Annotated in this window: 64 protein-coding genes, 2 tRNA genes, 1 pseudogene and 1 riboswitch (1 of these 68 running past the window's edge); of the genes and pseudogenes, 41 read left to right on the top strand and 26 right to left on the bottom strand. The window is 62.8% G+C overall.

Features of this window, described 5'->3' with window-relative positions; translation table 11 throughout:
• Positions 1-279: 279 nt before the first annotated feature.
• A riboswitch (SAM riboswitch) is annotated at positions 280-393 on the top strand.
• Between the two features lie 393 nt (positions 394-786).
• The 3 genes from KLP40_RS09130 to KLP40_RS09120 all read left to right on the top strand — a co-directional run bounded on the left by KLP40_RS09130 (position 787) and on the right by KLP40_RS09120 (position 4714).
• The gene (locus tag KLP40_RS09130) at positions 787-2169 is read left to right on the top strand and encodes an O-acetylhomoserine aminocarboxypropyltransferase/cysteine synthase family protein (protein ID WP_215593468.1); all 1383 of its coding nucleotides are present in this window, start codon (positions 787-789) and stop codon (positions 2167-2169) included.
• Positions 2170-2418: 249 nt separating this feature from the next.
• Positions 2419-3456, top strand: coding sequence for a homoserine O-acetyltransferase MetX (gene metX / locus KLP40_RS09125; RefSeq protein ID WP_215593467.1), 1038 nt, complete (start codon positions 2419-2421; stop codon positions 3454-3456).
• Entirely contained in the window at positions 3446-4714 is a 1269-nt protein-coding gene (locus KLP40_RS09120; protein WP_215593466.1) for a homoserine dehydrogenase, read from the top strand. The genes metX and KLP40_RS09120 overlap by 11 nt, the downstream gene beginning before the upstream one ends.
• 10 nt (positions 4715-4724) lie before the next feature.
• On the opposite strand, the gene KLP40_RS09115 is transcribed toward KLP40_RS09120, so the two are convergent.
• Positions 4725-5855, bottom strand: coding sequence for an alpha/beta hydrolase (locus KLP40_RS09115; RefSeq protein WP_215593465.1), 1131 nt, complete (start codon positions 5853-5855; stop codon positions 4725-4727).
• Positions 5856-6156: 301 nt separating this feature from the next.
• On the opposite strand from KLP40_RS09115, the gene KLP40_RS09110 reads away from it, so the two are divergent.
• Both KLP40_RS09110 and KLP40_RS09105 read left to right on the top strand, forming a co-directional pair.
• Positions 6157-7062: a S66 peptidase family protein gene (locus KLP40_RS09110; protein ID WP_215593464.1), complete on the top strand. Its 906-nt coding sequence runs from the start codon at positions 6157-6159 to the stop codon at positions 7060-7062.
• A 200-nt stretch (positions 7063-7262) separates the two neighbouring features.
• A complete protein-coding gene (locus KLP40_RS09105; RefSeq protein ID WP_215593463.1) occupies positions 7263-7778 on the top strand; it encodes a GNAT family N-acetyltransferase in 516 nt (171 codons plus the stop codon).
• Here the strand turns inward: KLP40_RS09105 and KLP40_RS09100 are convergent.
• The 5 genes from KLP40_RS09100 to KLP40_RS09080 form a co-directional block, all read right to left on the bottom strand.
• Positions 7760-9073, bottom strand: coding sequence for a MutS-related protein (locus KLP40_RS09100; RefSeq protein WP_215593462.1), 1314 nt, complete (start codon positions 9071-9073; stop codon positions 7760-7762). The two genes, KLP40_RS09105 and KLP40_RS09100, sit on opposite strands and share 19 nt — an antisense overlap.
• Positions 9074-9185: 112 nt before the next feature.
• Positions 9186-10511, bottom strand: coding sequence for an alpha/beta fold hydrolase (locus tag KLP40_RS09095; protein ID WP_215593461.1), 1326 nt, complete (start codon positions 10509-10511; stop codon positions 9186-9188).
• Positions 10512-10600: 89 nt separating this feature from the next.
• Positions 10601-11611, bottom strand: coding sequence for a M28 family peptidase (locus KLP40_RS09090; protein WP_215593460.1), 1011 nt, complete (start codon positions 11609-11611; stop codon positions 10601-10603).
• Between the two features lie 142 nt (positions 11612-11753).
• Positions 11754-13259, bottom strand: a complete 1506-nt coding sequence (cysS, locus tag KLP40_RS09085; protein ID WP_215593459.1) for a cysteine--tRNA ligase — start codon at positions 13257-13259, stop codon at positions 11754-11756.
• Positions 13260-13669: 410 nt separating this feature from the next.
• Positions 13670-14797 carry an endonuclease/exonuclease/phosphatase family protein gene (locus tag KLP40_RS09080; protein ID WP_215593458.1) on the bottom strand — a complete coding sequence of 376 codons (1128 nt, stop codon included), beginning with the start codon at positions 14795-14797 and terminating at the stop codon, positions 13670-13672.
• 138 nt (positions 14798-14935) lie between these two features.
• On the opposite strand from KLP40_RS09080, the gene KLP40_RS09075 reads away from it, so the two are divergent.
• The 4 genes and pseudogenes from KLP40_RS09075 to infB all read left to right on the top strand — a co-directional run bounded on the left by KLP40_RS09075 (position 14936) and on the right by infB (position 23742).
• On the top strand, positions 14936-18406 hold the full coding sequence (locus KLP40_RS09075; protein ID WP_215593457.1) for a DUF7948 domain-containing protein: 3471 nt from the start codon (positions 14936-14938) through the stop codon (positions 18404-18406).
• A 122-nt stretch (positions 18407-18528) separates the two neighbouring features.
• Positions 18529-19002, top strand: a complete 474-nt coding sequence (locus tag KLP40_RS09070; protein ID WP_215593456.1) for a ribosome maturation factor RimP — start codon at positions 18529-18531, stop codon at positions 19000-19002.
• Positions 19003-19133: 131 nt separating this feature from the next.
• Positions 19134-20369: pseudogene (gene nusA / locus KLP40_RS09065) on the top strand (transcription termination factor NusA); the annotation flags it as partial.
• 340 nt (positions 20370-20709) lie between these two features.
• Entirely contained in the window at positions 20710-23742 is a 3033-nt protein-coding gene (gene infB / locus KLP40_RS09060) for a translation initiation factor IF-2 (protein ID WP_215593454.1), read from the top strand.
• A 565-nt stretch (positions 23743-24307) separates the two neighbouring features.
• Here infB and KLP40_RS09055 read toward each other — a convergent pair.
• The 3 genes from KLP40_RS09055 to mscL form a co-directional block, all read right to left on the bottom strand.
• Positions 24308-24766 (bottom strand): hypothetical protein, encoded by a 459-nt coding sequence (locus tag KLP40_RS09055; RefSeq protein WP_215593453.1) that lies wholly within the window; start codon positions 24764-24766, stop codon positions 24308-24310.
• Between the two features lie 83 nt (positions 24767-24849).
• Positions 24850-25845, bottom strand: coding sequence for a DUF3078 domain-containing protein (locus tag KLP40_RS09050; RefSeq protein WP_215593452.1), 996 nt, complete (start codon positions 25843-25845; stop codon positions 24850-24852).
• An 81-nt stretch (positions 25846-25926) separates the two neighbouring features.
• On the bottom strand, positions 25927-26352 hold the full coding sequence (gene mscL, locus KLP40_RS09045) for a large conductance mechanosensitive channel protein MscL (RefSeq protein ID WP_215593451.1): 426 nt from the start codon (positions 26350-26352) through the stop codon (positions 25927-25929).
• Between the two features lie 244 nt (positions 26353-26596).
• Between mscL and KLP40_RS09040 the strand changes: the two genes are divergently transcribed.
• The 7 genes from KLP40_RS09040 (at position 26597) to KLP40_RS09010 (ending at position 34741) form a co-directional block, all read left to right on the top strand.
• Positions 26597-27385 carry an enoyl-CoA hydratase/isomerase family protein gene (locus tag KLP40_RS09040; protein WP_215593450.1) on the top strand — a complete coding sequence of 263 codons (789 nt, stop codon included), beginning with the start codon at positions 26597-26599 and terminating at the stop codon, positions 27383-27385.
• Positions 27386-27489: 104 nt separating this feature from the next.
• Positions 27490-28989: a polysaccharide biosynthesis C-terminal domain-containing protein gene (locus KLP40_RS09035; protein WP_215593449.1), complete on the top strand. Its 1500-nt coding sequence runs from the start codon at positions 27490-27492 to the stop codon at positions 28987-28989.
• 122 nt (positions 28990-29111) lie between these two features.
• Entirely contained in the window at positions 29112-29546 is a 435-nt protein-coding gene (gene dut, locus KLP40_RS09030) for a dUTP diphosphatase (RefSeq protein ID WP_215593448.1), read from the top strand.
• 153 nt (positions 29547-29699) lie between these two features.
• A complete protein-coding gene (locus tag KLP40_RS09025; protein ID WP_215593447.1) occupies positions 29700-30713 on the top strand; it encodes a sugar phosphate nucleotidyltransferase in 1014 nt (337 codons plus the stop codon).
• Between the two features lie 117 nt (positions 30714-30830).
• Positions 30831-32654 carry a tetratricopeptide repeat protein gene (locus KLP40_RS09020; protein WP_215593446.1) on the top strand — a complete coding sequence of 608 codons (1824 nt, stop codon included), beginning with the start codon at positions 30831-30833 and terminating at the stop codon, positions 32652-32654.
• Positions 32647-33408, top strand: coding sequence for a DUF4292 domain-containing protein (locus KLP40_RS09015; RefSeq protein WP_215593445.1), 762 nt, complete (start codon positions 32647-32649; stop codon positions 33406-33408). The genes KLP40_RS09020 and KLP40_RS09015 overlap by 8 nt, the downstream gene beginning before the upstream one ends.
• Positions 33392-34741 (top strand): murein hydrolase activator EnvC family protein, encoded by a 1350-nt coding sequence (locus tag KLP40_RS09010; RefSeq protein WP_246558733.1) that lies wholly within the window; start codon positions 33392-33394, stop codon positions 34739-34741. The genes KLP40_RS09015 and KLP40_RS09010 overlap by 17 nt, the downstream gene beginning before the upstream one ends.
• Positions 34742-35072: 331 nt before the next feature.
• Here the strand turns inward: KLP40_RS09010 and KLP40_RS09005 are convergent, their stop codons facing one another.
• Complete coding sequence (locus KLP40_RS09005; RefSeq protein ID WP_215593444.1) at positions 35073-36026, bottom strand: GAF domain-containing DNA-binding protein; 954 nt, start codon at positions 36024-36026, stop codon at positions 35073-35075.
• 322 nt (positions 36027-36348) lie between these two features.
• On the opposite strand from KLP40_RS09005, the gene KLP40_RS09000 reads away from it, so the two are divergent.
• From KLP40_RS09000 to KLP40_RS08955, 10 genes are all read left to right on the top strand, one after another.
• Positions 36349-36573, top strand: coding sequence for a Sec-independent protein translocase subunit TatA/TatB (locus tag KLP40_RS09000; protein WP_215593443.1), 225 nt, complete (start codon positions 36349-36351; stop codon positions 36571-36573).
• A gap of 12 nt (positions 36574-36585) precedes the next feature.
• Positions 36586-36957, top strand: coding sequence for a Sec-independent protein translocase subunit TatA/TatB (locus tag KLP40_RS21535; RefSeq protein ID WP_215593442.1), 372 nt, complete (start codon positions 36586-36588; stop codon positions 36955-36957).
• A gap of 123 nt (positions 36958-37080) precedes the next feature.
• The gene (gene gatA, locus KLP40_RS08990; protein WP_215593441.1) at positions 37081-38502 is read left to right on the top strand and encodes an Asp-tRNA(Asn)/Glu-tRNA(Gln) amidotransferase subunit GatA; all 1422 of its coding nucleotides are present in this window, start codon (positions 37081-37083) and stop codon (positions 38500-38502) included.
• 196 nt (positions 38503-38698) lie between these two features.
• Positions 38699-40663, top strand: coding sequence for a LysM peptidoglycan-binding domain-containing protein (locus KLP40_RS08985; protein WP_215593440.1), 1965 nt, complete (start codon positions 38699-38701; stop codon positions 40661-40663).
• Positions 40664-40857: 194 nt separating this feature from the next.
• The gene (locus tag KLP40_RS08980) at positions 40858-43134 is read left to right on the top strand and encodes an NADP-dependent malic enzyme (protein ID WP_215593439.1); all 2277 of its coding nucleotides are present in this window, start codon (positions 40858-40860) and stop codon (positions 43132-43134) included.
• Positions 43135-43402: 268 nt separating this feature from the next.
• The gene (gene ruvA, locus KLP40_RS08975) at positions 43403-44008 is read left to right on the top strand and encodes a Holliday junction branch migration protein RuvA (protein ID WP_215593438.1); all 606 of its coding nucleotides are present in this window, start codon (positions 43403-43405) and stop codon (positions 44006-44008) included.
• Between the two features lie 124 nt (positions 44009-44132).
• Complete coding sequence (sov, locus tag KLP40_RS08970; RefSeq protein WP_246558731.1) at positions 44133-51635, top strand: T9SS outer membrane translocon Sov/SprA; 7503 nt, start codon at positions 44133-44135, stop codon at positions 51633-51635.
• Positions 51636-51849: 214 nt separating this feature from the next.
• Positions 51850-52230, top strand: a complete 381-nt coding sequence (gene gcvH / locus KLP40_RS08965) for a glycine cleavage system protein GcvH (protein ID WP_215593437.1) — start codon at positions 51850-51852, stop codon at positions 52228-52230.
• 26 nt (positions 52231-52256) lie between these two features.
• Entirely contained in the window at positions 52257-52664 is a 408-nt protein-coding gene (locus KLP40_RS08960) for a VanZ family protein (protein WP_215593436.1), read from the top strand.
• Entirely contained in the window at positions 52661-53974 is a 1314-nt protein-coding gene (locus KLP40_RS08955) for a M28 family metallopeptidase (RefSeq protein WP_215593435.1), read from the top strand. Before KLP40_RS08960 ends, KLP40_RS08955 begins: the two co-directional genes overlap by 4 nt.
• A gap of 196 nt (positions 53975-54170) precedes the next feature.
• Here the strand turns inward: KLP40_RS08955 and KLP40_RS08950 are convergent, their stop codons facing one another.
• The gene (locus tag KLP40_RS08950) at positions 54171-54716 is read right to left on the bottom strand and encodes a hypothetical protein (protein ID WP_215593434.1); all 546 of its coding nucleotides are present in this window, start codon (positions 54714-54716) and stop codon (positions 54171-54173) included.
• Between the two features lie 336 nt (positions 54717-55052).
• On the bottom strand, positions 55053-55952 hold the full coding sequence (locus tag KLP40_RS08945; protein WP_215593433.1) for a YicC/YloC family endoribonuclease: 900 nt from the start codon (positions 55950-55952) through the stop codon (positions 55053-55055).
• A 145-nt stretch (positions 55953-56097) separates the two neighbouring features.
• Here KLP40_RS08945 and KLP40_RS08940 point away from each other — a divergent pair, with 145 nt between their 5' ends.
• The 4 genes from KLP40_RS08940 to KLP40_RS08925 all read left to right on the top strand — a co-directional run bounded on the left by KLP40_RS08940 (position 56098) and on the right by KLP40_RS08925 (position 63296).
• Positions 56098-58914, top strand: a complete 2817-nt coding sequence (locus tag KLP40_RS08940; RefSeq protein ID WP_215593432.1) for a TonB-dependent receptor — start codon at positions 56098-56100, stop codon at positions 58912-58914.
• 97 nt (positions 58915-59011) lie between these two features.
• Positions 59012-60622, top strand: a complete 1611-nt coding sequence (locus tag KLP40_RS08935) for a T9SS type A sorting domain-containing protein (RefSeq protein ID WP_215593431.1) — start codon at positions 59012-59014, stop codon at positions 60620-60622.
• A 170-nt stretch (positions 60623-60792) separates the two neighbouring features.
• Positions 60793-62007 carry a glycosyltransferase gene (locus KLP40_RS08930; RefSeq protein WP_215593430.1) on the top strand — a complete coding sequence of 405 codons (1215 nt, stop codon included), beginning with the start codon at positions 60793-60795 and terminating at the stop codon, positions 62005-62007.
• Between the two features lie 23 nt (positions 62008-62030).
• Positions 62031-63296 carry a lipopolysaccharide biosynthesis protein gene (locus tag KLP40_RS08925; RefSeq protein WP_215593429.1) on the top strand — a complete coding sequence of 422 codons (1266 nt, stop codon included), beginning with the start codon at positions 62031-62033 and terminating at the stop codon, positions 63294-63296.
• Between the two features lie 55 nt (positions 63297-63351).
• Here the strand turns inward: KLP40_RS08925 and KLP40_RS08920 are convergent, their stop codons facing one another.
• From KLP40_RS08920 to mutS, 5 genes are all read right to left on the bottom strand, one after another.
• Positions 63352-64164 (bottom strand): class I SAM-dependent methyltransferase, encoded by an 813-nt coding sequence (locus tag KLP40_RS08920; protein ID WP_215593428.1) that lies wholly within the window; start codon positions 64162-64164, stop codon positions 63352-63354.
• Positions 64165-64287: 123 nt separating this feature from the next.
• On the bottom strand, positions 64288-65268 hold the full coding sequence (locus KLP40_RS08915) for an AAA family ATPase (protein ID WP_215593427.1): 981 nt from the start codon (positions 65266-65268) through the stop codon (positions 64288-64290).
• 315 nt (positions 65269-65583) lie between these two features.
• Positions 65584-65666, bottom strand: a tRNA-Leu gene (locus tag KLP40_RS08910).
• A 199-nt stretch (positions 65667-65865) separates the two neighbouring features.
• Positions 65866-65938 (bottom strand) — tRNA-Gly (locus KLP40_RS08905).
• Positions 65939-66215: 277 nt separating this feature from the next.
• The gene (gene mutS, locus KLP40_RS08900; protein WP_246558739.1) at positions 66216-68918 is read right to left on the bottom strand and encodes a DNA mismatch repair protein MutS; all 2703 of its coding nucleotides are present in this window, start codon (positions 68916-68918) and stop codon (positions 66216-66218) included.
• A gap of 323 nt (positions 68919-69241) precedes the next feature.
• Between mutS and KLP40_RS08895 the strand changes: the two genes are divergently transcribed.
• The 3 genes from KLP40_RS08895 (at position 69242) to KLP40_RS08885 (ending at position 73140) form a co-directional block, all read left to right on the top strand.
• Complete coding sequence (locus KLP40_RS08895) at positions 69242-69784, top strand: RNA methyltransferase (protein ID WP_215593425.1); 543 nt, start codon at positions 69242-69244, stop codon at positions 69782-69784.
• Positions 69785-69938: 154 nt separating this feature from the next.
• Positions 69939-72623 (top strand): T9SS-dependent M36 family metallopeptidase, encoded by a 2685-nt coding sequence (locus KLP40_RS08890; RefSeq protein ID WP_215593424.1) that lies wholly within the window; start codon positions 69939-69941, stop codon positions 72621-72623.
• An 82-nt stretch (positions 72624-72705) separates the two neighbouring features.
• On the top strand, positions 72706-73140 hold the full coding sequence (locus KLP40_RS08885; protein ID WP_215593423.1) for a hypothetical protein: 435 nt from the start codon (positions 72706-72708) through the stop codon (positions 73138-73140).
• Between the two features lie 85 nt (positions 73141-73225).
• Here KLP40_RS08885 and KLP40_RS08880 read toward each other — a convergent pair whose 3' ends face one another.
• The gene (locus KLP40_RS08880; protein WP_215593422.1) at positions 73226-73996 is read right to left on the bottom strand and encodes a TerC family protein; all 771 of its coding nucleotides are present in this window, start codon (positions 73994-73996) and stop codon (positions 73226-73228) included.
• Between the two features lie 130 nt (positions 73997-74126).
• The gene (locus tag KLP40_RS08875; protein ID WP_215593421.1) at positions 74127-74615 is read right to left on the bottom strand and encodes a YajQ family cyclic di-GMP-binding protein; all 489 of its coding nucleotides are present in this window, start codon (positions 74613-74615) and stop codon (positions 74127-74129) included.
• Between the two features lie 140 nt (positions 74616-74755).
• Between KLP40_RS08875 and KLP40_RS08870 the strand changes: the two genes are divergently transcribed.
• On the top strand, positions 74756-75205 hold the full coding sequence (locus KLP40_RS08870; protein ID WP_215593420.1) for a GNAT family N-acetyltransferase: 450 nt from the start codon (positions 74756-74758) through the stop codon (positions 75203-75205).
• A gap of 76 nt (positions 75206-75281) precedes the next feature.
• Here KLP40_RS08870 and KLP40_RS08865 read toward each other — a convergent pair whose 3' ends face one another.
• Positions 75282-75584, bottom strand: a complete 303-nt coding sequence (locus KLP40_RS08865) for a DUF962 domain-containing protein (RefSeq protein ID WP_215593419.1) — start codon at positions 75582-75584, stop codon at positions 75282-75284.
• A gap of 71 nt (positions 75585-75655) precedes the next feature.
• On the opposite strand from KLP40_RS08865, the gene KLP40_RS08860 reads away from it, so the two are divergent.
• Positions 75656-76123, top strand: a complete 468-nt coding sequence (locus tag KLP40_RS08860) for a PaaI family thioesterase (RefSeq protein WP_215593418.1) — start codon at positions 75656-75658, stop codon at positions 76121-76123.
• A gap of 335 nt (positions 76124-76458) precedes the next feature.
• Here the strand turns inward: KLP40_RS08860 and KLP40_RS08855 are convergent, their stop codons facing one another.
• The 3 genes from KLP40_RS08855 to KLP40_RS08845 form a co-directional block, all read right to left on the bottom strand.
• On the bottom strand, positions 76459-77466 hold the full coding sequence (locus tag KLP40_RS08855) for an NYN domain-containing protein (protein WP_215593417.1): 1008 nt from the start codon (positions 77464-77466) through the stop codon (positions 76459-76461).
• Between the two features lie 729 nt (positions 77467-78195).
• The gene (locus tag KLP40_RS08850; RefSeq protein ID WP_215593416.1) at positions 78196-78936 is read right to left on the bottom strand and encodes a metal-dependent hydrolase; all 741 of its coding nucleotides are present in this window, start codon (positions 78934-78936) and stop codon (positions 78196-78198) included.
• A gap of 63 nt (positions 78937-78999) precedes the next feature.
• Positions 79000-79212: a hypothetical protein gene (locus KLP40_RS08845; protein WP_215593415.1), complete on the bottom strand. Its 213-nt coding sequence runs from the start codon at positions 79210-79212 to the stop codon at positions 79000-79002.
• A gap of 367 nt (positions 79213-79579) precedes the next feature.
• Between KLP40_RS08845 and mfd the strand changes: the two genes are divergently transcribed.
• From mfd to KLP40_RS08825, 4 genes are all read left to right on the top strand, one after another.
• Positions 79580-83149, top strand: a complete 3570-nt coding sequence (mfd, locus tag KLP40_RS08840; RefSeq protein WP_215593414.1) for a transcription-repair coupling factor — start codon at positions 79580-79582, stop codon at positions 83147-83149.
• Positions 83150-83312: 163 nt separating this feature from the next.
• Positions 83313-84239: a hypothetical protein gene (locus KLP40_RS08835; protein WP_215593413.1), complete on the top strand. Its 927-nt coding sequence runs from the start codon at positions 83313-83315 to the stop codon at positions 84237-84239.
• 53 nt (positions 84240-84292) lie between these two features.
• On the top strand, positions 84293-84610 hold the full coding sequence (locus tag KLP40_RS08830) for an STAS-like domain-containing protein (protein WP_215593412.1): 318 nt from the start codon (positions 84293-84295) through the stop codon (positions 84608-84610).
• Between the two features lie 85 nt (positions 84611-84695).
• Complete coding sequence (locus KLP40_RS08825) at positions 84696-85265, top strand: hypothetical protein (protein WP_215593411.1); 570 nt, start codon at positions 84696-84698, stop codon at positions 85263-85265.
• 187 nt (positions 85266-85452) lie between these two features.
• Here KLP40_RS08825 and KLP40_RS08820 read toward each other — a convergent pair whose 3' ends face one another.
• Together KLP40_RS08820 and KLP40_RS08815 are read right to left on the bottom strand one after the other, a co-directional pair.
• Positions 85453-86058, bottom strand: a complete 606-nt coding sequence (locus KLP40_RS08820) for a DUF4276 family protein (protein WP_215593410.1) — start codon at positions 86056-86058, stop codon at positions 85453-85455.
• 1 nt (position 86059) lies between these two features.
• Complete coding sequence (locus tag KLP40_RS08815; protein WP_215593409.1) at positions 86060-87322, bottom strand: AAA family ATPase; 1263 nt, start codon at positions 87320-87322, stop codon at positions 86060-86062.
• A gap of 209 nt (positions 87323-87531) precedes the next feature.
• Here KLP40_RS08815 and KLP40_RS08810 point away from each other — a divergent pair, with 209 nt between their 5' ends.
• On the top strand, positions 87532-87687 hold the full coding sequence (locus KLP40_RS08810; protein WP_215593408.1) for a hypothetical protein: 156 nt from the start codon (positions 87532-87534) through the stop codon (positions 87685-87687).
• 388 nt (positions 87688-88075) lie between these two features.
• Positions 88076-88756 carry a GAF domain-containing protein gene (locus tag KLP40_RS08805; protein WP_215593407.1) on the top strand — a complete coding sequence of 227 codons (681 nt, stop codon included), beginning with the start codon at positions 88076-88078 and terminating at the stop codon, positions 88754-88756.
• A 136-nt stretch (positions 88757-88892) separates the two neighbouring features.
• Here the strand turns inward: KLP40_RS08805 and KLP40_RS08800 are convergent, their stop codons facing one another.
• Positions 88893-89337, bottom strand: partial view of a DUF4136 domain-containing protein gene (locus KLP40_RS08800; RefSeq protein WP_215593406.1) — the 3' portion only. The gene runs 158 nt beyond the window's last position; the window shows 445 of its 603 coding nt (coding positions 159-603); its start codon lies off the right edge, out of view — the gene reads right to left on this strand; the stop codon is at positions 88893-88895.

Raw genomic sequence — 89337 nt, 5'->3', positions numbered from 1 at the left:
TCTTTGGCCGGCTCAAGGAGGCGCGGGGCTTTGCCACCCGCTACGAGAAAACGGCCACCTGCTTCTTAGCCAGTGCTCACCTGCTCGCCGCCCTCGATTGGCTCCGATGACTGTCCACACACTCTAATCAAAATCTTACTTCCAACATCAGGCCTTCTATCGATTTCTGATGTTTTTTATAAAATAATTCAGTCAGCTATTGCATATATCAAAATTCCTCCCATACCTTTGCAACACCAACCCGGTACTCCTTCGTTAGCGACGAGGAAGTTTTCATAGGATTTATACAGAAGTGGCGAGAGAATAGGCTCCCTGACCCACTGGCAACCTTCGACCGCGCGAAAGGTGCCAATTCCTACCCGACCAGCCATCCGGCGGCGGGACATATAACCCAGGAGTACCATGCATCACACCCCCACTTTCGCCCAGTCTGCCCCTACCGCTCCGGCCACCTTCGGGTCTGCCGCTTTGCCGTGGGGTTTCCGTGTTGCTTCGGTTGCCGCTCCGGCCACCCACCGAATGCGAATGCGCGGCTGTTGCGGCGCGTGTTGTTGCTGTTGCTAGCCTAAAGTCCGGCTACGCAGCCCCCCTTCCCCTACTCCAGTTCCGGCGCTGACCGGTGGTGCCCACTACGGCACCCGGCCGCCCTCCCGCATCGTCGGGCCATTCGGCAACCCTGCTGGTTCCGAGGCACCTGATGCGGCCCCTGTCCCGCCCGGGCGGACAGCTTTCCAGCGGTTTACGCTCCCTGTTTCCATACCCAACGCCTTCTAAATCAGCCCCGTCATGTCCACTCAGAACTTCCACTTCGAAACCCTTCAGCTCCACGCCGGCCAGCAGCCCGACCCCGTAACCGGCTCGCGCGCCGTGCCCATTCACCAGACCACCAGCTACGTGTTCAAGAACGCGGAACACGGGGCCAACCTGTTTGCCCTGAAGGAGTTCGGCAACATCTACACCCGCCTGATGAACCCCACCACCGACGTGTTCGAGCAGCGCGTGGCGGCCCTGGAAGGCGGCGTGGCGGCGTTGGCAGTGTCGTCGGGGCAGGCGGCCCAGTTTATTGCCCTCAACAACATCCTGCAGGCCGGCGACAACTTCGTGAGCACCAAGCACCTGTACGGCGGCACCTACAACCAGTTCAAGGTGGCCTTCAAGCGGTTGGGCATTGAGGTGCGCTTCGCCGACGGCGACCAGCCGGCTACGTTTGAAGAGCTGATTGACGAGCGTACCAAGGCCATTTACCTGGAAACCATTGGCAACCCCAGCTTCAGCATCCCCGATTTTGAGGCCGTGGCCGCCATTGCCCGCAAACACGATCTGCCGCTGGTGGTGGACAACACCTTCGGGGCGGGCGGCTACCTGTTCCGGCCTCTGGAACACGGCGCGCACATTGTGGTGGAATCGGCCACGAAATGGATTGGCGGCCACGGCACCAGCGTGGGCGGCGTGATTGTGGACGGCGGCACCTACGACTTCGGCAACGGTAAATTCCCGCAGTTCACCGAGCCGTCCGACGGCTACCACGGGCTGGTGTTCAACGACGTATTCGGCAAGAACGGGCCATTCGGCAACATTGCCTTTATCATTCGGGCCCGGGTGGAAGGCCTGCGCGACTTCGGCCCCTCGCAGAGCCCGTTCAACTCCTTTTTGCTGCTGCAAGGCCTCGAAACCCTGAGCCTGCGGGTGGAGCGCACCGTGGAAAACGCGCTGCGCGTGGCTACCTGGCTGGAGCAGCACCCGCAGGTGGAAGCCGTGAACTACCCCGGCCTGCCGAGCAGCCCCTACCACCAGCTGGCCCAGAAATACCTGAAGCGCGGCTACGGCGGGGTACTCACCTTCGCCATCAAAGGCAGCAAGGAAACGGCCACCCAGTTCATCGATAACCTGAAGCTGGTAAGCCACCTGGCCAACGTGGGCGACGCCAAAACGCTCATCATCCAGCCCTCGGCCACCACGCACCAGCAGCTTTCCGACGCCGAGCAGCTGGCTTCCGGCGTAACGCCCACGTTGCTGCGCCTGTCAGTAGGCATCGAGCATTTCGACGACATCCGGGCCGACTTGCAGCAGGCCTTCGACGCCGTGCGCAACGCCGCCACCCCCAATACGGCCGAAGGCACCCTACTGCCCGAGCCCGAACCCGAACACGCTGCCCCGCTGGAAGTGTAAAACTTGAGAGGGGTTACCGTCCGGCAGCAGGTGAGAGAGCGGCCGGACCAACACCTTCCAGCAGGCAGCGGCGGGCGTACGCCGGGACTTTTCGTGAGAGAGGAAGCCCCGGAGCTACGTCGCCCGCGCCTTTTTGTGAGAACTGAATGATGAGTGATGAATGGGTAGTCTAGCTCGGCTGGACCAACTCCCATTCGTCACTCATCATTCAACTCTCATCACTCATCCTTCTTAACTCCCCCTGTAAAAATGCCTTCCGAAGACGCCCACGTGTTTCGCCTGCCCCGAGCCTTACGGCTGGAAAACGGAGCTGTGCTGCCGCATGTGGAGGTAACCTACCACACCTACGGCCGCCTCAACGCCACCCGCGACAACGTGGTGTGGGTGTGCCACGCCCTCACGGCCAACTCCGATGTGCTGGACTGGTGGCCCGGGTTGGTAGGGGCCGGCTGCCACTTCGATCCGCAGGACTGGTTTATTGTGTGCGCCAACGTGCTGGGCTCCTGCTACGGCACCACCGGCCCGCTCACCCCCGATCCGGTAACGGGCGAGGCGGCGTTCCAGGCGTTTCCGCTGGTTACCATCCGGGATATGGTGGCGGTGCACGAGGCCCTGCGCGAGCATCTGGCCCTGAGCCAGGTGCACACGCTCATCGGGGGGTCGTTGGGCGGGCAGCAGGCGGTGGAGTGGGCCGTGCAGCGGCCCGAGCTATTTGAAAACCTGGTGCTGCTGGCCACCAGTGCCCGGCACTCGGCCTGGGGCATTGCCTTCAACGAGGCCCAGCGGCTGGCCATCCTGGCCGATGCCACCTACCCGCTTAACACTCCCGGCGGCGGCGCGGCTGGCCTGCGCGCGGCCCGGGCCGTGGCGTTGCTCAGCTACCGCAGCCACAGCGCCTACGGCCAGACCCAGACCGACGCCGACGACCATAAGCTCGATGACTTTCTGGCCAGCTCTTATCAGCGCTACCAGGGTGATAAGCTGGTGGCCCGCTTCGATGCCTACAGCTACGTGGCCCTGAGCCGGGCCATGGACTCGCACCACGTGGGGCGGGGCCGGGGCGGGGTAGCAGCGGCCCTGGGCCGCATCCGGGCCCGCACGCTGGTGCTGGGCATTACCTCCGATGTGCTGTTTCCGCCCCGGGAGCAGCAGGAGCTGGCCCGCTACATCCGGGGGGCCATGTACGCCGAAATGGATTCGCAGTACGGCCACGATGGGTTTCTGATTGAAACCGCCCAAATCACCCACTTCCTCGAACGATTCTACGTCCAGACGTATGTCCACTAACCTTGCCGCCCCTGTTGCTTCCGTTGTTGCCGCCCCTGCCGCCCAGCCGTGGCGCGTGGGCCTCATTGGCTTCGGCTGCGTGGGCCAGGGCCTATACGATATTCTGCAGCAGCGCCCCGAAACGGGCTTTACCATCAGCCGGATTGCCGTAAAAACGCCAGGCAAGGCCCGTACCCTGCCCGCCGAGCGGTTTGAGTTCGACGCCGACGCGTTGTTGAGCGACGACTCGCTGGACGTGCTGGTGGAGGTGATTGACGACGCTGACACGGCCTTCCGGCTGGTGAGCGAGGCCCTGCGCCGGGGCCGCCGGGTGGTTACGGCCAACAAGGCTATGCTGGCCCGCCACCTGCCCGCGCTGGTGCAGTTGCAGCGCGAAGGCCAGGGCACCTTGTTATATGAAGCAGCCGTGTGCGGCAGTATTCCGGTGATCCGGACCCTCGATGCCTACTTCGGCACCGAGCCCCTGCGCCGCCTCACGGGCATTCTCAACGGCTCCTCCAACTACGTGCTTACCCGCATGGGCGAAGCCGGTTCCGATTACGCCCCGGCTCTGGTGGAAGCCCAGCAGCTGGGCTTCGCCGAAACCGACCCCAGCCTGGACATGGGAGCCTTCGACCCGCGCTCCAAAGCTGTGCTGCTAGCTGCTCACGCCTACGGCGCATTCCTGAACCCCGACGAGGTACTGAACCTGGGTATTGAAGGCATCAGCGCCGTGGACATTGCCTTTGCCGCCAGCCAGGGCCAGAAAATTAAGGTGGTGGCCGGCCTCCAGCGCCTGCCCGACGGCCGCGTGACGGCCCTGGTCACGCCCCAGCTGGTGGGCCCCGAGTCGCCGCTGTACAGCGTGGACCACGAGTTCAACGGCGTGGTGATTGAGGCCGACTTTGCCGGTGAGCAGTTCCTGCGGGGCCGCGGGGCGGGCGGGCATCCCACCGGGTCGGCCGTGCTGGCCGATCTGGCCGCGCTACGCCAAGGCTTCGCCTACCAGTACCCTAAAGCCGCCGAAGCCCCGGCCTACGCCTCCGACCTGGAAGTGGAAATCTACCTGCGCACCGACGAGGACCGCATCATCGATCTGCTCGATTTCAGCGAAATTTCCGAGGAAGCCGACGAGGACGAGTACGTGGTCGGCTACGTGGCCCTGGCCAACCTCATCCGCCACCGCGACACGCTGCGCAAATACGGCGCGTTCATCGTGCGCACCGGCCAGTTGCGGCCCGTGGGCGAGGCCGTAGCGGCGGCGTTAGAGCAAGCCTAAGCCCGCCCTGCTACTCCGCCGGCCCTGCTGCTTCCGTGGCCGAGGTATCGGCGGACAACGGCAGCGTCTGCGGCGGCACTATTGCCCACGCATCGGTTCCGGCCACAGCCAGCCGCACGGGGCGCGGAGGCAGCGCGGCCATAATTTGGGCCACCCGGCGCGGATTGAGAGCCTGGGCCAGGAGCGGACCGGGCGCGCCGCTACCGAGCAGCGGGCGCAGGAAGTCGCGCATAGGCGCAAAAACCGAATCGATGTAGGTGGGCTCGAAGGAGTAGGGCACGTGGCCGGCCCCACGCAGGCGGCGCAGCACGTTGGGCACGCCCACGGCCGTAGCCCGCCGGCTCAGCGCCCCGCTGCCCGCCACCATCTGGGCCGGCAGCTGGGCCCCGATTTCGCCCCGGCCGAAGGGCACCAGTCCGTCGCGGGTGCCGTGGGCGCTGAACAGGGGCACGTCGCCGGGTTCCAGCCAGCGGGCCTGGGCCAGGGCGCCGCACAGGTTGAGGACGCCCCGCGGGCGGCTGCTGTAGCCCTGGTGGCCGCCGGTGCCTTCGAGTCCGCCCAACTCGGCCAGGCCCAGGTAGGCGGGCACTTCGCTGGCCTTGTTAAGGTAGCCGGTTTGCAGGGCCATGAAGCCCCCGGCCGAGGAGCCGCCCACGAACACGTACTGCGGGTGCACCCGAAACCGCCGGGCCGTGGCCGCATCGTGGCGGAAGAAGCGCACGGCGGCCCGCATATCCTGGGTGGCCCGGATGGCGGCCCGCCCGATGCCCACGCTGTCGAAGGGAAAGAAGTAGAGGCGGTAGTCGATGGTGGCGGCCACGTAGCCGAGGCGGGCCAGGCGGGTGCAGAGCTCGGTCATCAGGGCATCGTCGCGGGTGCCGGTCAGGAAGCCGCCCTCGTGGGCCAGCACCACCAGCGGCCGGCGGCGTACGGTGTCGCCGGCCGGCTCGTACACGTCGGCGTACAGCGTCTGCGAGAGGCCGAGCAGCGTATTCACCCGGGCAAATTCCACGTTGTGGCGCACCTGCACCTTGCCAAACACCGGCCGGTGGTAGCGGCCGCCGGTGGTATCAATGGGGGCCGGCTGGGCCGTGGCCACGAGGGGCAGCCAGATCAGAAAGAGGAGGAACAGTAAGCGCACGGGCAAATAACGGATGAAACCCGCAAACGCCAGCGGTGCCGGGATAGTGCGGAGCGGGAGCATGGCATTGTTCAGCACATCCTATAGAACGTTATCCAGCCCGTCATTCCGAGCGAAGCCGAGGAATGACGGGCTGACGTCGCCAAAGTGATTCTACAGTCAGGATTACCAGCACAACATCAGCACGCGAGATTCCTCGGCTTCGCTCGGAATGACGTTCTTCTGTACTCCGCCAAATTATCAGCGTTCCGCGATACGCGAAGCAAAAGCTTCGCGCTACATTCGCCTTTCTTCCTGCCTCATGCCCACTATTGCCCCCGCCCCTCTCCGTCCTGGCGACCAGGTTGCCATCGTCTGCCCCGCCCGCCAAGCCTCCCACCAGGAGCTGGCGGCCGCCGTGGCCACCCTCGAAAGCTGGGGCCTGCGCGTGGTACTCGGGGCCAGCACCAACGTGGCCCACCACCAGTTCGGGGGCGACGATGAAATACGGCGGCAGGACGTGCAGCAGCAGCTCGACAACCCCGCCATCCGGGCCATCCTGTGCGCCCGGGGCGGCTACGGCACCACCCGCATCATCGACGGCCTCGACTTCAGCCAGTTTGCTCAGGCCCCCAAGTGGATTGCCGGCTTCTCCGACATCACCACCCTCAACTGCCACCTGCTGGGCCGCGGGTTCCGGAGCATTCACGGCGTGATGCCGCTGCTGTTTCACCAGGAAGCCGGGCAAGACTCCCTGGAAAGCCTGCGCCGGGTGCTGTTCGGGGAAACCATGGACTACGCAACGCCCGCCCATCCGCTCAACCACTTCGGCACGGCCGCCGGCGAGCTGGTGGGCGGCAACCTGAGCATCCTGCAAACCCTCACCGGCACCCCCTCCGACGTATCCACCGCCGGCCGCATCCTGTTTCTGGAGGACATCGACGAGTACCTCTACGCCATCGACCGGATGCTGGTGCACCTGGACCGCACCGGCAAGCTGGCCGGGCTGGCCGGGCTGGTGGTGGGCCACTTTACCAACCCCCAGGACAACACCGTGCCCTTCGGCCTCACGCCCGGCGAAATCATCCACCACTACGCTGCCCGCTATAATTTTCCGGTGGCCCACGGCTTCCCCGTCGGCCACGAGCCCCGGAACCTGGCCCTCGTGGTCGGCCAGCCGGTTCGCCTGACGGTGGACGCCGCCGGGGTGCGGCTGGTGGGGCTGTAGGGGTTGGTTGCTGGTTGTTGGTTGTTGGTTGTTGGTTGTTGGTTGTTGGTTGTTGGTTGTTAGAGAAAAGGACCGTCATCCTGACGGAGGAAGGATCTTTTCACGTTTGAAAGAACCGTCTTACCGATCATCTTTCCTGAGTAAAAAGGTCCTTCCTTCGTCAGGATGACAGTTCTTTTTTGCCATAAGCCCCCACCCCCATGACTATCCGCCTCCTGCCCGCCGAAGCACTTTCCGCCTACCAACCCCACCTGATGGAGCTGCTGCGCGACGCCGTGGATTCGGGGGCTTCCGTAGGGTTTCTGCCGCCGCTGCCGGACGCGGAGGCGCGCCGGTTCTGGCAGGAGTTGGGCCCGGCCCTGGCGGCCGGCACCACGCTGCTGCTGGTAGCGGAAGAGGCCGGGCAGCTGGTGGGTACCGTGCAGCTCCACCTCGCCACCAAGCCCAACGGCCGGCACCGCGCCGAAGTGGCCAAGCTGCTGGTACATTCCCGGGCTCAGCGCCGCGGCATCGGCCGGCAGCTGATGCAGGCGGTGGAGGAGTTGGCCCGGCAGCATGGCCGCCGCACGCTGGTGCTGGATACCTTGCAGGGCGCGCCTTCCGAATTGCTCTACCAGGGCCTGGGCTACGTGGCCGCCGGGGCCATTCCGGCCTTTGCCCGGGTGGCCAGCGGGGCGCTGGAACCCACGGTGGTCTATTATAAGCTGCTGGAGTAGCCGGCCGCCCCGTCATTCAACAAGCCCGGCAACCCTTCTTTTTCGAACAGAATCCGGCCGATTTTCAGACTCGACCAGCCTGCTTGCAGGCGGTAGGTGAACACGGGCAGCCCCTGTTCGAGCTGGCAGGCAATGCAGTAGGTACGTCGGCCGGGCTGGGCGGGCAGCTCGCTTTCGAGCTGGAGCAGGTGGGTCGAAATCAGAAAGCAGGACTGCGGGAAGCGGGCCAGCCCGCACACGGTAGCGCGGGTGATGTCGAGGGCGTCGTCGACGTTGGTGCCCCGGAACAGCTCGTCGAACACGGCAAACACGCGGCCGGGCCCTTGCGCGGCCTCCAGCACCGCTTTCAGGTTGCGAATTTCGGCCATGAAATGGCTGTAGCCGCTGCTGAGGCTATCGGTCAGGTTTACGGCCACCACGATGGAGGCGTAGAACGGCAGCCGGCACGCGGCGGCGGGCACGCCCAGGCCGGCGTGGGCCAGGTACACGCACAGTCCCACGGCCTTGAGCAGCGTGGATTTGCCCGACATATTCGGGCCGGTGAGCACCACCACGTTATCGGCGGGGTCCAGCTCAAGGGTATTTTTTACCGGGGCGGGCAGGAGCGGATGGTAGAAATCGGCCAGATGCAGGCCCGCCGCCTGAAACCCGGGGAACACGAACCCCAGCTGGCGCATCCCCTTCGCGGCCGACCAGCAGGCTTCGAACCAGAAAAACGCCGCCCAGAAATCGGCCAGTTCCTCCGGGCGCACGGCGGCCAGCTGCCGGGCAAACACCACCATGCGAGCCGCCGAGAACTGGTCTTCGGCAATGGCCGCGGCCGTATCGGCGAGGCTGAACCGCCCCAGGAAACGGGTGATAACGCGCAGGCGGGCCTGGGCCGGAAGCGGAAAACCGGGGGTCGAGAGCCGACTGAAGTAGTGCTGCTCCAGCCGCCGCAGAAACTGAATGGCCTGCACGTAACGGGCCCGGCTGCGGTAGCGCGCCTCTTCCGAGAGCAGCAACCGGGCCGCCAGCCGCACCCGGCTGGTTTCCAGCGCCAGTTGCCCGCTCACTACCTCGTGCAGAAACCGTTGCACTTCGGGCAGCTGAAGGCGGGAGTAGCTGAACTCCGCCACCACTGCCCACTGCCCCAGCAACGCCCGGAACACGGCCTGCTTCTCCCGGATTTGCTCCACCGAAGGCGGCACTTCGCCCAGCAGCCGGCGCAACGCTTCCTCGGCCGGGTAAGAATAGGTGAAGTTGAGCAGGGGTAGGATTTCGGCTTCGAGCCGCAAATCAGATACGAGAAGCATAGAATCAGATAAACCAGGAGCCGCTATAACGCCAACCGCCCCGGCAGCTTGCGCAACCGGGACGATTTTCACGCTGTTTTCAGGCCAGAGCCGGCGTGTTGGCGCGCCCGAGCTACTGGCCCGGCTTCTGCCGGCGCAGGAAGCTGAGGACGTTTTCGTTGAACAGGGGGCCGTTTTCCTGGGGCGCGTAGTGCGTCAGGCCGGGTAGAATGACTACTTCGCCCCGGGGAATACTTTGCGCAATAAGGCGGGTGTGGGCCTCGCGGATGATATCCTTCTCGCCGGCCAGCACCAGCACGGGGGCCGTGATGGCCCGGAGCTGGGCGGGCTGCATCTGCGGATATTTCAGCAGCATCGTGCTCAGGCGGCGGGCCCGGCGGAAGCTCTTTTTAAACGGCGATAGGGTGGTGAACAGCATCTTGCCCTGGCGTACTTCCTTCAGCATCTTGGGGTCTACGGCCGTGGTATCGGCGTAGAGGTTGGCCCCCATCGTGACGAGGCTTTTCACCTGGGCCGGGTAGCGCAGGGCCATGCTCAGGCCGGTGTTGCCCCCGTCGCTCCAGCCTACGATATGGGCCGCAGGCAGCTGCAATTGCTCCAGCAGCGCGTGCATGTCATCGGCAAACAGGTCGTAGCTGAGCGGGCCTTTGGTGGCGGCCGACTGGCCCTGGTCGCGGGTGTCCACGGCAATAACCTGGTACTCCCGGGCCAGCGCCCCGATCTGCTGGCGGAAGCTGCTGATGGACTCCCCGTTGCCGTGCAGCAGCAGCAGCGGCTCACCCTGGCCGTAGGTTTCGTAGTAGAGCTTCACCCCGTTGGCCGTCACGAAATGGCCCGCCGCCGGGTTGCGGCCGTAATTCACAATGTCGTGGCCCTGGAGGCGCAGATAGCGGTTGCCGGCGCCGTCGGCCACTACCTGCCGGGTAAAGCTTGGCGTCAGGTAGAACGGCTTCCAGCCAGCCGGAGCCGCGCCGGCCGAATCGGGGGCGGCCTGCTCGAAACTGGGGTTGCGCAGGGTTACGGCTTCCCATTGGCCCGGGCGGCGCTCCACTTCCAGCGTAAAGTCATCGAAGCCGAACGGTCCCTCCAGGTAGCCCAAACCGGTAACTGCCACCGTATCGGCCTGCTTCGGAATTTTCCCCTCGACGGTATAGGTGCGCCACTGCTTGTCCACCGCTTTTTTGGGCAGACTCTCCACGCTCAATATCTGCCGCTTGGCGCCAAAACTCGCCAGCAGAATCCACGCATCGGCCTTGCCGGCCTGCGTGGTGTCCACGCTGATGCGCGCCGACAGCCGGTAAGCCAGCCCAGCGAAGGGCTTGGCATCGATATTCTGCCGGATGCCATCCACTACCGATAGTTGGGGAGCCTGCTGGCTGCGGGCCGGCAGGCTCAGGGCCAGGTAAAACAGTCCGGTTGCCAGTAGAGGGCGCCGCATGATAATCGGATTTGATCAAGTGGATAGAAAACACAAAAGCTCCGGCAACCTACGTCGCCGGAGCTTTTCATCAAAGAAAGCAGCTGAATTTACTCCCCGTACACCACCGTGAGCAGGGTCTGCCCTACAGCTTTGAGGGTGCGCCGGTCGATAATGCTCATGTTGTCCTGGGTGGTATGGTGGTAGGGCTGAAACTCGCCGGTGGGCAGAAAGTCGATGATGTCGATGGTCCGCACGCCGGCCTTGTTCGTGTTCACGTGGTCGTCGTCCACGGCGAAGCCCTCGGCGAAGAGGAAGTAGTCGGAGTAGCCCAGCTCGGAGGCCGTGTTCCAGACCTTTTCCAGCACATCAGGCGCCTTCTCGCGCGACAATGCTTCGCGGCTGAACCTGGCTCCTTTGGCCCCCACCATGTCGAGCAGGATGCCGAAGTTGGGCTTGTAGTTAGCCGGCACCGGATTTTTGGCCCAGTACTGGGAGCCCAGGCACCAGCTGTCCTGCTGGCCGAGCAGGTTCTTCTTCTCGCCCTGGGTGCTGCCGTCGTAGCCGTAATCTTCGGCGTCGAAGAGGATGAAATCGACGCCCACGCCGGGGGCCGCGCCGGCCGCCTGGGCGCTCAGGACGCGGGCCATTTCCAGGGCCACGGCCACGCCGCTGGCCCCGTCGGAAGCCCCGTCGAGGGGCGCGTTCTTATTCTGCTGATCCTTGTCGGCGAAGGGGCGGGTATCCCAGTGGGCGAAAATGGCCACCCGACGCGGGGCCTCGGGCATGTAGCGGGCAATAATATTGCGCGACTTGAGCATGTTGCCATCGAAGGCCATGGCCTCGAAGGGCTGTTCCTGCACCGTGAGGCCGTACTTTTTGAACTGTCCGATAATCCAGTCGCCGGTTTGCACGTGGGCCTTGGTATTGGGCACCCGCGGCCCGAAGGCCACCTGCCGGGCCGTGAAGGCGTAAGCCGAGTCGGCGTTGAAGGCGGGGGCCTTGGGCAGGCTGGACTCGGAGGTGGCCGCGGCTTCGGTGGCTTCCTTTTTTTCGGGGCAGCCGGTGAGCACGAGGAGCCCGGCCAAAGCCGCCGGCACGAAACGGGACATAATTTTCATAAAACAAACACTTCAGATTTCCTTCGGCGGCACTGCCAGCCAGAAATACCAGAGACGAAAAGAAAGCAAAACCCGGCGGAAGGCCCGAAGGTGCCCGCCGGGCCGTGCAAGCTACGGCTTGCGCCGCACTTTCGGCCAACGTCTATTCTTCGCTATAGGCCCAGTCGACGCCGGCTTTGGAGTCTTTCACCACGATGCCCTGCTGCTTGAGCGCGGCCCGGATTTCGTCTACTTTGCCGTAGTCCTTGGCGGTTTTGGCTTCCTGGTAGAAGTGCAGGGTGAGGCCCAGCAGGTCTTCGGCGCTGGCCCGGGGCTCGTCGCGCAGGCCCAGCACGTCCTGCACCAGGGTGCGGTAGGTGGCAATGGCTTCGGCGAGGGCCGCGGGGCTGAGGCTGGCCAGGGTGGCGGGATTGGCGGCGTAGCCGTTGAACTTGCGCAGCAGGTTAAACAGGCTGGCCAGGGTGCGGGCCGTATTCAGGTCGTCGTTGAGGCCGGCGTAGCAGTCCTGGGCCAGCTTGCCCAGCTCCGCGTCGGCGGCGCTGGTGTCGGCGGCCACTTCCGCTGCTTCGGGCAGGCGCAGCTTGTCGAGCAGGCGCAGGCCGTTCATGAGCTTGCGGTAGCCCTTGCCGGCCGCCAGCAGGCCCTCATCGGTAATGTCCACGGGGCTGCGGTAGTGGGCCTGGAGCAGGAAGAAGCGCGCCGTCATGGGCGAGTAGGCCTGGGCCAGGGTGGTGTTCTCCCCGCTGAAGAGCTGGCTGATGGTGATGAAGTTGCCGAGCGACTTACTCATCTTCTGCCCGTTCACGGTAATCATGTTGTTGTGCATCCACACCCGGGCTTCGCTGGTGGGATGGTCGCAGGCCTGGCTCTGGGCAATTTCGCACTCGTGGTGCGGGAACATCAGATCCAGGCCGCCGCCGTGAATGTCGAACTCGGCGCCGAGGTACTTGCGGCTCATGGCCGAGCACTCCAGGTGCCAGCCGGGGAAGCCGTCGCTCCAGGGCGAGGGCCAGCGCATAAGGTGGCGCTCATCGGCCTTCTTCCAGAGGGCAAAATCGAGGGGGCTGCGCTTCTCATCCTGGCCCGCAAGGTTGTCGCGGGAGCCAGCCAGCAGCTCTTCCACCACCCGGTTCGAGAGCTTGCCGTACGCGCGGCCGGCGGCGTTGTAGGCGGGCACATCGAAGTACACCGAGCCATTGGACTCGTAGGCAAAGCCGTTGCCGATGATCTGCTGGATCATCTCAATCTGCTCGATGATGTGGCCACTGGCCCGGGGCGTAATGTCGGGCGGCAGGCAGCCCAGGGCCGCCATGTGGTCCTGGTAGAGGTTGGTGTAGCCCTCGGCCACTTCCATGGGCTCCAGCTGCCGGGCCCGGGCAATTTTGCCGATTTTGTCCTCGCCCTCGTCGGCGTCGCCTTCCAGGTGGCCCACGTCGGTGATGTTGCGCACGTAGCGCACGGTGTAGCCGAGGTGGCGCAGGTAGCGCGTGAGCACATCAAATACCACCGGGCCGCGGGCGTTGCCCACGTGGGCTTCGTTGTACACGGTGGGGCCGCACAGGTACACGCCCACGAAGGGAGCGTGCAGGGGTTCGAAGGGAGCCTTCTGGCGGGTAAGCGTATTGTAGAGCGAGAGGGAGTGCTGCATAGGTGCAAAAGTAACCGCAGTTTCTGCAGTAAAAGTGAGGGGCCCGGATTTTATCAAGTAAGACGTGAACCCGGAAAACGCCCGGTTCTGCCACCGGGTTCGAATGAAATAACCGGCATTTCCTACAAAAAAGCCGCAACCAAGTTTAAAATCCGGCCCAGTCAGTACAAAACCTGCGTTGGCCAGTCTATAAAGTTCCCTGGGCAGTATGTAACGTCCGGTTGGTAGTATAAGGTGCCGATGGTTTGGGGGTACGTTGTGGTGACGCGTATTTGCGTCTCGGTGTCGAGCAGTCTTTGGGGCCAGTTCTGGGCAGCACCATCAGCCAAGGTTGGTGGCGAAGAAGCTCAACGATGAGACGCAACTATGCGTCTTTACCTTCAACTCAGTAGTTCCTTGTGCAACCTGCCTTACTCGCCCTTGGGCCGCAGCTGGTAGGTGGCAGTGGTAGGAAAGTGGTCGGAGTAGGGAATTTCGTAATTCACCCAGAAGTCGTTGATAAGCCAGCGGGGGCCGGCGAACTGGTTGTCGATGCGCACAAAGGGCAGGCGGCCGTTGTAGGTGCTGCCCACGCCGTTGCCCACCGTGGTCCAGGCGTTCTGGAAATGGTCGGCCAGCTGGTCGTAGCTGTAGCTGTAGGGCACGTCGTTGAGGTCGGCGCAGAGCAGGATGGGGTACGGGCAGCGGGCGAAGCGGTTCACCAGCGTATCGACCTGCCAGTGCCGGGCCACGGCCCCGCGCTTGAAGCGGCGCAGCAGTCCGAGCCCTTTTTGCTTGAGGCCGGCCTTGCTGGAGTAACTGTCCACGATGTCTTTTTCCTCCATGCTCATGCTTTGCAGGTGGAAGCTGTACACCCGGATGGTATCCTGGCTGGGCAGGCGCACATCCACCCACATGGCGTGGTTCTGGGTGAGCTTGCCAAAGCTGATGGTGCCCCGCGCCACCACGGGAAAGCGCGAAAAAATGGCCATCCCAAACTCGGCCCCGGCGGCATTGGTGAGCGTCTTCGACAAAAAGGCCTCCCGCCCGGCCCGCCGCCCGATTTTGTCCACCGTCCGGAACACGTCGCCGTCGCGGGTTCTGATGCCGGCGGGCTCGTTGTAAAACTCCTGGAGGCACAGGATATCGGCCGGGTTTTCGGCCAGCCAGCGCACCATTTCGCGGGACGATTGCAGGCCCTGGTTGCGCAGCTGCGGGTACACGTTGAAGATGCGCACGTTGGCCGAGAGCACCTTCACCACCGGTCCGGCCCCGGCTTTTTCGGTGGCCGAGGTGAGGCGCAGCGGGTGCAGGGCCAGTCCGCGCTGGAAGTGGGGCCAGGTGAGCACGGCCAGTGCCAGGGGCAGCAGCGCCACCGGCCAGCGCCGCAGCAACCAGTAGCCGGCGGCCAGCAGGTTCAGGCCCAGGGCCACGGGCAGGGTGAGGGCGCCGAAAATGGCCGGCCAGAACGTGTAGGCCGGAATCTGGGCGCAGCCGATGGCCACCAGCACCCACCCCATCACCAACAGGGTACATTTAAAAGCAAACGAACGACGCACGGGCTACCTTCTTTCCGCCAAACTGATCAGGCCGGTAAAGGTACTCCTTCCGCACCAGCCGGCCGCGGACCGGCCCTCTGGCCTGCGTTTTGCGCGGCCGAATTGCTACCTTTCCCTCCGCTTACTTTATTCCGTGGTATGACCAGACTCTTTACCCTCATTATTCTGTGCCTGTTGCCGTTAACGCTGGCCGCCGCGCCCCGCCCGGCCTTTTCTCCCGCTCCTGAGCCGACCCTGGAATTTGTGGAGAACAAGGGTCAATGGAACTCTGCCGTACGCTACCAGGCCGAGCTGCCGGGCGGGCGGCTCTATCTCACGCCTACTGGCTTCACGTATTCCTTCCTCGACCCGGCTGTGCTGCGGGCCCACTCCCACCGCCAGGAGGCCGCCCCGGCCGGGGCGGCCCTCGCGCCCGAGCCCGATGCCCTGGTGCGGGGCCACGCCTACACCGTCACGTTTGAGGGCGGTAGTGCCCGCGCCACTCTGGCGCCCAGCCAACCCACTGCCGGCACCCGCAACTACTTCCTCAGCAACAACCCACGCGAGTGGGCCGGCGCCGTACGCGGCTACCGCCAGGTGCGCTACGCGGGCGTGTATTCCGGCATCGACGTTCAGCTCTACGAAAATGCCGGGCAGCACCTGGAGTACGACTTCCACCTGGCCCCCGGTGCCCGGGCCGCCGATATTCGCCTGCGCTACGCCGGCGCCCAGAGCCTGCGCCTCTCGCCCGAAGGCCACCTGCTGATTGAAACCAGCGTGGGCACCGTTACGGAGCAGGCCCCGCAGGCCTGGCAAACGGCCGCCAACGGCGAGCGGCAACCCGTGGCCTGCCGCTTCGAGCTCCAGGGCCAGACTCTGCGGTTCCGCCTGGGCAGCTACGACAGCAAACGTGCGCTTACCATTGACCCCACGGTGCTGTTTTCCTCCTTCACGGGTTCCACGGCCGATAACTGGGGCTTCACGGCTACCTACGATGCCCAGGGCAACATGTACTCGGGCGGCGTGGTATTTGGCACCGGCTACCCGGCTTCGCCCGGGGCTTTCCAGACCAACTTTGCGGGCAGCGGCGACGTGGCCATCATTAAGTACCAGGTCACGGCCACCGGGCCCGCCGCCCGCCTCTACGCCACCTACCTGGGCGGCAACAGCACCGACGCCCCCCACAGCCTGGTGGTCAACGGCCGCGACGAGCTGGTGATTCTGGGCACCACGGGCTCCGGTAACTTCCCCGTCAGCAGCGGGGCCGTACAACGAGCGTTCCGGGGAGGACCGGCCTTCGGCACGGCCGGCCGGCCCATGGAATACCTGCAGGGCTCCGACCTGTTCGTGGCTACGCTCAGCTCCGATGGCTCCCGGCTGGTGGCCGCCACCTACCTGGGCGGCACCGGCAACGACGGCCTCAATATGCCGCTCTCGAATAATTACGGCGACCCGTGGCGGGGCGACGTGCTGACCGACGGCGACAACAACGTGTACCTGGCCTCCGTGACGCAGAGCAGCAATTTTCCCGTGGCCCAGGCCCTGCAGAGCCGGTTCCGCGGAACGTCCGATGCCGTGGTGGTGAAGCTGCCGCGCCTGCTCGATGGCCTCACCTGGAGCACGTACCTGGGGGGCAACCAGCACGACGCGGCCTTCTCGCTCCAGCTCACCCCCGACCGCCACCTCTACGTGGCCGGCGGCACCACCAGCTCCGATTTCCTGACCTCCTCCACGGCCCTGCAACCCAAGTGGAACGGCGGCCGCGACGGATTCGTGGTCTGCTTTACGCCCGACGGCACCGCCCTGCGGTCCAGCACCTACCTGGGCACTGCCGATGACGACCTGGCCTTCTTCCTGCAGCTCGACAACAGCGGCGACGTGTACGTGCTGGGCCAGACCAGCTCCCCCAGCTACCCCATCACGCCGGGCCTGTACGGCACCCGGGGCGCCCGCCAATTTATCCACAAACTCACCGCCGACCTGCGCACCACGGCCTACAGCACCACCTTCGGCACGGCCGGCCAGACCAATATTTCCCCCACGGCCTTTCTGGTAGACGACTGTGAGCGGGTGTACGTATGCGGCTGGGGCGGCACCACCAACCGGGGGTACGCCGACGGCTCTACCACCGGCCTGCCGGTTACCTCAAATGCCGTGCAGACTACTACCGACGGCAGCGACTTTTACCTCGCCGAATTTGCGGCCGGCCTCAAGAGCCTGAAATACGCTACTTTCTTCGGGGAGCAGGGCGGACGCGGGGAACACGTGGATGGCGGCACTTCGCGCTTCGATAAACGGGGCGTGGTGTACCAGGCCGTGTGCGGGGGCTGTGGCGGCACCCAGGGCTTCCCGCGGCCCCGTGGAGCCGGGTACTACAATACGACCAACGCCAGCCCCAACTGCAACAACGCGGCCTTTGCCATCAGCTTCGGTCTGGTGGTGGCCGATCCGGGTCCCACCCGCTACGTCTGCGCCGCCGATGGCCCAGTGGTACTGGGCGGACAGCCCGCCGGAGGCACCTGGAGCGGCCCCGGCGTCAGCCAGCGGGCCGATGGGCGCTACCAGTTCACGCCTTCCGCGGCTCTGGTGGGCCGCAATGTGCTGGCTTACTCGGTGCAGGCCACCGGCATCTGCGTCAGCACCCGCCCGCTGCGCATGATCGTGACGCCCGTGCTGCAAGCCGAAATTGCGCCCGTGCCCGACTTCTGCACCAACGACGGGGCCTTCCGCCTGGAAGCCACGCCCGCGGGCGGCACCTGGAGCGGCCCGAAAGGCTTGTCCGGCAACGTCTTCGACCCGCGCCAGTCGGGCCCGGGTACGTTCACGCTCACTTATTCGCTGGCCGATTCGCTGGGCTGCGGACAGGCCACGCGCACGGTGGTCGTTTCGGCTCCGCCCACTCCCCGGGCCGGCCCCGACCTCACTTTCTGCGCCTACGAAACCCAGGCCGTGCAGCTGACCGGGGCCACGCCCGCGGGCGGCACCTGGAGCGGCCCCGGCGTCACGCCCGACGGCCTGTTCACCCCGCCCGATACCAAGCTGCGCGGTGGCATCTTCACCCTGACCTATACTGTTACAGACAAAGGCTGCCCGGCCACGGCCACCCGGCAGGTGCTGCTGGCACCCTCGCCCAGCGTCAACTTTCCGCTCAGCGTGCCCGAGTGCACCGCCTTCCCGCAGTATACCGGCCTGGCCCCGTTTGCCTGCTCCTTCGAGCCGGTGCTGACCGGCGGCACTTACGAGTGGGATTTTGGCGACGGCAGCGCCCCTTCCACCGAGGAGCGGCCCCGCCACGTGTACGAAACGCCCGGCACCTACCAGGTCAGGCTTACGGCCCGCTACGCCAACTGCACCGTCGAAACCAGCTTCGTGCCGGTGGTGGTGGGGCGCACCTTCGTGCCCAACATCATCACGCCCAACCACGACGCTAAAAACGAAACCTTCATTCCGTACTTCAGCTGCCAGCCCGCCACCCTGCGTCTGTTCACGCGCTGGGGCAACAAGGTGTACGAAACGGATAACTACCGCAACGACTGGCGCGCCGACAACCTGCCCGACGGCCTGTACTACTACCACCTCAAGGACGCGGAGGGCCGTTCGGCCAAGGGCTGGCTTACGGTACAACGCTGAGGCCGGGCAGCTTGCTTTCTGGTGTTAGACGTTGTATATTTGCACCACAAAACCAGGCACGAACAGAGGGGACGGATAGTCCCCTCTTTCTTTTTACCCGCCCCGCCCGGTTCCTTTTGCTTATGAATCTCGACCGTAACCTGCTCGCCGAAATGCTCCAGGACAGCCTGCCCCTCGATGGCGGCCTGTTCGTGGTGGACCTCGCCGTTTCAGATTCCATCCGGCCCAAAGTCACCGTCACCCTCGACGGAGAGCAGGGCCTGGGCATTGATGAGTGCGCCCAGGTCAGCCGCCGGCTGGCCCGCCGCGTAGAAGAGCACTACGGCGACGAGCTCAGCTACACGCTGGAAGTGACCTCGCCCGGGGCCGACCAGCCCCTGACCAACCCGCGCCAGTACACCCGGCACGTGGGCCGCACGCTCAGTCTCAAGCTGACCAACGGCACCGACAAAACCGCCGTGCTCGAAGCCGTGGAGGCCGAGGGCCTGCAGGTGGCCGAAACCATCAAGGACAAGCACAAAACCAAAACCCTGCCCGCCGCTTATCTGCCTTTCGCCGATATTGCCGAAGCCCGGGTTGTTATTTCCTTCAAATAGCCCTCTGGCGCCCTTCCCTGATAGCTGTCGGGTGAAGGGCCCTGTCTCTGAGTTATTCACCTAGTAGCACCCGTTGTCAGGTCTTCTGCGGCAGACTGGCAGCGAAAAGCTGATAGCTAAAAGCTTAAAAAATGAACAGCACCGTCCTGATTGAATCGTTTGCCGAATTCGCCCGGTCCAAAAACATCGACCGGCCCACCATGATGAGCATCCTGGAGGAAGTATTTCGCACGATGATCCGCAAGAAGTACGACGACGACTCGAACTTCGACGTGATTCTGAACGTGGACCAGGGGGACCTGGAAATCTGGCGCAACCGCGAAATCGTGGACGACAACTCGGAGGACATCTGGGATTTCGACAAAATTCCGCTGGCCGAAGCCCAGAAAATCGAGCCCGACTTCGAGATTGGCGAGCAGGTGGCCGAGGAGGTGAAGCTGGAGGATTTCGGCCGCCGCGCCGTGCTCATGGCCCGCCAGACGCTGATTCAGCGCGTCAAGGACCTCGAGCGCGACAACCTCTACCAGGCCTACAAGGACCAGGTGGGCGAAATTGTGGTGGGCGAAGTGTACCAGGTGTGGGGCCGCGAAGCCCTGATTCTTGATAAGGACGAGAACGAGCTGGTGCTGCCCAAGGGCGAGCAGATTCCGAAGGACCGCTACCGCAAGGGCGACACCATCCGCACCGTAGTGCACCGCGTGGACGTTATCAACGGCACGCCCAAAATCATCCTCTCCCGCGCCGCGCCGGCCTTTTTGGAGCGCCTCATGGAGCAGGAAGTGCCCGAAATCTTCGACGGCCTGATCACCATCAAGAACATCGTGCGCGAGCCCGGCGAGCGGGCCAAAGTAGCCGTAGAAAGCTACGATGAGCGCATCGACCCGGTGGGCGCCTGCGTGGGCATGAAGGGTTCCCGCATCCATGCCGTCGTGCGGGAGCTGGAAAACGAAAACATCGACATCATCAACTACACCGATAACCTGGAGCTCTACATCGCCCGGGCCCTGTCGCCGGCCAAGCTCACGTCGATGAAAATCAACGAGCAGACCGGCCGCGTATCGGTATTCCTCAAGCCCGATCAGGTGTCGCTGGCCATTGGCCGGGGCGGCGCCAACATCAAGCTGGCCTCGCGGTTGGTAGGCATGGAAATCGACGTCTTCCGGGACGCCGGCGACTTTGAGGAAGACATTGCCCTGGACGAGTTCAGCGACGAAATCGAAGGCTGGATTCTGCAGGAGCTGAAGAAAATCGGCCTCGACACCGGCCGCGCCGTACTAGCCGTCAGCAAGGACGACATCGTACGCCGCACTGAGCTGGAGGAGGAAACTGTGGAAGAGCTCTTCCGCGTAATCCGCCAGGAGTTCGAGGACGGGGAAGAAACGGATTCGGACGTAGCCCCCCGGGCCGCAACTCCCCGGGCCCAGACGCCCGCCGAGCCTGCCACCGACGCTACGGCCGACGAAACGGAGGCCGCCCCGGCTACTGAGCCAACTGCGGAGGCTTCCACTGACGAAGAGCCGCAGCAGCCCGTGGCGGAGCCCGGGAAAAACGAGGAAGCACCAAATTCCGGCGCCGCGCAATGAGTGCGCGGCGGCCGGTACGGCAAGGGCGTTAAAATTAGGCCGGACGGCTTGATTTCAACGTCGCCCGGCAAGATTTAATGTAGTACCTTTGCAACTGAATAAGAGTATCGTTCGCGAGCATAGAATGGCGGAAGCAGCAACCAAACGGCTGAATCAGGCGGCCAAAGACCTGAACGTTGGCTTGTCCACAATTGTGGACTATCTGACAGAAAAAGGACATTCCATCGAAAACAAACCGACGACCAAGCTAACGGCCGAGCAGGTAACGCTGCTCAATAAGGCCTTCGCATCGTCGGCGCAGGATAAGATGGAAGCGGCCAAAGTAAGTCAGGCCAAACGGCAAAGCGAGCTGGAAGCAGCGGCTGCTCAGGCCCGTGCGGCCGAAGCTGCCGCGCCCAAACCGGCTCCGGCGCCCGTTGCTGCCCCCACTCCGCCGCCCGCTCCCGCCCCCGTGGCCGAAGCGCCTAAACCAACTCCCGCCCCGGCTCCTGCCCCCGCGCCCGCCCCGACTCCTGCTCCGGCAGAAGCCAGCCGCGTACCCGGGCTGAAGGTGCTGGGCAAAATTGAGCTCGACGCCAAAGGGCGGCCCGTGCCACCTAAGCCCGCTGCGGCGCCGAAGGCTCCCGAAGCCCCGGCTCCGGCGGCTAAGGCTCCGGAGGCCGCCCCGGCTCCCGAGGCTGCCAAGCCCGTGGAAGCGCCCCAGCCCGTTGCGGCCCCGGCTGCCAAAGCGCCGGAAGCCCCTCAGGCTCCTGCGGTAAAAGCTTCCCCGGTTGCGCCGGCTTCGGAAGTGAAAGCGCCCGTAGCGGCAGCGGCCAAGCCGGCTGAAGCCCCGAAGGCCAGTCTGCCGGCCGAGCCGGCCAAGCCCGCCGAAGCCCCGGCTCCGGCGGAGGCACCCGCCGAAGACAACACCATCGTCGCTAAGGCGGATCAGCTGAAAGGCCTTACCGTACTCGGTAAGATTGAACTGCCCCTGGATTCTTCGCGCCGCGGGGGTCGGGGCGCTCGTCCCGTGGCCTCCTCCGATGTGCGCAAGAGCGGCCTCGGAGCCGACAAGAAGAAGCGCCAGCGCATTCCGATGAACGGTCCCGGCCAGCAGACTGCTCCCCCCCGCCCGGGTGGACCCGGTCAGCAGGGTGGTGGTCGTGGCCCTGGTGGCCCTGGTCAGCAAGGTGGCGGGCGTGGCCCGGCCGGCGGAAACCGTGCCGGTGGAGGCAACACCCGTCAGCCTGCTGTACCGCTCACCCCGGAGCAGAACGACAAGCAGATTCAGGAGCAGATCAAGGCCACGCTGGCCAAGCTCAGCGGCGGCCGGGGTCAGTCGCAGAACCGCGCCAAGTACCGCCGCGACAAGCGCAGCAATGCGGCCGAAGACCGCGAAGCCATGCGCGCCCAGAATGAGCTGGATGCCAAGACGCTGAAAGTAACCGAGTTTATCTCGGCCAACGATCTGGCCTCGCTCATGGACGTGTCGGTGAACGAAGTCATCAAGATCTGCCTGAACATGGGCATGTTCGTGTCCATCAACCAGCGCCTCGACGCCGAAGCCATCACCGTTATTGCCGATGAATTCGGCTACGACGTGGAATTCCTGTCGGCCGAGGAAGAGGACACCATTGTGGAAATCGAGGACAACGAGGAAGACCTCCAGCCGCGGGCCCCGATTGTGACCATCATGGGTCACGTCGACCACGGTAAAACCTCGCTGCTTGACTACATCCGGAGTGCCACGGTAGCCAAAGGCGAAGCCGGCGGTATTACCCAGCACATCGGGGCCTACGACGTGATGACCAAATCGGGCAAGCGCGTCACCTTCCTCGATACGCCGGGTCACGAAGCCTTTACCGCCATGCGGGCCCGGGGTGCCAAAGTCACCGACATTGCCATTATCGTGGTGGCGGCCGACGACTCGGTAATGCCCCAGACGAAGGAAGCCATCAACCACGCGCAGGCGGCGGGGGTGCCCATCGTGATTGCCCTCAACAAGATTGACAAGCCCGGCGCCAACGCCGATAAGGTCCGCGAGGAGCTGTCGGTTATTAACGTACTGGTGGAAGAGTGGGGTGGTAAGTACCAGAGCCAGGAAGTATCGGCCAAAACCGGTCTGGGCATCGACGACCTGCTGGAGAAAGTGCTGCTGGAAGCCGAGATTCTGGAGCTCAAAGCCAACCCCGACCGCAAAGCCGTGGGTACGGTTATCGAAGCCTCGCTCGACAAGGGCCGGGGTTACGTAACCACCATCCTGGTGCAGACCGGGACCATGGAAGTGGGCGACATCGTGCTGGCGGGTCCGCACTTCGGCCGCGTGAAGGCCATGACCGACCACCGCGGCAAGAAGATGAAGAAAGCCGGTCCGGCCACGCCGGTGCAGGTGCTCGGTCTGACGGGTGCGCCCCAGGCCGGCGACAAAATCCAGGTGATGGAAACCGAGCGCGAAGCCCGCGAACTGGCCACCCAGCGTCAGCAGCTGGCCCGGGAACAGAGCATGCGCACCAAGAAGCACATCACCCTCGACGAGATTGGTCGCCGTCTAGCTATCGGCTCGTTCAAGGAGCTGAACGTAATTGTAAAAGGCGACGTGGACGGCTCGGTGGAAGCCCTGGCCGACTCCCTGCTCAAACTGAGCACGCCGGAAATTGCGGTCAACATCCTCAGCAAAGGGGTGGGCGCCATTTCGGAATCCGACGTGTTGCTGGCCTCGGCTTCCGATGCCATCATCATCGGTTTCCAGGTGCGGCCCTCCATGAGTGCCCGCAAGCTGGCCGAGCAGGAGCAGATCGACATCCGCCTCTACTCGATTATCTACAACGCCATCAACGAGGTGAAGGATGCTATGGAAGGCATGCTGGCCCCTACGGTGAAGGAAGTGGTAGTAGCCAACGCCGAAGTGCGGCAGGTATTTAACATTACCAAAGTGGGCACCATTGCCGGCTGTATGGTAACGGACGGCACCTTCACCCGCAAAACCAAAGTCCGCCTCGTGCGCGACGGGATTGTGGTGTACTCGGGCGAAATCAAGGACCTCAAGCGCTACAAAGACGATGTGTCGGAAGTGCGCCAGGGCTACGAGTGCGGTATTTCCCTCAAGAACTTCGACGACCTCAAGGAGGGCGACAACATCGAAGGCTTCGAAGAGCAGGAAATCAAGCGGACGCTGTAAGGCGTCTGTTTCCTCCAGATTATTTTTTTACGCGGGTTGCAGCCTCTACGGGCCGCAACCCGCGTTTTTTTGTCTTCCGGCCCCGACCTGCGCGGCACCGCGAGGAGACATCAACCGAGAATTAGAATTTCCTTATATTCAGCTTTGGGGCCGACGACCAGCCCCCAGGCTATCCGTCCGCGACGCGAGGGGAGCTGAACAGGGTGATGCTGCACCATGAGAAAATTAGGCACTTGGCTGAAACTGGGGTTACTACTGGTCGTACTTGCGGGGTGTACCCACATGGCCGATTACGGTCACCGCTCCCCTGCCGGCGCGGTATATTCCACCAGCTTTGGCCAGCCCCTCTTCGATACGCTCCGCCTAGACACGCTCCGGCCGGGAGCCGCCGTGGGGAAGTCGCCGGGTGGATTTCCGGCTTCCTCTTTGCGGCCCCGGCATTAAGAGACTCGGCCTTTTCTTCGACTCCCGAGGACGAACGGTGGCCTCGGGACAACCGGAGAAACAAAAAGCCCCGAAGCGTTGCTTCGGGGCTTTTTACGGGCTTCAGCGGCGGGCGGCGCGGCTAGAAGAACAGGAAATGTTTCTTTTTCTTATGACTGAGGGGTTTGCCTTTGGGGTCGACGAAACCGGCCGCACGAGTCTGACCGCGCTTCTGGCGGGCAGTGCCCACGCGGTTGTCCTTGAACTTGCGGACGGTAAAGCCCCCGCTGCCCTTGTCGTACTGACGGGCCGGGCCGGAAGCGCGGCCCAGGCTGGTATTGGCCGTACCGGAGCGGGCCTCCAGAATCTCCATCTGCTGGTCGCGCTTTACTTCCCCGGCGTTCATACTCATGCGCTGCTGCATCCGGGCAATATCCGCATCGGAGGCCTTGCGCTTCCGGCGCGGAGTTTCCGGGCGGGCGGACCGGGGCTGCGTCAGCGCATCGGGCTGGCCATCCAGCACGGGGCTCTGGGCCTGAGCCTGGGGAGACGTCCACAAACCGGCCGCCACAAGGACCACAACAGCAAGCAATTTCTTCATAGAGCAAAAACTAATCAGCAGGCAAAGGAAAGGAAATCCGGCAGAAAGTCAGCTGGCGAGCGGCAAAGGTAATTAGAGGGCGGTTAGAACTTGTAATTCAGCCCGATACCTAACGTTTCCTTGAACTGAATCCGGCGGCCGGAGCTATCCGGAACGCCATCGTCGTTGCGGTCCACGGGCACCGGAATATCGTCGTCGTACACCAGTAGCGTGGTAACGCTGGCACTCAGGAACTTGTTCACTTTGAAGTCAATCAGGTTTTCCCAGTTCACATCCACGTTCTGGGGGTTGTGGAAATAGTTGCTGAACAGCTCCAGCCGGCTGGTGAAGGTGATGTTGGTGGCTACCGGGCGGCGGTAGCGGGCATTGAGGTAAGCTCCGATTTCGGAGCGCAGCTGCTGCCCGGTGCCGGCCAGGAGGCGGCCATCGGCCGTCCGGCGGGCCCCGCGCACGCCAAAGGCCCCCGCATCGGCCAGCCCCTGGTCGCCTACCACGGTGAACTTGCCGGTGGCGGGAGAAAGCAGCAACGAGAAGCCCGGGCCCGGCTTATACTCCATGCCCAGGGAAGCCAGCACGTAGGCAGGGGCGAAAAAGCGCGAAAGCAGCGAATCAGGATTATCCACCGCCCGGGTGGGCGTGAGTTGGGTTTTGAGATTGAGCTGGGCGGCGTACGACCATACGGAGGTAAACTGGCGGGCGTAGCGGCCATTGAGTTCAAGCCGGTCGTCGTTTTTGCGGAGCCGCCCTTTGCCCGCCTTCAATACGCCGTACACTAGGTTTCCGGCCAGATCAAGCGTGTGTTCCGGGCCGCGGTAGTGCATGTATGCGTTGCCCGTGCCCAGCAATGAGAGGGAGCTTTGTCCGCCGGGCGCCCAGTTGCGCAGGCTCACCTGGCTGAAATTAAGCGTACCGGCCCCACCCCGCTGCCAGCCCCGCACGGTATCCACCTCGGCCGATATAGTATAGGCCGGCGGCGGCGTGGGCGCGCGGTTCGGAATGGTTTGGGCCAGGGCCGGGCCAGCCGGCAACAGGGCCGCCGCCAGCAGCCGTTGCAGCAAAGCAGTAGAGATTCGTAGCATGAAGACAGCAGAAGCCAATAAAAAACCGGCCCGAACTCAGCGTACTGAACCCGGGCCGGTTGAAACGTTCAAAGTGCGGGCTTAGGCGCGGCTGCGCAGGGCATCCCGGATTTCCGTGAGCAGCATTTCTTCCTTGGTCGGGGCCGGGTCGGGCACGGCCACTACTACCTGGGGCTTCTTGAAGCGGTTGGCCAGCTTCACAATCCAGAAAATAGCGAAAGCCATGAGCAGGAACGTGATGATGGCGTTCAGGAAGAGCCCGTAGTTGATGGTGGCCGCCTTGGCTTCCTTGGCCAGGTCCAGCGAGGCGTAGGTTTTACCATCAAGAGCGAAAAACCATTCCTTGAAGTCGATTCCGCCGGTAAGCAGCGACAAAATAGGCATCAGGATGTCGTCGGTCAGCGAGCTGACGATTTTGCCAAAGGCCCCGCCGATGATAACACCGACCGCCAGATCGAGCACGTTGCCCTTCGAGATGAACTCTTTAAATTCGGAGACAAAACCCATGTTGTGGAAGTAATTGATGGTGAGGGAAAAAGGACAGAGCGGGCAAATATATACATTTCGCAATCTGGTCCTAGCATTGAGCGAACAGCCGCAAACTTCCGCATTCGCCGTCGTCCGGTGGTCCGCTTTCGCTTAACCGGGCCACTGACGCCACCAACCGGGCCGTCGGCTCGCCAGACCGGTGCGCGGCCCCGGCAGCAATTCGTTCTATCTTTGCCGCCATTCCCCCTTTATTTTGCTAGCCATGCCCACTTTCGAAAACCTGTTGTATGAGCTGGAAGCCGAAACCGGCATCCTGACCCTCACTATCAACCGTCCCGATAAACTCAACGCCCTGAACGCGGCCACTATTGAGGAGATTCGCACGGCCATTCAGCGGGTGCTCGACGACCCGCAGGTGCGCGGCGTGATTCTGACGGGCAGTGGGCACAAGGCGTTTGTAGCCGGCGCCGACATTGCGGAGCTCACCCGGCTCGACGAAATTTCGGCCCGCCGCGCCTCGGAGCGCGGCCAGGAAGCCTTCTGCTCCATTGAGGAGAGCACCAAACCCGTTATTGCGGCCGTCAATGGGTTTGCCCTGGGCGGAGGCTGCGAGCTGGCCATGGCCTGCCACCTGCGCGTAGCCGCCGAAAATGCCCGCTTTGGCCAGCCCGAAGTAAACCTGGGCCTGATTCCGGGCTACGGGGGTACCCAACGCCTGGCTCAGCTCGTGGGCAAGGGTCGGGCCATTGAGCTCCTGCTCACGGCCGACATGGTGAAGGCCGATGAAGCCCTGCGCCTGGGCCTGGTTAACCACGTGGTGCCCCAGGCGGAGCTGCTGAGCTTCACGCGCGACCTGCTGCTGCGCATTCTGACCAAGGCTCCCCTGGCCCTGGGCCTCTGCCTCGATTCGGTGAACGCCTACTACGACCAGCAGCGCCACGGCTACCAGACCGAGGCCAACGCCTTCGCCCGCTGCTTCGGCTCCGAAGATTTCCGGGAAGGCACTACGGCCTTCCTCGAAAAGCGCCCGGCCGTTTTTACAGGAAATTAAGAATTGAGAATTAAAAATGAAGAATCAATAAATGGCCTCGCCCATCACAATAGCGGCCTGAACAGCCATTTCTAATTTTTCACTTTTAATTTTTAATTCAACCCATGAGCGTAGCGAAAAAGCTGGCCTCGCAAACCGCTATTTACGGGGTGAGCAGCATTGTGGGCCGGGTGGTCAACTTTCTGCTCGTGCCCGTGTACACGGGGCGGTTTGCGGCGGCCCAGTATGGCATCGTCACGGGGCTGTTTGCCTACGTGTCGTTTCTGAACGTAGTGTTCACCTACGGCATGGAAACCACGTTTTTCCGCTTCGCCAACCGCCCCGATACCGACCGCCGGGAACTCTACGACCGGGTGATGACGCTGCTGCTGCTCAGCAGCGTGGTGCTCACGGGGCTGCTCATGCTGCTGGCCCGCCCCCTGATGGAGCTGCTGCGCCTGCCCCCCGGCAAGGAGCAGTACGCCATCTGGATTGCCGCTATTCTGGGCCTCGATGCACTGGCGGCTATTCCGTTTGCCCGGCTCCGGCTGGAAAATAAGGCCCGTAAGTTCGCCGCCATTCGCCTGGCAAACATCGGGCTCAACGTGGGCCTGAACCTGCTGTTCATCGTGTTCTGCCCCGATGTGCTGGCCGGCAAGTACCTGGCTGGCCTCCAGCCCCTGGTGCGGGCCGTGTACGACCCCTCCATCGGGGTGGGCTACGTCTTCCTGTCGAATCTGGCGGCCAGCGCCTTTACGCTGCTGCTGCTGGGCCGGGAAGTGCTCGACTTCCGGTTCCGACTCCATCTGGAGCCGCTGCGGCCGCTGCTCCGGTACGCCTACCCCATCATGTTCATGGGGCTGGCAGGCATGGTAAATGAAACCCTGGACCGGATTCTGCTGCCCCGCTGGCTGCCCGAGAACTTCTATCCGGGCCAGAGCAGTCTGGCGGCGGTGGGCGTGTACGGGGCCTGCTACAAGCTCAGCATCCTGATGAGCCTCGTCATTCAGGCCTTTAAGTACGCTGCCGAGCCGTTCTTCTTTGCCCAGGGCACCGAGAAGAATTCACCCCGCACGTTTGCCCTCATTCTGAAGTGGTTCACCCTGTGCTGCGCCGTACTCTTCGTGGGCGTGAGCGTGAACCTGGACCTGGTGGCGAAGCTGTTTCTGCACCGCGCCGAGTACCTGCAGGGCCTGGCCGTGGTACCGGTGTTGCTGCTGGCCAACCTGTTTCTGGGGGTTTACTGGAACCTCTCGGTGTGGTTCAAACTCACCGATAAAACCTACTACGGCACCTACCTGGGCTTTGCGGGCGCGGTGCTCACCATGGCCCTCAACTTCCTGCTGATTCCGCTGCTGGGCTACATGGGCTCGGCGGTGGCCACCCTGGCCTGCTATTTCATGATGGCCGCGTTATGCTGGTGGCTGGGTGAAAAGCACTTCCCCGTGCCCTATCCGGTAGGCCGGCTCCTGCTCTGGCTGGCATTGGCCGTGGGGGTGGTGGCCCTGAGCTGGTACGCCCCCGTGGCGCCCGGCTGGGGCCGTTACGGCTTCCACGCCCTGCTCACGCTGGGCTTTATGGGCGCCATTGGCGCCGTGGAGGGCCGGCGCCTGCGCAGCCTTTAGGGGCTTGGGGACTTGGGGGCTTAGGAGCTTGGATGTCGTTCCGTAGCACGAATGATGCAAGAACGCATTCCCAGTCCCCAAAACTCTAAGCCCCCAAGACCCCAACTTCCTATCTTTGCCGCATGCAGATTCCCGTTATCAACCGCTCCCGGCACGCGCTGCCCGAATATCAGACGGCCCACGCCGCCGGCCTCGACGTGCGGGCCAACCTCGACGCGCCGGTTACGTTAGGGCCTTTGCAGCGCGCCCTCATCCCTACGGGCCTGTTCCTGGAAATTCCGGTGGGCTACGAAATGCAGGTGCGGCCCCGCAGCGGGCTGGCCTACAAGCACGGCATCGGCCTCGTCAATAGCCCCGGCACCATTGATGCCGACTACCGCGGCGAGCTGAAAGTGCTGCTCGTGAATCTGTCGGACCAGGCTTTCGTAGTGGAAGATGGGGAGCGGATTGCCCAGCTCGTGGTAGCCCGCCACGAAACCATTGCCTGGCAACCGGCCGAGGTACTTTCCGAAACCCAGCGCGGGGCGGGCGGCTACGGCTCAACCGGCACCGCCTGATTTTTTTCAATTAAAAATTGAAAGTGAAAAATTGAAAATTGACTTTCAGCCCTGATTTTTCCACTCCACTATCAGCGCGCCGGAAATTAATTTTTGCCTGGTTTTTCATTCGCAATTTTTAATTTTTCACTTTACATTTTTAACTCCTCTCCAATGAAGATTATCGTTCCGATGGCCGGCATGGGCAAGCGCATGCGCCCCCACACGCTCACCGTTCCCAAGCCCCTGATTCCGATTGCCGGCAAGCCCATCGTGCACCGGCTGGTAGAGGACATTGCCAAAGTGTGCGGGGAACCGGTGGAGGAAGTTGCCTTCATCATCGGACGCAGCTTCGGTAACGCCGTGGAGCAGGACCTGGTGAAAATTGCCGAGTCGGTGGGCGGTAAGGGTACCATTCATTACCAGGACGAAGCCCTGGGCACCGCCCACGCCATTCTCTGCGCCCAGTCGGCCCTCGACGGGCACGTGGTAGTGGCCTTCGCCGATACCCTGTTCAAGGCCGATTTCATCCTCGATTCGTCGGTGGACGGCACCATCTGGGTGCAGCGCGTGGACGACCCCAAGCCCTTCGGCGTGGTGAAACTTGACGATAAAGGCCAGATTACCGATTTCGTGGAGAAGCCACAGGAATTCGTTTCCGACCTGGCCATCATCGGCATCTACTACTTCCGCGACGGCGAGTACCTGCGCCAGGAGCTGCAGTACCTGCTCGATAACGACATCAAGGACAAGGGCGAATATCAGCTCACCAATGCCCTGGAGAATATGAAAAACAAGGGCACCCAGTTCGTGCCCGGCCGCGTAACCGAGTGGCTCGACTGCGGCAACAAGGATGCTACCGTGTACACCAACCAGCGCTACCTGGAGTTCTTGCAGGAGCGTGGCGAGGAATTAGTGGCCAAATCCGCCACTGTTACCAACTCCGTAATCATTCCGCCGGTGTATATTGGCGAAGGGGCCGTTATCACCAATTCGGTGGTGGGGCCGCACGTATCGCTCGGGGCGGATACGAAAGTGAGCCACTCGGTCGTTGCCAATGCCATCGTGCAGCAGTCGGCTACCGTAGAGCACGCCAACGTAGCCAACTCCATGATCGGCAACCACGCCACCCTCGTCGGCCGCTCCCACGATCTGAGCGTAGGCGACTTCAACACCCTGCGCGTGTGAGGTAGCGGCGTCTCCTGACGTTTCAGTAGCGCGGACCCGAGCGGGGCGGCGCCGTGTTGCGGGTAGGTGTTACTTGTATCCAATCGGCGGGCCCCGGGGGTTCGCGCTACTGCGTTCATGAGTAGATTCCGTGCGTTTATTGTTCTTCTGCTAAGCCTGTTGGTGGCCGGGCCGGGCTACGCCCAGCAAGCGCCGGCCAGCCCCCAACCGGCTCAGTCCAAGGCCCGCAAACCCAAGGCCCGGCGCCTCACGCGCAAGGAGCGCAAGGAGCTGGCCCGCCGGGCCACCCTGGACGAAATAACCCGCCAGCGTGTCAACCTCTCCCCCAAAGACCGGGAACTGAGTGAGTCGTACTTCGTGGACGGGGTCCGGTTTCTGCTCCTCGAAGACTATAACAAGGCCCTGGAGCGGCTGCTGAAGGCCTATGCCATCAACCCCACCAACGCGGCCATCAACTACAAGATTGCCGAAACCAACCTGCTGAGCGGCAACCTTCAGGACGCCACCAACTTTGCCCGCACGGCCGTGAAGCTGGACGGGCAGAACCCGTACTATTATCTGCTGCTGGCCCAGATTTATACCTCCCAGAAGCAGTACGACGAGGCGGCTCAGCTATACAACACCCTGGTTCAGACGGTGCCCAACTCGGGCTACTATTTGTTCAACCTGGCCGATTTGTACATGGCCCAGGGCAAGTTTGAGGAAGCCCTGGCCGCGTTTGAGCAGGCCGAGAAGAAATTTGGGGCCCTGGACGAAATTTCCTTTAAGAAGCAGCAGATTTATCTGCGCCAGAACAAGCTCGATCTGGCCCTGCAGGAGGGCGAGTCACTGATGAGCACCAACCCCGACGAGGTCCGTTACGTGCTGGCCCAGGCCCAGCTCTACGCCACCAACCGCCGGTATCCGGAGGCCATCCGGGTGGCCGAACAGGCCCTCCGGCAGGACCCCGACAACCCCCGGGCCCGCATGATTCTGGCCGACGTGTACCGCCTGCAGAACAACCAGCCCGAGTCGGAAAAGCAGATCAAGCTCGCCTTCGCCAGCCCCGGGCTGGACATCGACGACAAGGTGCGCATCCTGATCGACTACGTGAAGCAGCTGCCCAACCCGGCCCTCAACGAGACGGCCCGGGAGCTGGCCGCCATTACCACCCGGGTGCATCCGCGCGAGGCCAAGGCCTTTTCCATTGCCGGCGACATTGAAACCGTTACCGGCAACCGTACCGCCGCCCGCGCCAACTACCTCAAAGCCATCCGGCTCGATAACTCCCGCTACCAGATCTGGCAGCAGGTCGTGCTCATTGATGCCGAGCTGAGCCAGACGGACTCCCTGCTCACCCACTCCGAGCAGGCCCTGGAGCTGTTCCCGAACCAGGCCCCGCTGTGGTTTTACAACGGCGTGGGCTACCAACTGCAGAAGCAGCCGGCCAAGGCCGTGAAGTCGTTGGAGTACGGCCGCAAGCTGGCCACCGATAACCCCGAACTGCTGGCCCAGTTCGATACCCAGCTCGGCGACGTGTACCACGAGCTCAAGGACTACCCCAAGTCGGACGCGGCCTACGAGGCGGCGCTGGTCTTCGATGCCAACAATGCCCAGGCCCTCAACAACTACAGCTACTTCCTGTCGCTCAGGGGTGAGAAGCTCGACAAGGCCAAGGACATGGCCGCCAAGCTGGTGAAAGCCCACCCCGATAACCCCACTTACCTCGACACCTACGCCTGGGTGCTCTACCGCCTCAAGGACTACGGCGGGGCCCGGCTCCAGCTCGAAAAAGCCCTGCGCAACACCTCCGACGCCACCGTAGTGGAACACTACGGCGACGCCCTGTTTCAGCTGGGCGAGGTAGACAAGGCCCTGGCCGAATGGCAGCGGGCCCGCAAACTGGGCGGTGCTTCGTCGCTCATCAACCGCAAGATCAAAGACAAAAAGCTATATGAGTAACCGCCTCGCGCTGGTGCTGCTGAGCGCCCTGGTGCTGCTGGGCAGCTGCAACCGCAAACTGCTCCCGAGCGCCACCAAAACCAGCCCCGCGGCGCCCATGCCCGAAGCCGTGCGGGCCGCCAATGTGGACTTTCGCTTCCTGACGGCCAAGGGCAAGGCCCAGTTCGGCGACCAGACCGGCAACATTAACCTGCGCATCCGCAAGGACAGCGTGATCTGGATTTCGGCCTCGCTGATTGGCATCGAGGGTGGCCGCATCTACATCACGCGCGACTCGGTGCAGGTGCTCGACAAACTCCACCGCGAGTACTACGCCGGCGACTTCGAGTACCTGAGCCAGCGCCTGAACGTGCCCGTCAACTTCGAGATGCTCCAGGCCTTGCTGCTGGGCAACTATCTGGCCCCCATCAGCCCGGAAACTCAGCCTGTGGTTACTACTGACGGTCCCGTGCAACGTATCCGCTACGAGCAGGCCGGACTCCTGATCATGCAGCTCGTGGATTTGAGCCGGAGCCGGCCCCAGCAGCTCCAGGTGCAGGCTCCGGCCAGCAACAACGAGCTGACGGTCGATTACTCCGATTTTCAGACCCTGGAAAACAACCCGCAGCCCTTTGCCTTCACCACGGCCGTGCAGGTAAAGCAGGGCACCGCGGCTCCTTCGCTGCTCACGCTGACTTACCGCGCCGTGGATGTGGATAAGGAGCGGCTGCAGTTTCCGTTCTCGGTTCCGAAAGGTTATGCGCGTAAAAAGTAACGTCTGGCTGCTGACGCTGTTGCTGCTGGCGGTGCTGGCAGGTGCTACCGGGCCGGCCCGGGCCCAGCGCAGCCGTAAGTCGAAAGCTCAGCTGGAGCGGGAGCGACGCACCACCCTGCGGCGCATTCAGGAAACCAGCCGGATTCTGGCGCAGACTCAGCAGAAAAAGCAGGCCTCGGTGGGCCAGCTAAACGCCATTCAGGAGAAGCTCACCGTTCAGCAGGGAGTTATCCGCACTATCAGCTCCGAGCTGCGCTACCTCGAAACCGACGTGCAGCAGACCGAAAGCCAGGTCCAGCGTACCCGCCAGAGTCTGGAGCAGCTCAAGGCCGAATATGCCCGCCTGATTTATGCGGGCTCCAAAACGGCCAATGGTTACAACCGGCTCATGTTCTTGTTCGCGTCGGAGTCATTCAACCAGGCGCTGCTGCGGCTGCGCTACATCCGCCAGTACACCCAGGTGCGCCAGGCCCAGGCCGCTCAGATTGTGAGTACTCAGCAGCGCCTGAGCAACCAGCTGCTGGGTTTGAAAGCCAAGAAAGAGGAAAAAGGCTCCCTGCTCAATACTCAGCTCTCGGAGAAACGTACCCTCATCACGCTCAAAACGGAGCAGGACCAGGTTATTACCAAGCTCACCCGGCAGGAGCAGGGGTTGCGCAAGGAACTGGCCGCCCGTCAGCAAGCCGTGAGCCGCCTCGACAACCTCATCGCGCAGCGCGTGCGCGAGGAAATTGCCCGGGCGGCCCGCGAAGCGGCCCGCAAAGCCGCCGCCGCCAAAGCCCGCGCCGCCGCCGGAGCCGCCGGCCGCAGCCCCGGCACCACGTCACGCACGTCCGCCACGGCAGCGGCCGAGTCCGCCGCCGCCGAATCGGCTGAGCGCGTGGACCGCGTAACGCTGACGCCCGAAACGGCCAAGCTGGCCGCCTCCTTCCACGAGAACCGGGGCAGCCTGCCCTGGCCGGTGGGCAAGGGTTTCATCAGCCAGCGCTTCGGCCGCCACAACCACCCCGTACTCAAGAACGTGGTGGTAGAAAACCGGGGCGTAGATATTCAAACCAATGCCGGCGAGCCGGTGCGGGCCGTGTTCAGCGGCAAGGTACTCACGGTGGCCAGCGTGCCCGGCATGGGCACCATCATCATGGTTCAGCACGGCGACTATTTCACGGTATATGCCAAGCTGCGCAGCGTGAGCGTGAGCGAGGGCCAGACGGTATCGGCCCGCCAGACGCTGGGCACGGTAGCCACCAACGCCGAAGGCACGTCCGAAGTGCAGTTCCAGGTCTGGCACAACAGCGCCAACCTCAACCCCGAAAACTGGCTCGGCCGGAAATAGGCTGTTCGTTGTCAGTTGTCAGTTGTCAGTTGTCAGGGTGAATTTCTTGAAAACCGACAACTACCAACTGACAACTCGTTTCCAACAACCAACCGGTAGCCGGGCAAAAAAAACACCGTACAGGGTACGGTGTCTTTCTGAGCTATGAAAACAAACTTAGCTATCAGAATCCCTCCCCCGCTGCCACCGCGGGCCGAAGCCGACAGTGGGTGACAGGGTTAATCCCCGATAACCATTTTAAAGATACGCCGGTGCGTAATGGCCGACTCATCAAATTCGCCGAATAGCATTTTTCGCTCGGCGAAGCGCCACAATTGGGATGCGGCGCCTCCTAAATCAGGTTCAGGCGGCTCAGCAGGGCGGCTTTGAAAGAGCTGCCAATGGGCACGGGCAGCAGGCTGGAGCCGCCTTCCATGCTGCGGCCGGCTTCCACCATTACGGCATCGCTCTCGATGGCAATGATGCGGTCCAGACGCACAATGTACTTGCGGTGTACGCGGGCAAACTCGCGGGTAGGCAGTTTGGCTTCCAGCTCTTTCATGGTGCTGTAAACCGTGTACCGCTCCCGGCCCGAGTAGATGTTCACGTAGTCGCCCAGGGCCTCCACGTAGCGGATGTCGGTAGTTTTGACGCGGACCAGTTTGTGGTCCTGCTTGATGAAGATTTCGTTCTGGCCTCCGTTCAGGTAGAGCGATTCGGCGGTGTCGTTGGCCATGCGGAGGAGACCTTCCAGCTTGCTGCGTTCTGCTTCTAGTTCAATGCGGGCCCGGCGCAGTTCCAGGTGGGCCACTACTTCCCGGGCCAGAATGGCCAGGGCTTCGCGCTGCTTATCGGTGAGGCGGCGCGGCACCGTATCAATGGCGCAGATGGTGCCCAGGGCCTGGCCCTCGGGCGTAATAAGCGGGTAGCCGGCGTAAAACCGGATGTGGGGGTCGCCGGTCACCAGCTCGTTGTTTTCAAACAGGGGGTCGCGGGAGGCATCTTCCACCTCAAACAGCCTATCCGACTCAATGGTGTAGTGACAGAAAGCCCGGTCGCGGGGCGTGCTGTAAAGCCAGGGCAACCCGGTGCGGGCCTTGAACCATTGCCGCTCCTCGTCGAGCAGGGTAACCAGCGAAATGGGCGTATCGCAGATAAAGGAGGCCAGCTTTACCAAATCATCAAACGACGATTCGGGGGGCGTGTCCATAATCTGATACGTGCGTAACGCCTCCAGCCGCCGGGCCTCATCGGCCTGCGAAGCCGATTTGCCCTTCCGGGAGGAGGAAAGCTGTTTGGTAGGCATCAAAAAATATCGGCAAGTGAAAAGAGACGACCGGTAAAAAGGCGGTTTTTTCCTCAAATAAGTCCATAAACCCACACATTTGCCCGGCCAACCCGTTGAATATGCCGATTTACCTGACTAACCAATTTCTTTTCTGGCTGGGCTTCATCGGGCCCGGCGACGTCCGGCCGTCCCTGCCTTCCGAGTGGCCCCGGCCCGCTCAAACACGCCCATTGCCGGAACTGTTTTTCAAATTATGCGGTACCTTTACCAATCCCCAAGCGTACAAGGCTGCGTATACCTAGCTTTGACACCCTAAACCCCGGCCGCCCGGCCTGCTCCTATGAACTTTGCCACCCTCCTGCTTGGAATCGGTAACTTTGGTGGTACCGAAATCCTGCTCATTGCCGTTGTCCTGATTTTGCTCTTCGGCGCCAAGCGCATCCCGGAACTGTTCCGCGGCATGGGCCAGGGCATCCGCGAATTCAAGGACGCTTCCAAGGAAGAAAAGCCTGAATTCCGCGACCGGCCGGTAAACCCGAACGATCCGGCCGCTCCTCGTCCTTAATTCCCCGTTCTCATGCACACGCCCCTTTTCCTGTTCCTGGGTGACCTCGGTGGTGGTGAGCTGATGCTCATCATGGTGGTTATCCTGATTTTCTTTGGCGCCAACAAAATCCCCGAGCTGGCCCGTGGCCTGGGCAAGGGCATCCGTGAGTTCAAGGATGCTTCCCGCGAAATCCGCAGCGAAGTAGAGAACTACGGCCAGCCCCAGCAGCCCTACCAGCAGCAGTTCAACCAGACGCCCTACCCGCCCCAGGCGGCACCGGCGCCCACGGTGGCCGAGGCGGCCACGCCGGCCATAGCGCCCCCCATGGATGGCGGCGTTACGCCCCCGGCGGCGGCGGCACCCGCTCCCGAAGAGCGGCCCCGCCTCGATCAACTGAGCTAATTTGATTTGTCAGAAACAGAACCGCCGGTAGCGAAACCTACCGGCGGTTCTGTTTTTGGCCGCCGGAATCGTATTTTCGCGGCACCGCTCCTTACTTCAGGCTTCGTACTTAATCTTTTCGACTTGAGACGCTTCAACTCCCTCACGGAAGTTCGCCACGAGCTGGCGGCAGGCACCACCACCTGCCGCCAGCTCGTGGCGTATTATCTGGATAATATTCGCCGCAAAGAACACCTCAATGCCTTTCTGGAAGTGTGGCCCGAGGAAGCCCTGGCCCAGGCCGCGGCCGTGGATGCCAAGCTGGCCGCCGGCACGGCCGGCAAGCTGGCCGGCATGGTTATCGGTTTGAAAGACGTGCTGGCCTACGAAGGCCACGCCCTGCAAAGCAGCAGCCGTATCCTGGAAGGCTTCAAGTCCTTGTTTACTGGTACGGCCGTGCAGCGCCTGCTCGATGAGGACGCCATCGTGATTGGCCGCCAGAACTGCGACGAGTTTGCCATGGGTGCCTCCAACGAAACGTCCTACTTCGGCCCGGCCCGCAACGAGCTGGACCCCGACCGGGTGCCCGGCGGCTCCTCCGGCGGCTCGGCCGTGGCCGTGCAGGCCGATCTGTGCCTGGCCTCTATCGGCTCCGACACGGGCGGCTCGGTGCGGCAGCCGGCGGCGTTCTGCGGTATTGTGGGCTTCAAGCCCACCTACTCGCGCATTTCCCGCTACGGCCTGATTGCCTACGCCTCGTCGTTTGATCAGATCGGGACCCTGACCCGCTCGGTGGAAGACGCGGCCCTGCTGCTGGAAGTAATGGCCGGTGCCGACCAGTTCGACAGCACCGTGAGCCAGCGCGAGGTGCCCGCCTACAGCCAGCACCTCGCGCCCGCCCCCCACTACCGCATCGGCTACATCCAGGACTGCCTGGCGCGCCCGGGCCTCAACCCCGAAATCAAGGCGGCCACGGAAAACGCCTTGGAGCAGTTGCGCGGCCAGGGCCACGTGGTGGAAGCCGTGGAGTTTCCCTACCTCGACTTTATCGTACCGACCTACTACATCCTGACCACGGCCGAAGCCAGCTCCAACCTGAGCCGCTACGATGGCGTGAAGTTCGGCTACCGCGCTCCGGACGCCACCGACCTGGAGTCGCTCTACAAGAAAACGCGCGCCCAGGGCTTCGGCCCCGAAGTGCAGCGCCGCATTCTGCTGGGCACCTTCGTGCTCAGCGCCAGCTACTACGATGCCTACTACACCAAGGCCCAGCGGGTGCGCCGCCTCATCAGGGAGAAAACCGACGAGCTGCTGCGCGACTACGACTTCCTGGTGCTGCCCACCACGCCCACCACGGCTTTCCGCATCGGCGATGTGAACAAGGACACCCTGGCCATGTACCTGGCCGATATTTTCACGGTGCAGGCCTCGTTGGCGGGCGTGCCGGCCATTTCGGTGCCCAACGGCCAGGATGCCCAGGGACTGCCCATCGGCCTGCAGATCCTCAGCGGGGCCTTCCGCGAGCAGGACCTGCTGGCCTTCGCGGGCTCACTTGCTTTTGGCTGATGGCTGTTGGCTGCCAGCTGTTGGTTTTTTCCTGAAGGAAAGCTGATAGCTGGCAGCCAACCGCTGCAACCTGAAGCGTTACTTTAAGTCCAGGGCTGGCTTTTCTGAGAATCCGTGCTATTTTTGATAAAACGCTGGGCTGAGGCTCAGCGTTTTGCGTCTTTGGCTTACCGGCCTTCGTTTCCAAGCAAGTAAGATGAAGAAGAAGTTGATGCGGGCGGCGGCTCCCGTTCTACTGGCCGCGGCCCTGGCCCGCGCCGGCGTGGCGCAGGTGCGGCCCCCGCAAACGCCCTCCGCCCCCGATTCGCTGCAAGTGGTGAGCCTGGAGTTGCAGCCCGATTCACTGGTAGCCGTGCCCGTCCCCGTCGATTCGGTGCGGCTGGCCTGGCTGCGCACCCCGCCCGAGCTGCGCGACCTGGTGGGCGACCGGATAGGCTGCCTCGAGACGGACGTGCCCCACGTGTTCAACAACCACGTGCTGTCCTTCGTGCGCCTGTTCACGGAGCGGCAGCGGGCCTACACCCAGCGCGTGCTGGAGCGGGAAAACCTGTATTTCCCCCTCTTCGAAAAATACCTGGCCAAGTACAACCTGCCCCTCGACCTCAAGTACCTGGCCGTAGTAGAATCGGCCCTGATTCCGACGGCCAAGTCGCGGGTGGGGGCTACCGGCCTCTGGCAGTTCATGGGCCCCACCGCCAACGACCTGCGCCTGCGCCGCGACGAATGGGTGGATGAGCGCATGGACCCCGAGAAAGCCACCGAGGCCGCCTGCAAGCACCTGCGCTACCTCTACGGCGTGTTTCACGACTGGGAAATGGTGCTGGCCGCCTACAACTGGGGCGCGGGCAACATGCAGCGCGTGGTGCGCCGCACCGGCAAAAATACCTACTGGGAAGTGCATGCCAGTCTGCCGGCCGAAACCCGCAACTACGTGCCCACCTTCACGGCCATCATGTACTCGATGAAGTACGCCCAGGCCCACCAGCTGCACTCGCCCACCCTCAACTACCAGTACGCCCAGCCCATGGACACGCTCCAGCTGGGGGGCCGCGCCTTCGATTTTACCCGGCTGGCCCGAGCCTGCGGCTACGCGGATTCGCTGGCCCTGCTGCGCCTCAACCCCGAGCTGCGCAAATCCTACCTGCCCCAGGGCTACCGCGCCTACACGCTGCGGATTCCCGCCGTCGCCCGCCCGGCCCTGGCCGTGGCCGACCGCAATACCCTCTTCGAATACTGTCAGCCCCTGGCCGATTTGCCCCGCCCGCTGGCCCCGCGGACCGTGGCCCTGAACGGAGTAGCCGCCTTCCCCAGCCGCAGCCTGGTGGCCAATGCCGCCCCGCGTGAAACCGTGCAGGCTACCGCGCCCCGCTTCCGGCGCGTGCGCCACACGGTGAAGCGGGGCGAAACCGTGAACTCGGTGGCCACCCGCTACGACGTCACCACGGCCCAGGTGCGGCGCTGGAACCAGCTCGGCAAAAGCTCCTCGCTGGCGGGCAAGCGGCAGTTGGTGGTGTTTGTGCCGCTACCTTCGGAACCGGCAGCTGCCCCGGCCACCAGCGTGGCGTTGACCACCTCCCGGCCCGCCGTGGCCCCGGTACGCGTGGCCACCGCCAAACCCGCGCGGCCAACTGAGCCGGCCGCCGCCCCGGAAGCCGTAGCAGCTTCCCCCACCCGCCCGGAGTCCCGGGCTGGCAGCCGTAGCGGAAGTCGGGCTGCCGGGGCGGAGGTAACTGCCGCTGACGACTCGGTACCGGCCACCTACGTGGTGAAGCCAGGGGATTTTCTGGAGAAGATTGCCACCGCCAACGGCCTCACGGTAGCCCAGCTCAAGGCCTGGAACCAGCTGAACAGCTACGTGCTGCAGCCCGGCCAGACGCTGAGCCTGCGCGCCGCCGCCGAGACGGCCGAAGACCTGGCCGAGGCTACCCGCGAAGTGGCCGCCGCCGCCCAGGCCCCAGTGCGCCGCGCTGCCCGCCCGGCTACCACGCCCGCTACTTCCTCCGTCCCGGCCGCGCCCCAGCTTCACCTGGTGCAGCCCGGCGATACGCTCTACAACATCTCGCGCCGCTACCAGGGCCTGACGGTGGAAAAGCTGCGGGAGCTCAACCACCTGGAATCCGACGCCGTGAAGCCCGGTCAGAGGCTGATTGTGAAGGGCTAGGGGCTATCTGCCTGCTGATTTATTTTGCAGCCGGAACAGGTTCCAACCGTCAACCCTGCCGAACAAGCCCCGAACCGCGGCCCGGTTCGGGGCTTTTTGTATCCGGGCGGGGGGGTGTACCTTTGACGCGGGCTGATTTTGCCCCATCTTGCTCCCTTGCCCTTTTCCCCGCAAGCCCACCCCCTGCCCCTGCCATGCTCAAGATAAACAAACAGGACGCCCTAGATTACCACTCCCGCACTCCCGCCGGCAAAATTGAAGTGGTGCCCACCAAGCCCGTCAGCACCCAGCTCGACCTGGCCCTGGCCTACTCGCCGGGCGTGGCCGAGCCCTGCAAGGAAATTGCCGCCGACAAGGACGCCGTGTACAAGTACACCGCCAAGGGCAACCTGGTGGGCGTCATCAGCAACGGCACGGCCGTGCTGGGCCTGGGCAACATCGGGCCCGATGCCTCCAAGCCGGTGATGGAGGGCAAGGGCGTGCTGTTCAAGAAATTCGCGGGCATCGACTGCTTCGACATCGAAATCGACGCCACCGACCCCGACGAGTTCATCCGCATCGTGAAGTCGCTGGAGCCCACGTTCGGGGGCATCAACCTCGAGGACATCAAGGCGCCCGAGTGCTTCCGCATCGAGACGGCCCTGCGCGAGCAAATGAACATCCCGCTCATGCACGACGACCAGCACGGCACGGCCATTATCTCGTCGGCCGCTTTGCTGAACGGGCTGGAAGTGGTGGGCAAGAAGATCGAGGAAATTCAGCTGGTGGTGAGCGGGGCCGGCGCGGCGGCCATTTCCTGCCTGCGCCTGTACCTGGCCCTGGGCCTGAAGCGCGAGAACGTGGTGGTCTTCGACAAGGATGGCCTCATCACGCCCCGGCGCACCGACCTGGCCGACATGCAGCTGTTCTTCGCTACCGAGCGGCCCATCAGCACCCTGGCCGAAGCCCTGCAGGGCGCCGACGTGTTCCTGGGCCTCTCGGCCGGCAACGTGTTGGCCCCCGAGCTGCTGCTGCACATGGCCCCCAACCCCATCGTGTTTGCCCTGGCCAACCCCGACCCGGAAATCGGCTACGAATTGGCTATGGCCACCCGGCCCGACATCATCATGGCCACCGGCCGCTCCGACCACCCCAACCAAGTGAACAACGTGCTGGGCTTCCCCTACATTTTCCGGGGCGCCCTCGACGTACGGGCCACCGAAATCAACGAGGCCATGAAGCTGGCCGCCGTGCGCGCCCTCTCCGATTTGGCCAAAGAAGCCGTGCCCGAGATGGTAAACCGGGCCTACGGTGACAACACCCTCTCCTTCGGGCGCACCTACCTCATTCCCAAACCCCTGGATCCGCGCCTGATTACGACCGTGAGCCCCGCCGTGGCCAAGGCGGCCATGGACAGCGGCGTGGCCCGGGTGCAGATTACCGACTGGGCCAGCTACGAGGACGACATCCGGGCCCGCCTGGGCGTGAACCAGAAGCTGATGAACCGCATCACGTCGGCGGCCCGCAGCAACCCCAAGCGCGTAGTCTTCGCCGAGGGCGACAACTACAAAACCCTCAAGGCGGCCCAGATTCTGCGCGAGGAAGGCATTGCCTTCCCCATTCTGCTGGGCAACCGCAACAAGATTGAGCGCATTGCCGCCGAAACGTCCCTGGACCTGGAAGGCTGCGAGATTATCGACATCATCCGGGAGGAAGCCAAGCGCGAGGAGTACGCCGAGCTGTTCTACCAGAAGCGGCAGCGCCGGGGCATCACGCTCTACGAAGGCCGCCGCCTGTTGCGCGAACGGAACTACTTCGGCTCCATGATGCTGGAAACGGGCGAAGCCGACGCCTTTATCACGGGTCTGAGCAAGGACTACGGCAAGTCCATCATGCCGTCGTTGCAGGTGATTGGGGTGGCCGAGGGCACCAAGCGGGTGGCCTCCATGTACATCATTCAGCACAAGAAGGGCCCGTTCTTCTTCGCCGATACCACCGTCAACATCGACCCCACGGCCGAGGAAATGGTAGGCATCATCGGCCTCACGGCCAACGCCGTGAAGTTCTTCGACACCGAGCCCCGGGTGGCCGTCATCAGCTACTCCAACTTCGGCTCCAACCCCGGCGAGTTGCCCGACAAGGCCCGCCGGGCCACCGAACTGGCCAAGCAGCGCTACCCCGACCTGGTGCTGGACGGCGAGATGCAGGCCAACACGGCCCTCAACGCCGAGCTGCTGCGCGAGCAGTATCCCTTCTCGGAGCTGGCGGCCAAGGGCGGGGCCAACACCCTGATTTTCCCGAACGTCATCAGCGGCAACATCGCCTACAAAGTGCTCCAGGAAATCGGGGGCGCGGAGGCCATCGGGCCGGTGCTGATGGGCATGCGCAAGCCGGTGCACATCCTGCAGCTCGGTGCCTCGGTCCGCGAAATCGTGAACATGGCCGCCATTGCGGTAGTCGATGCCCAGCAGCCCGGCGGAAAGGGGCTGTAAGCAGCACCTGGCCGAAGACCTGTCATCCTGAGCGCAGCGAAGGACCTTACCCCGTCATAACGATTCGTTCATCCGAAGTCGTTGTGACGGGGTAAGGTCCTTCGTTGCGCTCAGGATGACAGTTTTTTATTTCCGCGCTCCGGCACCGCTCCGCCTGCTTCACCCTTTCCTCATGCGGGGTCAAAAGGAGTGTGTAACTTGGCACAAAACCTGTGGCGGCGGCGTTGGCCTGCTACCACCGCTTCTTTCCCTACTCCACCCACCCCGCATGATTGCTTACGTTGACGGCAAACTCGCCCATAAAGACCCCACCCAGGCCATTCTGGATGTAAACGGCATCGGCTACGAAATCCGGATTTCGCTGGCTACCTATTCCAAGCTGCCCGCCGAGGAGGAAAAAATCAAGCTCTACACCTACCAGCACATCAAGGAAGACGGGCAGACGCTCTACGGCTTCCTCGACCCCAACGAAAAGGCCCTGTTCCTGCAGCTGATTTCGGTGTCGGGCATCGGGCCGGGCACGGGCATTATGATGGTCTCGTCGATGTCGGTGGGCGAAATCCGCCAGGCCATTGTGAGCGAGGACGTGCGCGCCATCCAGAGCATCAAGGGCGTGGGACCCAAAACGGCCCAGCGCGTGATTCTGGAGCTCAAGGACAAGCTGCGCAAGGATGAGCTGCTGGCCAAGGCCGGCATCGACACCGTGCCCCTGGCCAAGGCGCACAATACCAGCCGCGCGGAGGCGTTAGCAGCCCTGGTGACGCTGGGCTTCGCCCGGGCCGCCGCCGAGAAGTCGCTCGACCAGGCTCAGCGCAAGCACGGCAACGACCTGACGGTAGAGGAATTGATTAAATTCGCTCTTAAGTCTAATTAGGCCTTTTCGGTTGATGGTGGGTGGTTGTTGGTTGTTGGCTCTGCTGGAAGGCATCGTGCCGGAGAGGCCAACAACCAACAACCACCCACCAAAAACCAACTACTCTTTCGACCGATATTGACGCTTGACTACCGGTAAGAAGTTTTCTGCTACCGCCCTGGTGGCCCTGGTATCGTTGGTGGCCTGGTGGGCCCAGGCGCTGCCGCTGGCGGGTGGGGCCGCGCCGTTTGCCATGCGCCAGCTCTGGGCCGCCTGGCTGCCGACGGGTGTACGCCCGACTTTGGCCCCGGGTTTTGCCGCCGATACGCCCCGCACCGATACCACCCGCTACCGTCCCGGCACCCGCCCCCGCGTGGCCCCGGAGGACCGCCGCGGCTCCCGGTTCTCGACCCAGCGCCGCCGCTCCCCGCTGGTGCTGCCTTTGCCCAGCAACGTGCAGCTGGAGGTGCAGGCCGACGACAGCCTGAAAAACTTCGACGTCCGGGAAGGCATCGGCTCCGAGCTGGACTTCCGCGACCCGAGCCGCATGACATTCGAGGAATACGCCCGCTGGCAGCAGCGCAAGGCCGTGCGCGACTACTTCCGGGAGCGGTCCAACGGCGGCGTGGCCGGCGACCAGAACCAGGCCAGCAACCGCCGCCTGATTCCCAAAATCTACCTCGGCCCCATGGCCGACCGCATTTTCGGGGGCAGCTACGTGGATATCCGGCCCCAGGGCGCCGTGACGCTGCGCCTGGGCTACCGCGGCAACCGTAATGAAAACCCCACCCTCACGCTGCGCCAGCAGAAGGTGGCCGACTTCCAGTTCGACCAGAACATGAACCTCAACCTGAGCGGTCAGATTGGGGAAAAGCTGCGCCTCACGTTCAACTACGACACCCGCGCGGCCTTCGACTTCGAGAACAACATGAAGCTAGACTACACGGGCTTCGATACCGACATCATCCGCAAAGTAGAGCTGGGCAACGTGAGCCTGCCGCTCAACAACTCCCTCATCACGGGGGCCCAGAACCTGTTCGGGGTGAAGGCCCAGTTCCAGTTCGGGCGCCTGGGCGTGACCACCATTGCCAGTACCCTGCGGGGCCAGGCCGACGAGGTGCGCATCCAGAACGGGGGCCAGAGCCGGCCCTTCGAAATCAAGGCCAGCCAGTACGAGAAAGACCGGCACTTTTTCCTGAGCCAGGCCTTCCGCGACCGGTACGATGCCTCCCTGCGCAACCTGCCCACCATCCAGAGCGGGGTCAACATCACCTACCTCGAAGTCTGGATTACCAACGACAACCGCCAGAGCGACAACCTGCGCAACGTGGTCACGCTCATGGACCTGGCCGAACCCCGGCGCGTGTACCGCCAGCAGTTTCTGACCGCCGCCGGCCCCAATGCCCTGGCCGATAACCAGGCCAACACCGAGCTGACCCAGATCCGCAACCTGGGCAACTTCCGCGACGAGCTGGTGATTGACAACGCCCTGGCCGGCACGCTGGACCTGGAGAAGAACAAGGATTTCGAGCACGTGCGGGCCCGCAAGCTCGACCCGCGCGAGTACACCTACAACCCCCAGCTGGGCTACCTCTCGCTTAATACCCAGCTGCTGCCCGAGCAGGTGCTGGGCGTGTCGTACCAGTACATCTTCAACGGCAAGACCTACACCGTGGGCGAGGTGCAGAGCGACTACGCCCAGGTGGGTCCCAACCAGGTCATCTTCCTGAAGATGCTCAAGGCCACCAACCCCGGCGTGGGCCTGGTCGATTTCAACGACCCCAGCGTGAACCTGCCCCGGTTCAATCCCAACCCGGCCACCAACAACCCGGCCCTGCTCACCGGCAACCTGCCCACCTGGGATCTGATGATGAAGAACATCTATCCCCTGAATGCCAACCAGCTCAACCGCGACAACTTCCAGCTTCAGCTCATTTACAAGGACGACATCACGGGCGTTGACCTGATTTCGCTCAAGGAAGGCCAGCAGATTGCCAACCGGCCCCTGATCGAAGTTTTCAACCTCGACAACGTCAACCCCAACAACGACCGGAACCCCGACGGCAACTTCGACTTTTTCCCGGGTATCACGGTGGATACCGAGCTGGGCAAAATCATCTTCCCCGAGGTGGAGCCCTTCGGCAGCTACCTGGCCGCCCGCTTCGACAGCCTGGCCGAGCCCGAGCTGCTCGACAAGTACGTGTACCGGGAGCTCTACAACCAGGTGCAGAGCGACGCCCAGCAGCGCCAGGAAAAGGACAAGTTCTACCTGCGCGGCCGGTTCCAGGCCACCAGCACCAGCGAAATCAACCTGCCCGGCATCGGTATTGCCGAGGGCTCGGTGCGGGTGCGCGCCGGCAGCACCCTGCTCCAGGAAGGCGTGGACTACCAGGTATTCTACGACCAGGCCATCGTGAAAATCCTGAACCCGGCCTACCTCAACTCGGCCAACGAGCTGCGGGTGGAGTTCGAGAAGAACGCCCTGGTGCAGGTGCAGCCCCGCCGGCTGCTGGGTGCCCGCTTCGATTACCGGGTGTCGCCCGACATGAACTTCGGGGCCACGGTACTGCACCTGCGCGAGAACCAGGCCCCGGGCATCAACCGCGTCAACATCGGCGACGAGCCCAACAACAACACCATCTACGGCTTCGACGTCAACGTGCGCCGCGAGTCGCGGGCCCTGACCAAGTACCTCGACGCGCTGCCCTTCATTTCGACCAAGGAGATTTCGACCGTATCGTTCAGCGGCGAGTTTGCGCAGCTGCTGCCAGCCCAGAGCAAGCTGGGCAGCGGCGACAGCGGGGGCGAAAACGGCGTTTCCTACCTCGACGACTTCGAGAATGCCCGCACGCCCTACACGCTGGGCGGCATCAACTCGGCCGTAACGTGGCGGCTGGGGGCTACGCCCCTGCCCCTGCGGGGCACGGCCACCGGCCTGGGCGTGGCCTACAACCGCGCCAAGCTGGCCTGGTACACCGTCGACCAGACGTACTACAGCAACGGCCCGAGCAAGCCCGGCAACATCGGGACCGGCGACCTGAAGAACCACTACGTGCGCGGCATCCGGCGCACGGAGGTGTTCCCCAACCGCGACGTGGGCACCACCGGCAACTCCTTCGAGACGACCTTCGACCTGGCCTACTTCCCCGACCAGCGCGGCCAGTACAACTACACCCCCGATTTCGACCCGGCCCGGCCCACCTTCTTTGCCGAAACCACCGCCGCCGCCAACGCCACCCGGCAGGCGGCTATTTCCCGCGAAATCACCTTCGATACTGATTTCGACAACGCCAACGTGGAGTACCTCGAGTTCTGGCTCCTGGACCCCTTCATTACCACCGACAACGGCCGGGTGATTGACAACGACGGCCACGCCGCCAACAACAATACCGGCGGCGACCTGTACATCAACCTGGGCTCGGTATCGGAGGATGTGCTGGAAGACAACAACCAGTACGAGTTCGAAAACGGCATTCCGCCCGATCCGGCCGATGTACCGCTCGAAACGACTCCCACGGCCTGGGGCCTGGCCTCGCGCCGCCCCTTCCTGACCGACGCCTTCAGCGCCGCCCCCGGGGCCCGCGCCCGTCAGGACGTGGGCCTCGACGGCATCAACGATACCGACGAGCAGGCCCGGTTTACCGGCTACCAGGCCGTGCCCGACCCGGCCGCCGACAACTTCCGCCACCACCTCGACGCGAGCTACGACCAGGCGGATGCCAAGATTCTGGCCCGCTACAAGGACTTCAACGGCATGGAGGGCAACTCGCCCGAGGGCAGCCAGCTCAGCTCCACGGCCTTCCCCGACAAGGAGGACCTGAACCGCGACAACGTGCTTTCCGACGCCGAGCGTTACTACGAGTACCGCATGCGCCTGCGCCCCGGCACGCTGGAAGTGGGCCAGAACTTCATCGTGGACAAAGTCACGGCCACCATCACCGACAGCGACAAGGACCAGGTGACCTGGTACCAGTTCCGGATTCCGGTGCGCTCCCCCACGGGCGTGGTGGGCGTGCCCGCCGGCCAGGATTTCGGCTTCAAGTCCATCCGCTTCCTGCGCATGTACCTCACGGGCTGGCAGCAGCCGGTGGTGCTGCGCATGGTGCAGCCCCAGTTTGTGGCCAACCAGTGGCGGCGCTACCTCAACAAGATTGCCGAGCCCGGCACCATCGTCAACCCCGACACCGACGCCGACGAGTTCAACATCTCGACGGTGGGCCTGGAGGAAAACGGCCTGGCCAGCGTGGCCGGCACCAGCACCATCCCCTACGTGCTGCCCCCCAACATCCGCCGCGACCGGGAGTATGGCTCGAGCACCGTCAACCGCCAGCAGAACGAGCAGAGCCTGCGCCTGGTGGTGGGCGGCCTGCGCGACGGTTTCTCGAAGGCGGCGTACAAGAACCTGAGCCTGAACATGCTCCGCTACAAGCGGCTGCGCCTGTTCCTGCACGCCGAAACCCAGGAGCGCGGCATTCCCGACGGCAACCAGCGCGGGGGCGTGCGGGCCTTCGTGCGCATCGGCACCGACTACATCCAGAACTACTACGAATACGCCCTGCCCCTGACCATCACCAAGCCCGGCCAGAGGTCGGTGGAGGAGGTGTGGCCCCTGGAAAACCGCGTTGATCTGCCGCTGCAGCGCTTCATTGATGCCAAGGCGGCCCGCAACGCCCAGGCCACCTCGGGCATCGACTACACCCGGCCCTTCGTGCAGACCTTCCCCGACGGCTCCTCCATCACCATCGTGGGCAACCCCGATCTGTCGTCGGTGCAGGGCGCCATGATTGGCATCCTGAACCCCAAGGACGACGGGGCCAACAAGTCGCTCACGCTCTGGGCCAACGAGCTGCGGGTGCTGGATTTCGACAACGAAAGCGGCTGGGCTGCTACCGCCCGCTTCAACACCAAGCTGGCCGACGTGGCCAACATCACGGCCACCGGCAGCTACCTGACCACCGGCTTCGGGGGCCTCCAGGACAAACCCCAGCAACGCTCCACCGACAACATCGCCCGCGGCGACATCAATGCCACCGTGGCGGCCGAGAAGTTCTTCCCCGAGAAGCTGGGCCTGCGCGTGCCGGTGCTGCTGCAGGCGGGCATCGAAACCCGGGCCCCCAAGTACGACCCCCTCGACCCCGACACCAAGCTCACCCAGAGTCTGAAGAAGTTTGATACGGAGCAGGAGCAGGCCGCCTACCGCAAGGAAGTGGTGGACCAGACCAGCCAGCGCAGCGTTTCCCTGCTCAACGTGCGCAAGGAGCGCACCAACCCCGAGCGCAAAATCCGGCCCTACGACATCGAGAACTTCGCTTTGAGCTACTCGCTCACCGAGCGCCTGCACACCGACATCCGCACCGACCGCGACTACACGCGCACCTACACCGGGGCCCTGGCTTACGTGTACCAGGCCACGCCCAAAAACTACACGCCCCTGGCCCAGGTGAAGGCCTTCGACTCGCCCTACCTGGCCCTGTTCAAGGAAGTCAACTTCACGCCTCTGCCCTCGCGCTTCTCCTTCCGCGCCGACCTGGACCGCCGCTACAACGAGCGGTTTCTGCAGCGCACCCTGGAGCCCGGCCAGGTGCCCGTTACGGACGGCATTCCGGGCGTGTTCCAGAAGTCGTTCTTCTTTAACCGCATCTACGACCTGCGCTGGGACCTGACCAAGGCCCTGGCCCTGGACTACACGGCCACCAACCGCGCCGTGGTAGACGAGGGCGTGGGCCGCAGCATCGGCGACTCCGACGAGGCCCAGCGCAACCGCCAGCAGCTGCGCGACAACCTCTTCCGCCGGGGCGGGCGCACCACTAACTTCAACCAGACGGTGGCCCTGACCTACCGCCTACCCCTGGATAAGTTCCCGCTCACCGACTGGCTCTCGGCCGACGTGCGCTACGCGGGCAACTACACCTGGCAGGCCGCTTCCACGGCCCTGCGCGCGCCCCGCAACCCGGCCGACCTCACCGATACCACCACCGTGCCGTTGCAGCTGGGCAATACCATTCAGAACAACCAGGAGCGCAGTGCCAACGGCAAGATTGACCTGGTGAAGCTCTACAACAAGGTGCGCTTCCTCAACATCATCAACAACGCCCCGCCGCCCCAGCCCCGCGCCAAACTCGACCCCAAAACGGCCAAGCCCGGCCAGGTGGGCGTAACCGACGCGGCCCCCGCCGACTCGGCAAAGGGCCCGGAGCTGCGGGTGCTCAAGGCCATTCTGCGCTCGTTGATGACGGCCCGTTCCCTCAACTTCACCTACACCAACTCGGCCGGCACGCTGCTGCCGGGTTACCTGCCCAACACCCGCTTCTTTGGATTCAACGACGGGTTTGAGGCCCCGGGCCTGCCCTTTATCCTGGGTCAGCAGCCGGGCCTCGACAACCTCTTCAACCGAGCGTACGGCAACGACTGGTACACCAACAGCAGCCAGTACCTGAACACCCCGCTCAGCTCCCTCGAAACCGAAGCCCTGACCCTGCGCACCACCCTGGAGCCCATCCGCGACTTCACCGTTCAGCTCGATGCCCGCAAGAACGCGGTGCGCAACCGGGCCGTGTTCTACCGCACGGTGGTAGACGAAACCACCTTCGAGCCCATCAGCAACATCCCCACTGCCAGCAACAACCTGGGTACCGGCACGTTCACCGTCTCCTTCGTCTCCATCCAGACGCTGTTCGGGGATTTGAGCAGCGAGGGCGTAACGTCGAAGGCCTTCAACCGCTTTGTGGATAACCGCCAGGCGGTGCAGGCCCGGCTGCAGACGGCCCAGGATGCCCGCGGCACCGGCGGCAACTACGGCTACAACTCCCAGGACGTGCTGCTCCAGGCCTTCCGCGACGCCTACCAGGGTCGCTCCTCAGACAGCTACACGGCCGAAGGTTTCCAGCCGCGCATCAAGATTCCGCTGCCCAACTGGAATATCGCCTACAACGGCCTGTCGCAGCTGCCTTTCGTGCAGCGCTACTTCCGCTCGTTCACGCTCAACCACGTGTATTCCTCCAGCTATAACATTGCGGGCTACACCACGTCGGTGGAATACCCGAACGAGCCCGCCGGCCTGCCCGACCGCGTCAACCAGTCTACCCAGTTCGTGATTCCCTACTATCTCGTCGGGCAGGTATCCATTGCCGAGCGGCTGGCCCCGCTGATCGGGGCCCGGTTCCAGACCACCGGCCGCCTCACCGGCAACCTGGAGTACCGCATCGACCGTACCCTGGGCCTGAACACTTCCAACGCCCAGGTAACGGAGCTGCGCCGCACCGATATGGTGATTGGCGTGGGGTTTGCCACCAACCGGCTCAAGCTGCCCTTCCGTATCGGGGGCGAGCAGCGCATCCTGCGCAACGAGCTCAACGCCCGCCTCGACCTGAGCATCAGCGACAACTACGCCGTGCAGCGGGCCATTCTGGACGTGGTGGACCCCAGCGAGGCCACGGCCACCAATCCTGCTTCTGTCGGCCGGGCTGCGGGTACCGTCACCAACGGCACCCGCCAGATTCAGCTGCGGCCCACCATCGATTACGTGCTCAACCAGCGTCTGAACCTGCAGTTCTTCTTTACCCAGAACATCACGGCGCCCCGGGTGAACGGTTTCCGCAACACGGCCACCGAAGGCGGCATTCAGCTCCGTTACAGCCTGTCGGAGTAAGAAAGAGAGATGGTGAAATAGTGAGGTGGTGAGTTTGAGGTTCCTAAGATCAGGCGGCGCAGGTGGTGCAATCAGGATTGGCAAACCTCAAACTTGCCACCTCACCATTTCACTATTTCACCACCTCCCCTTGAACCATCTCGCCTTTACCTTGTACTTTTGGCGCGGTGCGTAACGGCACCGCTTCCTCACCCTCACTACTTAGTACTGCCCCATGAATCTGCCCGCCAGCCTGAAGTACACCAAAGAGCACGAATGGATCCGCGTTGAAGGCGACGTGGCCTTCATCGGCATCACCGACCACGCCCAGAAGGAGCTCGGCGACATCGTGTACGTGGACATCGACACGCTCGACAAAGAGGTAGCTCAGGACGAAATCTTCGGCACCGTGGAAGCCGTGAAAACAGTTTCCGACCTGTTCAGCCCCATCAGCGGCACCGTGCTCGAAATCAACGACAAACTCGATGGCAGCCCCGAGCTGGTCAACTCCGACCCCTACGGCGACGGCTGGATGATCAAGCTGTCCATCAGCAACCCCGCTGAGCTCGACGGCCTGCTGACGTCGGAAACCTACGGCGAGCTGGTGGGCGCCTAGGCGTTCCCGTTTCCTGCTGCTTGGCTATGCCAGCCTCCGCGCCGCCCACGCCACCCCGGCGGGCCTTTGTGGCCCTGCCGCTGGCCTGGGCGGCGTTTATTTTGACCAGCACCCTCACCCCGGCCCGCTCCATGCCGGTAACGCCCCACTGGGAGCTGCTGGCCTTCGATACCGCCGCCCACGCCTTTGTTTTCTGGGTGCTGACGGTGCTGGCTACCTTTTCGGCCCGTCGGCAGCGGTGGTGGCCGGGCCTGCGCCACCGGGCCTTCAGCACCGTAGCGGTGGCGGCCATCGGGATGGGCACCGTCATCGAGATGCTGCAGATGTGGATGGACCTGGGCCGCAACGGCGAGTGGTCGGATATCCTCAGCGACGCCCTCGGCGTACTGGCTGGCACCGCCCTGATGTGGCTCACCCGGCGCTTCTGGCAATGACTTCCGGTTCTTCCCGTTTCCGCCTGCTGGTCCTGCTGGCTTTGCTGGGAGCCCGGGGGCTGCTCGCCCCGCCGGCCCCGGCCCAGGATCTGCGTCGGGCCCGGCAAACCATCGCCTGCCTCGCCTCGCCGGCCCTGCACGGCCGCGGCTACGTCAACCGCGGCGAACAACGCGCCGCCCGGTTTGTGCAAAAGCAGTTTCGGGCCCTCGGACTCCTGCCCCTGACCTCGGCCGGCTATTACCAGCCGTTCACCCTGCCCATTAACACGTTTCCGGGACGGGCAGCCCTGGCCGTAAACCAGCAGCCCCTGCGGCCTGGTCTCGATTTCATTGCCGACGCGGCCAGTGGTTCCGGCTCGGTACGCGGCCCCGTGCGGTTGCTCGATACGCTCATCTTTACCCAACCTACTGCCCGGACCGCACTGCTGGCCACTCCGCTCGCCGGCACGGTGCTGGTACTCACCCAGGCCCAGGCCCGACGCCTACCTTCCCTGCCGGCTCCGGTTCAGGCTCACCTGGCTGCCGCGGCGGCCCGCATCACCCTGGTTCCGAAGCTCACGGCCAGCCTGGCCGGGGAGCAGCAGCCCCAACCCCGGCTGGAAGTGCTGGCCAGCAGCTGGCCGGCTCCGGCCCGTACGGTGGCGCTGCAACTGGAGGCGCGCTTACTTGCGGCCTACCCCACCCAGAACGTTATCGGCTACCTGCCCGGCACGGCCCGGCCCGATTCTTTCCTGGTAGTATCTGCCCACTACGACCACCTGGGCCGGCTGGGGTGCGCCACTTACTTTCCCGGTGCCAACGACAACGCCAGTGGCGTGGCCATGCTGCTGGAACTGGCGGCCTACTACGCTCAGCCGGCCCATCGGCCGGCCTGCTCCGTGGTGTTCATGGCCTTCGGGGCCGAAGAGGCCGGGCTCCTTGGCTCCCGCTACTTCGTGGAGCATCCGTGGATTCCGCTGTCCCGGATCCGGTTTCTGGTCAACCTCGACCTGCTGGGCACAGGTGACGATGGACTCACCGTTGTCAACGGCCGGGTGTTTGAAGAGCCGTTCCGGCAACTCCAGCACCTGAACGCGCAGCAGCAGTACGTCGGCTCACTTGCCGCCCGGGGCCGCGCCGCCAACTCCGACCACTACTACTTTTCCGAGCGGGGCGTACCGGCCTTCTTCTTTTACACCCGCGGCGGCAGTCCCGCCTATCACGACGTCCTGGATCGGTCTGAAACGCTGTCACTAACTGCTTTCGGCCCGGTATTTCGCCTGCTTCGCGATTTTCTGAACGGACAGGGTGCGGCTCCCAGCACGAAGTAAGAACGGCTGCCCGGGCGCGGTGGGCAGTGGAATTCGCCCCCGAAGCCGGCTTTTTAGTAGTGGGACACACCTTGAACCGGCGGCTGGTTTGCTACTACGTAAACTGAGAAACGCGCTAAAGCAAGTATCCCGGAACCGTCAACCAAGTGTTGACAATTCCGGGATACTTGCTTTATGAATGGAAAGTCGTCTGGACTTATCCGTTGGCTTTGAACGAACCCATGATCTGCTTGGCTACGTTCTCCCATTCCGGCTTCTGGCGGTCAGCGCAGGTGAAGGTGCACATGAGCAGTTTGCCTTCCACGTCGGTGAAGAAAATCAGCTGGTACACTTCGTGGCCGATTTCGGGCTTCATCAGTTCCAGGTAACCCACCTTACGGCCGTTTACCTCTTTTACCCCGTGGTTGAACCACTTGGCTTCTTTGAACTGCTTGGCGTAAATCTTGTAGAAGTTATCCTGGTACATGTCGATCATATCCTGATCGGCCGTGTTGTCCGTGTACGAGAAGGCGATGCTGGCTTCTTTGCTGTTGGTGTAGATAACGCTGGGGCGGCTCTGCGACTTCGCGTAGTTGAAGTCCATCTGCTGCTCACTCATTACCTCGAAACCTTTCGGAATCAGGATTTCAACCCGCTCGCTCAGCACGCGCTTCTTCACGAGCTCTACTTCGGCGAAAGGACGAGCCGCCATCAGCAACAGCATCAGGCAGATTACGGGGGCGGTAAGTAAGGCTTTTTTCATAGTAGTAGGCTGAAAAAAGATGGAAGTCAAAAGCTGAAGGTGATCCAACGGAGAATAAGCTACCTCTGTTTGGATAACACAATTTACGTACAAAAATCAAAAAGGCAAGTTATTTACAAAAAAATAACCTCATCTCCTGCTGGTTGGCTGCGCATTCTAAAGGCAGAAACACGCATCAAATGAAATGAAGGCACTTTTTTATTTTTTCGAACCCTAGCATCATCCGCTGACCACCCTCGAAAAATCCCAAAACTATATCAAGAATAGACTATGCAGAATAATAGCCGCATAGTTCAATTTGACACGCTCTGGCTTATCCGGAACTGACGATGGTATTTAGAGAATGTTGTTGATCTGTTCCTTGATTTTCTCCAGTTCCTCCTTCATGCTCACCACCAGATGCTGGACGGTAGAGTCGTTGGCTTTGGAACCGATGGTATTGATCTCGCGACCAATTTCCTGCGAAATAAACGCTAATTTCTTGCCTGTGGGTTCGGGTAGGCCGGCCGTTTCGGTGAAGTAGTGCAAATGGTTGACCAACCGCACCTTTTCCTCGGCAATGTCCAGCTTCTCAATGTAGTGCAGCACCTCCTGCTCAAACCGCACGGAGTTGAAGTGCTCGTTGGCCGCGATGTCGGCCAGGTGGGTTTGCAGGCGCTGCCGGACCTGCTCGATGCGGGTGGGGTCGTGGCGTTCCACATCGGCCAGCAAAATCCGGATGCGGTCCACGTAGCCCAGGATTTCGGTGGTCAGCGCCTGGCCCTCGTCCCGGCGGAACTGGTTAACGCGGTCCAGGGCGTCCTGCAGCAGGGGCAGCAGTTCCTCCCAGGAAGTCTCCTCCTCCTGCTCGGCGGTGGCCAGCCCCTCCGCCGGAATACGCAGGGAACCGGGCAGGGCGTGGGCCACGGCCGTTACCTGTTCCAGCGAAAAGCCGGTGCGCAGGCTCAGGGCCTGCAGCTCCTGGCAGACGGCCAGCAGGGCCTCGTGATTAACCAGGGAAGCCGTCGGCGTGCCCGTGGCGCGGGGGCGCGTGAAGTCCAGATTCAGGTTGACCTTGCCCCGGATCAGGCTCCGGGCCACCAGATTACGAATTTCCAGCTCCCGGTCCTGCAGAAAGCGTGGCAGCCGCAAACTCAGGTCCAGCGTCTTGGAATTGAGCGACTTAATTTCAACGGTAACGGCGTAATGGTCGGTTTCGCGGGTAGCAATTCCGTAGCCGGTCATGGACTGCAGCATGGGGGGAGGGGCAAAGTGGCCGCAAAAGTAGCGGTTTCCAGCAGAAAGTGAATGGGTTAGCGAGGCTGTAACACAAGCGTAATACGTCCGCAATATTAGCATAACAGCCCGGGTCTAGCTTTGTGAAACTTTTTCCGACCCCTGTATGCGGCGCATTTTTCTACTGTTTTTTTTCCTGACTATCAGCCACTTGCTCTGGGCCCAACAGGGCACGCTGGCGGGAAAAATCCTCGACCAGAAGACCGGCGAAGGTGCCATCGGCGCTACGGTCATCGTGACGGGCACCACCACGGCGGCGCCCGTTGAGCTGGATGGCACGTACTCGCTGAGCGTAACCCCGGGCACCTATACCATCAGCGTGCAGTCCATCGGCTACAAATCCCTCACCTTCCCGGGCATTGTGATTCAGGCGGGCCAGAAAACGACCCTCAACGGCTCCCTGGAAGAAAATGCCCAGGCCCTGAAGGAAGTGGTAGTAACCGGCCAGAAACAGACCGGCACCGAAGTGGCCATGATTCAGGACCTGAAAAAGGCCGAGGTGGTCGTCAGTGGCATGAGCAACGACCAGATTGTGAAAACCATGGACCGCGATGCCTCGGAGGTGGTCAAGCGCATTCCGGGCGTAACCATTCAGAGCAACAACTTCGTGGTGGTGCGGGGCCTGGCCGAGCGCTATAACACGGTCATGCTCAACGACGCCCTCACGCCTTCCGCCGAAACTGATACCCGGGCCTTTTCCTTCGACATCCTGCCCAGCTCCGTGATTGATCGGGTGCTGATTTTCAAATCCGGCTCGCCCGACCTGCCCGGCGAATTCGCGGGCGGGGTAGTGAAAGTGTACACCAAAAACTCCGTGCTGGAGAACAGCACGTCGTTTTCCCTTTCTTCCTCCTACCGGGCGGGCACCACGTTTCAGGATTTCAGCCGCACCCAGGGCAGCAGCACCGATGCGCTGGGTTTCGACAGCGGCCAGCGGGCCCTGCCCGACCAGACGCCGGGCAGCGTGGTAGTGGGCCAGGGCGTTACGCGGCCGGAAGCCGCCGCCTTCGGCCAGAGCCTGCGCAACGACTGGGTGGCCCGCACCGGCCAGGCCCTGCCGGATCTGCGCCTGTCCCTGGGTCTGCTCCGCAAGTATGAAATCGGCAGCGCCTACCTGAGCAACGTTACCTCGCTCTCCTACAGCAACACGCGCGAGCAGTACAACGTGACGCGCAACGACTACGAGCTGCAGCGCGAAGACGATGGCCGGTTCAAACCCAAGTACGAGTTTATCGACCGGCAGTCGAACACCAACGTGCGCCTGGGGCTGATTCATAACTGGCAGCTGCGCCTCAACGACCGGCACCGGCTGGAATTCCGCAACTTCCTCAACCAGATGAGCCAGGACCAGGTGGTAGCCCGCAGCGGCGCTTACCTGGAGCGCGACCAGGACCGCCGCGACTTTGCCCTGCGTTACCAGAGCCGCACCATCTACTCGGGGCAGCTGCAGGGCACGCACGAGGTGGCCCCGCGCACTACCCTCACCTGGCTCGGGGGCTACAACTACGTGAACCGCAACGAGCCCGACTACCGCCGCTACCGCTCCCTGCGCTACCTCAGCGACCCGGACACGGAGCCCTTCCGCATTCAGCTGCCGGCCCAGGGCAACCTGTTCGAGGCCAGCCGCTTCTTCTCGACCCTGACAGAAAACACCGTAGCCGGCAGCGCCCAGCTGGAACACCGCTGGGCCGGCCGCGACACCACCAAGGCCAACGAATACAAGCTGCGCGTGGGCGCCTATGCCGAAAACAAAGACCGCGGCTTCGATGCGCGTTTCTTCTCCAACGTGCGCGGCAACGAGGAAACCTTTGACCGCAGCATCGAGCAGCAGGGCATTGAAACCATCTTCCGCCCCGAAAACTTCGACCCCGTAACGGGCCTCATTGCCAGCGAAGGCACCCGCCCCACCGACAACTACGAGGGCTCCAACCGGCTGCTGGCCTCCTACGTGAGCCTGGTGGCCCCGCTGTCCGACAAATTCAACGTCTCGGGCGGGGTGCGCCTGGAAAACAACCGCCGCCGCATTGAGGTGCCTTCCGCGTCTGAGTTCAACGGGGGCTACACCCGCACCGTGGTGCTGCCTTCGCTGAACGCGGCCTACAACTTCACCCAGCGCTCCTTGCTGCGCCTGGCCGGCAGCACCACCGTCAACCGCCCCGAGTTCCGGGAAATGGCCCGCTTCCAGTATTTCGACTTCGCCAACAACTGGCTGGTGGAAGGCAACGAGCGGCTGCGGGAGGCGACTATTTACAATGCGGATCTGCGCTACGAGTTCTACCCGTCCCGCTCCGAAATGATTTCCGTGGCCGCCTTCTACAAGCACTTCGACCGGCCCGTGGAGAGCATCATTCTGGAAGCAACCGGCGACCTGCTGACGCTGGGCTACGTGAACGCCCGGCAGGCCTACGATTACGGCCTGGAAGTGGAAGCCCGCAAAACCTTCGCCGAATCGTCGTCGGCCGTGCTGCGCCGCCTGGGCGTGGTGTTCAACGCCTCACTCATCAAGAGCAACGTGCGCCTGGATGAGGAAGCCAACAGCAGCCAGATCCAGAACCGCGCCCTGCAGGGCCAGTCGCCCTACGTTATCAACACCGGCCTGTTCTACCAGGACGATGAGCGGGGCTGGCAGACGTCGGTGCAGTACAACGTGATTGGCCCGCGCATCGCCTTCGTGGGCAACCGCGACAACGGCAGCCTCTACGAAGTACCGCGCAACGTGCTCGACCTGACCGTTACCAAAACCGTAGCGCGGCGCCTGGATGTGCGCGTCGGGATCCAGGACGTGCTCAACCAGCCCACCCGCCTGGTGCGCGACAACGACTTCAACCAGCGCGTGACCTCCGCCGACCCCGTTTTCTCCTCCTTCCGCCGCGGCTCCTACTACACGCTGGGCGTGGTGTACCGCCTGACGGCAAAACGGTAACACGCCCCTAACAATAACATAACGCCCGCCATGCCCTGGCGGGCGTTTATGCGCCTGACCTTTGTTCCATTGTTCAACTACTCTGTTTCCTTTCCCCATGAAAAAGATTTTACTTCCTGTTCTTACGGCGGTTGCCCTGCTGACTGGCTCCTTAAGTGCGCTGGCTCAAAATGCCCCGGTGGTGGAAGTGACCACGAATATTACCACGAACACCACCTGGTCGAACCGCAATATCTACCTGCTGAAAAGCAACTTTATCTACGTGACGCCGGGCACCACGCTCACCATTGAGCCGGGTACCATCATCAAGGGCGATAAAGCCAGCAAGGCCACGCTGGTCGTACAGCGGGGCGGCAAGCTCATGGCCGATGGCACGGCCCAGCAGCCCATCGTGTTCACGTCGAACGAAACGCCGGGCAACCGCCGCCGCGGCGACTGGGGCGGAATTGTAATTGCCGGGGCAGCTCCCGTCAACCAGACCAATCCCAGCGTGGAAGCAACCCCGGACTCCAACTTCGGCGGCACCGATGCCAACGACAACTCCGGTGTGCTGCGCTACGTGCGCATTGAGTTCCCCGGCATTGCTTTTGCGCCCGACACCGAGATTAACGGTCTGACTCTGGGCGGCGTAGGCAAGGGCACTGTTATCGACTACGTGCAGATTTCCTACTCCGGCGACGATGCCTTTGAGTGGTTTGGCGGCACCGTGGATGCCAAGCACCTGGTGGCCTTCCGCACCCTCGACGACAACTGGGACTGCGACAACGGCTTCAGCGGCCGGGTGCAGTTTGCCTACTCCCTGCGCGACCCCAACATCGGCGACGTATCGGGCTCCAACGGTTTCGAAACCGACAATGACCGCAACGGCAGCGCCATTCTACCGCAAACCGCCCCGGTTTTCTCTAACGTGACCGACATGGTGGAGCGCACCGCCGACCTGAACAGCAACGTGCGCAGCGCCATGCATCTGCGTCGCAACTCGGCCACTTCCATCTTCAACTCGGTCTTCACCGGCTACCGCACGGGCCTGCTGCTCGACGGCACCGCCTCCCAGGCCAACGCCACCGGCGGCAGCCTGCAGCTGCGCAACGTGGTGCTGGCCGGCATACCCACCAATTTCGCCCAGCAATCGGGGGGTACGTTCGGTGTGCAGGGCTTTTTCGAGGAAGCCAGCCGCGCCAACACGGTGTACGCAGCCGAAAGCAGCCTGCTGCTGGAGCCCGGCACCTACACGCTCACCAACCCGCTGAAGCTGCCCACCACGGGCTCGCCCCTGCTCACCGGCGCCAGCTTCACCGACCCGAAAGTGGCCGACCCGTTCTTTGAGCAGGTTACCTACCGGGGCGCCTTCGGAACCACCGACTGGACCCAGGGCTGGACGAATTTCGATCCTCAGACCACGCCCTACACCGCTGGCATCACGCTCAGCCGCAAGTCGGCCTCCGACCAGCTTCAGCAGCTGGCCGTGGCTCCCAACCCCACCGCCGGGGCGGCCCAGCTCAGCTTCAACCTCAAGCGCAGCACCACTGCCAGCGTGCGTATCCTGGACCTGACCGGCCGCCAGGTGGCTACTCTGCTGACCGACGGTAAGCTGACCGCCGGCACCCAGTCGGTAGCGCTGCCGGCCAACCTGCAGGCGGGCGTGTACCTGGCCGTGGTAACCACCAACGAAACCAGCCAGTCGGTGCGTTTCGTGGTAGCCCGGTAGATTCTCCTTATTCTATACTATCCGAGCCGGCTGCCTTGGGGCAGCCGGCTCTTTTATTGCCGGGCGGCCGCCCGGGGCCTGCCTGGTACCGTTGCCCGGGGCGGCTCCGGGGGTTCGTTGTACTTTTGACGGCCGGCCACTTTTCTCTTCCCCTGCTCCCGATTCCGCCCATGCGCGTCCTGCACCTGCCCAAATGGTACCCGAACCGCTACGACGACCAGGACGGCGACTTCGTGGCCCGGCACGTGGCCGCCATTGCCGGCGCCGCCACCCCGGAGCAGCCCCTGCACAGCGCCGTGGTATTTGCGGCCGTGGCCCGGGGTCCGCTCGGTAAGTTGCTGGAGGAGGAAGCGGACTTCAGCGGCCCGGTGCCCGTGTGGCGCTACTACTACCGCGCCCGGCCCACCGGCCTGGCCCCGCTGGATAAGGTGCTCAAGCTGGGCCTCTACTTCTGGGGTCAGCGCCGGGGCTACCGCCGCGTGTGCCAGTACTGGGGCCACCGGCCCGGGCTGGTGCACGTGCACGTGCTGCTACGCACGGGCCTGTGGGCGCTCTGGCTGCGGCTGCGGTACCGGATTCCCTACCTCGTGACGGAACACTGGACGCGCTACCTGCCCGCCCGGGCCGGTAGCATCGGCCGGGTCCGGCGGTGGATGTCCCGGTTGGTGGTACGGCGGGCGTCGGCCCTGCACACCGTATCAGAAAACCTGCGCGAAGCCATGAGCGCCCTGGGCCTGGTTCATCCGCACTCCGTGGTAATTGCCAATGTTGTCGATACTGACCTGTTCCGCCTGCCGCCGGCCCCCCGGGAGCCCCACCGGCTGCTGGTGGTTTCGGCCTTTCACGAAACGGTCAAGAATATTTCCGGCATTCTGCGGGTGGTAAGCCAGCTACGGCGGGCCGGCCGGTCCGTAACCCTGCGGCTGGCCGGTTACGGCCCCGACGAAGAGCTCATCCGACAGCGTAGTGCCGAATTGGGCCTAGTGGCCGATGGCACAGTCTGCTTCATGGGAAAGCTTCCGCATTCCGCCGTAGCCAGGGAAATGCAGCAGGCTACGGCCTTGGTGTCCTTCAGCCGGGCCGAAACGTTTGGGTGCGTGCTGCTGGAAGCCCGCGCAACCGGCTGCCCGGTAGTGGGCCCCGCTACCGGTGGCGTCCCGGAGCTATTTCAGCCCACCAATACTTTCGGAATCCTGGTTCAACCAGACGATGAGTCAGCGCTCTACCTGGCCCTTGACAAAGTACTGACCGAGAGCTTTCAGTACCGGCCTGATCAGTTGCGGCAGGATGCGGAGCAGCGGTGCGGGTACCAGCCCGTAGGCCGGCAATTCGCCCGGCTATACCAGGCGCTGTTGCTCCTTCCTTCTCCAGTTACCGGCTCTTAGCGGCCAGCATTTTTTTACTCTCTATGCTGCGCCGCATAATTCAGAATTTTGCCACCCGCCTGCTCACGGCCCTGCTCAGCTTCGGGGTGGTGTGGCTGACGGCGCGCTACCTGGGCGCGGCGGGGCGCGGGGCGGTGAGTTTGTTCGTGACGGACTGCGCGGCCATCCTGCTGTTCATCGGGCTGCTGGGCGGCTCCTCGCTGATTTACCTGGCCCCGCGCCGCAACCTCTGGCACCTGCTGCTGCCGGCCTACGGCTGGGCTACGGCGGTGTGTGGGCTGGGCACGGCCCTGGTAGCCGGGCTGCGAGAGCCGGGGGCCGCGTACCTGCTTCACCTGGGGCTGCTGAGCTTGCTGCAAGCCTTCTTCTCCATCAATACCGCCCTGCTGCTGGGCCGCCGCCGGGAAGGTCTCTATAACCTATTCAATCTGGCCCAGGTGGCCCTGCTGGCCGGGGCGCTGCTGGCGGCCTTCCGGTTCGGCGGGGCCTGGCTGAGCGTGGAAACTTACTACTACGCGGCCTACCTGGGCTTCGGGCTGCCGTGGCTGCTGAGCCTGCTCCCCCTGCTGCGCCTGCCCGACCGCCGGCGGCGTCTGGGCCGGCGGCTGCGGGCCACCACCCGGGAACTGGCCCGCCACAGCCGGGGCGCCCACTTTTCCAACATTCTGGCCTTCGCCAACTACCGCCTCGGCTACTACTTCGTGGCCTACTTCGTCGATACCCGGGCCGTGGGCATCCTGTCGGTGGGCGTGGCGCTGATGGAAGCCATCTGGCTGATTCCGCGCAGCGCCGCCCTGGTGCAGTACGTGGATCTGGTGAACGCCCACCCCGGAGAGCCGCTGCCCGACTCCGCGCTGCGGGTAGGGAGGCTCACGGTGCTGGCCACGGCGGCGGCGGTGCTGGTGCTGGTGGCAGTGCCGCCCGCTTTGCTCACGACCATCTTCGGCCGAGAATTTGGGCCGGCCCAGGCCGTGATGCAGCTGCTGGCCCCCGGCTCGGTGGTCATGGCCATTCAGATGCTGGTGAGCAGCTTTTTTGCCGGTCGGGCCCGGTACCGCCTCAACAACGCCGCGTCGGTGGTGGGGTTGGCCGTCACGCTGCTGGGCGGGCTGCTGCTGATTCCGAAACTGGGCATCCGGGGCGCGGCCCTGGCGGCCACCCTCTCCTACTGCGCGTCCACGGCCTTTCTCATCTGGCACTTCCGCCGCGCTACCGGCCTCGGCCTCACGGCCTTTCTGCCCGGCCCCGCTGACCTCACCCACGCCTGGCGGCTGCTAAGGCGGCGGTAAAACCCGCCGAAACGACCGGCGCGCCGGGCAACCCGAAGCCCCCGCGCGACAACTGCTAAATGGTTCGCACCGTCACCTCGAAAACCGGATGGGGGTCGGCCAGCGGGTCGGGGGCCTGGGGGAGCAGCGGGCGGGGCGAGTAGAGGGCACAGAGCGTATTGGCGACCTGCGTCAGCTGGCCCGGGGCGGTGGTGGGCAGCCCGTCGAGGAGGCCGGCCAGCACTTCCCAGCGGGGCTGGCCGGGCTGGCGGCTGGCATCGTGCCAGACTACCACCGTATCGGGCCCGACCAGGTGCTCAAACACCCGGCGCGTGTCGGTGCGCACAGCCTCATAGCGGTGGTCCCCATCGATGAAAATCAGGTCGAAATGTCCCAGCGCCGCCATATCGAAGGTGGCCGAGTTGCCGTGCAGGTGGGTGACGTTGGGCAGGGGCCGCGAGAAGAAGCCGTGCAATTCAATGTAGCGCTCCGAAAGGCCCAACGCGCGCAGTTCGGTGGCTGCCAGGTTGAGCGTGTGCACCTGCGCCGCCACGGCCGCCACATTCGCCGCGCTTTCGCCCCGCCACGTCCCGATTTCAAAATACCGACACCCCGGCCGCTGTCGGGCCAGCGCCCGCAACAGGACCAGATCCGTGGGCAACGAGCCGCCGTCGCGGAAAGCAAATGGGCTCACGGTTTCGCCAGCCGCCGGCAGCAGCGCGGACAGCTGCACCACTGGCAGGCCCGCCGGCGTTACGCCCCGGCTTGCGGTGTGGCCTAACGCTTGCTGCTGCCAGGCCGTTTCGTCGGCGGCCAGCACGTGGTTCAGCAGCCAGGGGTTCCGGACCAGACTGGCCAGCCCGCGCAGGGTTTTCGTCAGCTTCGACAAGCGGTGAAATGATGAGGTGGTGGAATAGTGATTCTGCTGTTTGGCTGGCTTTTGTGGCGCAGGCAGCACAATGGGTTGGCTTGAACGTCAAACTCCCCGTTTTACCACCTCCCCCTTTCACCGTCAGCTAATCGGGACTTTGCGCAGGATGGCTTCAATCATATCCTGGGTGCGAATGCCGTCGGCTTCGGCCTCGTAGTTGAGCAGGATGCGGTGGTTAAGCACGTCGGCGGCCACTTCCTTGATGTCCTCGGGCAGCACGTAGTCGCGTTCATCGAAGTAGGCTACGGCTTTGGCGGCGCGGTGCAGGGCAATGCTGGCCCGGGGGCTCACACCAAACTGCAGGTACTGCTGAAACTCGGCCAAATCGTACTCGGCGGGCTTGCGGGTGGCAAACACCAGCTCAATAATATACTTCTCCAGGGTTTCGGAAATCTGCACCTGGTTGATCTGGTGACGGATGCCGAAGATGTCCTCCCGGGTCAGAACCGGGTTCACGGCCCCCACATAACTCATGTTAGCCATGCGGCGCATCACCTCCAGCTCGTCGGTTTTCTTGAGGTAGTCCACGTACACCTTCAGCATAAAGCGGTCGACCTGGGCCTCGGGCAGCGGGTAGGTGCCCTCCTGCTCCACCGGGTTCTGGGTGGCCAGCACCAGAAAGGGCAGATCCAGCGGATACGTCGTGTCGCCGATGGTCACCTGCTTTTCCTGCATGGCCTCGAGCAGGGCACTCTGCACCTTGGCCGGGGAGCGGTTTACCTCGTCGGCCAGCACCAGGTTGGCGAAAATCGGCCCCTTCTTCACCTCAAACTCCGAGCGGCTCTGGTTGTAAATCATGGTGCCCACCAAATCGGAGGGCAGCAGGTCGGGGGTGAACTGCACGCGCTGGAAGTGCAGGTGCAGCACCTTGGCCAGCGTGCTCACCGTGAGGGTTTTGGCCAGACCCGGCACCCCCTCCAGCAGCACGTGCCCACCGGTAAAGAGGCCGATGAGCAGGCGGTTGACCATGTACTGCTGGCCCACTACCACCTTGCTCATTTCCGCAAAGGCCTGTTTGATCTTCTGTTGATAGTCGTTGGGAGTCAGCGCAGCAGCAGGCATCGGAGCGGGAAAAAGCATGGCAAGGGCCTTAAAGGTAGAAAAACAGGGCCGCTTGCCTCCCATTGCCCCCACCAACTTACCGCCGGCACCCACCAGAACTGCGTTGAAACAGCCGAATAAGCCATGAAGTATAAGTACCGCTTCCAAAATCCAGGCCCTGCAGCCTTGCTTGCATTTCCGCAAACAGCCGGCGCCAAGCCGGCCAGGAGCAGCACTGGTTGCTTACCGAAGGCCCACTGCGTTCTTCCTTTTATCCTCCCCCAACTGCTGCCAAACGAAAAGCGCCACCGAATAATCGGCGGCGCTTTTCGTTTGTACCAGAGACGGGACTCGAACCCGTACGTCCGTGAAGACAAGGGATTTTAAGTCCCTCGTGGCTACCATTACACCACTCTGGCTGAACTCCTTGAACCCTTTCAAACCTGGTGGATAGCTACTCAGGTTCGATAACTAGGGCAAAGTAACTGCAAATTTTCCAATCAATCCGTATTGTTTCCGCCACTTATGAGAAGCCATTACCCCGAAGCAGGCTTTTGAGGCAGCAACTGTACCGGCAGAAAACAAAAAAAGGATGCTTCCGAAGAAACATCCTTTTTGAGCGGGAGACGAGGTTCGAACTCGCGACCTCGACCTTGGCAAGGTCGCGCTCTACCAACTGAGCTACTCTCGCTTTTGATCTTGGCGCCGTAGTGGCGTTTTGATGTGACAAAGGTAGAAGAAGAATCCCTGAAGTCAAGCGCACCCGCTAAAAAAACCCGCTTTTTTCACCCGCCAGGAGCTTTGTCAGCTGATTTTCAGGCAGAAAATTTTCACCTGGCAGCCTGCCGCTTCGGGCCCCTGCCCGCCCCCAGCTACCTTTCGATCCGCCGGCTTCCGGAATTTTTCCCTCAAAAAAAGGGAAACCCAAAAGCCGGCGGGGCAAAAAACCGGCCGGCGGCCGGGCCAGCTTACTGGCCGTCGGCGGCCAGCTTGAGCTCGTTCAGCTTGAGCAGGGCCTCAATGGGCGTGAGCGTGTTCACGTCCAGCTTTTCGAGCAGCGCACGCACCTTTTCCAGCACCGGGTCGGCAGGCTCAAACATACTCAGCTGCAGGCTGGGGCGCGGGGCATTGTGCACGGAGGCAGCGGGCTGGGCTTTGGGGCCCCGGTGGGCGGGCGCTGCTTCGGCGCGGCCATTGAGGGGCACTACCCGACCGCCTTCCGCGTCGAGGCCGGCCAGCACCTCATCGAAGGCAGTAGGCTGGTCGGCTTCGAGGCCGGTGGAAGCGCGCTCCTGCTCCAGGTGGTGCATGATTTCGTTGGCCCGCAGCACCACCGAAGTGGGCATGCCGGCCATGCGGGCCACGTGAATGCCGAAGCTGTGCTCGGAACCGCCTTCGCGCAGCTTGCGCAGAAACAGGATACGTCCATCGGCCTCCTTCACGGCCACATGGTAGTTGCGCACCCGCGGGCAGTCGTCGGCGAGCTGGTTGAGCTCGTGGTAGTGGGTGGCGAACAGGGTTTTGGCCCGGGCCCGGGGCGCGTTGTGCAGGTGCTCCACAATGGCCCAGGCAATGCTGATGCCGTCGTAGGTGCTGGTGCCGCGCCCGATTTCGTCCATCAGCACCAGACTGCGGTCGGAGAGGTTGTTGAGGATGCTGGCCGTTTCGGTCATCTCCACCATAAAGGTGCTTTCGCCCTTGCTCAGGTTGTCGGAGGCCCCTACGCGGGTGAAGATCTTGTCGATGACGCCGATGCGGGCCGCGTCGGCGGGCACGAAGGAGCCAATCTGGGCCAGCAGCACAATCAGGGCCGTTTGGCGCAGCAGGGCCGATTTGCCGGCCATGTTAGGGCCCGTTATCACCACAATCTGCTGGTCGTCCTGGTCGAGGCGGATGTCGTTGGGAATGTATTGCTCGCCGGGAGGCAGCTGGCGCTCAATCACGGGGTGGCGGCCGGCTTTGATGTCGAGGGCCGTGGAATCGTCCACGACGGGCTTCACGTAGCGGTGCTGGCGGGCGGTGGCGGCAAAGGAGGCCAGGCAGTCGGCTACGCCGATGGCGCGGGCGTTCTGCTGAATCTGGGTTACGTACTCGGCGGCCGTGAGCACGAGCTCGGTGTAGATGCGCTGCTCAATCACGAACAGGCGCTCCTCGGCGTGCAGGATTTTCTCCTCGTACACTTTCAGCTCCTCCGTGATGTAGCGCTCGGCATTCACCAGGGTTTGCTTGCGAATCCAGGAGGCGGGCACCTTGTCCTTGTGGGCGTTCGTGACTTCGAGGTAGTAGCCGAACACCTTGTTGTAGGCCACTTTGAGCGAGGAAATGCCGGTTTCGCGGCTGGCGTCCTGCTGGAGCTTGAACAGGTAGTCCTTGCCCGAGCCGGCCATGCGGCGCAGCTCATCCAGCTCCGCGTCGATACCCTCGCGTAGCACGCCGCCCTGGTTGGTGAGTATGGGCGCGTCTTCCCGGATTTTGGCCTGAATTTCTTCGCGCAGCCCGGCGCAGGGGTTGAGCTGATCCGCCAGTTTCTGCAGGGCCCGGATACCGGAGCCGGCCAGCTGCTCCCGGATGGGACTGATGGCTTCCAGGGCCCGGGCCAGCTGCAGCAGCTCGCGGGGGTTGATGCGGCGCACGGCCACCTTGGAAATCAGCCGCTCCAGGTCGTTGATCTGGCGCAGGTGAGTCAGCAGGTTTTCCAGCAGCTCGGGCGTCTGGAGCAGGGCCTCCACCGTATCGAGGCGGCGCTGGATCTGGGCGGGCTCCTTGAGGGGCAGCACCACCCACTTGCGCAGCAGGCGCGCGCCCATGGGCGTCACGGTCTGGTCGAGGATGTCGATGAGGGGCACGCCGCCGGGGTGCTGGGCCTGCACCAGCTCCAGATTGCGCACCGTAAACCGGTCGAGCCACACGTACTTATCCTCTTCCAAACGCCCGATGCTGCCGATGTGGCCCACGTCGGTGTGCTTGGTTTCGGCCAGGTAGTGCAGCACGCAGCCGGCCGCCGTGATGCCCTCCCGCAGCCCGTCAATGCCGAAGCCCTTGAGGGAGGTAGTATTGAAGTGGCGGGTGAGCAAATCGTGACCGTAATCGTGGCCGAACACCCATTCTTCCAGCGCAAAGTGGCAGTAGTCGGGCCCGAAGTGCTCCTCGAACTCGCGGCGGCTCTTCTTGCAGAACAGCACCTCGGCGGGCTGGAAGTTCTGGAGCAGCTTGCCCAGGTAATCAATAGTGCCCTGGGCCACCAGAAACTCGCCGGTGCTGATATCCAAGAAGCTCACCCCGGCCTCGTGCTTGCCGAAATGCACGGCGCAGAGGTAGTTATTGGCGCGGCGCTCCAGCACGTTGTCGTGCAAACTCACGCCGGGCGTGACCAGCTCCGTGACGCCGCGCTTGACGAGGCCCTTGGCCTGCTTGGGGTCTTCGAGCTGGTCGCAGATGGCCACGCGCTGGCCGGCGCGCACCAGCTTGGGCAGGTAGGTGTCGAGGGAGTGGTGGGGAAAGCCGGCCAGCGGGGTTTCGGAGCTGGTGCCCGCCCCGCGCTTGGTAAGTGTAATGTCCAGAATGCGCGAGGCCGTGACGGCATCCTCGCCGAAGGTTTCGTAGAAGTCGCCCACCCGGAACAGGAGCACCGCGCCGGGGTAGGTTTGCTTGAGCTGGTGGTATTGCTTCATCAGCGGCGTATCGGCTACGGCGGGCGGGCCCAGCGTGCCGTGCGTGCGGACGGGCTTTTTGTTGGGGTCGGCGGCTTTGGTTCTCACGGAAAAATGGGGATTCAGGAATATGGGGGCCGGCACTGTCATCCTGAGCGGAGCGAAGGACCTTATTACACCAAAACGACCGGCATGGAAACATTGATCCGGGCAGGGGGCTGTTCAATTGTGACAAGGTCCTTCGCTCCGCTCAGGATGACAGGCGGTAAGGAGGGCAGCCAGTTCGCATGAACCGTCCAGCCCTAACAGCCGCCACCCGGCCGGGCGTTCCTACCTTTGCGGGCATGCGCAAACTCTCCATGGAAGAGCTGAACCGGCTGACGGTGGCAGACTTCAAAAATACGCGAAAATTCCCCCTCACCCTAGTGCTCGACAACGTGCGCAGCCTCCACAATGTGGGCGCGGCCTTCCGGACCTGTGATGCTTTTGCGGTGGAAAAAATCTGGCTCTGCGGCATTACGGGCCGCCCGCCCCAGCGCGAAATCACCAAAACGGCCCTGGGCTCCACCGAATCGGTGGCCTGGGAATACGCCGCCACCACCGTGGAGGCGCTCAGGCAGCTGAAGGCCGCCGGCTACGTGCTGGTGGCCGTGGAGCAAACCACCGGCAGTGTGCCCCTGCCGGCCTTCGAGGTGGAGCCCGGCCGGCCCTACGCCCTCATCATGGGCAACGAAGTATTTGGGGTCGATGACGAAGTGCTGGCCCTCTGCGACGCGGCCGTGGAAATCCCGCAGTTCGGCACCAAGCACAGCCTCAACGTGAGCGTGGCGGCCGGGGTGGTGCTCTGGGAATTCATCAGCCGGATAGCTGCCGCAGAAAATCAATAAGCCTCCGTAAAAATTAAAAAACTGGCAAAATCCTGGCAATAACCCGGCAAGAGTAGCAAAAAGTACGGCCATAGTTACGTAGATTTGAAACTGGATTCTCTCCAGGCGGCTTCCTGCCGAATTGCACTTGTCTACCATCCTAGTCCACTTTTTGATGAAATTAACCTCTACTCCTTCGGCGGCGCGCGCATTGGCTCTGGCGGCCCTGCTGGCCGTTCCGGGTCTGGCCGCAGCCCAGAATGCTCCGGCCACCCAGGCGCTGAGCGCCCTCAAAAGCCGGCAGGCCAGCCTGGGCCTCGCGGCCGATGACCTGGCCGATGCGGCCGTCACCAGCCAGTACACCGACCGCCACAACGGCATTACCCACGTGTACCTGCGCCAGCGGGTTCAGGGCATTGAAGTATACGGGGCCGTGGCCGACGTACACTTCGGCCAGTCGGGCAAAGTGGCCAGCCTGCACAGCAGCTTCCGCTCCAACGTGAAAGCCCAGGCCCGCCCCGCCGCCCCCGGCCTCTCGCCGGAGCAGGCGGTGGCTGCCGCAGCCCGGGCCCTGAACATGCCCGCCCCGCGCGCGCTCCAGCTCGAAAAAGCCGGTTCCGGCGCCGAGGGCATGGAGTTCAACAACGGGGGCATTTCGCTGGAGAACATTCCGGTGAAGCTGATGTACCTGCCCATGCCCGATGGGGCCCTGCGCCTGGTGTGGGACGTAACGCTGGCCCCCACCAACGCCGAGCACTACTGGAATGCCCGCGTGGATGCCTCGACCGGCGCCCTGCTCGACAAGACTGACTACACGATTTCCGACAGCTTCAGCCTGCTGAACCTGACCCGGCCCCTGACCGGCGCCTCGGCGGCGGCCGCCACCCCGGCTCCCGCTCCCGGCCCGGCTAACCGCCCGGCGGCTCCCAACAGCTACAACGTGTGGCCCCTCACCGTGGAAAGCCCCTCGCATGGCGCCCGCGAGGTGGTGGTAAACCCCGCCGACGCCTTCGCCTCGCCCTTCGGCTGGCACGATACGGACGGCAAAGCCGGTGCGGAATATACCATCACCCGGGGCAACAACGTCCATGCCTACGATGACCGCAACGGCGCCAACGCCTACACCGCCGGTACCAACGTAAGCCCCGACGGAGGCGCCAGCCTGGAGTTCAACTTTCCCTTCGATGCTACTATGGCGGCGCCCGCGTTGAGCAATCTGGATGCGGCCGTTGTGAACCTGTTCTACTGGAACAACCTGACGCACGACATCATGGTGCGCAAGGGCTTCGACGAGGTGAGTGGCAACTTCCAGACGACCAACTATACCGGCCAGGGCCGCGGCGGCGACTACGTGCAGGCGGAAGCCCAGGACGGAGCCGGTTTGGCCGTTCCGACCCTTAACAACGCCAACTTCTCTACTCCCCCCGACGGGACCCGCCCGCGCATGCAGATGTTCCTGTGGGATCAGCTTGAACCGGCCAGTATTACTGCGCCGGCTAACCTAGCAGGTCCGCTTCTCACGGGTACGGCCTCATTTGGCCGCAGCATTGCTCAGGTAGGACCGATAACTGGCAACCTGGTACTGGTAAATGACGGCACCGCTGATCCTACGCATGGCTGCGGAACGGCTTACACCAACGCCGCGGCCGTCAATGGCAACATTGCCCTGATAGATCGAGGCAGCTGCAATTTTGCACTCAAAGCCCAAATGGCTCAGGCCGCCGGAGCTAAAATGGCCGTTATCGTAGACAACGTAGTCGCCTCCAACCCCATCGGCCTGGGCGGAACTGCGGATACGGCCGGCCTGCGCATTCCTACCATTTCCATTCTCAAGACAGACGGCGACCGGATAAAGGCGGCTCTCGCGGCTGGCCAGACGGTTACTATCTCGGTAACTGGAAAGATACTCTACCGCGACAGCGACTTCGACAACGGCATCATCGCCCACGAGTACGGCCACGGTATTTCTACGCGTCTTACTGGTGGCCCCGCCACCTCCTGCCTCAACAGCCAGGAGCAGATGGGGGAAGGCTGGAGCGACTTCTTCGCTCTCTGGATGACCACCAAGCCCGGTGACGTGGGCACCACCGGCCGCGGCATCGGTACCTACGCCTCCTTTGAAAATACAGATGGCGGCGGAATTCGCCCCACCCGCTACAGCACCGACCTGAGAATCAACCCCACCACGTACGCCGTGCTGGGCACCGGTAATTATGTAGTGGGCAGCACTGGCACAGTCCCCGTTCACGCCATTGGTTACGCGTGGTGCACGGCTCTGTGGGATATGAACTGGGCCCTGATTGAAGCCGAGGGCTACAACCCGGACCTGCGCGCCAGCACCGGCGGCAACAACGTGGCCCTGCAACTCGTGATGGACGGCCTCAAGCTCCAGCCCTGTTCCCCCGGCTTCATTGATGGCCGCAACGCCATTCTGAAGGCCGACTCCATTAACTACAAAGGTGCCCACGCCGCCCTCATCTGGCGCGTATTTGCCCGCCGCGGCATGGGCTTCAGCGCCAGCCAGGGCAGCAGCAACAGCCTCACCGACCAGACTGCGGCCTTCGACGTGCCGGCCGTACTGAGCAGCAGCAAGCAGCTCAGCGAGAAAATGATGGAAGTGTACCCCAACCCGGCCACCAACCAGATTACGGTGCGCACCCAGGTGAGCAGCAGCGCGCCGGTGCAGGTAGAGCTGGTTTCCTTGCTGGGCCAGCGCGTGAGCGTGCAGACCATTGCCGCTGCTCGTTTGCAGCAGGAAGGCGTGGTTGTCAACACTTCGGCCCTGGCCGGGGGGGTGTACGTAGTACGCCTGACGACCTCGGAAGGCACCATTACCAAAAAGGTAGTCGTGCAGCACTAGCCCTTCGCCTGCCTTCCGGCAGCTTATTAAAAACCCGCCCGGCCCCGTGCCGGGCGGGTTTTTCTTTGCGTACCTTGGCCCCATGGCTGATTTCTTTCGCCCCGACGACGACCTGCGGGCCCTGCGCCCGGTCGTTACGGCGGCCTCTTCCCCCCTGCCCGCTACCGGCCCGACTACGGTGGCCGACTTCCTGCACACTGTGCTGCGGCCCGTGCTCAAGCTTCAGAACCCGGTGCTGCTGGCCGTAGTAGCCGATTTCGTGGCCGACCACCACATGCCCCTGACCCGCGTAGCCCCCGCCGACCAGGAGCGCCTGCTGGCCGGGCTGCTGGCCCGCAACACCAAGCTGCGCTACACCGTCATCGGGCTGGTGGTGGGAGCCTTTACCACGGGGGAGCTGGCCTTCTACCGCCAGCACCGGCCCGAGCTGAACCGCCGCCTGCTGGAGCTGGCCACCCGCCGCGTGCAGGATCAGGCTTCCACCGTGGGGGAACTGCTGACTTCCGCGGCTGCGTAGAGCCTTCACCAATGCCAAGCACAAGAACGGCCCGCAGCAGAAGCTGCGGGCCGTTTTGATTACGCAAAAAGCAGTTTGCGGAACGTTAGTCGTACTGGGAGTCGCGCAGCTGGACGGGCTCGGTTTTCTTGCGCAGGCGCATGTTGAGTACTTCCACAATCAGGGAGAAGAACATGGCGAAATAGAGGTAGCCTTTCTCGATTTCCTTGTGGAAGGCTTCCATCACCAGCATCACCCCAATCATGATCAGGAAGGAGAGGGCCAGCATTTTGATGGTGGGGTTGCGGTTCACAAAATCGGCCACTACACCCGAGAAAGCCAGCATCACGCCCATGGATATGACCACGGCCAGGATCATGATCAGCACGTTGTCTACCAAACCTACGGCCGTCAGGATGGAGTCGAAGCTGAACACGATGTCGATGAGAATGATCTGAAATATGATGCTTCCGAAGGAGGCGCCGGGCTTGCTGCCATCGGCCGTTTCCTCCTCGCCCTGCAGCTTGGTATGGATTTCAGTGGTGCTCTTGCCGATCAGAAACAGGCCCCCGGCCAGCAGAATCAGGTCCCGGCCCGTGACGCCGAAGGGCTCCGCCATCCAGGGCAGCTCCACGGTAAACAAGGCTGTGCGCAGGCCCACAATCCAGCTGATGCTCAGCAGCAGCCCGATGCGGCAAAGCAGGGCCAGCAGCAGTCCGATGCTGCGCCCCCGCGCCTGCTGCTCCCGCGGCAGCCGGTTGACGATGATGGAAATGAAGATGATGTTGTCAATCCCCAGCACAATCTCCATGAAGGTGAGCGTAATCAGGCTCACCCAGGTTTGTGGGTTCGAAAAAACCGAGAAGTCGAAGTGCATGTGAGAAATGGGGGCAATGTGGCGGAATGGGGGTTGAATAGGCAGCGTGAGGGTGTAGTGCGGAGGGATACGCTTCGGTTCTTGTCCGAGCACGCTATCCACATTCCGTCGGCCTCACCGCATGAAAGGTCTACTTCATGTTCACGAATTGCAGGGGCTGGCCGACGTCGGCGCGACGCAGCACGGCAATGGCGGCCTGGAGCTCGTCGATTTTCTTGGCCGACACCCGCACCTGATCGTCCTGCATCTGGGCTTCAACTTTTACCTTGGCGTCCTTGATGGCCTTGATGATCTTGCGGCCCGCGTCCTTGTCGATGCCGGCGCGCACCTTTACTACTTTTTTAATCAGGGCGCCGTTGGCCTGTTCCTCGGCCGTAAAATCGAGGGCGGTGCCGTCGATGCCCTGCTTCACGATGCGCGTGAGCACGATATCTTCCAGGGCCTTCACGCGCATGGAATTTTCCGAGGTGAGGGTAATGGTGTTATTTTTCTTGTCGAGTTCGATGCCGCCCTTGGTGTCGCGCAGGTCGTACCGGGTTTGCAGTTCTTTTTTGGCCGTATTCACCGCGTTTTCGAGCGTTTGCGGATCTACTTTGCTGACGATATCAAATGAAGCCATGAGGAAAATGAAGGGAAAACGGAAAGAAACACTGCCTTAACGCAGAACAGTCCATCAAAGATAAGACGGCTCCGAAATGGACCGCGCCCCGCCCGATAAATAGTCCGTTCCTGATTCCGCCGCCAGTTGCTGATCCGCGCATGACCGCCCTGCCCGCCGTTGCCCCGCCCCGTACGCCTGCCGAGTGGGCCGCTTATTACCGCCTCCGCTACGAAGTGCTGCGCCAGCCCTGGCAGCAGCCCCTCGGCTCTGAGCGCGCCCCCGACGATGCGCAGGCCACTACCACGCACGCCCTGCTGCTGTCCCCCGAGGGCTACGCGGCCGGCGTAGGCCGCCTGAGTCCCAGCGGGGCCGGCCAGGGGCAGATCCGGTTCATGGCGGTGCATCCGGCCTGGCAGGGGCGCGGCGCGGGCCGGCAGCTGCTGCGCTATCTGGAGCAGGCTGCCCGCGCCCAGCAGCTCACCGAGCTGGTACTCCACGCCCGCGCCACCGCCGTGCCCTTCTACGAACATCTGGGCTACACCGTCGTGGCGCCTTCCCACACCCTGTTTGGCACCCTGCCCCACTTCCTCATGCGCCGGGACCTGTAGCTTGACGTTTAGCTTTTAGCTGTTGGCTGATAGCTAAAAGCCAGCAGCTAAAAGCTATCAGCCAACAGCCCTCGTGTTAGAATTTTTCGCGGCCGCGGAGCAGGTCCCAGTAGAGGCGGAAGTCGCCGCGCAGGGAAAGCCAGGGGTGCTGGAAGGTGGCCGGGCGGTTGCGCTCCACGAAGAAGTGGCCAACCCAGGCGCACCCGTAGGCAGCCACTATGCCGGCCAGTAACAGGGCGGGCTGACGGCGCCCCAGCGCCCCGGCCGCCAGCAGCAGAAACAAAGTGGTCCCGATGAAGTGCAGCAGGCGCGTACCGCGGCGGCGGTGTTCGCGCAGGTAGCGGGGATAGAATTTGGCGAAGGTGAGGGGCGTGAGCATGGCAGCAGCGCGTGGTGGTACCGGGAAAAGTAGGTAACTTTTCCCATCCTTGCTCTTTCCTCCCCGCTCCCATGGAATCCTTGCCCGATGTTGCCACCCTGCTCGCCATCTACAACCAGATTAACGCCTATGGCCGCACCAACGGCATGGAGCTGCTTCTGACCCAGCCCGGCGACGTGCGCTACACCATGACCATCCGCGACGAGCACCTCTCCTCCCCCGGCACCTGCCACGGTGGCGTGCTGGCCGGCCTCATGGACGCGGCCCTGGGTGCGGCCGCCCTCTCGCTGGCCTTCACGGCGGGGGAGCTGGTTTCCACCGTCGAGTTCAAAATCAATTACCTCCACCCCGTGCGCCTCCACGACCACCTGGTGGCCCACGGCACGGTAGAGCACAGCGGCAAAACCCTCATCGTGAGCAGCGCCCTCATCACCTGCCCCACCCGCGACAACCTGGTAGTGGCCCGGGGCCTGGGCACCTTCAACCGCTACCCGGCCACCAAGCGCGACTTCCACGACCTGCTGTTCCCGACGGTGTGAGTGGTTGTTGGTTGGTAGTTGGTAGTTGTCAGTTATCGGTTGGCAGGAATAGAGAACATCATTCCGAGCATGTGGCGCATCAAGCCAGTGTGCGGAGCCAAAGTCGAGGAATCCCGCGGGCTGACGTTGTGTCAACTACCCCTGACGACAGGATTACCATGGCACGCGAGATTCCTCGGCTGCGCTCGGAATAACGTTCTCTTTTCCTGACAACCAACAACTGACAACTACCAACCGATAACTCCTGCAACCACCGCGCACAAGAAAGCCGCCGGACTACCGGCAGCTGTACTGCGGGTAATCCGGCGGCTTGGGTGCCTGATGGCGGGTAAGGCTTACAGACGCTCGGGGGAGCTGGCCGATTCGTGCTCCTGCTCCTCGTCGCCGTAGTCGTCTTCGTCGTCGCCCATTTCAGGGGCTTCCACCTTGCGCACGTTGCGGGCGCAGTCCTCGTCGCGGTGGTTGCGGCCAACGGTGAACTCCACCCAGTCGCCTTCCTGCAGCTCGTTGAAGTCGCCTTCCGCCATGTCGGCGTAGCTGAAGAACAGGTTGTTGGGCGGCATCACCACAAAACCGAATCCGTTTTTCAGGTTCTTGATGGTGCTGATGCCCACCGTGCCTACCGGACCAGCGGCCGTGGGGCCGGTGGGACGTACGGGCTTGGTGCTGGGATAGGCAACGGGCTCGGGGGTGTTCACGAACAGCGCGTCTACCAGCTCGTCGCCGTCGGTCAGGCCCTGGTCGATGATTTCGTGCATCTGCACCGGGTAAGTGGCCTGGTCGAGCAGCTGCTGCGAAGCGCGCGTTACGCGGTTTTCGCCCTTGAAATCGGTGTATTTGAAGTCCCAGTTCAGTAGCATCACGCGGGTACCCACGGTGTTGAGCTTCTTGATCAGGGGCGCGTAGTCGGAGTCGCCGGCGATGAGCACCACCACGTCGAGGCTCTTGTGGATGGCCAGTTCCAGGGCCTCCAGCGACAGCCACACGTCGATGCCCTTTTCCTGCAGACGGCCGTCGCGGGTTTTCAGGGGCATGTAGTGGGTGCTGATGCCCATGTTCATGAGGATGTCGTCGAGCAGACGGTCATGGAACAAGCGGTCCTTGTCGCGGGCCTCGGTAGCGGAGAGGCGGCCGCGGAAGAAGTGGGCGTTGATGATCTGGCTGAGGCGGACGTCCACGTCCTCTTCCTCGGCTACCTGGTGGCGGATAAACTCGTGCAGCCCTTCGAGGCTGATACGGGCTTTACGGTCGTGCTGAAAGTAGTAGTAATCACTAATTTTCAGGAAATAATTGCCGTCGTAGAAAACGCCGATCCGGATCAGCGGGCTATTCATCTGGTTCATACGAAATTGATTTTGAGCGCAAAAAAAAGGTGTGTGTGTGATTAGGGAGGGGGCGGGTAAGCGAGATGTACAGACTGGCAGAAAACACCAGCCAAAGCAAAGATACGAGTTGTCGGAGTTTTGATATTGCTATAATCCACAGCCGCCGGCGGACACCGTTTGCGGATGATATGCCACTTCGGCCGGAAAAAATCCAGGCCAGACGAAATACGAGCCCGCCACCGATGATTGCCAACGGGCCGTACCGTAGCACGCGCCTTATAGCTCATCCACAGCCTGCTATCCGGATGGCCTGCCTGAGGGCTGCGGCCTGATCACTTCACAATATTAAATCATATCTATCTTTTAAACCAATTTAAGAAGTACAAATCAGATTAGATTCGTCTAACCGGAGGCTGCCATCTGCCGGCCCGGGGCTGGGCCAGGTCACAGAGCCGTCTTCGGTTTTAAATCCAACTTCGGCCGGGACTTTTTATCGGAGTTCCGCTCAATTGGTATGTTGAAGATAGGCTCCAATAATGTACCAGGACGGAAAATTCGGCCGATCCGCCCATTTAGCAGACTAACCGGGGGGGTTTACGGGCTAAAGAGACGCCATATCGTCGGGCCGACTGCTTCCGGACTGCCGTAATTGTCATTTTTTTTACTCCGGCAAACGGGCGGCCGGTCACTTTCGGTCCTTTTTCGGAATCCGCAGCCGCGTCTGCCGGTGGGGGCCGGTAGCAGTGCTCAGAACTCCAGGCGCCCCATGACCAGGCCCAGCACCAGCAGGCCGTAACCCGCGCAAATCAGGACTTCCAGCCGATTGCCGCCGGGTGAACCGGTGCGGATGAGCGGAATCTTAAAAGAGGTATCCAGCACGGGCATCAGCCACTTCACACCCGCTTTCGTGAGCGTATCGGCCAGCAGGTGCGACACGTAGCCGCCGCCGGCAAACAGGGCCACGCCGTGCCAGCCCAGGCTCTGGTTGGCCAGGTGGCCGATGTAGGTCCAGAGGCCGGCCGCCCAGAGCGTGTGGGTCCAGGAGCGGTGGCTGGTGAAGGGGGCCACGCACACGAAGCAGCCCAGCATGCTCAGCCACACAAACCCCAGATAGAGCCCCGCCACCACCGTACTCAGCCCCGTGAACAGCAGGGCCAGCTTCCGCGTCGATTCGCCCTGCATGGCCGCCCCGATCAGGCCAAACGCCAACGCCGCCGTGAAGCCCATGCGCCGGTCGGGTCCCGGGGGCAGCACAAAGTGCGTGTAGGCGGCCAGGGCCGCAGCCGCTACCACAAACGCCCAGCGCACGTAGCCCTGGGCAAACCCGAGCCGCTTGCTGAGGCGGGAACCGGGGTGGTCGAGGTCGGGAGCCAGGGAGGAAAAACCCGCCAGGGCAATGCCCGCGGGCGAAAACGGAATACCGGGCACCAGGGCGGCCACGGCCACGCCGGTAATGAGGCCAATGGCCAGGTGGGAAGAACCGCGCACGGAGAATCAGGAGTCGAAAGATAACGGGGCAAAGATACCACGCCCGCCGCGCCCCGGGCCCCGCTACCAGGTGCCGGAACTGCCTTTCAGGGTGGTGCGGATACCCTGTACTTCGTTTTCGAGGTGAGCCAGGCCCTGGCGGAAGGCGTCTTCCACTTCGGCCCGCTCCTGCTCGGGCAGGGGGCCGTTCTGCTGGACCTGGGCCCGGATCTGGCGCAGGTGGGTGAGGATAGCCTCCCACTCGTCGGCGGGTTGGTTGGTCGCGGGGGTAGTCATGAGGTAGGCGAAAGGCCGGGAAAAACAAAGACTAGCGCGGGTGGGGATAGGGAAGGTACAACCGATACCCCACAATAGCGCGGAAACTTTCGGGCCGGAGCGGTGGTATTGAAGCACAGATGATGCGGATGAAGCCGCGGATGCCGCCGATTCGTTCTGGATGCAGATGACGGCAGATAGCTTGTGAGGCTACTTGGTCCTGCCAACTGCTCATTCTACTGCCTAACTTTATCCTTTTCCTCGTTCGGCAGAACGAATCTGCGCTATCTGCGGCTTCAGCTGCACCATCTGTGATTCTGTTACGCCCGACCGGAGTTGACTTCGGCCGGGCTTCTACCTTTGCCTCCTCTCCTAGCCGATACTCGTTTTGAAGGTTTCTGATTTACTGAAGCTCTACGCCCTCGACCCCACCGGCATGACGCTGGGCGCGCGCCTGAACCCGGCCACCCGTCACTCGCTGCGGCCCGCGGCCACGCCCGAAGCGCCCGTGCGCCTGCACCTGCGTGGCCTCGTAGGCTCCCAGGATGCCGTGCTGGCCGCCGCCCTGCACCAGGAGTACCCCGACCAGCACCACCTGTTCATCCTCCACGACCGGGACGAGGCTGCCTACTTCCTGGCCGACCTGCAGCACCTAGTGCCTGATGAGGAGCCGCTCCTGTTCCCGACCTCCTATAAGCGCCCCTACAGCTTCGACGAGACGGAAAACGCCAACGTGCTGATGCGGGCTGAGGTGCTGAATAGGTTGAGTAACCACCGGGGAACGAGTGCCTCACCCCCTAGCCCCCTCTCCGGTAGAGAGGGGGAACTAGCTACTAGCGCTAAAAATCTAAAAGCTAGTCCCCCCTCTCTACCGGAGAGGGGGCTAGGGGGTGAGGCAACCCGCAAACCCACCGCCAAGGAAACCGCCGGAGCCCTCATCGTGACCTATCCGGAGGCGTTGTTCGAGAAGGTAATCAACAAAAAGAGCCTCGTGGCCAACACCTTTCTGGTGAAGGTGGGCGACAAGCTGGACGTGAACTTCGTGAGCGACATGCTGGCGGAATACGACTTCGAGCGGAGCGACTTTGTGTACGAGGCCGGCCAGTTTGCCGTGCGCGGCGGCATCGTGGACATCTTCTCGTACGCCAACGAGCTGCCCTACCGCATCGAGCTGTTCGGGGACGAGGTGGAAACCATCCGAACGTTTGACCCCGAGAGCCAGCTGTCGGTGGAGAAGCGCAGCCAGGTGAGCATCATCCCGAACGTGCAGACCAAGCTGCTGCAGGAGACGCGGGAGGCGTTTCTGGAGTTCATCCCCCGGAACACCGCCGTGTGGGCCAAGGACGTGCGCCAGACCCTGGACGTGGTGGACGAGTACTTCGACAAGGCCGAGGCGGGCTTCCAGGAGCTGCTGGCGGTGGCGGGCGGCACCCAGGTGGTGAGCAAGCCGGCCGATTTGTTTGAGTCGGCCAAGACGCTGCGCAAGCTGCTGGAAGGATTTGCGGTGGTGGAGTTCGGCAAACGGTTTCACTTCAAGACCGGCGCGGAAGAGCTGCAGTTCAGCGCCAAGCCCCAGCCCAGCTTCGGCAAGGACTTCAACCGCATCGTGAAGAACCTGCACGACAACCAGGCCAAGGGCTATACCAACATCATAGCGGCCGAGCAGGTGCGCCAGGCCGACCGCTTGCGAACCATCTTCGATGAGCTGGATAACAACGTGCAGTTTCAGCACCTGCTGCTGGGGCTGCGCGAGGGGTTCATTGACGAGACGCTGCGCCTGGCAGTGTACACCGACCACCAGCTGTTCGAGCGGTTCTATAGGGCCCAGGAAACCCGGAAGTTCAGCAAGAAAAAGGCCCTCACCCTGAAGGAGCTGCGCACTCTGGTGCCCGGCGACTACGTGGTGCACCAGGACTACGGCATTGCCCGCTTCGCCGGCCTCACCCAGGTGGAAATCAACGACCGGCTGCAGGAGGCCATCCGGCTGGTGTACCGCGACGACGACGTGCTGACGGTGAGCATCCACGCTTTGCACAAGATTGCCAAGTACAGCGGGGCCGAGGGCACGCCGCCCACCATGAGCAAGCTGGGCTCACCGGAGTGGGAAAACAAGAAGAAGTCGGTTAAGAAAAAGGTGAAGGACATTGCGGCCGAGCTGATCCGGCTGTACGCCAAGCGCAAAACCGCGCCCGGCCACGCCTTCGCCCACGACTCGTTTATGCAGGCTGAGCTGGAATCGAGCTTTATCTACGAGGACACGCCCGACCAGGCCAAGGCCACCGAGGACGTGAAGCGCGACATGGAGGTGCCCCACCCCATGGACCGCCTCGTGTGCGGCGACGTGGGCTTCGGCAAGACGGAAGTGGCCATCCGGGCCGCCTTCAAGGCCGTGGCCGATGGCAAGCAGGTGGCCGTGCTGGTGCCCACCACCATCCTGGCCATGCAGCACTACAAAACCTTCCGCGAGCGGCTTGGCAACCTGCCCGTGACGGTGGAGTACGTGAACCGCTTCAAAACCACCAAGCAGATCAAGGAAACCCTGGGCCGGGTGGCCGACGGCAAAACCGACATCCTCATCGGCACCCACCGCCTCACGAATAAGGATGTCAGATTTAAGGACCTGGGCCTGCTGGTGATTGACGAGGAGCAGAAGTTCGGGGTGAAAACCAAGGACAAGCTCAAGGAAATCAAGGTGAACGTGGACACGCTCACGCTGTCGGCCACGCCCATTCCGCGCACCCTGCACTTCTCGCTGATGGGGGCCCGCGACCTGAGCGTGATTGCCACGCCCCCGCCCAACCGCCAGCCGGTGCAAACGGAGCTGCACGTGTTTGATGAGCTGCTGATCCGCGACACCATTTCGCGGGAGCTGAAGCGGGGCGGGCAGGTGTTTTTCGTGCACAACCGCGTGAAAGACATCGAGGAGCAGGCCAGCATGATTCTGCGCCTCGTGCCCGATGCCCGCGTGACCTACGTGCACGGCCAGATGGACGGCGACCTGCTGGAAAAGCGCATGATGAAGTTCGTGGACGGCGACTACGACGTGCTGGTGGCCACCACCCTCATCGAGTCGGGCCTCGACATTGCCAACGCCAACACTATCCTCATCAACCGCGCCCACATGCACGGCCTCAGTGACCTGCACCAGATGCGGGGCCGCGTGGGCCGCTCCAACAAAAAGGCCTACTGCTACCTGCTCACGCCCCCGGTGGCCGGCCTGCCCTCCGACGCCCGCAAGCGCCTGAGCACCCTGGAGGAATTCTCGGACCTGGGCGCAGGCTTCAACGTGGCCATGCGCGACCTGGACATCCGGGGCGCGGGCAACCTGCTGGGCGGCGAGCAGTCGGGTTTCATCAACGACCTGGGCTTCGAAACCTACCACCAGATTCTCGACGAGGCGGTGCAGGAGCTCAAGGAAACCGAGTTCCGCGACCTGTTCCTCGGCGACCCCACCCAGCGCCTGCAGGAAGCTGCCGGCACCGGCCGCCCCAAGGAATGCAACATCGAAACCGATTTGCAGGTGCTCATTCCGGACCGCTACGTGAGCAGCGTGTCGGAGCGCCTGCAGCTCTACAGCAAGCTCGACCGGGCCAAAAACGCCGAGGAGCTGCGCAAGCTGCTCACCGGCATCGTGGACCGCTTCGGGCCGCTGCCCGCGGAGGTGGAGCAGCTCGCCGACATTGTGCGCCTGCGCTGGCTGGCCTGCCAGACCGGGTTCGAGAAGCTCACGCTCAAGAAGAACCTGCTCAAAGGCTTCATCCCGGCCCTCAACAACGAGCCCTACTTCCAGGGCGCCACCTTCGGCAACATCCTCAGCTACGTGCAGACCCACCCGCGCTCGGCCTCCATGAAGGAGCGCAAAGAACAGCTCATCATCTCCTTCGAAGACGTGAGAAGCGTCCAGGCCGCCAAGCGCATTCTGAGCGAGCTGGTGAGTGAGGAAACGGTGGGAGTGTAGTCCATTCTGACGGACATGAAGCGGACACGGGCGGACATTAGATGTCCGCCCGTGTCCGCTTCGTATGTTTTGTTCCCCCGTCACAGTTCGATTTCTCAGCAAGGCAGGCAAGGCGGCAGTGGGTAGGGCATCTGCTATCTTTGTGCTCTACCCCATTTACTACATGGAGCACGTTATCTATTTTCAGGTATTCACCACTACGGCTGCCTTTGCTTCTTTTCTACTGGATAACCGATTAGTGAAAGTGAGGTCCAGCAAGCCCGGCCTCACGCTGCTCCGGGTAGATCTGGCAAACGAGCAAACCATCAAGCCCCATCATGTAGTAACGTTGGCTTGCCTACTGGAAGAATACTGGCTGGCAGGTATTCCTATTCGGTTTGAAGCGTCTGATTCCGTTGTCTATGCTTATCTGCGGGATATTGGTTTTCTGCGGCAGTGGGATGCCAATACCCGCACTGCTCCCGATGGCTTTACGTTACCCGCTGATTCTACCTCCTTTGTGTTCTGGAAGGTAGAGCCGGAAAGTATGGCCGACTACGCGGAAAGTGCCTACCGACACTATAAAGCCCATTTCTTTCAGGGTAAAGATTTGTCGGTACTACCTACGTATCTGGCCGAAATCTTCAATAATATCTTCGACCACGCCTTCGCTGCCGGGGCGGCGGAGCGCATTGCCTACTGCATGGTGCAATACTACCCCGCCACTGAGCGTCTGTTCATCGCAGTAGCCGATTTTGGCATGGGTATTCCAAATTCAGTCAACCGGTATCTTGAATCTCAGCAGCAGAATCCGCTGCCGCCAATTGAGGCGCTGAAACAATCCTTGGAGCTACATTTTTCCGCAAAGTCGCGTCCGCACAACCGGGGCCGCGGGCTTAATACCCTGAGCACGGGGTTGGCGGCTCTTGGCGGAACACTCACTATCCAAACCTCTCATGCCCTGTATCATGTAGATAGCTCCGGCAAGGCTTATCCGAAGGATCTGGCTGGTGAAAATTTCCCTGGAACAACGGTTGCTATCCGGCTGTTGCACGAACGGCTACCCGCCGAGGAACCAGACGTATTAGACGGCGAGGCTTCGCTTTTTTAGCGAAACTCCGTATACTGCCTAAAATATTTTCTCAACTGCCAACTACCTGCCTCATGAACACCACGATATCCAACGGCCCGGTATTGCAGCTTTTTGACATCGTCGATAACACGCTGACCAATACGGACGGCCTGAAGCTCTTCCTGGCTCTACGCCATGCACTGGAAGTACAGAATGCTCCCGTTACTTTGTCCTTGCTCAATTTGACTGCATTTTCGAGTTCCTTTTTAAACTCCTCATTTGGTGCTTTGTACGAGCAACAAGGGCGTGAATTGATGAAGCGCATCCGGCTGACCAACTATAAGCCGGCACAATTGCAAGTGTTAAAAGACTACTTGGCCGATGCTGCCAAGCATTCCAAAGCCGAGTAGCTTATCTAATCAAACAAAAAGGCTATCTGTAGCGCAGATGGCCTTTTTGTTTGGTGAATGATGGTTAATGAAGTGTCCAACAAGTATGGATACCGAAATTTACTATTCTAGCTTTTTTGCGGAAGTTGCATCCTTAGCCAGCTCTCTTATGCTGATCCAGCTACCACGTATCAACTGGCGTTTATTGCTCCTGCATTTTCTGTCAATACCCCTGCTCATTCTTGGTGCGCGGCAACTGGCACTAATTCCATATGCCGAGATAATAACCCTGTACCAAAAGAGAGGAATGCAGGCAATACAAGATTCGCCCCAGGGTCAAGCTCTCACGGCAGCAGATATAACCGGACTAATGACAGACCCTCTATATGCATGGTTTTTGGCTATTCTGACGGGGTGCATGCTGTCGGCACTAGTGGTGTGGCATAGGCGGGAAAGCAAATTGCTTCCCGTTGCGCTGTTTGTACTTGCTGTAATCACTTCCTGGACGCACTATTATGAAAGTGAGGCCGTCAAAAGTGGCTTGGCATTTCTGCGGTGGGCGTTTGAGACGTGGCCGCTGGCTACTCGGTTAGGTATTGTAGGCTCGGGGCTATTAATACTGGGGTGCCTGCCGTTCCTGCTCACTTGGCGGCGTCCGGTATCAGAACAAAACTGATAGATATAATCCTCCCCAATCCCGCACCCGCCACAATCAGCCCCGCCGCTGCTCCAGCCTCTGCGGCGGCGGGCTGAGGGCGTTGCGCCCCCGTTACCAGCGGATGCTGCTTGGTTAGCACGGCTTGTCAGCCCGCCATTGGGCGGTGCCACCGGGTCAGGGAGCCTTGCCACTCCGGCAGCGGGCGTTACAGCTGGGTCAGACCCTGGCAGAAAGCCAGGAAGCTTGGCGACTTATTGGCCGGTATATCCAGATGTGGCGCAATGGATTCCGCCCATTTTACTTTGCCTTTGGTAGCCCGGGCATCTGCTTTCTGTAGTACCCGAAGCAGGGTTTCCCACGCATCGGGAATGGTATCAGGGTCAGCGGGCAATCCGCTGAAGTGATGTGCATGTACCCGCGGGTAAGCCGTCTGAATAGCCTGCCGGTCGCCCAGAAACCAGGCTTCCAGCTCCTGCACCGCCAAGGCATTGAGCACATAAAACACCTGCCCGGCGGGTGCCTGGGCGTAGCTCAATAGCCCCGCCGTAGCCGCCGAAGCTTCCATTTCAGCCAGTCGGCGGGCGGCAATACCATCCGCGTCCAGCAATACCACAATGCGCAGATCCTGCTGGCCGGGCTGACTGATCCGACGGCGGTAGCCTCTCAGCAGGTCCGGGAGTTGATGCAGCAAATCGGCGCAGCCCTCAAACACCCGGAAGCGGGCAACGTACTGCGCCGGCAGGAGCTTCGGCACCAGGATTTTCAACGCTGCTTCCGCCGACTCTTCTTCCAAAAGAAATTCGACCCGCATCTTACTCCTGGGTTGGCGTAGCAGAAGGAGAAGCCAGCGGGTCGCCTACCTCAAAGAAGTTTCGCGACCAGAGGTAGCCCAGCGGGGAGCCTTCTTCCACCATGGCCACGATATCGGGCATATCGGCCACCCTCGACGCCTGGGTGTAGCCGTCGGCTCCCCGGTGCAGAATCCAGACCTGCTCCGGCTCCATGCTGTTCAGCAAGGCCGGCGAGTGCGTAGCCACCAATAGCTGCCGCGTTTCGGTGGCTTGAATAAGCTCCTCGGCCAGGCGCGGCAGCAGGCGCGGGTGCAGCTCGTTTTCCGGCTCCTCCAGGCCCAGCAGCCCGGTGGCGTTGGGCTCGTACAGCAGCGTCAGCAGCGCCGCCAGCCGCATCGTGCCATCCGACATGTACTGGGCCGGCAGGGGCTTCTCAAACGGCGCATCCCGGAAGCGCAGCAGCAGCCGCTCATCGGAGGTACTTTCCATCACCACCTCCGCCAGCCCCGGCACCCAGCGCCGCAGCTGCTCGCTGATGCGGGCCAGCGCCTCCGGGTGCCGGGTGTGCAGGTAGTACAGCACGTTGGGCAGGTTGTCCCCGTTGGCCGACAGCTTCTCCCGCGGCCCCGCATCGGAGTAGCCCTTCAGGTGGTCGTCGGTGAGGTGGATGTAGCGGTAGGATTGTAGGAGGTTCTTTATCGTATGAGCGTATGGACTAATCTTAAGACTATAAGCAAACGCATAGCCCAGCATCGACACACCTATACCACTTAGATACACATACCGATTATCAGAAGGCAGCGACTTGCCCTCCTCATTAGTATCTGAAGGGATTAAATCAGAAGTCAGACCAGTAGCATTTCCTTTCTGTGACAGAAAAGCTCTAAAAAGCGTCCCATGCCCATAAATTCTTCCATCAGGCAAATAGAACCCTTCTTCCAAAACAGAAAGCTTATTGTCATCTCCACCTATGATTAAAAAGTAGTTTATAGTACCTAACTCACTATACAATCCAACCTCAAACTCAATCGGCCCCTCCTGCCCGCGCGTCCGTATCCCCTTGAAACGGTCCCTATCATTCCAGGCTTGCTGTAGGTTGCCGCTCACCGCTTCGGCCAGAAACGCCAGCGCGTCGAGCACCGTGGACTTGCCGCTGCCGTTGGGACCGATGAGCACCGTCAGCGGCGTCAGGTCGCGCAGCTCCACGTCGCGCAGGGCGCGGTAGTTTTTGATGCGCAGGTAGGTGAGGCGGGGGAAACCGGTGGCGGCGGGAAGGTCGGGCATGGGGTAAGGCGGTAGTTGCCACAAAGTACGGGGATAATGCGGGTTGAGTACACATATCAGTTCCCGGTCCATCTTGGCTGCATACGTAGTACCACCCGCACCACTCCCCCACCCGTCACAACCACTCCCGCCGCTGCTGAAGCCTCTGCGGCGGCGGGCTGAGGGCATTGCGGCCCCGTTACCAGCGGCTGCCACCCGGTTAGCGTGGCTTGTCAGCCCGCCACCGGGGCAGCGGCCCTTGTCACCGCCTCGATAAGTACCTGGTGCGCTACCAGCGCCCCGAGCCCCGCTTCTACACCGCCTACCAGTCGGCCCGCCAGACCATCAACACGGCCGCCCGCTCCCCCAAGCCCCCCACCAGGTAGCCACCCCGCGTAGCACCACAACCAGCAACGGCCGCCCCCGATGGGGGCGGCCGTTGTCGTTCCAGGCCTTGGCCTGCCCGGTGTGGAGACGCGACCCTTCGCGTCTCGTCGTCCGTGCCGTTTGGGCGGTACGGCGTGGCCCCGGCCGTTCAACGCCGAGACGCGAAGGGTCGCGCCGCTACAGCCGTGCCGCCCACGCCGGAAATACTCGGCGCCGGCTGACGTGTTGGGGCGTGTCACTCAGCCAGTAAATCAGGCACTGACGCAGCATTCGGCCCCGTTGGCAGAGTTTTGAAGGTATGCGCAACCAGTTGTAGTATTTTCAGTCTACATTGTTCTGAAGCGTACTACTGCCTTCCCATTTCAACTGGCTGGCTTCCCTCCTAGCATGATTTACCCCTCCGCCTCCGTACCACCCAACGAGACTGAACGGCTCGAAGCCGTGCAGCTCTACGCACACCTGCCCCTGCGGCACCAGATTTTTCAGGCCGTAATCGAGCTTACGGCCGCCGTATTCGGGGCGCCCATGTCCATCATGTCCATCGTGGAAGCCACCCAGGTGCAGTACCCGGGCAGTACCGGCCTGGTGCTGCCCGAACGTATGGCCCGCCTGGACTGCATCTGCTCGGCGGCCGTGTACACCCACGACACCACCATTTTCCATAACCTGCAACTGCACCCCTGCCCCTGGGTCAGTCCCCAGGCCCAGGCCCAGACCAGCTTTGTGTTTTACGCCGGCACGCCCCTGCTCACGGAGCACGATTTTGCCATCGGCACCCTGTGCATTCTGGATCAGGAAAGCCGCCCCTTCGCGCCCACCGACCAGGAGTTGCTGCGCCGCCTGGCCCGCCTGGCCATGTACCTGCTGGACCTGCACCGCCTCGGCGATGATCAGTCCAGCGCCCCCATTCCCTGCTGGGAGGAAATTGAAGACCAGCTGGCTGCCACCACCCACGCGCTGACCGCCCTAGCCGCCCCCACCCAGCAGCCCGAACGCAGCTCCCTGGTGGAGGCTCTGGAGCAACACCTGGACATGGTGTACCTGCACGCCAGCCGCCCCGTCCGGTAATTCCGGTCGGGCCGCCCCGGCGGTTGGCGCAAACGCCGGGGCGGCCCGGCCGGCGGCCTAAGCCCCCCGCCGGACCGCCCCGGGTGGTGCCTCTTCCCGTGCGGAAGAAGCCAAATCAGCCAGTCAGCACCGGTTTTTACAGCTTCTCCACCGGAAACTCGTCCAGAATATCCTTGGCCACGCGGCTGAACTCCGAGCCGATGCGGGCGGGGTTGTTCACGGCATCGGCCACGGAGCCGCGCCACACCAGGTTGTTGGTGCGCGCATCCACGAAGTCCAGAATCATGGTGCCTTCCTGGTAGGTTTCGGTGCGGGTGCCGGTGTTGTAGTAGGGCGTGGTGTACCAGTAGCCGTAGTTGATGGGCAGAAACCGGCCCCGGTAGCTCATGGCGTAGGGAAAGGCGTAGCCCGGGGCGGGCGGATTGGCTACGGTGCGCTCGGCTTCCTCAATGTAGAGGTGGTAGGTGAGGTAGAAATCGGGCTCGGCGCTGGCGGCCGCCTGCCGGATGCCGCGCTTGGCCAGCTCGCTGCTGATGGCCTGCTGAATCTGCGCGTCGTTGAGCGTGCTCTGGTAAATGGGG

The sequence above is a fragment of the Hymenobacter piscis genome, assembly GCF_018760735.1.
GTDB classification, from domain to species: Bacteria; Bacteroidota; Bacteroidia; order Cytophagales; family Hymenobacteraceae; genus Hymenobacter; species Hymenobacter piscis.
This window is presented reverse-complemented; position numbering and strand designations above follow the sequence as displayed.

What these genes read in the sequence shown, in the direction of transcription:
- KLP40_RS09130 (WP_215593468.1), top strand. Translation starts at nt 787, where the DNA reads ATGTCCACTCAGAACTTCCACTTCGAAACCCTTCAGCTCCACGCCGGC.
- metX (WP_215593467.1), top strand. Translation starts at nt 2,419, where the DNA reads ATGCCTTCCGAAGACGCCCACGTGTTTCGCCTGCCCCGAGCCTTACGG.
- KLP40_RS09120 (WP_215593466.1), top strand. Translation starts at nt 3,446, where the DNA reads ATGTCCACTAACCTTGCCGCCCCTGTTGCTTCCGTTGTTGCCGCCCCT.
- KLP40_RS09110 (WP_215593464.1), top strand. Translation starts at nt 6,157, where the DNA reads ATGCCCACTATTGCCCCCGCCCCTCTCCGTCCTGGCGACCAGGTTGCC.
- KLP40_RS09105 (WP_215593463.1), top strand. Translation starts at nt 7,263, where the DNA reads ATGACTATCCGCCTCCTGCCCGCCGAAGCACTTTCCGCCTACCAACCC.
- KLP40_RS09100 (WP_215593462.1), bottom strand. Translation starts at nt 9,073, where the DNA reads ATGCTTCTCGTATCTGATTTGCGGCTCGAAGCCGAAATCCTACCCCTG.
- KLP40_RS09095 (WP_215593461.1), bottom strand. Translation starts at nt 10,511, where the DNA reads ATGCGGCGCCCTCTACTGGCAACCGGACTGTTTTACCTGGCCCTGAGC.
- KLP40_RS09090 (WP_215593460.1), bottom strand. Translation starts at nt 11,611, where the DNA reads ATGAAAATTATGTCCCGTTTCGTGCCGGCGGCTTTGGCCGGGCTCCTC.
- cysS (WP_215593459.1), bottom strand. Translation starts at nt 13,259, where the DNA reads ATGCAGCACTCCCTCTCGCTCTACAATACGCTTACCCGCCAGAAGGCT.
- KLP40_RS09075 (WP_215593457.1), top strand. Translation starts at nt 14,936, where the DNA reads ATGACCAGACTCTTTACCCTCATTATTCTGTGCCTGTTGCCGTTAACG.
- KLP40_RS09070 (WP_215593456.1), top strand. Translation starts at nt 18,529, where the DNA reads ATGAATCTCGACCGTAACCTGCTCGCCGAAATGCTCCAGGACAGCCTG.
- infB (WP_215593454.1), top strand. Translation starts at nt 20,710, where the DNA reads ATGGCGGAAGCAGCAACCAAACGGCTGAATCAGGCGGCCAAAGACCTG.
- KLP40_RS09055 (WP_215593453.1), bottom strand. Translation starts at nt 24,766, where the DNA reads ATGAAGAAATTGCTTGCTGTTGTGGTCCTTGTGGCGGCCGGTTTGTGG.
- KLP40_RS09050 (WP_215593452.1), bottom strand. Translation starts at nt 25,845, where the DNA reads ATGCTACGAATCTCTACTGCTTTGCTGCAACGGCTGCTGGCGGCGGCC.
- mscL (WP_215593451.1), bottom strand. Translation starts at nt 26,352, where the DNA reads ATGGGTTTTGTCTCCGAATTTAAAGAGTTCATCTCGAAGGGCAACGTG.
- KLP40_RS09040 (WP_215593450.1), top strand. Translation starts at nt 26,597, where the DNA reads ATGCCCACTTTCGAAAACCTGTTGTATGAGCTGGAAGCCGAAACCGGC.
- KLP40_RS09035 (WP_215593449.1), top strand. Translation starts at nt 27,490, where the DNA reads ATGAGCGTAGCGAAAAAGCTGGCCTCGCAAACCGCTATTTACGGGGTG.
- dut (WP_215593448.1), top strand. Translation starts at nt 29,112, where the DNA reads ATGCAGATTCCCGTTATCAACCGCTCCCGGCACGCGCTGCCCGAATAT.
- KLP40_RS09025 (WP_215593447.1), top strand. Translation starts at nt 29,700, where the DNA reads ATGAAGATTATCGTTCCGATGGCCGGCATGGGCAAGCGCATGCGCCCC.
- KLP40_RS09020 (WP_215593446.1), top strand. Translation starts at nt 30,831, where the DNA reads ATGAGTAGATTCCGTGCGTTTATTGTTCTTCTGCTAAGCCTGTTGGTG.
- KLP40_RS09015 (WP_215593445.1), top strand. Translation starts at nt 32,647, where the DNA reads ATGAGTAACCGCCTCGCGCTGGTGCTGCTGAGCGCCCTGGTGCTGCTG.
- KLP40_RS09010 (WP_246558733.1), top strand. Translation starts at nt 33,392, where the DNA reads ATGCGCGTAAAAAGTAACGTCTGGCTGCTGACGCTGTTGCTGCTGGCG.
- KLP40_RS09005 (WP_215593444.1), bottom strand. Translation starts at nt 36,026, where the DNA reads ATGCCTACCAAACAGCTTTCCTCCTCCCGGAAGGGCAAATCGGCTTCG.
- KLP40_RS09000 (WP_215593443.1), top strand. Translation starts at nt 36,349, where the DNA reads ATGAACTTTGCCACCCTCCTGCTTGGAATCGGTAACTTTGGTGGTACC.
- KLP40_RS21535 (WP_215593442.1), top strand. Translation starts at nt 36,586, where the DNA reads ATGCACACGCCCCTTTTCCTGTTCCTGGGTGACCTCGGTGGTGGTGAG.
- KLP40_RS08985 (WP_215593440.1), top strand. Translation starts at nt 38,699, where the DNA reads ATGAAGAAGAAGTTGATGCGGGCGGCGGCTCCCGTTCTACTGGCCGCG.
- KLP40_RS08980 (WP_215593439.1), top strand. Translation starts at nt 40,858, where the DNA reads ATGCTCAAGATAAACAAACAGGACGCCCTAGATTACCACTCCCGCACT.
- ruvA (WP_215593438.1), top strand. Translation starts at nt 43,403, where the DNA reads ATGATTGCTTACGTTGACGGCAAACTCGCCCATAAAGACCCCACCCAG.
- gcvH (WP_215593437.1), top strand. Translation starts at nt 51,850, where the DNA reads ATGAATCTGCCCGCCAGCCTGAAGTACACCAAAGAGCACGAATGGATC.
- KLP40_RS08960 (WP_215593436.1), top strand. Translation starts at nt 52,257, where the DNA reads ATGCCAGCCTCCGCGCCGCCCACGCCACCCCGGCGGGCCTTTGTGGCC.
- KLP40_RS08955 (WP_215593435.1), top strand. Translation starts at nt 52,661, where the DNA reads ATGACTTCCGGTTCTTCCCGTTTCCGCCTGCTGGTCCTGCTGGCTTTG.
- KLP40_RS08950 (WP_215593434.1), bottom strand. Translation starts at nt 54,716, where the DNA reads ATGAAAAAAGCCTTACTTACCGCCCCCGTAATCTGCCTGATGCTGTTG.
- KLP40_RS08945 (WP_215593433.1), bottom strand. Translation starts at nt 55,952, where the DNA reads ATGCTGCAGTCCATGACCGGCTACGGAATTGCTACCCGCGAAACCGAC.
- KLP40_RS08940 (WP_215593432.1), top strand. Translation starts at nt 56,098, where the DNA reads ATGCGGCGCATTTTTCTACTGTTTTTTTTCCTGACTATCAGCCACTTG.
- KLP40_RS08935 (WP_215593431.1), top strand. Translation starts at nt 59,012, where the DNA reads ATGAAAAAGATTTTACTTCCTGTTCTTACGGCGGTTGCCCTGCTGACT.
- KLP40_RS08930 (WP_215593430.1), top strand. Translation starts at nt 60,793, where the DNA reads ATGCGCGTCCTGCACCTGCCCAAATGGTACCCGAACCGCTACGACGAC.
- KLP40_RS08925 (WP_215593429.1), top strand. Translation starts at nt 62,031, where the DNA reads ATGCTGCGCCGCATAATTCAGAATTTTGCCACCCGCCTGCTCACGGCC.
- KLP40_RS08915 (WP_215593427.1), bottom strand. Translation starts at nt 65,268, where the DNA reads ATGCCTGCTGCTGCGCTGACTCCCAACGACTATCAACAGAAGATCAAA.
- mutS (WP_246558739.1), bottom strand. Translation starts at nt 68,918, where the DNA reads ATGAAGCAATACCACCAGCTCAAGCAAACCTACCCCGGCGCGGTGCTC.
- KLP40_RS08895 (WP_215593425.1), top strand. Translation starts at nt 69,242, where the DNA reads ATGCGCAAACTCTCCATGGAAGAGCTGAACCGGCTGACGGTGGCAGAC.
- KLP40_RS08890 (WP_215593424.1), top strand. Translation starts at nt 69,939, where the DNA reads ATGAAATTAACCTCTACTCCTTCGGCGGCGCGCGCATTGGCTCTGGCG.
- KLP40_RS08885 (WP_215593423.1), top strand. Translation starts at nt 72,706, where the DNA reads ATGGCTGATTTCTTTCGCCCCGACGACGACCTGCGGGCCCTGCGCCCG.
- KLP40_RS08880 (WP_215593422.1), bottom strand. Translation starts at nt 73,996, where the DNA reads ATGCACTTCGACTTCTCGGTTTTTTCGAACCCACAAACCTGGGTGAGC.
- KLP40_RS08875 (WP_215593421.1), bottom strand. Translation starts at nt 74,615, where the DNA reads ATGGCTTCATTTGATATCGTCAGCAAAGTAGATCCGCAAACGCTCGAA.
- KLP40_RS08870 (WP_215593420.1), top strand. Translation starts at nt 74,756, where the DNA reads ATGACCGCCCTGCCCGCCGTTGCCCCGCCCCGTACGCCTGCCGAGTGG.
- KLP40_RS08865 (WP_215593419.1), bottom strand. Translation starts at nt 75,584, where the DNA reads ATGCTCACGCCCCTCACCTTCGCCAAATTCTATCCCCGCTACCTGCGC.
- KLP40_RS08860 (WP_215593418.1), top strand. Translation starts at nt 75,656, where the DNA reads ATGGAATCCTTGCCCGATGTTGCCACCCTGCTCGCCATCTACAACCAG.
- KLP40_RS08855 (WP_215593417.1), bottom strand. Translation starts at nt 77,466, where the DNA reads ATGAACCAGATGAATAGCCCGCTGATCCGGATCGGCGTTTTCTACGAC.
- KLP40_RS08845 (WP_215593415.1), bottom strand. Translation starts at nt 79,212, where the DNA reads ATGACTACCCCCGCGACCAACCAACCCGCCGACGAGTGGGAGGCTATC.
- KLP40_RS08835 (WP_215593413.1), top strand. Translation starts at nt 83,313, where the DNA reads ATGGAGCACGTTATCTATTTTCAGGTATTCACCACTACGGCTGCCTTT.
- KLP40_RS08830 (WP_215593412.1), top strand. Translation starts at nt 84,293, where the DNA reads ATGAACACCACGATATCCAACGGCCCGGTATTGCAGCTTTTTGACATC.
- KLP40_RS08825 (WP_215593411.1), top strand. Translation starts at nt 84,696, where the DNA reads ATGGATACCGAAATTTACTATTCTAGCTTTTTTGCGGAAGTTGCATCC.
- KLP40_RS08820 (WP_215593410.1), bottom strand. Translation starts at nt 86,058, where the DNA reads ATGCGGGTCGAATTTCTTTTGGAAGAAGAGTCGGCGGAAGCAGCGTTG.
- KLP40_RS08815 (WP_215593409.1), bottom strand. Translation starts at nt 87,322, where the DNA reads ATGCCCGACCTTCCCGCCGCCACCGGTTTCCCCCGCCTCACCTACCTG.
- KLP40_RS08805 (WP_215593407.1), top strand. Translation starts at nt 88,076, where the DNA reads ATGATTTACCCCTCCGCCTCCGTACCACCCAACGAGACTGAACGGCTC.